At 61.0% G+C, this 115,343-nt stretch carries 91 protein-coding genes (2 of these 91 running past the window's edge); 47 read left to right on the top strand and 44 right to left on the bottom strand.

From position 1 onward, the window contains the following. Window positions 1–178: the start of a hypothetical protein gene (locus tag KF841_11635; GenBank protein ID MBX3396007.1), read on the bottom strand. 491 nt of this gene lie to the left of the window's left edge; 178 of the gene's 669 nt are visible here — the first part of the coding sequence; its start codon is at window positions 176–178; its stop codon lies off the left edge, out of view. A gap of 536 nt (window positions 179–714) precedes the next feature. Between KF841_11635 and KF841_11630 the strand changes: the two genes are divergently transcribed. Next, window positions 715–2,037, top strand: a complete 1,323-nt coding sequence (locus tag KF841_11630) for a homoserine dehydrogenase (protein ID MBX3396006.1) — start codon at window positions 715–717, stop codon at window positions 2,035–2,037. A gap of 9 nt (window positions 2,038–2,046) precedes the next feature. Here KF841_11630 and KF841_11625 read toward each other — a convergent pair whose 3' ends face one another. The 3 genes from KF841_11625 to KF841_11615 all read right to left on the bottom strand — a co-directional run bounded on the left by KF841_11625 (window position 2,047) and on the right by KF841_11615 (window position 4,433). Continuing rightward, the gene (locus tag KF841_11625) at window positions 2,047–2,835 is read right to left on the bottom strand and encodes a 16S rRNA (uracil(1498)-N(3))-methyltransferase (protein MBX3396005.1); all 789 of its coding nucleotides are present in this window, start codon (window positions 2,833–2,835) and stop codon (window positions 2,047–2,049) included. 98 nt (window positions 2,836–2,933) lie between these two features. Next, window positions 2,934–3,533 (bottom strand): hypothetical protein, encoded by a 600-nt coding sequence (locus KF841_11620; protein ID MBX3396004.1) that lies wholly within the window; start codon window positions 3,531–3,533, stop codon window positions 2,934–2,936. Between the two features lie 402 nt (window positions 3,534–3,935). After that, on the bottom strand, window positions 3,936–4,433 hold the full coding sequence (locus tag KF841_11615; GenBank protein ID MBX3396003.1) for a DinB family protein: 498 nt from the start codon (window positions 4,431–4,433) through the stop codon (window positions 3,936–3,938). A 100-nt stretch (window positions 4,434–4,533) separates the two neighbouring features. Between KF841_11615 and KF841_11610 the strand changes: the two genes are divergently transcribed. The 8 genes from KF841_11610 (at window position 4,534) to KF841_11575 (ending at window position 11,230) form a co-directional block, all read left to right on the top strand. Then, window positions 4,534–4,812, top strand: coding sequence for a FeoB-associated Cys-rich membrane protein (locus KF841_11610; GenBank protein ID MBX3396002.1), 279 nt, complete (start codon window positions 4,534–4,536; stop codon window positions 4,810–4,812). Further along, entirely contained in the window at window positions 4,799–5,530 is a 732-nt protein-coding gene (locus KF841_11605) for an SDR family oxidoreductase (protein ID MBX3396001.1), read from the top strand. The genes KF841_11610 and KF841_11605 overlap by 14 nt, the downstream gene beginning before the upstream one ends. A gap of 80 nt (window positions 5,531–5,610) precedes the next feature. Next, the gene (locus KF841_11600) at window positions 5,611–5,979 is read left to right on the top strand and encodes a hypothetical protein (GenBank protein MBX3396000.1); all 369 of its coding nucleotides are present in this window, start codon (window positions 5,611–5,613) and stop codon (window positions 5,977–5,979) included. A gap of 158 nt (window positions 5,980–6,137) precedes the next feature. Then, a complete protein-coding gene (locus tag KF841_11595; GenBank protein ID MBX3395999.1) occupies window positions 6,138–7,565 on the top strand; it encodes an efflux RND transporter periplasmic adaptor subunit in 1,428 nt (475 codons plus the stop codon). Between the two features lie 26 nt (window positions 7,566–7,591). After that, window positions 7,592–8,311: an ABC transporter ATP-binding protein gene (locus tag KF841_11590; protein MBX3395998.1), complete on the top strand. Its 720-nt coding sequence runs from the start codon at window positions 7,592–7,594 to the stop codon at window positions 8,309–8,311. 89 nt (window positions 8,312–8,400) lie between these two features. Then, a complete protein-coding gene (locus KF841_11585; protein ID MBX3395997.1) occupies window positions 8,401–9,459 on the top strand; it encodes an FtsX-like permease family protein in 1,059 nt (352 codons plus the stop codon). 14 nt (window positions 9,460–9,473) lie between these two features. Continuing rightward, window positions 9,474–10,646 (top strand): ABC transporter permease, encoded by a 1,173-nt coding sequence (locus tag KF841_11580; GenBank protein ID MBX3395996.1) that lies wholly within the window; start codon window positions 9,474–9,476, stop codon window positions 10,644–10,646. Window positions 10,647–10,672: 26 nt separating this feature from the next. Further along, window positions 10,673–11,230 (top strand): hypothetical protein, encoded by a 558-nt coding sequence (locus KF841_11575; protein MBX3395995.1) that lies wholly within the window; start codon window positions 10,673–10,675, stop codon window positions 11,228–11,230. A gap of 30 nt (window positions 11,231–11,260) precedes the next feature. On the opposite strand, the gene coaD is transcribed toward KF841_11575, so the two are convergent. From coaD to ald, 5 genes are all read right to left on the bottom strand, one after another. After that, on the bottom strand, window positions 11,261–11,779 hold the full coding sequence (gene coaD / locus KF841_11570) for a pantetheine-phosphate adenylyltransferase (protein MBX3395994.1): 519 nt from the start codon (window positions 11,777–11,779) through the stop codon (window positions 11,261–11,263). A 147-nt stretch (window positions 11,780–11,926) separates the two neighbouring features. Further along, window positions 11,927–13,135 (bottom strand): ABC transporter permease, encoded by a 1,209-nt coding sequence (locus KF841_11565; protein ID MBX3395993.1) that lies wholly within the window; start codon window positions 13,133–13,135, stop codon window positions 11,927–11,929. 151 nt (window positions 13,136–13,286) lie between these two features. After that, a complete protein-coding gene (locus tag KF841_11560) occupies window positions 13,287–14,045 on the bottom strand; it encodes an ABC transporter ATP-binding protein (protein MBX3395992.1) in 759 nt (252 codons plus the stop codon). Window positions 14,046–14,183: 138 nt separating this feature from the next. Further along, window positions 14,184–15,692: a biotin/lipoyl-binding protein gene (locus KF841_11555; protein MBX3395991.1), complete on the bottom strand. Its 1,509-nt coding sequence runs from the start codon at window positions 15,690–15,692 to the stop codon at window positions 14,184–14,186. A 168-nt stretch (window positions 15,693–15,860) separates the two neighbouring features. Next, entirely contained in the window at window positions 15,861–16,967 is a 1,107-nt protein-coding gene (gene ald / locus KF841_11550) for an alanine dehydrogenase (GenBank protein ID MBX3395990.1), read from the bottom strand. 228 nt (window positions 16,968–17,195) lie between these two features. Between ald and KF841_11545 the strand changes: the two genes are divergently transcribed. The 3 genes from KF841_11545 (at window position 17,196) to KF841_11535 (ending at window position 20,556) form a co-directional block, all read left to right on the top strand. After that, on the top strand, window positions 17,196–17,708 hold the full coding sequence (locus KF841_11545) for a hypothetical protein (protein MBX3395989.1): 513 nt from the start codon (window positions 17,196–17,198) through the stop codon (window positions 17,706–17,708). A 198-nt stretch (window positions 17,709–17,906) separates the two neighbouring features. Then, window positions 17,907–19,022 carry a hypothetical protein gene (locus tag KF841_11540; protein MBX3395988.1) on the top strand — a complete coding sequence of 372 codons (1,116 nt, stop codon included), beginning with the start codon at window positions 17,907–17,909 and terminating at the stop codon, window positions 19,020–19,022. Window positions 19,023–19,074: 52 nt separating this feature from the next. Further along, a complete protein-coding gene (locus KF841_11535) occupies window positions 19,075–20,556 on the top strand; it encodes a sigma-54-dependent Fis family transcriptional regulator (protein ID MBX3395987.1) in 1,482 nt (493 codons plus the stop codon). 48 nt (window positions 20,557–20,604) lie between these two features. On the opposite strand, the gene KF841_11530 is transcribed toward KF841_11535, so the two are convergent. After that, window positions 20,605–21,792 carry an HRDC domain-containing protein gene (locus KF841_11530; protein ID MBX3395986.1) on the bottom strand — a complete coding sequence of 396 codons (1,188 nt, stop codon included), beginning with the start codon at window positions 21,790–21,792 and terminating at the stop codon, window positions 20,605–20,607. Window positions 21,793–22,372: 580 nt separating this feature from the next. Between KF841_11530 and rpmE the strand changes: the two genes are divergently transcribed. The 4 genes from rpmE to KF841_11510 all read left to right on the top strand — a co-directional run bounded on the left by rpmE (window position 22,373) and on the right by KF841_11510 (window position 25,675). Beyond that, the gene (gene rpmE, locus KF841_11525) at window positions 22,373–22,609 is read left to right on the top strand and encodes a 50S ribosomal protein L31 (protein ID MBX3395985.1); all 237 of its coding nucleotides are present in this window, start codon (window positions 22,373–22,375) and stop codon (window positions 22,607–22,609) included. A gap of 130 nt (window positions 22,610–22,739) precedes the next feature. Beyond that, window positions 22,740–23,834: a peptide chain release factor 1 gene (gene prfA / locus KF841_11520; GenBank protein ID MBX3395984.1), complete on the top strand. Its 1,095-nt coding sequence runs from the start codon at window positions 22,740–22,742 to the stop codon at window positions 23,832–23,834. A gap of 282 nt (window positions 23,835–24,116) precedes the next feature. Continuing rightward, window positions 24,117–25,133 (top strand): class 1 fructose-bisphosphatase, encoded by a 1,017-nt coding sequence (fbp, locus tag KF841_11515; protein MBX3395983.1) that lies wholly within the window; start codon window positions 24,117–24,119, stop codon window positions 25,131–25,133. A gap of 107 nt (window positions 25,134–25,240) precedes the next feature. Next, complete coding sequence (locus KF841_11510) at window positions 25,241–25,675, top strand: CBS domain-containing protein (GenBank protein MBX3395982.1); 435 nt, start codon at window positions 25,241–25,243, stop codon at window positions 25,673–25,675. 81 nt (window positions 25,676–25,756) lie between these two features. Here KF841_11510 and KF841_11505 read toward each other — a convergent pair whose 3' ends face one another. After that, window positions 25,757–28,048 carry a nitric-oxide reductase large subunit gene (locus tag KF841_11505; protein ID MBX3395981.1) on the bottom strand — a complete coding sequence of 764 codons (2,292 nt, stop codon included), beginning with the start codon at window positions 28,046–28,048 and terminating at the stop codon, window positions 25,757–25,759. A 115-nt stretch (window positions 28,049–28,163) separates the two neighbouring features. Here KF841_11505 and KF841_11500 point away from each other — a divergent pair, with 115 nt between their 5' ends. Then, window positions 28,164–28,643 carry an Rrf2 family transcriptional regulator gene (locus KF841_11500; protein MBX3395980.1) on the top strand — a complete coding sequence of 160 codons (480 nt, stop codon included), beginning with the start codon at window positions 28,164–28,166 and terminating at the stop codon, window positions 28,641–28,643. Window positions 28,644–28,770: 127 nt separating this feature from the next. Here KF841_11500 and KF841_11495 read toward each other — a convergent pair whose 3' ends face one another. The 3 genes from KF841_11495 to KF841_11485 form a co-directional block, all read right to left on the bottom strand. Further along, the gene (locus KF841_11495) at window positions 28,771–30,429 is read right to left on the bottom strand and encodes a lipopolysaccharide biosynthesis protein (protein MBX3395979.1); all 1,659 of its coding nucleotides are present in this window, start codon (window positions 30,427–30,429) and stop codon (window positions 28,771–28,773) included. Window positions 30,430–30,619: 190 nt separating this feature from the next. Continuing rightward, window positions 30,620–31,780 (bottom strand): CpsD/CapB family tyrosine-protein kinase, encoded by a 1,161-nt coding sequence (locus KF841_11490; protein MBX3395978.1) that lies wholly within the window; start codon window positions 31,778–31,780, stop codon window positions 30,620–30,622. Between the two features lie 162 nt (window positions 31,781–31,942). Further along, window positions 31,943–32,485 carry a hypothetical protein gene (locus tag KF841_11485; protein MBX3395977.1) on the bottom strand — a complete coding sequence of 181 codons (543 nt, stop codon included), beginning with the start codon at window positions 32,483–32,485 and terminating at the stop codon, window positions 31,943–31,945. Window positions 32,486–32,738: 253 nt separating this feature from the next. On the opposite strand from KF841_11485, the gene queA reads away from it, so the two are divergent. Next, the gene (queA, locus tag KF841_11480; protein MBX3395976.1) at window positions 32,739–33,800 is read left to right on the top strand and encodes a tRNA preQ1(34) S-adenosylmethionine ribosyltransferase-isomerase QueA; all 1,062 of its coding nucleotides are present in this window, start codon (window positions 32,739–32,741) and stop codon (window positions 33,798–33,800) included. Window positions 33,801–33,878: 78 nt separating this feature from the next. On the opposite strand, the gene KF841_11475 is transcribed toward queA, so the two are convergent. From KF841_11475 to KF841_11465, 3 genes are all read right to left on the bottom strand, one after another. After that, window positions 33,879–35,321, bottom strand: a complete 1,443-nt coding sequence (locus tag KF841_11475; protein MBX3395975.1) for a hypothetical protein — start codon at window positions 35,319–35,321, stop codon at window positions 33,879–33,881. Window positions 35,322–35,383: 62 nt separating this feature from the next. Further along, window positions 35,384–35,959 carry a hypothetical protein gene (locus KF841_11470; GenBank protein ID MBX3395974.1) on the bottom strand — a complete coding sequence of 192 codons (576 nt, stop codon included), beginning with the start codon at window positions 35,957–35,959 and terminating at the stop codon, window positions 35,384–35,386. Window positions 35,960–36,054: 95 nt separating this feature from the next. Beyond that, window positions 36,055–37,083: an HD domain-containing protein gene (locus tag KF841_11465; GenBank protein MBX3395973.1), complete on the bottom strand. Its 1,029-nt coding sequence runs from the start codon at window positions 37,081–37,083 to the stop codon at window positions 36,055–36,057. Window positions 37,084–37,376: 293 nt separating this feature from the next. On the opposite strand from KF841_11465, the gene KF841_11460 reads away from it, so the two are divergent. The 8 genes from KF841_11460 to KF841_11425 all read left to right on the top strand — a co-directional run bounded on the left by KF841_11460 (window position 37,377) and on the right by KF841_11425 (window position 49,844). Continuing rightward, a complete protein-coding gene (locus KF841_11460) occupies window positions 37,377–39,098 on the top strand; it encodes a hypothetical protein (protein ID MBX3395972.1) in 1,722 nt (573 codons plus the stop codon). A 142-nt stretch (window positions 39,099–39,240) separates the two neighbouring features. Beyond that, window positions 39,241–40,899, top strand: coding sequence for an alkaline phosphatase family protein (locus tag KF841_11455; protein MBX3395971.1), 1,659 nt, complete (start codon window positions 39,241–39,243; stop codon window positions 40,897–40,899). 128 nt (window positions 40,900–41,027) lie between these two features. Next, window positions 41,028–43,463: a phenylalanine--tRNA ligase subunit beta gene (gene pheT, locus KF841_11450; protein MBX3395970.1), complete on the top strand. Its 2,436-nt coding sequence runs from the start codon at window positions 41,028–41,030 to the stop codon at window positions 43,461–43,463. 328 nt (window positions 43,464–43,791) lie between these two features. Next, window positions 43,792–45,033, top strand: a complete 1,242-nt coding sequence (locus KF841_11445) for a hypothetical protein (GenBank protein MBX3395969.1) — start codon at window positions 43,792–43,794, stop codon at window positions 45,031–45,033. A 278-nt stretch (window positions 45,034–45,311) separates the two neighbouring features. Beyond that, window positions 45,312–46,190: a hypothetical protein gene (locus KF841_11440; GenBank protein MBX3395968.1), complete on the top strand. Its 879-nt coding sequence runs from the start codon at window positions 45,312–45,314 to the stop codon at window positions 46,188–46,190. 443 nt (window positions 46,191–46,633) lie between these two features. Then, a complete protein-coding gene (locus tag KF841_11435) occupies window positions 46,634–47,122 on the top strand; it encodes a hypothetical protein (protein ID MBX3395967.1) in 489 nt (162 codons plus the stop codon). Window positions 47,123–47,322: 200 nt separating this feature from the next. Next, window positions 47,323–49,335, top strand: coding sequence for a HEAT repeat domain-containing protein (locus KF841_11430; GenBank protein ID MBX3395966.1), 2,013 nt, complete (start codon window positions 47,323–47,325; stop codon window positions 49,333–49,335). Then, the gene (locus tag KF841_11425; protein ID MBX3395965.1) at window positions 49,332–49,844 is read left to right on the top strand and encodes a hypothetical protein; all 513 of its coding nucleotides are present in this window, start codon (window positions 49,332–49,334) and stop codon (window positions 49,842–49,844) included. Before KF841_11430 ends, KF841_11425 begins: the two co-directional genes overlap by 4 nt. Window positions 49,845–49,856: 12 nt before the next feature. On the opposite strand, the gene KF841_11420 is transcribed toward KF841_11425, so the two are convergent. The 9 genes from KF841_11420 to KF841_11380 form a co-directional block, all read right to left on the bottom strand. Beyond that, a complete protein-coding gene (locus tag KF841_11420; GenBank protein ID MBX3395964.1) occupies window positions 49,857–50,699 on the bottom strand; it encodes a 6-carboxytetrahydropterin synthase in 843 nt (280 codons plus the stop codon). Between the two features lie 94 nt (window positions 50,700–50,793). Beyond that, window positions 50,794–51,630 (bottom strand): DUF1834 family protein, encoded by an 837-nt coding sequence (locus KF841_11415; protein MBX3395963.1) that lies wholly within the window; start codon window positions 51,628–51,630, stop codon window positions 50,794–50,796. Window positions 51,631–51,700: 70 nt separating this feature from the next. After that, window positions 51,701–52,126 (bottom strand): DUF1320 domain-containing protein, encoded by a 426-nt coding sequence (locus KF841_11410; protein ID MBX3395962.1) that lies wholly within the window; start codon window positions 52,124–52,126, stop codon window positions 51,701–51,703. Between the two features lie 24 nt (window positions 52,127–52,150). Beyond that, window positions 52,151–53,065: a Mu-like prophage major head subunit gpT family protein gene (locus KF841_11405; GenBank protein ID MBX3395961.1), complete on the bottom strand. Its 915-nt coding sequence runs from the start codon at window positions 53,063–53,065 to the stop codon at window positions 52,151–52,153. Between the two features lie 94 nt (window positions 53,066–53,159). Next, window positions 53,160–53,915: a hypothetical protein gene (locus KF841_11400; GenBank protein ID MBX3395960.1), complete on the bottom strand. Its 756-nt coding sequence runs from the start codon at window positions 53,913–53,915 to the stop codon at window positions 53,160–53,162. An 89-nt stretch (window positions 53,916–54,004) separates the two neighbouring features. Next, window positions 54,005–55,033 carry a hypothetical protein gene (locus KF841_11395; GenBank protein MBX3395959.1) on the bottom strand — a complete coding sequence of 343 codons (1,029 nt, stop codon included), beginning with the start codon at window positions 55,031–55,033 and terminating at the stop codon, window positions 54,005–54,007. 147 nt (window positions 55,034–55,180) lie between these two features. Beyond that, a complete protein-coding gene (locus KF841_11390; GenBank protein ID MBX3395958.1) occupies window positions 55,181–56,467 on the bottom strand; it encodes a DUF935 family protein in 1,287 nt (428 codons plus the stop codon). A gap of 86 nt (window positions 56,468–56,553) precedes the next feature. Then, the gene (locus tag KF841_11385; protein ID MBX3395957.1) at window positions 56,554–57,888 is read right to left on the bottom strand and encodes a terminase family protein; all 1,335 of its coding nucleotides are present in this window, start codon (window positions 57,886–57,888) and stop codon (window positions 56,554–56,556) included. A gap of 158 nt (window positions 57,889–58,046) precedes the next feature. Then, window positions 58,047–59,474: a hypothetical protein gene (locus KF841_11380; GenBank protein ID MBX3395956.1), complete on the bottom strand. Its 1,428-nt coding sequence runs from the start codon at window positions 59,472–59,474 to the stop codon at window positions 58,047–58,049. 332 nt (window positions 59,475–59,806) lie between these two features. On the opposite strand from KF841_11380, the gene KF841_11375 reads away from it, so the two are divergent. Beyond that, window positions 59,807–62,764 (top strand): DUF4091 domain-containing protein, encoded by a 2,958-nt coding sequence (locus KF841_11375; GenBank protein ID MBX3395955.1) that lies wholly within the window; start codon window positions 59,807–59,809, stop codon window positions 62,762–62,764. Window positions 62,765–62,809: 45 nt separating this feature from the next. On the opposite strand, the gene KF841_11370 is transcribed toward KF841_11375, so the two are convergent. Next, window positions 62,810–63,376 (bottom strand): 5-formyltetrahydrofolate cyclo-ligase, encoded by a 567-nt coding sequence (locus KF841_11370; protein MBX3395954.1) that lies wholly within the window; start codon window positions 63,374–63,376, stop codon window positions 62,810–62,812. A gap of 79 nt (window positions 63,377–63,455) precedes the next feature. Between KF841_11370 and KF841_11365 the strand changes: the two genes are divergently transcribed. The 5 genes from KF841_11365 to speA all read left to right on the top strand — a co-directional run bounded on the left by KF841_11365 (window position 63,456) and on the right by speA (window position 73,986). After that, window positions 63,456–64,559 (top strand): undecaprenyl/decaprenyl-phosphate alpha-N-acetylglucosaminyl 1-phosphate transferase, encoded by a 1,104-nt coding sequence (locus KF841_11365; protein ID MBX3395953.1) that lies wholly within the window; start codon window positions 63,456–63,458, stop codon window positions 64,557–64,559. Further along, a complete protein-coding gene (locus KF841_11360; protein ID MBX3395952.1) occupies window positions 64,552–66,831 on the top strand; it encodes an O-antigen ligase family protein in 2,280 nt (759 codons plus the stop codon). Before KF841_11365 ends, KF841_11360 begins: the two co-directional genes overlap by 8 nt. 87 nt (window positions 66,832–66,918) lie before the next feature. Beyond that, window positions 66,919–70,044: a CHASE2 domain-containing protein gene (locus KF841_11355; GenBank protein MBX3395951.1), complete on the top strand. Its 3,126-nt coding sequence runs from the start codon at window positions 66,919–66,921 to the stop codon at window positions 70,042–70,044. 57 nt (window positions 70,045–70,101) lie between these two features. Further along, window positions 70,102–71,799: a 2,3-bisphosphoglycerate-independent phosphoglycerate mutase gene (gene gpmI, locus KF841_11350; GenBank protein MBX3395950.1), complete on the top strand. Its 1,698-nt coding sequence runs from the start codon at window positions 70,102–70,104 to the stop codon at window positions 71,797–71,799. 240 nt (window positions 71,800–72,039) lie between these two features. Then, window positions 72,040–73,986 carry a biosynthetic arginine decarboxylase gene (speA, locus tag KF841_11345; GenBank protein ID MBX3395949.1) on the top strand — a complete coding sequence of 649 codons (1,947 nt, stop codon included), beginning with the start codon at window positions 72,040–72,042 and terminating at the stop codon, window positions 73,984–73,986. 35 nt (window positions 73,987–74,021) lie between these two features. On the opposite strand, the gene KF841_11340 is transcribed toward speA, so the two are convergent. Continuing rightward, entirely contained in the window at window positions 74,022–75,350 is a 1,329-nt protein-coding gene (locus tag KF841_11340; protein ID MBX3395948.1) for a hypothetical protein, read from the bottom strand. A 767-nt stretch (window positions 75,351–76,117) separates the two neighbouring features. Between KF841_11340 and KF841_11335 the strand changes: the two genes are divergently transcribed. Further along, a complete protein-coding gene (locus KF841_11335) occupies window positions 76,118–76,960 on the top strand; it encodes an inositol phosphatase (GenBank protein ID MBX3395947.1) in 843 nt (280 codons plus the stop codon). 7 nt (window positions 76,961–76,967) lie between these two features. Here the strand turns inward: KF841_11335 and KF841_11330 are convergent, their stop codons facing one another. The 3 genes from KF841_11330 to pheS all read right to left on the bottom strand — a co-directional run bounded on the left by KF841_11330 (window position 76,968) and on the right by pheS (window position 81,268). Then, window positions 76,968–77,771, bottom strand: a complete 804-nt coding sequence (locus KF841_11330; GenBank protein MBX3395946.1) for an SRPBCC domain-containing protein — start codon at window positions 77,769–77,771, stop codon at window positions 76,968–76,970. 65 nt (window positions 77,772–77,836) lie between these two features. Next, entirely contained in the window at window positions 77,837–80,113 is a 2,277-nt protein-coding gene (locus tag KF841_11325; GenBank protein MBX3395945.1) for an MFS transporter, read from the bottom strand. A 66-nt stretch (window positions 80,114–80,179) separates the two neighbouring features. Then, window positions 80,180–81,268: a phenylalanine--tRNA ligase subunit alpha gene (gene pheS / locus KF841_11320; GenBank protein MBX3395944.1), complete on the bottom strand. Its 1,089-nt coding sequence runs from the start codon at window positions 81,266–81,268 to the stop codon at window positions 80,180–80,182. Between the two features lie 147 nt (window positions 81,269–81,415). Between pheS and KF841_11315 the strand changes: the two genes are divergently transcribed. Then, entirely contained in the window at window positions 81,416–83,980 is a 2,565-nt protein-coding gene (locus KF841_11315; protein MBX3395943.1) for a cation:proton antiporter, read from the top strand. A gap of 66 nt (window positions 83,981–84,046) precedes the next feature. Here the strand turns inward: KF841_11315 and KF841_11310 are convergent, their stop codons facing one another. Continuing rightward, window positions 84,047–84,772 (bottom strand): aquaporin, encoded by a 726-nt coding sequence (locus KF841_11310; GenBank protein ID MBX3395942.1) that lies wholly within the window; start codon window positions 84,770–84,772, stop codon window positions 84,047–84,049. Window positions 84,773–85,056: 284 nt separating this feature from the next. Here KF841_11310 and KF841_11305 point away from each other — a divergent pair, with 284 nt between their 5' ends. The 4 genes from KF841_11305 (at window position 85,057) to KF841_11290 (ending at window position 88,983) form a co-directional block, all read left to right on the top strand. Then, window positions 85,057–85,566, top strand: coding sequence for a transcriptional repressor (locus KF841_11305; protein ID MBX3395941.1), 510 nt, complete (start codon window positions 85,057–85,059; stop codon window positions 85,564–85,566). Continuing rightward, window positions 85,563–86,489, top strand: a complete 927-nt coding sequence (locus tag KF841_11300; protein MBX3395940.1) for a carboxypeptidase regulatory-like domain-containing protein — start codon at window positions 85,563–85,565, stop codon at window positions 86,487–86,489. Before KF841_11305 ends, KF841_11300 begins: the two co-directional genes overlap by 4 nt. Window positions 86,490–86,571: 82 nt before the next feature. Then, window positions 86,572–87,699 (top strand): c-type cytochrome, encoded by a 1,128-nt coding sequence (locus KF841_11295; GenBank protein MBX3395939.1) that lies wholly within the window; start codon window positions 86,572–86,574, stop codon window positions 87,697–87,699. A 252-nt stretch (window positions 87,700–87,951) separates the two neighbouring features. Further along, window positions 87,952–88,983 carry a PilT/PilU family type 4a pilus ATPase gene (locus KF841_11290; protein ID MBX3395938.1) on the top strand — a complete coding sequence of 344 codons (1,032 nt, stop codon included), beginning with the start codon at window positions 87,952–87,954 and terminating at the stop codon, window positions 88,981–88,983. Between the two features lie 59 nt (window positions 88,984–89,042). Here KF841_11290 and KF841_11285 read toward each other — a convergent pair whose 3' ends face one another. Both KF841_11285 and KF841_11280 read right to left on the bottom strand, forming a co-directional pair. Then, entirely contained in the window at window positions 89,043–91,829 is a 2,787-nt protein-coding gene (locus KF841_11285; protein ID MBX3395937.1) for a phosphoenolpyruvate carboxylase, read from the bottom strand. Window positions 91,830–91,865: 36 nt separating this feature from the next. Beyond that, complete coding sequence (locus tag KF841_11280) at window positions 91,866–92,123, bottom strand: hypothetical protein (GenBank protein ID MBX3395936.1); 258 nt, start codon at window positions 92,121–92,123, stop codon at window positions 91,866–91,868. A 14-nt stretch (window positions 92,124–92,137) separates the two neighbouring features. Here KF841_11280 and KF841_11275 point away from each other — a divergent pair, with 14 nt between their 5' ends. Further along, window positions 92,138–93,823, top strand: coding sequence for a right-handed parallel beta-helix repeat-containing protein (locus KF841_11275; protein MBX3395935.1), 1,686 nt, complete (start codon window positions 92,138–92,140; stop codon window positions 93,821–93,823). 23 nt (window positions 93,824–93,846) lie between these two features. Here KF841_11275 and KF841_11270 read toward each other — a convergent pair whose 3' ends face one another. After that, the gene (locus tag KF841_11270; GenBank protein ID MBX3395934.1) at window positions 93,847–94,614 is read right to left on the bottom strand and encodes a class I SAM-dependent methyltransferase; all 768 of its coding nucleotides are present in this window, start codon (window positions 94,612–94,614) and stop codon (window positions 93,847–93,849) included. Between the two features lie 102 nt (window positions 94,615–94,716). Between KF841_11270 and KF841_11265 the strand changes: the two genes are divergently transcribed. After that, window positions 94,717–95,904, top strand: coding sequence for a M20/M25/M40 family metallo-hydrolase (locus KF841_11265; GenBank protein MBX3395933.1), 1,188 nt, complete (start codon window positions 94,717–94,719; stop codon window positions 95,902–95,904). Window positions 95,905–95,951: 47 nt separating this feature from the next. Here the strand turns inward: KF841_11265 and KF841_11260 are convergent, their stop codons facing one another. After that, window positions 95,952–96,836, bottom strand: coding sequence for a hypothetical protein (locus KF841_11260; protein ID MBX3395932.1), 885 nt, complete (start codon window positions 96,834–96,836; stop codon window positions 95,952–95,954). A 439-nt stretch (window positions 96,837–97,275) separates the two neighbouring features. Between KF841_11260 and rpmI the strand changes: the two genes are divergently transcribed. The 3 genes from rpmI (at window position 97,276) to KF841_11245 (ending at window position 98,689) form a co-directional block, all read left to right on the top strand. Next, entirely contained in the window at window positions 97,276–97,473 is a 198-nt protein-coding gene (rpmI, locus tag KF841_11255) for a 50S ribosomal protein L35 (GenBank protein MBX3395931.1), read from the top strand. A gap of 79 nt (window positions 97,474–97,552) precedes the next feature. Next, window positions 97,553–97,921, top strand: coding sequence for a 50S ribosomal protein L20 (gene rplT / locus KF841_11250; GenBank protein MBX3395930.1), 369 nt, complete (start codon window positions 97,553–97,555; stop codon window positions 97,919–97,921). Between the two features lie 75 nt (window positions 97,922–97,996). Continuing rightward, the gene (locus tag KF841_11245) at window positions 97,997–98,689 is read left to right on the top strand and encodes an HAD family phosphatase (GenBank protein MBX3395929.1); all 693 of its coding nucleotides are present in this window, start codon (window positions 97,997–97,999) and stop codon (window positions 98,687–98,689) included. Window positions 98,690–98,957: 268 nt separating this feature from the next. Here KF841_11245 and KF841_11240 read toward each other — a convergent pair whose 3' ends face one another. Then, window positions 98,958–100,382, bottom strand: a complete 1,425-nt coding sequence (locus KF841_11240) for an MBL fold metallo-hydrolase (GenBank protein ID MBX3395928.1) — start codon at window positions 100,380–100,382, stop codon at window positions 98,958–98,960. A 302-nt stretch (window positions 100,383–100,684) separates the two neighbouring features. On the opposite strand from KF841_11240, the gene KF841_11235 reads away from it, so the two are divergent. Further along, entirely contained in the window at window positions 100,685–101,938 is a 1,254-nt protein-coding gene (locus tag KF841_11235; protein MBX3395927.1) for a hypothetical protein, read from the top strand. Between the two features lie 5 nt (window positions 101,939–101,943). Then, window positions 101,944–102,333, top strand: coding sequence for a CoA-binding protein (locus KF841_11230; protein ID MBX3395926.1), 390 nt, complete (start codon window positions 101,944–101,946; stop codon window positions 102,331–102,333). A 26-nt stretch (window positions 102,334–102,359) separates the two neighbouring features. Here KF841_11230 and KF841_11225 read toward each other — a convergent pair whose 3' ends face one another. Continuing rightward, on the bottom strand, window positions 102,360–102,953 hold the full coding sequence (locus tag KF841_11225) for a sulfotransferase family protein (protein MBX3395925.1): 594 nt from the start codon (window positions 102,951–102,953) through the stop codon (window positions 102,360–102,362). 312 nt (window positions 102,954–103,265) lie between these two features. Between KF841_11225 and KF841_11220 the strand changes: the two genes are divergently transcribed. Next, window positions 103,266–105,326, top strand: a complete 2,061-nt coding sequence (locus tag KF841_11220) for a S46 family peptidase (GenBank protein ID MBX3395924.1) — start codon at window positions 103,266–103,268, stop codon at window positions 105,324–105,326. A gap of 234 nt (window positions 105,327–105,560) precedes the next feature. Here KF841_11220 and KF841_11215 read toward each other — a convergent pair whose 3' ends face one another. Continuing rightward, complete coding sequence (locus KF841_11215; protein ID MBX3395923.1) at window positions 105,561–107,357, bottom strand: hypothetical protein; 1,797 nt, start codon at window positions 107,355–107,357, stop codon at window positions 105,561–105,563. Between the two features lie 257 nt (window positions 107,358–107,614). On the opposite strand from KF841_11215, the gene KF841_11210 reads away from it, so the two are divergent. Next, the gene (locus KF841_11210; protein ID MBX3395922.1) at window positions 107,615–107,797 is read left to right on the top strand and encodes a hypothetical protein; all 183 of its coding nucleotides are present in this window, start codon (window positions 107,615–107,617) and stop codon (window positions 107,795–107,797) included. A gap of 24 nt (window positions 107,798–107,821) precedes the next feature. On the opposite strand, the gene KF841_11205 is transcribed toward KF841_11210, so the two are convergent. From KF841_11205 to KF841_11185, 5 genes are all read right to left on the bottom strand, one after another. After that, window positions 107,822–109,522 carry a M3 family oligoendopeptidase gene (locus KF841_11205; protein MBX3395921.1) on the bottom strand — a complete coding sequence of 567 codons (1,701 nt, stop codon included), beginning with the start codon at window positions 109,520–109,522 and terminating at the stop codon, window positions 107,822–107,824. Between the two features lie 388 nt (window positions 109,523–109,910). Beyond that, window positions 109,911–110,564 carry a hypothetical protein gene (locus KF841_11200; protein MBX3395920.1) on the bottom strand — a complete coding sequence of 218 codons (654 nt, stop codon included), beginning with the start codon at window positions 110,562–110,564 and terminating at the stop codon, window positions 109,911–109,913. Between the two features lie 39 nt (window positions 110,565–110,603). Then, complete coding sequence (locus KF841_11195) at window positions 110,604–111,599, bottom strand: KpsF/GutQ family sugar-phosphate isomerase (protein ID MBX3395919.1); 996 nt, start codon at window positions 111,597–111,599, stop codon at window positions 110,604–110,606. Between the two features lie 78 nt (window positions 111,600–111,677). After that, window positions 111,678–114,818, bottom strand: coding sequence for a polysaccharide biosynthesis tyrosine autokinase (locus KF841_11190; GenBank protein ID MBX3395918.1), 3,141 nt, complete (start codon window positions 114,816–114,818; stop codon window positions 111,678–111,680). 107 nt (window positions 114,819–114,925) lie between these two features. Next, on the bottom strand, window positions 114,926–115,343 hold the end of the coding sequence (locus KF841_11185) for a tetratricopeptide repeat protein (GenBank protein ID MBX3395917.1). The gene runs 4,202 nt beyond the window's last position; only the last 418 of its 4,620 coding nucleotides appear in the window; its start codon lies off the right edge, out of view — the gene reads right to left on this strand; it ends in the stop codon at window positions 114,926–114,928.

The following is a 115,343-nucleotide window of genomic DNA, read 5'->3' as shown; positions in this document are numbered from 1 at the left end:
AATCTCCTTCGCCACACTCAAGACGGTTCGAGCTGACGCTTGTTGAGTCGTTTGTGGTCAAGCGATCTGTCCGATTCAAGTTGGTCTCCGATGCGGCCAGGCCGCGCTCGTGTGTCTCGTCATGAGGGATTTCGATCGGCGACGACTGCGAATCAGTCGTTCGTACCCGCGCGTCCATTTCACACTCGGGCGGTCGCCCCAGAGGAACCGTCGGCGGGCTTATACTGGCCCGACAAGTACCACGCACTCCGTCAATCGGGCGTTGCTCGCCTTCCGGGCACCTCACCGGTTCCGCCCGGATCAACCCGACTGCTCCATCCGGCATCGGCCCGACATGACGCGGATGCCCAGGTGAATGCCCACCTGGCGACGAAACCGCCTCCGGGCATGAATCCGAGCAATTCACGCGCTCAAACGAAGTCGGGCGGTTCATGTCGGCCTCCTGCAAGCAGGACGTCAACGCCCGCGCCGGTGCGGGCGCTTAATGAATTATCGGCCGATGCGCAGACCAGACTTTATCGGAACTTGCCTATTTAAGATCATTATAGGCCAATGGTTAAATCTAAAATCGGATTTTGATACCACCTTGAGGAATCGAGGCTCCGCCATCTTCATCACTCATAAGTTGCGTTTGATCGACCGAATTAGACCTCTGGCGAGCGCAAATTCATCTCGAGTGGAAACGCCAAAAACGACGGAAACAAGGTTCTCGGCATGGATAGACGAGTCGGCGTTTCAATCCTCGGCTGCGGAGTGGTCGGCTCTGCCACGGCCGAAATGCTTCTGAGCGAGCGGAACGAACTGGCAGATCGAGTCGGGGTCGATCTTGAGGTTCGCTCCATTCTCGTTCGCAATCCTGATTTGAACCGCCCCGGCCTGATTCCGACCGAATTGTTCACCACGGAATTCAAGCATTCCCTTCACGATCCCGAAACCCAAATCATCGTCGAACTCATCGGCGGCGTGACGGCCGCGCGAGAGTTCACGCTCGCGGCGCTTCGCGCGGGAAAGGACGTCGTGACGGCGAACAAGGCCTTGCTCGCTTTGCACGGAGCAGAGGTCTTCGCCGCGGCACGCGCGTCCGGTCGCTGCATCGCATTCGAGGCGGCGGTCGGCGGCGGCATTCCACTGATCGAATCGATCCGCCGCGGACTTGCGGCCAATCAGATCGACGCGATCTATGGCATTCTCAACGGCACATCCAACTACATACTGACTCGCATGGGCGACGGAAAGGTGGCGTACGCGGATGCCCTTGCCGAAGCACAGAAGCTTGGTTTTGCGGAGGCCGACCCGAGCCTCGATGTCGAGGGGATCGACTCGGCCCACAAGCTCTGCGTGCTCGCATCCGTGGCAATGCGCGAGGCCTGCGACTTCAGCCAGATCACGCATCACGGCATCACGGATATCGAGGTGACGGATCTCGTGGCCGGCGAAGCACTGGGATATGTATGCCGCCTGCTCGCCATGGCCCGGCGTCACGACGCTGGCGTCACACTTTGCGTGCGGCCGATGTTCGTGCCCACGTCGCATCCGCTCGCGGGTGTTCGCGGTCCGTTCAACGCCGTCAGCATTTACGGTGACGCCGCGGGTCATGTGATGTTCTACGGCCGCGGCGCGGGTGGCAGACCAACCGCCAGCGCAGTAATTTCGGATATCGTCGAAGTCGCCTGCGGAAACACGGCACGCGTGTTTGAATCACGCAAAGACCTGCCCGATCGAACGCCGGCCGCACGGCATGCCGGCGGGGAAGACCGTGTCTCGGCGTTTTACCTTCGCGTCGGACTTCAGGACAAGCCCGGCGGCATGGCGGCGGTCGCCCAGTCCCTCGGCGATCAAGGTGTCAGCATTGCGTCACTCGTTCAGCATCAGCCGCACGAAACACACACCTCCGACGCGGTACCCGTTGTCGTCGTGACCCATCCGGCGAAAGAGCAAAGCGTCCGCGCCGCAATCCGAACCATGTCAAATGTGGACTATGTCGTCGGTCGAGTCGTCTGCATTCCGATTCTGGATGACGACGCCGCATCAGCGTAACGTTCGCGCTCAATCCGCGTGCTCTTCTTGGGTTCGCATGTGGATTGATCCACGCGGCCAAGCCCCGTCGTCCCGCATCACACCGGCGAATACAGCGGCGGTCGCAACTGCGGCGGTCTCGATCCGCAGAATGGATGGCGCCAGGCGCACACCAATCGCCCCCAGCGAAGCCAGCTCTGCGGATTCGGCCTCCGTGAAGCCACCCTCGGGCCCGATATAAACCATCACCTGAACCCGCGCGGCATGAGCCTCGCCGGCGCGAAGCCCCTCCAGCCGATCAACGAATGACTCCGCCGCAGGCGACGGATCGCCGAGTAAGAGCAGCCAACGTGAATCGGCCGCCTCGCCGATCGGCATCGGTCCGTCCACCGCCATTACGCGTGATAGACCGGCCTGTTTTGCGGCTTCGATCGCTTTGCGGCGCCAACGTTCGAGTTTGCCCGCGCCCGGAGTGACGGCTCCGCGCTCGGTGACGATGAGCCGGATCGCGGCAACACCAAGCTCAGCACATTTCTCAATCATCCAATCCGCACGTTCGCCCTTGGGCGCGGCAACCGCAAGAGTCAGCCCCGCCCATCCATCGTCCGCGAGACGGATCGGACCCGTCGGGCGCACAATGAGCCGTCCGCGATCCACCCGCTCGATTCGCCCGTCAACTTCAGCGCCGGTGCCGTCGAACACTACCACGGCATCGCCTGCCCGCATTCGCAGGACCCGCTCGGCGTGCGCAGCCTCACCCGCCTCGATCACGATCGAGTCATCGCCAAGCCGGGTAACCAGAAAGCGACGCGGACGCATGGCAATCCCTTAATCGCTCAAGACGACTGAAAATCGAAGCTGGATGGATGTCTCGCCGTGAAGAATTATAAAGGATGGCTTGTGCGCCAGAAATATCGTCAGCGACCGGCGCTCACTGCCGCGGCCTTCACGCGCGCCAGAAGCGCCTGCAACGCCATTCTCGACTCAACCGCCTGGAAACCGAAAAGCCGCATAAGCGACCGAGTAGCATCGGCTTCGCCCGCCTCACCGACCGTCAGCCAGAACTTTCCAAGCTGGGCCGGCACGGTCGGATCAGACTTGAGCGTGCGCGAGAAGAATCGCGTCGCGGTCGTGACACGATCCAGCGGCATGGCGAGCATGCGCGACAACTCCTGGGCGGCCTCCTCCAGCCGCGACTTTCGAACGAGTTCGACGAAGCGCGTGAAGATGCCGAAGGCCGCGGGGTCGCTTTGCGATTCCGAAGCCGGGACGGGCGGCACGGCGTACTCACCATTCGGAGGAGTGGCGAACTCGGCAAGGCCCGAAATCGCGCGATCGATCTCGCCGAGATTCCGGATCATCTCCGCCAGATCGGCCTGAGAGACGAGCGGATTGTTCGTGCGACTGGTGCCATTGAGGAGCTTTTCGCGATTCTCAACGATCACGCGTGCCATGCGATCAAGCAGGCGGCGGCGAAGAATCAGCAGAACTTCCAGCGCTTCATCTTGACGATTCACGAACATCCAGCTCCTGAGACAGTTCAGCCCCTCTGAGATATCGAAGGATCGGTCGCCCCGCTTCACGTCGAAATGGGCCGCCGACCGAAATCGGCCGTCCGATAAGCGGCGGCGCTCCCTTATTGTTTCGACCTGACTCGAACTGGCTCCTTCGTCGGCTCTATTCGAGCCGACACATCCTGCGCCGCCATCGTCCTTGAAGGCTTCGTTTGGAAATCCCCCATCCATGGCGATTGGGTTGTTACGAACACGGGCATGGCATGGTGCGTCCCATCCCGCGCGATTTCAACGACCCGGCGGATTCTATTCCGATTCTTTACGAATTGCGAACAATGCACCCCCCAGCGCCGACCAAATTGAGCCGAATCACGACTGTTACAGCACTTACATTCTCCGCACCAGCTAGCGCAAGGCAGCTTTCCCGAACGCGCGCCGCAACATAGCGATCTGCCCGGCATGAAACGTCTCGTGCATGGCCGCCATCGAAATCGCGCCGGCCTTGCTCGAAAACATCGGATGCGGCTCCGTGCCGGCGGGAGATTCGAGATCGGCCGCACTGAAATTCCGCACCATGTCGATTACCTCCCGCTGAGTGCGAACGAACAGAGATCGGATCTCGGAAATGGGCGGATATTTGGTGGAATCCGCAACCGGCGTTGAGCCGCGGCCAAACATCAATCGCGTGCCCTCGGGCAGCACCTCGTCCAACGGCCGACCAGCGCAACGATGATGCACCAGCCCGATTTGTGATGCTGCAAGATGACCGATCTGCCAGGCAATGTGGCCGGTCGGCGAGCAGGGCATCTCAAACCAGCGAGACTCTTCAATGTCAGCCAGCAGACTCTCCGTCCACTTTCTACCCATTACCAGGCGTTCAACCAGCAAATCCGTGATCGTCATGGTGCAATTCCCAAAGTGGGCTCGCCGCCGCGGAAACGCGCGCAGGCAGATCAAGCCGACTCGAACTCGCCATCGCCAAGGATTCTACTACAATCCGAACATGAGTGTGGAAACCGTTTTAGTCGGCCTGCTGGTGCTCGCGGCCGCCGCATATCTCGTGCGCTCGATCATACAGGCCGCACGCACCAGCAACGGGAGCTGCGGCGGCGGGTGCCGGTGTTCCGAAGCCTCGAAGGCGGCATCAGACCGGTTGGGTCGAATGCACGAATTGATACAGCTCGGCACGAATACACCAAACGCGGCCGAATCGCCTGACTCCCCCGCATCGATTCGACATCGCGTCCCGGTGAAGCGAGGTGACGAAAATGACGGCCGGTGATCCAGCGCATTTTCTTCAAGGCAGGACCGCCATCGTCACCGGCGCCGGTCGCGGCATCGGTCGAGCCATTGCCAAAAGACTGGCCGTCAGCGGCGTTAACGTCGTGATCACGTCGCGGACGGCGGATCAACTGGCGGAAACGCAGATGCTCATCGAGCGCGGCGGCGGACGCGTTTTCGCGCAAACAGCGGACGTCACCAACGCACAGGACGTCGAACGGCTCGTCGAACGAACGCTTGAACTGTTCGGGCCCGTGGATTTCCTGGTAAACAATGCAGGAGCCGCACCCCTCGCGCCCATCGAAGAGATGGAGCCCGCGATGTTCGAGCATATCCTGGCTTCAAACGTTCGATCAGTGTACCTCTGTTCGCGGGCAGTCTGGCCCATCATGCGAGAGAGCGGTGGCGGGACGATCGTGAATATCGCCTCTATTGCGGCCTTCGATCCGTTTCCGGGCTTTGCGGCGTACGGCGCCGCCAAGGCGTTCGTGGTTGCTTACACCCGCGGACTTGCGTCCGAAGGGGCTGAGCACGGAATACGTGTTTTTGCCGTTGCTCCCGGCGCTGTCGAAACGGACATGCTGCGTGGAGCATTTCCGGACTTCCCCGGCGACAAGTTGCTGTACCCCGACGACATCGCGACGATGGTGGAAGCCATGCTCTCGCCGACATTCCGCCACAGCAGCGGCCAGACCGTGACGGTGAGCAAGTCTACATAGCGGCTTAGGAACGTCCGGCAATTATCATCGCAACCGACTGGAAATCGGTCATTGCGAACGTTACCCTTGATAAGGGATTCATGAAGCAAACCGTCTTAAGTTGGAGCATGGTTTTACTCGTCGGGCTGGCTTGTCCGAGCGCGTGCGCCTTGGGCGCGCAGGGCGAGAAGAAAAGCGAGCCGGCCAAAGCGTGCTGCTGTCAGCATGACTCATCGCCGGAAATGCCGGTCCCCGCATCTGATTCAACAGACTGTTCCTGTTTCTGCTCCGGCCACGGAGTGCAGGCGACCAAGCCGGATTCGTTTCCGTCCGGAGAACGCGCCGACGCCATCGGCCTGCCTTCCAGCGCCCCGATGCGGATTGCAGCGGGATGTCATATCTGTGCCACTCGATTATCCCGGGCGATTCATCCGCCGGGCGCGAACCGAAGTCTTCCACTTCTGATTTGATCTCCCATATTCCCGAAACGTGATTCCATCGGCGACCGCCGGTCGGTCGCATTGGAACTGTGCAAAGGCATGGTGCGGATTGCTTCATTCCCGTTGAGGCGAACCCGCCGCCATTTCAATCTGTCGCACAATCGCTTTGCTCGACAAGGAATTCCAGCATGCCGGAATCAATGCTCCATTTGCTATCGCCCGCGGACGATAGCGCGGGCTCGTTGACAACGCACATTCCACCGCCACGGTCGAAATGGATGATCCGCTTGGCGATCCCGATGTTCATTTTTCTTGTGGCGGTCGCGCTCCTGGCACACACCGCGAGGGACGCACTGTCGCCCCCGTTGAATGTCTGGGTCGTTCCGGTGGCGCCGGCGCCAATCGACGACGGATCGCTGCGCAATCAATCGGCGGCGTCGCGTGTCTCAACATCGGACGACTGGGGCCCGCTGTTGGTTCAAGCGCCGGGATGGATAGAGGCTTCACCGTACGCTGTCAGTGTTGCGGCACTTGCCGAAGGGGTCATCAAGGAGGTTATCGTTCTCGAAGGCGACCGAGTCCAGGCCGGCCAGTTGATTGCACGAATGGTTGACGAAGATGCCCGATTGGCGGTTCGCAAGGCGGAGGCGGAACTCGCGTCGCTGCGCGCGGAAGCGGCGAGATCCGAATTCGACGCTCAGGCCGCCGAAGCGCGTGCGGCCGAACAGCGAGATCAACTCGACCGGGTTCGGATGCTCTCTGCGACTGGCGGCATTGCGGCCGGGGAGATCGCACAGTTGGAGTTTCGAACGCTCGCGGCGGAGAAAGAACTCGGAGCGGCCCGAGCGGCCGTCAAGGTTCAGGAGTCGGCGGTGATTCGGCAACTGATTGTGCTGGATGAACTTCAGCTTCAGCTATCACGAATGGAGATTCGCGCGCCGATCGACGGTGTCGTCCTGTCACGAACGATCGAACCCGGGACGCGCATTACGCTCGGGTCGCGTGGCCGGGACGAGAGCGCCGCGACGTCGGAACACTCCGCCGGCACGGTGGCGCGCCTTTACGATCCGGCTTCATTACAGGTTCGAGCCGAAATTCCAATTGCCGATGCCGCCAAGGTCCGCATCGGTGACCGCGCCCAGATTACGACGGAAGCCCTGCCGGACAAGAAATTACGCGGGACGGTGACACGCATATTGCACGAAGCAAACATTCAGCGAAACACCGTACAGGTGAAAATCGCACTTCATGATCCCGATCCGAATTTGAAGCCGGACATGCCGGCCCGCGTGCGGCTCCATCCAGCGGCCGCGACACCCGAAGGGACCGGGTCAGATGCGCAGGGAAAATTATCGGCGACGCAGCCTGGCCTGAGACGACTGGTTCCTGCGACGGTGTTATTCGATCGACAGGGCGACAGCGCTTTCGCATGGCGAGTCAACAGGACCGATGGGAGTGTAACGGTCGCCGAATCAACGCGTGTGCAACTTGGCGGCGAAACCAGTGATAACCTGATCGAAATTCGTGACGGCCTGCAAATCGGGGATCGCCTGATCGTGGATGCCCCGGCGGGCCTTCGTCACGGCGGACGAATCCGAATACTCGGCGAGAAATAAGCGCCCTGGGCGATGGAGGCAGTTTCATGGCATTGGTCGAGTGTCGCGGCGTCACGAAAACGTACGTCAAAGCAAACTCTGAAATCACACCGCTTCAACATCTGGATCTTGAGATCGAGCAGGGCGACTTTCTGGCCTTAATGGGGCCCTCCGGGAGCGGCAAGACGACTTTGTTGAATCTGATCGCGGGAATCGATCGTCCGAGCCGCGGTGAGTTGCGCATTAACGGCGAAAACATCGCTGGAATGTCGAGGTCGCGCCTCGCGGACTGGCGAAGCACTCATATTGGTTACATCTTCCAGCTTTACAACCTCGTACCCGTCCTGACCGCTTATGAAAATGTCGAACTGCCGCTGCTGTTACACCGGCACACCCGTGCGGAACGCCATCAGCGCGTATCGACCGCCCTGACGCTCGTCGGCATCGCCGATCGTCACGATCATTACCCAAGGCAACTCTCCGGCGGACAAGAACAGCGCGTGGCAATCGCCCGTGCGATCGTGGCCAATCCCAGGATCATCGTGGCGGACGAGCCAACCGGCGATCTGGACGGCGAATCGGCCGCAGCGATCATGCAGTTGCTGGGTCGTTTGAATCGGGAGCTTGGCAAAACACTTATCATGGTGACCCATGATTCGACGGTCGCGTCGCATGCCGGGCGTAGATTGCACCTCGAGAAGGGGCGACTGATCGAATCCGGCGTAACGGATTCAGCCGTCGACGGTCAGATCGGAGTGCAGAAGTGATTGCACCACGATTCATTCCGATCGTCTGGAAACAGGTGGTTCGCCACAGGACGCGCACATTGCTGACAACCGCCGGCGTCGCCGTTGCGATGTTTCTATTCGTTGCCGTGCAGTCCTTGCAGGAGGGCATTCGCAACGCGACCGAAGTCACCGCGACGGATCGGACGCTTGTCGTGTATCGGGAGAATCGATACTGCCCGGCGACAAGCCGATTGCCGGAACACTACGCGGAGCGAATCTCGCGGATCGACGGAGTGACGGCGGTCGTGCCGATCAAGGTCGTGGTAAACAACTGTGCCACAAGCCTCGATGTGGTGACGTTTCGTGGAATCCCGAGCGAAACCGTAAGCCTGCTTGCACCGAATTGGCATATGCTGGCCGGTTCCATGGACGACTGGCAAAAACGGTCCGACGCGGCACTGGTTGGCGAGAATCTTGCTAGCCGTCGAGGCTTCAAGGTTGGTCAGACTTTCAATTCTGCCGGCGTGTCGGTGACGGTCGCGGGCATCTTCCGGTCGTCGGAAGCCCAGGATCAGAACGCAGCCTATGTCCATCTGCCGTTCCTGCAGCAGGTTGCCGCGAAGGCGGGTATCGGCATTGTGACCCAATTCAATGTCCGGGTGAGCGACCCGACTCGCCTCGAGGAAATCGCCGCGAACATCGACGCGGACTTCCGCACAGAGGCCGAACCAACGCAAACACGAACTGAAAAGGCCTTCGTGGCGCAGGCCGGCTCGGACATCGTCGAGATTATCGCCTTCACGCGCTATCTGGGCCTCGGATGTCTCTCAGCGGTACTGGGATTGGTCGCGAATGCGATTGTGCTGGGCGTCCAGGACCGGATCAAGGAACATGCCGTCCTCCAGACACTGGGATTCCGCAGCGGATTGATCGCCAGGCTCATTATCGCGGAGGGAATGCTGATGGGAGTGCTCGGCGGCGGTCTCGGCACCTTCCTGGCGGTGTCCATGGTGTCGTGGGGAAATTTCAGTATCTCCAATGAAGGTCAAAGTGTACCGATCTCCGCAAGCCCGGCGATGTTCGCCATCGGCTTCCTCATGTCGGCCGGCGTAGGCGTCGCGGCCGGACTCGTGCCCGCGTGGCGTGCGTCGCGTCGGGAAATCGCCCACTGCTTTCGAGCGATCTGAAGGAGTCGCGCCGCATGCGCCGATTGCCGATTGAGTATGCCGTTCGCAACCTCGGACACTCACCCGTCCGACTGGTCCTGCTGGTCCTTGGGAGTGCCACGGTTCTGACTCTTGTCATCGCGGCGGCGGCATTCGTGCGAGGCATGGACGCCGCGCTGCGGTCGACCGGCGGCCCCCACAATGTGGTCCTGGTCGGCGCGGGCAGCGAGGAATCGTTTGAGCGAAGCGAGGTCGACAGCGGTGCCGCCGGGGAAATCGCGGCGAGCCTGCGCGGCATCCGAAGCCGCGCAGGCACGGTATATCTTTCACCCGAAGTGCACGCCCAACTCCCCCTGAAGGTTCGCGCCGACCAAATCAAGGGGCCGCTTGCAATGATCCGAGGCGTGGTGCCGGCAGCCATGCTCGTGCATGAATCCGTACAGATCGTGGACGGGAGATTCCCTGAAACCGGTGCGGACGAAGTGATGATTGGCCGAATGACCGCAACGAAACTCGGCGTACCCGATGCCGATTTGGCGATAGGCAAAACGATGATAATCGACCATCGCTCGTGGACAATCGTCGGCCGCTTCGCCGCGCCAGGCACGGTGATCGACGCGGAGGTCTGGGTTCCGCTCACGGATCTGAAGCAGGCCGCGAAGCGTTCATCCGATTCCTGCCTGGTCCTGACGCTGGATCCGACGCAGACCGAATTCGCGGATGTCGCCGCTCTGACAAAGACGCGAGTGGATCTCCAGCTTGCGTCTGTGCGTGAAACGGACTACTACCGGCGATTGGCAGATTTTCTTGCACCAATACGCATGGTCGCCTGGGTTACGGCGGGACTGATTGCCGTCGGCGGACTCTTCGGTGGAATGAACACGATGTATGCCGCATTTGCATCACGCGCACGCGAATTGGCGGCGCTGCAATCGATCGGCTTTCGGCGAAGCGCGATTCTGATTTCGCTCATCCAGGAATCGTTGCTCGCCACTATCACCGGCGCACTGATCGCCTCAGCGATTGGGGTCCTGGTGCTGAATGGCGCCGCCGTTCGATTCTCAATGGGCGCGTTCGGACTGCGCGTCGATTCAACAGTGCTGCTGGCCGGGCTGATATCGGGAATCGCCATGGGACTATTCGGCGCGTTGCCGCCGGCATGGCGATGCCTGCGATTGGAAATTCCCGTTGCATTAAAAGCCGTATGATAACTCTTAAACCGAAGGAGTATGCGATGAATCCAGAAACGAAGCGATCGATTGCCTGCACGGTAATCACTGCACTCGCATTGTTGACCGCATGCGACAAGCGACCGGCCGACCCATCGCGAAGCGGTGGTCCTGCCGCGGTCTCGACCACCCCCGGACTTCCGACCGGCCTGTTTCTTGCCACTGAACCCGCCAATGCAAGGACCGTGGAGGAAGTGAAATCCGCTGCGAAGACCGGCGACAAGGTCGTCGTTCGCGGCCGCATCGGCGGAAGCAAGGCGCCATTCGTGGAGGGTCGCGCGGTATTCACGCTGATGGGCGCGGGGCTGGACGCCTGCTCCGACAAGCCTGGTGACGAATGTGCGACACCGTGGGACTACTGTTGCGATACCGCGCCTGACATTGCAAAGCACTCAGTGACCGTTCAGGTGGTGGATGCAAACGGCGCCCCGGTCAAAGCGGAAATCAGGGGAATACAGGGTCTGAAGGAATTGAGCGAGGTCGTGGTTGTCGGCAAACTCACCCAACTCGATGACAAGGCAACCATCATCGCGGCGGATGCAATGCACATTTCGAAGCATTGAGAAGCGCCAGGCCGGGAGCAGCCGGCACCGTCAGTCGTTCGGTTGCGCGATGTTGAGTTTCCGACGCAATCGACCAACCACGCTGGCCGGAATCAATCGTTCGATCCGATTGCTCTCCAGTCCGCCCATCTCCGCGATCTGCCGAATGAGGGTACCACTGATGAGCGCTGTCTGATCATCAGTGAAGAGGAAAACCGTCTCGACATCCCCGGCAATCATATTGACGTTGGCCTGTCGAAGTTCATTCCGCAGATCGTCGGTGTCTCGAATGCCTTTGACGATCACATCCGCGCCCTTGTTCTTGACGTAGTCCATCGTCAAGCCGGTGTAAGACTCGACCTCCACGTCCGTTGCGTCATTGAGCAGTTCACGGAGCATCTCGACACGCTCTGCGGCCGTGAACAACGGAGACTTCTCCGGATTGACGCCGACAGCCACAATCGTGCGATCGAACAATCGCCTTGCTCGGTCGATGATTCCGAGATGGCCTTTCGTCGGAGGGTCAAACGTTCCGGCGAATACGGCGATGCGAGGGCGTCGGTTCGGCATAGGGCACCAGGAACTGTCAACGTGAACTCAGAAACAGGGCGATGCGAATGAGCCGCGCTCGACCGATCGGCGCGATGGTCAACACTGTGGCATTCGACCGCCGGATCCGCTCCATCCGCTGAATTCTAACGCCCGATTTCGCGGGCTCTACTCATACCGCAGCGCCTCCACCGGGTCGAGCCGCGACGCCTTCCATGCCGGATAAATCCCGCTGACGATGCCGGTGAATGTGGCCATGGCGAGGGCGGCCGCAATCGACCACGGCGTCGTAAGCGTCTCGAAAACGCGCGTCAGCTTCTCGATGGTATTCGCCATGCCCCAGCCCATCGCCACGCCCAGCGCGCCGCCAAGAAACGAGACAAAGCTGGCCTCGACGAGGAATTGCTGCATCACATCCAGCCGCTGCGCACCCATCGCCATGCGAACTCCGATTTCACGCGTGCGCTCGGTCACCGCAACCAGCATGATGTTCATGATGCCGATTCCGCCGACGACAAGGCTGATTCCCGCGATTGAGCCCAGGACGACGCCGATGATCTTCTGAAACTGGCCAAATTGCTGCACGAATTCCTTCTGAGCCTGCACCTGGAAATCGTCCTGATGTCCGGCACGAATCTTGTGCCGCATGCGCAGCAGCTTCTTAATGTCGCTCTTCCCGGCCTCGATGTCGGCGTCGGATGCGGACCGTGCCTCCGCAATGATGGTCTGAATGTACTTCACTCCATAGACCTTCTCCATCGCCGTGGTGATCGGGATGATGATCTGGCGATCAACGTCCGTGAAACCGACGTTGCCTTTTTCCTCCATCACGCCAATGACGGTCAACGTGCGAGTCCCAAGCGCCCCAAGACCGGAGATCTTGATTTTTTCCTCAATCGCAGGCCTGCCGCCGAAAAGCTCTTCCTTCACCTTCGAACCCAGGACGACAACGCTGGCCTTCCCCTGCACGTTCGCACGAGAGAAAAACTCGCCCTCGACAACGTTGTGATTGTTGATCAGCGGATACGCCTCGGTCGCGCCCAGAATCGACGCATTCGTTGACTTCGATCGGAATTTCACCGTGACGGAGTTGTTGATCTGCGGCATGGCGCGAGAAATCGTATCCTGGCAGTTTCGCTCTATCGCGTAGGCATCATCCAGCTCCAGCGAATCGAAGTTGCCAACCGCCCGGCGGTTACGCCGCTCGACCTCCGGCATCACGTAAAGTTTGTTGGACCCCATCGATTCGAAGCCCGTCGCCATGCGAGCGCTCATGCCTTCAAGAATCGCCATCGCCGCCACAACCGCGGCGACGCCGATGATGACTCCAAGCGTGGCCAGAATGCTGCGCAGCGGATGAATCCAGAGACTACGCATCGCCATCATGCAGACACGAAAAAAGAACATAACAGCCAACAGCGTAAGGAGTCGCGAAATCGAGGGTCACCGCCATCCCTCGTCTCGGAGTCGATTGTTCGGAGTCCCGGATGCCGCGCCAGCCACTCGCTCGACACGACCTCACCGATCGCTACACACTCGCCGGCCTCGCCATTGGCGGAGGCGAACGGCGCGGCGGCCTCGGCAAATGCGAAACGCCCAGCTCGTCGCGCAAGGCGTCATTGACCGGACGGTCATCAATGATCTTGCCGTCACGCATTCGGATCACGCGCTCCGCCTGCACGGCCACATCCATCTCATGCGTCACAAGCACGATCGTGACGCCCGATGCATGCAGATCGTGGAAAATGCCCATGATCTGCTCGCCCGTCCGCGTGTCCAGATTGCCCGTTGGCTCATCGGCCAGCAGAATCTTCGGTTCGTTGACGATCGCCCGAGCAATCGCGACACGCTGTCGCTCGCCGCCGGACAACTCGCTCGGCGTGTGCGTGCCACGCTTCGCCAATCCCACCTTCTCGAGCGCACGCAGCGATGCCTCGCGGACCGCCAGCTTCCTCGCGTAAAACAGCGGCACCGCCACATTATCAATCGCGCTGGTTCGCTGAATCAGATTGAATGTTTGAAACACAAAGCCGATCTTCGTGTTTCGAACGACGGCCAGTTGACGATCGCTCATCGCACTGACCAACTCACCGTCGAGGTAGTACTCGCCGCTGCTGGGCCGGTCGAGACAACCGAGCAGGTGCATCATCGTGCTCTTGCCGCTGCCTGACTGCCCCGTGATGGACACCATCTCGCCGGCGCGGATTGTCAGATCGACACCGTCCAGCGCGCGGACGACCGTACTGCCCATGACGTAGTGCTTGGAGAAGTTCCGGATTTCTATCAGCGGCGATTGCAATGGCGTCTCGTGCGCAAATAAACCAATTCGCAGGTACTGCCGGGCTGTTCCGATTTCAAATGAGCAACTCCTGACGCGACACAGACTTCTCGTCGTTGCCGAATCCGGCCGCGATCACCGATCGGATCAACCCTCGGTCTGGCGACGCTCCTTGTCCGTCAGTTGAGGTCGCTTCGTCCAGACCTCCTCACCTTCCTTCAGGCCGGACACCACCTCGGTATACGAACCGTCGGTCGCACCGATCTTGACCGGAAGCTTCTTTTCGCCCCACCGATCACTCTTGCTCTCGCGATGGGGCACATAGACGTAGCATTGCCGACCTTCGCTGGAAAGCGCCTCATTCTTCACGAGTACAACACCGCGCTTGGTCTCAGTCTCGAACTCAAGGTCAGCCTGAAGACCATTCAACTTCTCAAGGTCTTCGCCCAGAAGTCGTATGCGCACCTTGAACGTCACTGCATTGGTCAAGCGCTCCGGCGCCGGCAGAATCCGCTCGATCACGCCGACATACGTCTCCGTGCGATACGCATCCACAGTCACGGTCACAGGCCGGGCGCGAACCGAAATCCCCTCCGCCTCAATCGCACGCTTCTCAGCCTCACCCAGCAGCGTCTGCTGTTCGTCCGGACTGAGTTGCTGGCCGGAGGCACTCGCACGCTCGATAACTTCGCGAGCCTTCCGAACATACTCTGACTCTTCAAGCTTCTGCGTCTTGCCGGGACGAGCATAGTCCGGGGCGATCTCGCGAATCTCACCGATGTCCGCCTCGTCGATCTGGGCGATGACGAACATCGCGCTGACGTCCGCCAGCATCATCAGGGGCGTGCCGCCTGTCAGCGACTGCGTACCGCTCTGAATCGCCTCGCCAACGCGCGTCTGAATGCTGTAAACCATTGCGTCCGCCGACGCACGAACGACCGTCTCATCAAGCCGCTGCTTCGCATCTTCCAGGTTCTTCACGGCCGTCAGATGCGCCGCCTCTGCCTGGGTCACATCCTCTTCCGCGCTCTTCAGCAGAACCTTCTCATTGTTCTCCGAAGTGATGACGTCGATCTCCGCCAGTTCAACGGCGGCCAGTGCGCTCTCGCGGCTGGCGGTCACCGTCACGATTTCCTGCTCACTGTAGGTGCCGGCGTCATGCAGATCGCCGACCATCTTCATGACCTTGTCATACTGGAATTGAGTCGTCGCTAGACGGGCCCGGGCATCACTCAGGCGAGCCTGGGCCGTTCGAGTCTGGTTCGGAAGGTCCACGCGGGCCTTCTCCAACGCGATCTTCGCCTTCTCAAGACCCGACTGCGAGCGATCAACTTCCGACTGCCTCGCTTCGACCGCACGCTTCTCATCCACCGGATCGAGCACGACAAGCACATCGCCCTTGCGAACCATCTGGCCTTCCAGCACCGGAATCTGATCGACGATGCCGCTGGCCTTCGACTTCACCTGGATATACTGTGCTGCCTCAACCACGCCCGTCGCCGTCACCGGAATGACCAGATCCCCGCGGCTCGTCTTGTCGCGAATGCCGTCAAGCCAGGGATTCGACATCGACAGCAGGTTTGACTGGCTGATCAGTAAGAACCCACCGAAAAGTACGCCGAGCACGATTAGAAAGATGATGATTCCGCGACTCATGAGGATCCTGATTCGTCTGACTCTTTGCCCGCCCGGAGTACCAACGAGCAGCCAATCGCCCTAAGGTCATCACGCAAGACGAGGCCCCGCTGCCGCTCGTCACCTAAACGGCGGCCAAGCCGAAATCTCTCGCCGATCCGCCCTTCAGCAGTCCGCCGCAATGAGATGTTATGGCTCCCACGCGCGATATTCCAAGCCGAAGGTCTCCGCCACGTCGCGGTTGACGAGCATTCCTTTGTGGATGTCGACGCCCGCGGCGAGTCCGGGATCGGCCTTGCACGCGGCCTGATAGCCCATGTTCGCCAGCCGGAGGGCGTAGGGCATCGTGGCGTTGGTCAGCGCGAAGGTGCTTGTTCGCCCCACGGCGCCGGGCATGTTGGCCACACCGTAATGCACGACATCGTCTACGATGTACGTCGGATTGTCGTGAGTCGTGGGACGAATCGTCTCGCAGCAACCGCCCTGATCAACGCCGACGTCCACGATCACCGCGCCGGGTTTCATCGTCTTAAGATGGTCACGACGAATCAGAACCGGGCAGCGCGCCCCCGGAATCAGCACCGCCCCAATCACCAGATCAGCCTCGCGAAGGTGGTATGCGATCAACGCCGGATCACTGAACAACGGCGTGACATTCGCAGGCATAACATCCGACAGGTATCGCAGGCGCTCGAGGCTGACATCCATCAACAGCACATGCGCGCCCAGGCCGGCGGCGACCTTCGCCGCATTCGTACCGACCACGCCGCCGCCGAGAATCAAAACCGTCGCAGGCTCCACGCCCGGCACTCCACCGAGCAGAATGCCGCGGCCCATCATCGGCCGTTCAAGATACTTCGCCCCCTCTTGAACGCTCATCTTGCCGGCAACCTCGCTCATGGGGGTCAGCAGCGGCAAGGTGCCCTTCCGGTCGCGCACGGTCTCATAAGCGATGGCGACGCACCCGCTGTGAAGCACGCCTTCCGTCAGTTCGCGGTCGGCGGCGAAATGAAAGTAGGTAAAGAGGACCTGATCGCGGCGAAGTGACTTGATTTCGACCGGCTGAGGCTCCTTTACTTTCATGACCATCTCGGCCTTGGCCCAGACATCCGATGCGCGATCGACCACCTTCGCGCCTGCCTCGACATAGTCCTGGTCGAGAAAACCCGAACCCGCTCCGGCGTCCTTCTCAACCAGGACTGAGTGCCCGGCCTGTACGAACGCAGCCGCCCCGGAGGGAATCATTCCTACGCGATACTCGTGCGGCTTGATCTCTTTAACGACGCCAACGATCATGGTATTGGAGCTCCGATGACATCCGACTCGCCGCCGAAACTTGGATCCCCCGAACGGGCAGGGGCCGTGGACCGGCCAAGTTCTTCAGACGGGCCGCTTCGAAGGGCCGAAGCGCGGAGCAAGATGCTATTCCAACGGCTCAAACCTCGCAACGGCGAGAACAGCCCAGCGACCCTTTTCGGGCTCCTCACAGCAATTTTCGCCGGTCCGGGCTGCGCGACACAGGATATGTCGCTGCAGGTCTGGAATGACAGCGCAAAGCTCGAACGGACCAGCCGATTCAGCGTCCAGGAGGAAGGCATGGGGCGGCAATGGTTTGTGCGGATACTTCGCTCCGCCGCAATGCCTCCGGGTTGCACCTACCAGCTATCGGACCGATTCGATTTCGTCATCGTGACCCGCGCCGAACAATGGGATCAGCTCGCCCGCGCGACCAACCTCGACGCAGCCGGCCACCGCCCCGATTTCAGTCGCGGCGTGGTCGTCGGATTGGCGGCACGCATCGGCGAGTCACGACCGGATCAATGGCCCATCGTGGTGTCGTCAGTGCGACAGCGCGGCCGCGTCGCGTTTCTGTATGGCGAATTTCGCGACGGCTTCTATCGCCCGCTTATGGTGCCGCCATATTTGCACCTCGTCTATGTTGCGAATATCGAAACACTCCTCGGCGTGAAAATCAACCAAATGTTGTTCGGATTCAACGTCGAGATCGAGCAGTTGAACCAGGCGGGCATCCGCTAGCCCGCATGGACATCCGATAAGCCGCCACAGACTCCCCTCAGCGCGATAACGTTGCTCCGAATCAACATTTGATGTCGCACCCAGTCCGGCTGACCGATGTATCCGCCAGCCGGAGTGGCTCCCGCGCACCGGCCCGTACAGATTTATCAACACGGATCAGCAACCGCGGCACCGCGGAAGGATCGGTCAGTCACCACGATGGTCGAACGTTCACAAAAAACGACAACGCCGAACGCCGAACGCGGGCTCGAAGGCAACCCTGCGATTCTCAGCACGGTCTTCGATTCGCTCGCCGCGGGCCTTATCGTTTTCGATCGTAATCTGCGCGTGGTCTCACGAAACCGGGCGGCTACCCTGCTGCTGCCCGATGCGGACCAGGTCGCAGACCTCATGACCCAGCTCACCATCGAAGGCACATGTATCGACTGGCAGTCCGAACTGCGGGCCATCATTCAATCGCCCCACTCGCGGCATTTTGACGCCCTCGCGCCGCGTGGACGCGACCAGTCTGACAGCTATCTCTCCGTCACGATCTGCCCGCTGCGCGATGGCGACAGCGTCGACGCGCTCGGAGGTCTCATCACCGCCGAGGACGTGACCGCTCGCATCAGCATGGAACGCAGGCTTGCCGTTTCGGAACGTCTCGCGGCCGTCGGAAAGCTGGCGGCGCGCGTCGCCCACGAGTTGAACAACCCCCTCGACGGAATCCTGCGTTTCACGAATCTCGCCCGACGGCACATCGAACCGTCCGACGACGAGCCGCAAAAGCGCTATCTCGAGAACATCAAAAGCGGCATTCAGCGCATGGCCCAGATTCTCGCGTCGTTGCTGGAGTTCTCTCGTTCAACCCCCGGCGCGCATGAACAGGCGACAATCAACCAGATCGTCGAAGACGCGCTGTCCGCCATGGAAGGGCGCATCCGCGAAAGCGGCGTGACGGTCGTGTGCAATTTTCACCATGCGGACATGCCGATCGTAAGGGGCGCCAGCCTGTTCCAGGTGCTCTGCAATCTCGTAAAAAATGCGGTCGACGCCATGCCCCAAGGCGGCACCCTCACGATCTCAACCGATCTCGTCGTGGCCGATGTCGTGATCGTTGTCGAGGACACCGGCGTGGGGCTGCCTGCCGACATGGAAAGAATTTTTGAGCCGTTCTACACCACGAAGACGGGCGGCCGCGGAACGGGATTGGGCCTCGCGGTGTGCCGCGAACTCATCGAACGAATCGGCGGCAGCATCGCCCCCGCACGCCGGGCCCCCAAGGGCACCACGATGACGGTCCGAATGCCGCGGCGCGCCTGCACCGGCGAGTAACGCACGAAATGTGCCGTCGAAAGGCTGGCGAAACAGGAGGAGGATGCGGATCATGAATCAATCTCGAACCAGCGCAAACCGTCATGGCAGCGCCCAGCCTCGCACACTGGACACCGCAACCGAAAAGAACGCCTCGCGCGTGCTGATTGTCGATGACGATCGCATCATCGTGGATTCGCTTGCGGAATTGCTCCGCGTCGAAGGATACGACCCCGTTGGCGTCTACTCCGTGAAGCAGGCTGTCGAGCAACTCGCTCGCGGCGGATTTGCCATCGTCATCTCTGATGTCAACATGCCGGAATCCGACGGCTTCGAACTGCTTCGAATCGTCCGCGATCGACACGCCGACGTCGTCCCGATCGTCATCACGGGCTACGGAACCATCGAATCGGCCGTCGAAGCAATCAAGATGGGCGCGTACGACTACCTGACCAAGCCCATCATCGACGATGAACTGCGCCTGGTGCTCGAGCGCGCGCTCCAGCAGCAGTCGCTCATCCGCGAGAACAAGTCGCTGCGACAGCGCCTGGACCTGCGCTACTCGCTTGATCGCATCATCGGCCACGACTACAGGATGCTGAAAATCTTCGACATGATCGAAGCCGTCGCCGACACGAAAACGACAGTGCTCGTCTCAGGCGAATCGGGCACGGGAAAGAGCCTCATCGCACACGCGCTGCACCATCGATCCGACCGGGCCGCGGGACCTTTCGTGGAAGTCTCCTGCGGCGCCATCCCGGAAGGCCTGCTCGAATCCGAATTGTTCGGGCACGTCAAAGGCAGCTTCACCGGCGCGGTCAACAACAAAGACGGAAAGTTCAAGGCGGCCGAAGGCGGCACGATCTTCCTCGACGAGATCAACTCCGCTTCTCCGGCGTTTCAGGTCAAATTGCTGCGCGTCTTGCAGGAGAAATGCTACGAACCTGTTGGATCGAATGAGACCGTGAAGGCGGATGTTCGCGTGGTGCTTGCGTCGAATGTCAACCTGGCGGAAGAAGTGTCGCAAGGCCGATTCCGACAGGACCTCTACTATCGAATCAACGTGGTCACCATCCAGATGCCCTCGCTGGTCGAGCGACTGGGAGACATTCCCCTGCTCGCACAGGCCTTCCTCAAGAAGTACCGCGCCGAAGTCAAACGCGAAATAATCGATTTCACGCCGCAGGCGATGCAGACTTTGCAGGCCTATCACTGGCCCGGAAATGTTCGCGAACTGGAAAACGCCGTCGAGCGGGCGGTGGTCATGTGCCGCGACCGCTACATCGATGTGCCCCATCTGCCCGCACAGGTCCTTAATGACGCACCAGCGAAAGACGCTGACGGAACACCACTCGGCGATTTCGAATACAAGCCGATGCCCCTCAAGGACGCGCTCGAAGAACCCGAAAAACGAATCATCGAAGCCGCCCTGAGGCTCAACAACTGGAACCGCCAGAGCACCGCCGAGATGCTCGATATCAATCGAACCACACTATACAAGAAAATGAAGCACTACGGACTGGAATACGACCCGCTCAAACACGGCACGCGATAGCTGCCAGCGCCTTCGCAAATAGTGCAAGCACTCGACCGCCTCTGACGGCTAATCACCGTATTTAAGCCGCAGCAGCCCGGCGCTCTCGCTACCCACGCGAATCGTCCGCCGCCCCGTCATGATCCCTTCAAGCAGCTCGCCGACCGCTTCACGGCGCCAACCGGCACCGAATGGATGCCCATCCAGCTCCGCGCCTTCGCGAGTGAACGAACGAATATAGGCGCGAAGCGACTGTTTCTTGCTGAGCAGACCATATGCCAAGTCATTGGCATTGCAGAAATCAAACAGTACGGCGGTCAACAGCGAGATCATCACCTGTTCAGTGTGCGTGTCTTCCTGGTTCGGCAGCTCCGGCCACTCACTCTGCGGAAGCCGCTTCGCTCGTTCAATCGCCTCGGCAAGAAGCTGCAAAGCCGACACACTCAGGTTCATGCCCCGCAGCGTCTGCATTCTCTTCACGTCCGTCCAGCCGCGACGGGCAATTTCCACCAGCAGATGATCCTTCAAAACCACCCGCGCCGGCCGGTTGTACTGCCTCGCGATCTGCTCCCGCGCCTCGACCAGCGCATGTGCGATCGCCAACTCCCGGCCCTCCAGCGATCCCGAGCCGCGCAATCGCCGAAGCTTCTGAACCTCTTCCTCCGGTTCGGCCGCGGACTTGCAAAGCCCGTCGCACTCCTCCCAGAGCCACGCCGTCCGGCCAAGCATCTCCAATCGTCCGTGAACGCGCTCGTAAATCGGCCTCAGGTGAATCACGTCTTCGACTGCATACTTCAACTGCTCGCCACTGAGAGGGCGCTGCCGCCAGTTCGATAAAGTCTGCGATTTGTGTATCTTCTGGCCCAGCGTTGACATCGCCAGCCGCATCAGGCTGATTGGATAATCCGTACCGACAAAACCGGCAGCCACCTGCAAATCAAATACCCGCGCCGGCGGCTTGCCGATCTGATCCCAGCACTGGGCAATGTCCTCGCTCCCGGCATGAACGATGACAAGCACATCCTTGTCCGCGATCAACTCCCAGATCGATGTAACATCCAGACCGCCCAGCGGATCAATCAGGCAGCACGTGTTGTCATATGCCAACTGAATGAGGCACAATTCCGGCCGAAACTGGTCTTCCCCCACGAATTCCGTATCAAACGCGCACCAGCCAGCCGCGCGCGCGCCGCGGCACATCGCCTCCAGTTGATCGGCGGTCGTCACGAGTTGGACCTTCGCAGGCGCGGCGCCCATCAGCGGCTGACTCCCCTGGCGCCGACCGGCTGCATACGCAGTTCGAAGGCGGACACCGAATCAGAATTCCAGTTTAGACCAACCGATATCGCCGGAAAAGCGGAAAGGACGCTTTTCGCATCGCACGACCGTCATCGCTTCAGAATTCAATGGTGCCCGCGCGGATGAACACACGATTCACGACGATTCGATCGGATCGCCACACACGATCGAAGATCCCCCGAAGCGCAGCCGGACCACCGGTCCCATCAAAATTGGTTGCCGCTGAGACCGGCCGAATGATGTCCCCCAATCCGTGCCGCCCCGAGAACAGGTCTTCATTCGCCGCCGCAGCGCCCGCGCGACACGAAGCGATCGGCCACCAAATGACCGACCCGGTCACTCCCAAGTGCTTAATATCGCATAGGTTACCATCTCCCGAGCAGGCCCCCAACAAGGACGGTCCTCCGCACGAATCCACCAAATTCCGACACGGCCCCTCGGGCGGCCTTGAGCGATTCCGTCCGCCGGAGTACATTACGGTGCTCGCGACTGAAGGTGCGTTTCGCACACCAGCGCGATGAATTGAGAGGCTTTGACCATGAAGGAAGACATCCACCCAAAGTATTTTGAGGACGCCGAGGTCAGTTGTGGTTGCGGCAACAAGTTCCGCACCGGCAGCACCTTGCAGAAGATCGCCGTCGAAATCTGCTCCGCCTGTCATCCGTTCTTCACCGGCTCTCAGAAGTTCGTCGACACCGCCGGCCGCGTTGAAAAGTTCCAGAAAAAGTTCGGCGGAAACTACTTCAAGACAGACAAGAAGGCCGCCAAGGCCTAGCAATCACCAACACGCATTCCGCGCCGTTGCCGATGCGACGAACGATCGACGCGTCGGTGGCGGCGTGTTCGTTTAGTGTCAAGTCGATTGCGCCGCGTCTTGCCCGCGCCAGGCGCGAAAAGATTCTCCGATGTCCGATTTCGACGCCAACCCGAAATTCCTCGCCAAGCTCGACGAAATGTCGAAGCGATTCGACGCCATTTCCGACGAGATGTCTCTGCCCGAGACCGCTGCCAATCCCGCGCGACTCGTGAAGCTCTCCAGGGAGCACGCCGGACTCCGCCGAATGGTCGAACCCTATCGCTCGTTCCGAAAAATCGTCGATCAGCTCAACGATGCCGAAGCGCTTCGCGACGACGACTCCAACGACCCCGAAATCCGCCAGATGGCCGAAGCCGAAATTCCCGAACTCAACGCAAAGGCCCGCGGCATCATGGACAGGCTCATCGACGATCTTATCGCGGGCGACGAGGCGACCGTCGACTCAATCATTGTCGAAATCCGCGCGGGCACCGGCGGCGACGAAGCCGCGATCTTCGCCGGCGATCTTTTCGAGATGTACTCACGCTTTGCCGCCAATAACGGCTTCAAGGTCGAGACGCTCGATGCCTCGCCCGGCGAACACGGCGGATTTCGCGAAGTAGTCTTCAACGTAAAAGGCGATGGCGTCTACACCCATTTCGGCTACGAAGCTGGCGGGCATCGTGTGCAGCGCGTTCCGCTAACCGAAACGCAGGGCCGAATTCACACCAGCGCCGCAACCGTGGCAGTCCTTCCGGAAATCGAGGAAACCGAAATCAACATTAACTGGGAGAAGGACGTCCTCGAACATGTCAGCCGCGCGGGTGGACCGGGCGGACAGAACGTCAACAAAGTCTCCAGCGCCATCAAGCTGGAGCACATCCCGACCGGAATCACCGTCTCCATGCGCGACGAAAAAAGCCAGCACAAGAACCGGGCCAAAGCGCGCCGGATTCTCGCCAGCCGCATCAAGCAGCACTTCGATTCGATCGAACGCGCCAAGCGCGAGTCCGCCCGAAGAACAATGATCGGCTCGGGCGATCGCAGCGAACGAATCCGCACCTACAACTTTCCCCAGAATCGGTGCACCGATCATCGCGTCAACGTGAACTACTCTCTGGAAAAAGTGATTCGCGGCGAACTCGACGAGATCGTCTCAGAGCTTCGAAGACACGATCGCCAACTCGCACTGGCCGGCGCCTAAAACGTTTCTCCTGATCAGAAACCCGGTCATGCCCCCCACTCCCCGGCCATTCCGCAACTTCCCGCATCGCGCTAATCCCGGACAGGCGGCCCGGCCCGACAACAGGTCCGCGACCACACGATTCGCTGTCACACCGTTCGCTGGTGGGAATTTCGTAATGTGCATCTCCCACCCAATCCGATTGAATCGACATCCGCCCTGCGATTAGTCTACAGGTTCAATGCGTCGCGGCGGACATTCGGGTTCGCGCAATCTAAGGAATGCGATTCCAGGAGACAAGACGTGACCCAGTTTGTACAGACACCGACCGAACGCAGCTTCTGCACGGTTGAACAGCATATCCTGTCGAAGCAGGGTGAACACGATCATGCGACCGGTGCGTTCAGCTCGGTGCTCGTCGGCATCACACTGGCCGGTCGAATCATTTCCGCCAAGGTGCGCCGCGCGGGAATCCTCGAAGTGCTTGGCGAAGCGGGAGATGTCAACGTTCACGGTGAACAGCAACAGAAACTGGACCTGCTCGCCAACAAGGCGCTCGAAGCCTGCCTCTGCTATCGCGAGAGTGTCGGCATCATTGCATCAGAAGAACTCGACGAACCCAGAATCGTCCGCGAGGCGTCCGGCAAATATGTCGTAATTTTCGACCCGCTGGACGGCTCAAGCAACATCGACGTCAACGTCTCCGTCGGTACGATTTTCTCGATATTCGAGCGCGACCCCGAGCAGGCAAAGGGACGCGACCCCATGAGCGACGTGCTTCAACCCGGAAAAAGGCAGGTCGCGGCGGGATACATCGTCTACGGCTCCAGCACCGTCCTCTGCTACACCACGGGCGATGGTGTCCACATGTTCACGCTTGATCCTTCGGTCGGATCATTCGTCCTCGCACAGGAAAATGTGCGAATGCCGCTGAAAGGCAAGTACTTCAGCGTGAACGAGGGAAATTTCAATTCGTTCCCGGCCGGCGTCCAGTCCTATCTCAACTGGTGCAAGAGCGAAGAGGCCGGCCCGTACAATGCAAGATACATCGGCTCAATGGTTGCCGATTTTCACCGAACTCTCCTGCGCGGCGGAATCTTCCTATACCCGCCGACGGCCCGTTCACCCAAGGGCAAACTGCGCCTGATGTACGAGGCCAATCCCATCGCATTCATCGCCGAACAGGCCGGCGGTCGCGCAACCGACGGCTCGCGGAACATCCTCGAAAAAGTGCCCGGTTCGCTGCACGAAAGAACGCCGCTTTTCGTCGGAAGCGAGACCGAAATCGAGCGAATCGAACGATTCATGCGGGATGGCTGAGCCGGGCCTCGTAATTCGTCGGCGTTTTTTCTGGCGGATTCTTCGCGCGACAGCTTACAATAATCCATATGGGGGGCGCGGACTCGGGACTTCTGGAGGACCGGTGTATGGCTCTCGTCCAGCATGTACTCGATACCAAGGGAAACGCCGTCTGGACCGTCAGCAAAGATCAGACGGCACACGATGCCGCCCGGCTCATGCACGAGCGGCATATCGGATCGGTCGTCGTCATGAACGGCGACGTGATCCTCGGAATCTTCACCGAACGAGACTTGATGAACCGGGTGGTCGCCGAAGAACGAGATCCCAAAACCACCCGCGTCGCCGATGTCATGACCGCGCGTATTGCGATCTGCTCCCGCGATACAACGCTCGAATCCTGTCGCTCGGCGATGACCCGCCACAAAATCCGGCACCTGCCCGTCGTCGAGGACGGAAAGCTCCTCGGAATCATCTCCAGCGGCGACATTCTCGCCCGCGAACTCAAGGATCAGGAAGAGACGATCCGCTATCTGCACGAGTACATGCTCGGACCAAACTAAACACACGCCTCATTCATCAAACTGCCCGGAACCACCCCGCTCTTTCCATTTGAACCCAACGGAATCAAACCCTGTCTCGGGTCATCCGCCCGCAACGGGATTGGGAACGGCCGATGATACATCTTTGCGATCCGATTCGATGGACCACCCGGTCTTCAGCCCGAGGATGAACCAGCCCAGCGACAGAATACCGACCGCGAAGATGGTATCGCCGACGACGCGCATCCATCGCAGTTTCTCCATAAGTGGTGTCTGCATGAACTCGGCGGAGCGGGCATACCACATGCCGCGCTCAACACTCGCCCACGCCTGCATCAATCCCACGGGGAGCAGACTCAGCAGAACCATCAAGGCCAGCCCTGCATTAACGCACCAGAATGCAACCGCCAGGGATCCCGTCTTCCACGCTTTTTCGGTCGCAAGCCCTCGAAGACAGAAAAGCATCAGTCCCATCCCGAGCATTCCATAAACACCAAACAACGCGGTATGGCCGTGGACAGGCGTCGTGTTGAGTCCCTGCATGTAATACAACGCGATCGGCGGATTGATGAAGAACCCGAAAAGCCCCGCGCCGACGAGATTCCAGAACGCAACCGCCACGAAGAAATAGATCGGCCACCTGTAAGCGGATACCCACGGCTTCGCGCGGCTCAGCGACAGGTTCTCATAGGCCTCAAATCCAATAAGCACCAGCGGAACAACCTCGAGCGCGCTGAAACACGCGCCCAGCGCCAGAACAGCCGTCGGAGTCCCCGTGAAATAAAGATGATGGAATGTCCCGATGATGCCCCCGCTGAGAAAAATGGTGCTCGAGAAAAGCACCGCTGCCGTGGCCGTGGCGGTCTTCAGCAGGCCCATGCGCGTGAAGAGGAATGCGATGACGACCGTCGCAAAGACTTCGAAGAAGCCCTCAACCCAGAGATGCACCACCCACCATCGCCAGTATTCGATGACGGCCAGATTGGTCTGGCGGCCCCACATCAGTCCCGCACCGTAAAACATCGCAATGGCCGCGGACGAAATGAAAAACATGGACAACAGGCCGCGGTGTTCACCCGGACGCCGCAGCGCCGGCCACATCGCCCGCCCCATCAGGAACAGCCAGATGAACAGGCCGGCGAGCAGAAAAATCTGCCAGAACCGACCAAGATCGACATACTCCAGACCCTGATGGCCGAACCAGAAATTCGCAACATACCCAAGCTTCTGCTGAACACCCATCCACTGCCCCGCCAGCGATCCAACCACGATGACCAGCAGGCAGACAAACAGCACATTGACGCCCAGTCGCTGAAATTTCGGCTCATAGCCTGAAACGGCCGGCGCAACAAAAAGCCCCGTGGCCAGCCATGCCGTTGCGATCCAGAAAATACCGAGTTGCGTGTGCCATGTTCGAGTCACCGAGTATGGCAGAATCTCCGCCAGCTTGATTCCGTAGAAGCCGCCGCCTTCGACGCCGTAGTGCGCCGTCACGGCGCCAAGCCCGACCTGAACGACAATCAGCGCGGCAACCACCCAGAAGTACTTCAGCGTCGCTCGCATCGATGGCGTCGGCTTCATTGCAAGCAGCGGATCCCGCGAGGGAAACTCCCTCGCCTCCTCCGGCTTGGAACGCTCAACGGCGAAATGCCAGGCCAGCGCGCCAATTCCTGCAAGCAGCAGTACGAAGCTGATGACGGACCAGACCACGATCGAACCAGTGGGCTGATTGCCGATCAGCTCCTCCGCCGGCCAGTTGTTGGTATAGGTGATCTCCGAGCCTGGCCGATTCGTACCGCATGCCCAGGCGGCCCAGAAAAAGAACGCGTTCAATGCCTCACGACGCTCCGCCGTCTTAATGCTGTTCACCGGAATGGCGTAAGCGTCGCGCAGCCCGTCAAGAGAGGCGTCGTCGCCGAAGAGGCCCGTATAGTGCCGACCGACCGACCGAATCGCCTCCGCACGAAGGGGAGAAATGCGAATCACATCGTTCTTCGCATCATAGGTGTTCGTGCGAATCTCGCGGCGCAGTCGCTCACGCAGCCCGGCTTGCCGCTCCACCCCCAGCTCCGCGTAAGTCCGGCCGCCCTCTTCCTTCGCCCACGAATCAAGCAGCCATTCGCACTCACGATGCAGCCAGTCGGCCGACCAGTCAGGAGCGACGTAAGCCCCGTGCCCCCAGACGGTGCCAACTTCCTGACCCCCAATCGACTGCCACACATTCTGGCCGTCACGAATCTGCTCGCCGCTGAAAATCACCACGCCGTCCGTCGTCACGACCCGACTCGGAATCGGAGGCGCTTGCTGAAAAATCTCGTATCCGTAGTAGCCGAGCACTGAAAAAGAGCAGCCGATCACCAATCCAAACGCCGCCCAGAGTTTCTTGTTCTTCATTCAAGCCAGCCTCCATATTTATTAATTGGATCCAAATATCCAATTTACCGCGCAAGACTACACGATATAATTTGGATGTCAAGATCCAATTAGCCGAACCAGGAGGCCGTCCTGCATGATTTCCCCGACCGCCGAGTACGCCCTGCGCGCCATCGTCGCAATCGCCCAGGCCGAAGGTCAGGTGGCGACGACGCAGTGGATTGCCGGTGTGACGAAAGTGCCGCCCGGCTACCTGCCGAAAGTGTTGCAAATACTTGTAAAAGCTGAGCTTGTGGTATCAAGACGTGGGATCGGGGGCGGTTTTCGGCTCGCCATACCTGCCAACAAAATGTCAGTTTTGAGCGTGATAAACGCCGTAGAACCCATCAAACGAATCACGACTTGCCCGCTCGATATTCCCTCGCACGGCTTGAATCTCTGCCCGCTCCATCACCGCCTCGACGAAGCGATCGCCCTGGTGCAGTCCGCATTTCAGGCAACAACGATCAGTGAACTCCTGGCACAACCCGGCCGCAGTACACCCTTCTGCGAAAAAAGCCCCATCGCGGGCGTGCCGCTTCAGATCGGAAGAATACCCAGCAGTGAAACGCCTTAGTCGTCGTTTGCGGTTTGCCCCCTGTCGACTCGGCCGGCCGAATCACGCGGCCGATTCCTTTCACCCCCGCACCCAGCGAAAAATGCGGGCACATGCCCGCAAACGGTTGGCGATCGAGCGAACGCAATCAGTTCGGCCGGCCCGCATCACTGCGCCTGCCTCTCCAGACTGATCTGCCTAAATGGCTGATCGCCCCAAAGGCAAAGCCCATCATCCTTTGACGCTCCGGACCGTCGAAGATCAGATCGGTCCATTTCGAGGTGATGATCACGGCGGCCGTTCCGATGGCAAGCAGCCCCGAATGCGTGGCCAGCAGAAGCGGCAGGCAAAGAGTGACGTAGCTGCCCCGATCGAGATGGGCGCCCTCCGATCGAACAAGCAGCACGCACACGACCGTCGCTATCATCATGGCGGCGGCCGCACACCAGGCGGCGCCATGCAACCCCATCGGATCCGAGAACGAGGGCGCTAATATCCATGCGACCGCCTGCCCGACTCGCTGCCATGCGACGCCGGCCATGACCGCCTCGAACCGGCCCGGCCGTGCGAGGCAGAATGCGAGCAGGACATTGGCGACGATCCCCGCGGCCCAAGCCCAGAATGCGTGTCGCGTTTTTTCGCGGAGCGCGAAATGTCCGGGCAGAAACGCCAGGTAACCCGCGAGGAGCGTGAAGAGCAACTGCAACGGCAGCGACTCCGCTCCGATCGCGTAATCACTCCGAAACAACTTCATGACCCAGTGCTTGCCCAGCGCGAGGGCCGCACAGATCAGGAACAACCCGATGCCCGTGCCGCGAAACGCCAGGGACAACTGCCGCTCCGCCGCTTCACGGCCCTGGGATTCCCATGTTTTCGTGACGGTGGTCATCGCAACCGTCGACACGGCCACGGCCCCGATAAGGATCAACTGTGCGATCTTCTGCACCGTTCCGAATACGGCGACCGACTCGTTACCGTGCGTCTTGTTCAAATACCATGTTGCATAATACTGAAGTGCCTGCCACGTGACACCCGAAAGCGCCGTCCAGATACTGAAGCGCAGCAGCCTCCGCTCCCAGGCGGCCCCCGAAAGCGGTGACGCCTGCGCGCGCCACGTCCTGATGACGCGGGCGAGCTTTCCGCCATAGTAAGCGACCGGCAGAAGGATTGATCCGCCGAACAGCGCTGTCAGCGCCAGCGCGCTGAGCCGTCCGGCATAAATCATGGCGATCGCTCCGACAAAAAAGAGCACCGCGTGCCACACTTCAAGGCGCGACAACGCACTGAACATGCGCAGCCCCTTGAAGAACGCGAGCAGATAGAAGTAGGCGACTGACAGCGCAATGGTCACGCTTGTCATGATCGCCATCGCGCGCGCGTCACCGCGAAATTCCGCGCGGACGGCGGGATCGTCGATCACCTGCGCGAAGAACAGCTCTCCAAGCCGCGTGGCGAAGATCATCATGAGGCCCGTTGTCGCGGCGGTGACCGCGGCAACGAGCAGAAGCGATCGCCGGAAGAATGCCGCGAGCGTGCCGCGCTCTTCATGATGAGGCACGAATCGCGTGACCGCGTCGTTCAGGCCGAAGCTGCACAGCGGAATCAGGACGCTGATGATCATCAGGATGACATTGAGCAGACCCATCTGCTGCCGCGTCATGAACCACGTCAGCAGCAGAATGCGGGCGAAATTCAGAAATCGGAAAGTGACTGTCGCCGCCAGGTATGTGCCCATCGACTGGGCAAGGCCGGTCGGCCGAAAGCTGGCGAAGCGGCCGCCGTCGGCGGACAGCGCGTCATTCTCCACCGGCGAAGCCTCCAGCGACGGGCGTCCTGTTTTGCGCCGCTACGCGAACAAAGGCGGAGAACACCGGGGGGGGAAAAGGCAGGTCGGCCGTCATGAGTCGCGTCGTGTCCAGATTGAAGCATCCGGGACCGTGCGGACCGGTGCTGGTCAAGTGGCCCTCGCTCGCGGGCGCCGCCAAGGCCCCGTCCATTCAGGCGATCCGATAGAGCAGATCCGGAATGGGATCGGCGCGACGATTCAGCACCAGCCCCAGACATCGCACCTGCGCCAGATCGAGGCGCTTCTTCGCGTCCGCGACCGTTTCGCGCGGCGTGCTCCCGCCGCTGATCACCAGCAGCGCGCCATCCACACGGGAACCGACGATCTGCGCATCGGGGTACAAATCGCTCGACGCGACATCAATAATGACATGATCGAAACGATCGCGAATCTTTGTGACGAGCGCCTGCATCTGGCGGCTCTTCATCAAGCTCAGCGGATGCGCGGGCATTCGGCCAGAAGCGACCACGCTGACGGTCCGGCCATTGTCCAGCGGCACCGATTGAATCGCCTGCTCAAGCGTTGATCGACCTTCGAGCACGTCCGTCACGCCTGGCTCCGAGCGCACGCCCAGCACCGAAGCCACATCGGGATCGCGAAGATTCAAATCCACAATAGCGATACGCAGTTCCGGGTTCGATTCGGCGCCGATCATTCCAAGTGAACAGGCAACCTGCGTCGCGCCGTCGCCCCGGCGCGCGGCGGTTACGACCACCGCCTTCGGAGCAGCGCGGTCACCAGAGAAAAAGACGTTATTCCAAAGCCGCGATATCTCGCCTTCGGCGCCGTCATTCACCCGGCGGACGCCCGCCTGGCCGCGACGCGCCCCGGAATCCGCCGACCTGGGTCGCGGCGAAGGTCCAGTTGATGGCTTCAGAAGGATCGGAGCACTGCCCGCAATCATGCCTTCGAACGGTGAGGCGGCCATGGGCCGATCGGATTCCGACTCTTCATCCGGTCCGAACTCATCATGCGAAGACTCTGACCGCGCTTCCGGGCCCGGAGACACGATCTCAACATCGATCCCTTCATCGAATTCGGATTCGGATTCGGTCTGGACCTGATCGGCTTCTCCAGAATCGTCGAGATGACGGATTTCGTCGATCGCCTCACCGATCTTCTCGGTTTCGTCTTCCCACGCCAATTCCGGATCGCGGCTGAAAATGGACTCTTCATCGTCGGCGGGTGACGGAATCTTTCGTTCTGGGCGGTCCTGCGGCTCCGGCGGCGGCCAGATTTGCTCCGGCTCCGGGGGCGTCGAGAAATCCTCGTCGTCCGCATCGAAGGGGTCTTGTTGCGATCGGTCGGGCACGAGGAAGGCTCCAATGGCCACATTGTGCCTTTTTCAATCGGCACGCCAATGATTATCGGCAATTCAGCCGTATGGATTGTGGCATGGACCGGATTGCAAGGAAAGTACCGGGCCTGAAGAAGCGAACGCGCAGAAAGTGCCGGAACCGATTCGCCCAAGCGACTAATTGAGCATGAGCTTCAAGCCGCCGGGGCCGTCCTCGCCGCTTTCCCACTGCTTGCGAACGAGTCCCAGCCCGTAGACACAGTATTCGAACTGCTCGCTCAGTTGCCGCAGCACGCCCGCCGCCGGATTCGACGAATCGGTGCTCAGCTCCGACGCGATGGCGTAAGAACGTTTCCCCTGATCGAAGAAGTTAATCAGGTCGTCTCCGGGGTGGCGCCGTTGTAAACGACGCAGATTCTCCGGATATACGCCGGTCCAGAATAGCGTGTAGTCCCCGATGTGGCGGTGATAGGTTCGCCGTCGCTCGTTGTGGGAGGTGGCCGCATTCACCTCGGCCGCACACAACATGGCGGCGATTTCCTCGACAGGCCGTCCGTCGGCGACCAGATTGATGCGTTCGACGTGAATAAAATCAGTGAGAAGATCGGTCACATATTCGAGCAAGGTCGGCTCGGCGATTCCGATCTCCGCCTGAAAGCTGCTCTCCACGAGGCCGGCGAACCAGCGGTGCAACGCATGATCTTTGGGTATCAGTGACATCCTGCAAACCTCCACAGTTTCACTGCCTGTGACCAGACAGCAGCGCCCCGCGGCGTCATATCGTCTGGACACGACAGCGCGTGGGTGGTTGGCGTTGACTGTCGGATTTCCCCATCTCAGGACGCGCTCGCGAGGCGAACGGCCCCATCTGATAATATCGTAGAATTCGTTCGGGCCGCAGTAAAGTTTTGCGGCAGAGGTTTGCGAGGATTCCGGCTTATCGGAATGCGTGTGGCGCGAAAGGGTGATTGCGATCAAGACGAGCGAACTGCAATTCGAGCTGCCCCCCGAGCTGATCGCCCAGGCGCCGCTGCCGCAGCGCGACGCCTCGCGCCTGATGGTGGTTGATCGGCGGGCCCGCACAATCGCGCATCACGCCTTTCGAGACATCGTCCTGTTTATCAGCCCACAAGACGCGATTGTGCTGAATCGGACCCGGGTGATGCCCGCGAAATTCACCGCGCGCCGCGTTTCGGGCGGCCGCATCGGCGGACTGTTCGTTCAGGAGCTTGAACCCGGCCGCTGGCAGGCCATGCTCAGCGGCGTCAGGAAACTGAAGGAAGGCGAATGGCTGATTCTCGAAGATCCGACCGGCCGCAGCGGCAAGCAATGGAAGCTGTGTGTCGAGCGGCGGCATGATCGCGGCCTGTGTGACGTGGCCGTAACACCTCCGCAGCCCGCCGCCAGAATTCTGGATGTCGTCGGCGTCATGCCGCTGCCACCCTACATCCGCCGGGCCGCCGACTCAGCCGACGCGCTGGACCGCCTCGACCGGGAACGATACCAGACCGTCTTCGCCGAGACGCCGGGCGCCGTGGCCGCTCCGACCGCCGGGCTTCACTTCACTCCGGAACTACTGCACGAACTGAGAGAAAGCGGCGTCGCCTGCGTTGACTGCGTACTCCATGTCGGGCTGGGTACATTTCAGCCGGTCGTGGTCGACGATCTGTCCGATCACGTCATGCACCGCGAATCATTCGAATTGAACGATGTCGCAGTCGAGACACTGCAGAATCGGCGCGATGCGGGTGGGCGAATCATCGCCGTCGGCACCACATCCGTGCGCGTGCTCGAATCCTGTTCGATCGGCGGGAAGCTTCGCGCCGGGACCGGCTGGACTGACATCCTCATTTATCCGCCCTACCGGTTTCAATCCGTGGACGCGCTCGTCACGAATTTTCACCTGCCGGGAAGCACGCTGATCGCCCTGGTCGCCGCCTTCGCGGGACTGGCCCTGGTTCGCGATGCGTATCAAGCCGCAATCGCCGAGCGATATCGTTTTTTCAGCTATGGCGACGCGATGCTCATCCTCTGACGGAATGAATGATCGGCGCAACACGATGCGTTGCGGCCAAACAAGATCGCGGGTGAGCGGCACGATCTCCCTGCCGATCTAACGCCGACGGATGAATCGCGTCTCGCTCTGCTGGTATAGCCGTTCCATGCGTTGAATGGCTTCATCGCCGGCGGCCACCTGGCGTTCAAAAAGACGTTTCAACTCCGCAAGATCGCTGGGCCGCATCGAAAGCGTCCGCGACCGCAGGAGCAGCAGCTTTCCGTCATCATCAAAGTAAAGCTCGGTCGGCTCCGCCATGATGCCCTCGCGCACTTCGACCCGATACGCTTTTCGATCGGTCGAATCACCCGGGAGGGTGGCCGGTCCCTTGAAATCGAAAACCTGAACGACCAGCCCCACCCGTTCATGATCGAACGACACGAACGCCATCATGCGCGGCTTTTTCATGTCCTTGACCAGGCGCGGCAGGAGCCGCATCAGTGCGCGAGAGATATACGTCTTCGGAACTTGAAATGCCGGATTCTGCTGGACGGCCTCTGAGAAGCTCCGCGATTGCCCTGAGACCAGCACGTCGTGATCCCGCAGCGCTTCCTCATAGCCATGTTCGAACTGTTCCGGCTCGTCGCCGTCGGCCGCCATCCACGATGTTGCGCTGCCCTGCCACTTTTCAATCTCCATGTCATCGCCGAGAAACGCGGAGCTTTGCATTCGGCGTGCCAGCCTGGGCGAATCGAACATCCACGACTGCTCGAAGATCTCCACGCCCGAGACCCTCGATGTGCCGACTTTCCGGCGACAAACACTCTCATACACTTCCAGCAACCCGACCGGCCGCTCGGCCACTTCGAACACGAAGAACTGAGCCGGCACGATGGACGATCGCAGTCGGTCCCCCGTGATGCCGGCAAGCCACTCGCTGCCGGCGGCCAGCGCCGCCTTCAAGGATTCATCGCTCAGAGGCGTGCCCAGCAGCCTTACCGAGCCGATCACCATCCGATAGATCGGCTCCAGCACCGGCCTGTCCGATGCCGCGACATCAAGCCGAAACAGCAGAAAATTGCGAGGCGCAATCTCGACAAGCGTCTGCATGCGAAAACGCGGCCGGCTCTCAAGTCGATATTCGACGAGCAGGGTGCCGCTCGGACGGCCGTCCATCTCGGCAATGGCGTCCCGGGTCATCTTGTGATCGGGATACTCGAGGGCGATTGCATCGGCGGCCTGACGCATCCGATCGGGCAGTGAGACACCGCGAGCGGAAACCAGATGCTCAACCGTGATCGCCGGCGGGTCCGGCGTCTCCACCGGCGCGATCATTCGCAGCAGCACCGTCCCGCGCCCGTCGAATTCGCGGCGTCGCGCGACCACCCAATCCATCGGCGGCCGAATCGATAAACCGTAACTCCCGTCGATCACGGCCTCGCCCAACTCGGCGCGAAGCGTCACTCCCCGCGACTTGTCGGGGGCGTCGTCGGGGCCGCTCGGCTGCGCGGCCGACTGGCCGATGAAATTCAGAATCAGGCCGCAGACGATGGCGAGCATTTCGATTCTCCGATGAGTCCGTCGCTTTGTGCCGTGTTGGATTCGGACGCGCCTTGAGGACGCTAAGGCGAAGGATTCGCCGCCGGCCGCAGTTCGACCGAATCGCACAGTTCCTTCATTAGCTTTTGTAATGCCGCCTGATGTCCTTCGCCATGGAGTTCGATCACGATCTCCAGTCCGTCGTCGATCCAGGCCTGCACGCGAAGAATCTCGCCCTCGTCCGGATGACTCTCTGTCATCAACACGCCCTTGAGCGGCCCGACCCGGATCGGCCGATTCCGTCCATCAAACATGCGGAAGCCGTGCCCCAATAATTCGCCAATTCCAATCGGGCCCGCGCTGGCTCGACACGAGATCGCCAGAATGCAGCGTCCGATTTCCGGCTCAAACCCGATGAATGCGAGAACCCGCGCGTCCTTCGACGCACTACCCTTGATCACGCCCCTGGCATGGCTCCAGTGTAGCGATTCCGGCAGCCTGAATTTGATCGGCCAGCCCGCCGGCTCCTGAACGTAGGACACGCGCCGGGAGGATGTCGTCCATTGCGCCAACACAAGCGTTGCCGCGAATGTGACGACCATCGCCGCCAGCGCCCACCCCGGCCGAGCCGGCGACTCACGCGTGTATTCCTTCCACATAGATTGTTCAGGATAAGTCGGCTGATGGCGGGCGGCAAATCGGAAGCCGTTCGCCCGGAAGCAGAATCAAACGCGATCTTGCGACCGCACGGAGATCAGGAGCCGGTTCCGGCAAACGACATCGGCCTCGCCAGCCTGGCCGTTAATTCCGGCTCTTCCGTGACGCGCGACACCACTCGCTCGAAGGCTTTCACGACGTTTGGATCAAACTGCACTCCCGCGGCTTCGCGAAGGATCGCGCAGGCTTCCTGAGGCGTTCGACCGCGACGATAGGGACGATCCGTGACGATCGCATCGTACGCGTCGGCGACGGCCACGACGCGAGCGCCGATTGGAATCGCGTCGCCATGCAGTCCCTCGATTTTTGAAGCGCCTGACCAGTGATCGTGATGATGTCGAATGATGGGGACCGCGCCGTCCAGTATCGATCCGAGCGAGCCCACCAGATCGGCGCCTCGAACGGTGTGCGAGTCAACCTCGGCACGCTCCTCGGCTTCCAGCGCCGCGGCCTTCTGAATCAGCCGCGTGGAGATTTCCACCTTGCCGATATCGTGCAATAGCGCGCCGACGCGAATGTTCTCAATTGTGCTCTGGGGCAGCCGCATTTCCTCGGCGATCGATTCCGCCAGTTCCGCGACGCGCATCGAATGCGACTTCGTGTATTGATCCGCCGCGTTGAGATACTTCGACAATATCTCAATGATACCGATGTGAGCTTCCTTCAGCTCGCGGATTGCCCGCCCGCGCTGGTTGGACAGCGTGCCCATGAGCAGCGCGTTCAGCCCGAGAAACGCGGCCCATGCGATGGTCGTCAGAAGAAGCATTCGCGGCGTTTCGACCGCGGTCATGTAATGCTGCGGATCGACGAACATGAATGCCGAGACGCACAACACGGAAAGCAGGGCCGTGGTGCAGGCCAGCGATCTTCCGAAGTAGTGCGCCGCAATAATGACCGGCAGATAGAAGAAATGGGCGATCACGTTCGTTGCATTGAACATCCGGTGCGCAACAATCGTGGCACCCAGCACCGCCGTAATCAACAGCAGTTCAAACCAGCCGTCAGACAGCGACTTGATCGGCGAACCAAATGTCTTCCGATTCGCTGCATCTCTCAATTGGTTCATCGATATCGGCCCTCGAATCAGCGCCTCGCACGGCACTTTGCTCCCGCCCGAACACCAGGAAAAACCTAATATCGAAATTCGTCTGAAACGAGGAGCGCCTGAAGTGAAGATTGCTTACGGGACGGAGGGTAAACACCCGTACCCCGCCGCGAACCACGCGGTTCCGATGCTCATGATCTTGACGGATATTGCAGACCTGATGTCCGGTTTCGGAACGCACCAGCCATGACCGCGCGCTACCGCCCTGCTTGCAAGGGTTTACATTCGGGCATTTCTCCGCATCATGCGCAGCCATGGCTAAAAGCCCTGATCCCCCAGCTTTGGGCGTTGCGCCGACGCGCGATGGCCTGCTCGCCGCCACATTCAGCCTGACCGGCTGCGCGTTGGCCGTCGTCTTCATATTTGTCTCGCCCGAGGGACTTCACCATTTTGATGACATCACGCATTACCTTTTCGCACGATGGGCCTGGACCTGGCCGGAGTATCTTGTCGATCACTGGGGGCGTCCCGGCTTCACGATTCCCTATTTCCCGGCAGCAGCGCTGGGGTGGACCGCCTGCAAGCTGCTCTCCGCGCTCGTCTCGGCCCTGACTGGATGGTGCGCCTTCAGGCTCGCCCAGCACGCCGGACTCGCCCGAGCGTGGCTGGTCATCCCGTTGATCTGGCTCCAACCGCTCTTTTTTCATCTCGCACAAACCACGCTTACGGAGACGCCGCTTGCGTTGTACCTTTCGCTGGCGCTGTTGCTTGCCGTCCGCGGGCGATGGACCTGGTCGAGCGCCGTCATCTCCGCGGCGTTCGTCACCCGGCATGAGGCGATTCTCTTTCTTCCAATCTGGATCTGCTTTGCCTGGAGAACCGGCGTCTCCTGGCGACGGCTCTGGCCCATTCTCTGGGCGCCCATCGCCGTCAACGCCGCCTCGATCATGCTGGGAATGCCGACGACGATCGAACTCTATCTCACGCCCAAACCTTCAAACCAGTACGGAAGTGATGGCTGGCTCACGTTCTTCGCCCGGGGGCTTCACGCATGGGGACCGAGTGTCGCGGTACTGGCATGGGTTGGACTGCTTCGCACCGCATCCGCCGACTTCGAGCGGATCAGCCGGAGGACCTCGCTCTTCGCCGAGGGCGAGACCGATGCGCCGACAAGCTCGGCCTCCCATTCAAGCTCCGAAGCGCCGAAGCAGATCGGCCGCGCGGAAACAATGCGATTCATCGCAACGTGCGCGATCGCCTACTTCGCAGCGCAAAGCGTGATCCGGGCACTCGGCCTTTTCAACAGCGGCGGATATGCGCGATTCCTGGTTCCCATCTCCCCATTCATGGCGGCGTTCGCCCTGTCGGCATGGAACTGGCTTACGGACGCCAACCCGATCGAGCGCCGACGCGCCACCGCTGCCGTCGCCGTCGTGTTCGCTTTCCACTGGCTCTCGCTTGAATGGCAGCTCCGCCATCACGCCGGCATCGATATCGAATTCCCGATGTTGCACGAAGCGCTTGTGGCGCTGCGCGTGATGACCGGGGGAATTATCCTGCTCGCCGCGATTGCCATTGCTCGACCGCGACCGACCTGGAGTCGCTGCCTCGTTCCCGCAGCAATGGGACTCGTCGCTGCACTCACGGCGTACGTTTTTGTCCGACCGCTCGCGCCGCCGCCTGAAGCGCCGATGATCACCGACATGCGGAACACGCTGATCGCCCGCGGCCTGGCCGACCGGCCGATCATTTCCGCGGTCACGTGGGTCGACTATGCGACAAATACGTCTCTACCCTATCGACGCAGAACAACCCGGGAACGAATCGACGCCGCGCCGGCCGGAGTCCTTGTCGTCTGGGAAGAGCAGTTCGCGGGCAGTCCGGACCACGGCATTTCACTCGAATCACTCCGGGAGGACTCCCGCTTCCGGCTCATCTACTCCAGTGCCGCGAAACCGTTCCGGACCGAGCCCTACTTATTCGTTTTCGAAAAAGTGGCGGATCCGTCCCTGAAAACCACCCATCCAACACCCTAACCACCGTCAAGCGGGGAGATTAGCGATATGGCCGCCAATTTGCTTAGATTTCTGAATTGACCTAGAATTCCCCGCTTTGGAGTGAGTCGCGGCGCGCGCGGTTCGATCGACAGACGCCGTCGCGGCACCCGAGGACGCTGCGTTGATCACATCCGCGCGCACCAACGATGACGAACGCCATGGCCTGTTCGGCCGCCTCCTGCTCATCGGGCTCGATGGCGCAACCTTCGACGTGCTCGGTCCGCTCATGGATCGCGGCCTCATGCCCGAATTGAAAGACCTCGTTGACCGAGGCGTCTCCGGTCCGCTCGAGTCGACGCGCCCGCCGATCACGCCGGCGGCGTGGACAACCTTCATGACCGGCAAGGGTCCGGGCAAGCACGGCATCATCGACTTCCTTCGCTACGATCCCACGACCAATCGACTCTCGTTCAACAACAACACAAAAATCAGCACCAAGGCGAAGACCATCTGGCAGATTCTGTCCGACAAACATTACCGCGTCGGCTCCATCAATGTGCCGATGACCTTTCCGCCCGAGCCGGTCAACGGCTTTATGATCTCCGGCTTCGACACGCCGCCGGGCAAGGACTTCACCTACCCCAAAGCGCTGCAGAAAGAAATCCTGGCCAAGTACCCTGACTACACCCACGAGAAAAAATGGGAGCGCAAAGCGACCGGCGGGGAAGATCTTTTCCGCAAGAACATCGAATACATCATGCAGAGTTTCGATCGCGGCCACGATCTCGCCCGATTCTGCGGCGATAAGTACGGCTGGGATGTCATGATGGTTCTTTACAAGTTCGTTGATAACCTCCAGCACAAGGCATGGCGCCATATCGACGAACGAACCAGGCACGAAAACCCCGTCCGCGCCAAGCTCGTCGAACAATGCTGGACGCACCTCGACAGCGTCATCGGCAAGCTCAAGGCGCTCGCCGCCGAGCAGAACGCCGACATCATCGTCATGTCCGATCATGGTCACGGCAGCCTGGACGGAAAGGTTCAGCCCAACCTGCTTCTTAAGCGATGGGGCTACCTCTCGCTCCGAAGCCCGCTCGCACAACTGCGAATCCGCGCCTCCACCCTGTGGCGACGGCTCACCAATCCCGGCTTCGCCGCTTCGATCGGGCAATCGAGTCATCTCGATCAAGATCTTGCGATCGATTGGCCGCGAACCCAGGCGTGCGTCCTGCACGCGGGCGTCTACGGATTTCTCTACCTCAATCTCAAGGGTCGCCAGCCGCAGGGAATCGTGGAACCACGCGACTTCAATCGCATCCGCGCCGAAATCCGCGAAAAACTGCTCGCCGCGAAGTGCAAGGACCGCGACGGGAAGGAAATGAACATCTTCAGCGACGTCTTCGTCACCGAAGATCACTACAACTGCGATCGCGCGGCGCACCCCTGGATGCCGGACCTGCTTCTTGCGCCTGCTGACGGTCTCGCCGCCGTCAAAAAAATCCGTGGCAACGCCCCGGTGCGGTGGGTTCCGTTCAACCGACTCGAAGGAACCCATCGGCTCGACGGCGTTTTCATCGCACAGGGAGCGGCGGTCAAATCCGGCATCACCCTTCGCGCCCATATCGCCGACCTTGCGCCGACGATTCTTGCCGGCCTCGGCGAGCCCGTGCCCAAAGACATGGATGGCAAGGTGCTGCGATCCATCTTCACTTCCGCGGTCGACGTTGCGTACGAGCCGCCGACAGAACGCAAGGTCGATGAGGCCTCGCCGATGCTCTCCGAGCAACAGATGCAGGAAGTCGCCACCCGTCTGAGCGACCTGGGCTACCTCGATTGATCGCCCCGCCGCACTCCTGAAGATCCGCCTTCGCCGATACACCTGTTCCCCCGGCGGCCCAACTTCATCCCCGGACCAAATTCGGTTCTAATAACCCACCAAACTTCGACCCACGGTGGAACCACGATATGCTCATCTCCCTCAACTGGATCAAGGACTTCGTCGCCATCCCGGACGCCATCGCGCCAAAGGATCTCGCGCTTCAATTCACCATCACCACCGCCGAAGTCGAGGGCGTCGAAGAGCACCTCTCCGACTTTGAAGGCGTCATTGCAGCTCGAATCGAATCCATCCGAACCCAACCGGGCGATGGGAAACTGAAGACTGTCATCGTCGATGCCGGCGGCAGCCGTCGCTACACATCCGTCACGACAGCGCCCGATGTGGCCGCGGGCGACATGATCGCCTATGCGCCGCCCGGCGCCCGCGTTGGCGCGCAGACCCTGGGCGAAAAAGATGCGGCCGGAAGAGACTCCCAGGGCATGATCGTTGCCTGGGGCGCGATCGGCTTTCCGCATATTGGCGCACACGCCATCAGGCTCCCCGCCGCCTCTGACTCGGCCGCCTCCGGCTTCACTGCGGGCGATCCCGTCGCCGCCGAGGTGTTCGCCGACTGGGTCATCGAGGTTGATAACAAATCAATCACACACCGGCCCGACTGCTGGGGACACTTCGGCATCGCCCGGGAAATCGCCGCGATGCTCCGCCTGCCGCTCAAACCGATTCACGCCACGCCGACGGCATCACTGATCAACCCAAGCGGCACACCCGTTCCCATCGAGATCGACGATTCCGACAAATGCCCGCGATACTCCGCGCTGGCATTCACCGGCCTTCGTGTCCAGCCGTCACCGCTCTGGATGCAGGCCCGACTCGCACTGTGTGGCATGCGGCCGATCGACCTGATCGTCGATCTGACCAACTACGTCATGCTCGAGCTGGGCCAGCCGATGCACGCTTTCGACGGCGAAAAGGTAAAGAACATCCAGGTGGCGGTCGCGAAGCCCGGCGAAATATTCAGAACGCTGGATGGCATTGATCGAGCGCTTCCGAACGGCGCCCTCATGATCCAGACCAATCGAAAGAACGTCGCCATTGCCGGGATCATGGGCGGAGCGGAAACCGAAGTCGGCCCCGAAACCACCACCATTCTCCTGGAATCCGCCAACTTCGATGCCCCCACCATCCGCCGAACGGCCACCGCGATGGGCCACCGCACCGAGGCCTCCGCCCGATTCGAGAAGTCCCTCGATCCGACCAACACCGTTCTGGGCATCGCCCGATTTCACGCGCTGGCTGTTGCCGAACGCCCGCAGCTCAAGATCGCGTCGGCGCTCAGCGATTGTTATCCCTCACACATTTCACCCACGCCGATCACGGTCGACTGCGACTTCGCCGCCCGATTCATCGGCCCGCTCGTTGGCGATGAGTCCGTCACGCCGAGCCTGATGATCGACATCCTCTCGCGGCTCGAATTCGCGTGTCGGCTGGACGGCAACAAACTGACCGCGACGCCTCCCACGTTTCGCGCCACCAAGGACATCAGCATCGAAGCCGATCTGCTTGAAGAGATCGCCCGATTCGTCGGCTACAACAACATCGCCCCCGCTCTACCGCGGGTCAGCGCAAGACACTTCGAACCGTCGAAGGAACTGGACGTCGAACATCGCACACTCAACCACTTGTGCATCGGCGGCGGTTTCATTGAGGTGCACAATTACATCTGGTATGACGACGTCTGGCTCAGAACCATCGGCCACGAGGCCGGAGAATGCATCACCCTGCGGAATCCCGCGGCTGACCACTGCTCGCGCCTCCGACGCTCGCTCGTGCCCGGCCTGATCGCAATGGCCGAATCCAACCGCCACCATCACGACCGTTTTCAACTCGTGGAGATCGGATCGGTCTTTGAAGCCGGCCACGACACTGTCGAAACCTCCCAGCAACGACGCATGGGACTGCTCGTGGCTCAACAGGGCAAAAAGACTGAATCGCTTGTCTGGGACCAGTTGCGACTCGCGCTGGCCGGCTGGGCGCGGCAGATCACCGAGTCCGACGTGTCATTCAAGGCCACGAAGGCTGCGGCAGCCTGGGAGGACGCCGACCGAATAGCCGAAATCGTTCTCGACCGGAAGGTCATCGGCCGAGCCACCATCCTGCCGGCCTCGCTTCTGCTGAAAATAGACGAGCGTCTGCGGTCGTGGTCGTTCGCCGTCGCGGAAGTGGACCTGGCCGTCGCGGCGGGCCTGCTGGAGCGATTCGAGAAGCTGCCCCTGGTTCCGCGCCATCCCCAGGCGGAACTGGACTTCAGCGTGATTGTCGACGCCGGCCAGAGGTACGAATCCGTCGCCGAGCAACTGTCGGCATACCGCCATGAGCTCATGCGCCAGCTTGCCTACATCGGCGCCTACGAGGGCGGCGCCATCCCCGAAGGCAAGCGGAGCCTGTTGTTCCGCGCCCGCATCGGCTGCGACGATCGCACATTGACAGATGTCGATATTCAGTCCTTCAGCGCGAAATTCCGCGATTTCCTCGCAGAGAATCATATGGAACTCCGCGGTTAATCTTCGAGCGCTCTCGCTGGGACAGACTCGGGATTTTCCCTAGCGCATTGAAATCCGGCGAAAGGACCAATAAACTGGACCACACAGGTCGAAAACTACCACGGGGCGGGGACAACGGCCCGCAAGGTCCTGGATTCGCTGTCACGTGACGACCGTTATACCCGAAGTCATTGTTACGCCCGCCCCATTGATTCCGAGACTCGGGGGCTCACCGCGCCTTGATGTATATCACGCCGTGGAAATGGTGACTTGCACCTGACACCCCGGCCCGCCGTTCGCCGGAACGCAGAAGCAGGCGGGCAACCGCCAAGTATTTACGGATGTCTTCATGCAGCACCGTCGAATCCGCACCGTGTCACTGGGTCTGCTTCAGGCATGGGCCCTGCTCTCGACGCGCGGCCTTGCCTCCGCCCGCGCCCAGGAGCCATGTCCCGAACACCTTCCCGGATTAACCATCGCAACAATCCAATCAGGTGACATCACCGAGGCGTCGGGTCTGGCGGCAAGCAGGAACAGCCCCGGCATACTCTGGACACACAACGACAACTACAACGACCAGCGCCTTTTCGCCATAGGACAGGACGGAATCGTACGCGCGACCTGGACACTCGAAATCCCATCGCCAGTCATCGACCCGGAGGATCTCGACATCGGCCCCGGACCGGTCGCCGGCGTGGACTACCTGTACTTCGGGGACATCGGCGACAACAACAGCCAGCGAGCCAGCATTCGCGTTTTGCGCGCCCCCGAACCGATCGTCGCCTACGGCCAGCTTGGCGTCAGTGGCTCAATTCCGGCCGATGTCATCACACTCACCTACCCCGATGGCCCGCGCGACGCCGAGTCACTCCTTGTCGACGCCAACGGTGACCTCTATATCGTGGCCAAGAAAGTGACGCCCGGCCGCGTCTATCGCTGCCCATTCCCGCAGTCCACCACTCAGGTCAATCTGCTGCAAGAGGTCGGACAATTGAACGGCTGGAACACCACGCCGCCCACGGGTGGAAGCATCTCATTCGACGGGTCGGCGATCATCATTCGCGGCTACTATCGAATCTCAATGTGGACGCGCGCGCGGGGAGACTCCATTGCCGCAGCCCTCGCGAGACCGCCGTGCGACAGGCCGATTGTCTGGGAGCAACAGGGGGAGGCCGTCTGCTTTTTTCCACAGGGGCTCGGCTACTTCACAGTCAGTGAGGGATCGGCTCAGCCGATTCATTACTTTCCAAGACTGCTCACGTGCACCAGCAACGAACAATGCGACGACGGCGACCCCTGCACCATCGATATCTGCGATAACATCGGATGCGCCCATCTGCCCGACTTCAATGACGCGGACGGCGACACAATACCCGATTGCCTCGACCTCTGCCCGGATTCGCCGGCTGGACAACCCGTCGATGAATTCGGCTGCCCCATGTTCTCCGGCAACCGAATCGGCCAACTAATCAGCGCCCTTCTCGCCGATGAACTCGACCACGATCTTATCGAGCGATTCGATCGCAACGCCGACGGCCTCGTGAACGCAATCGACATGGCCATCATCATCCGCGAACTGCTGAACAACTGATCGCTCAACGCGGATTCGACTCACCAGCCAGTCCAACAGCCACCCAGTACCTGCGAACGGCGGCCGCTTCGACACGCCTTCGAACAACCGGCGCGAACCGGGATCGCTCGGCGCACCTTGGCCGATCCGCCCCACAGTCCTTCCTCGCAAAATGACCTCCGGTCGGCGAGGCATCCGCTCCGTCGACTCCCACCAGCCGCAATATCGTGCGGCATCGTCCCAATTCCTTTAGAATGGTCCGGCCGGAAAAAGCGCCGGCTAACGCCTGGAGAGTTGCCATGCCTGAAAAACTGCCTGTCGATTCAAAACCCTCCAACCCACCTGCCGCCCCGAAATCCGCGAAGACGGCACATGGATCTTCGAGCTTTCGAGCCGTTATCGGCAGGATCATCACCGCGATCTTCACGCCGATTGCATGGATCATCCGGCCGCTCGTCTTCCGCGTCAGCAAGCACCACGGCAACCCGAAGGTGAACTTCACGAGCTTCTCGAATCTGCTCTATCTCTGGCCCATCATGATCATTGGCTGGGTCGGACCGTGGCTCTGTGCCGGAGACAATCCATGGATTTCCGCAGGCACCATGGGATGGATCTGGATCACCATCATGCTCGTTGTGATCATTTGCATCGGCTCCGACACCGATCGAAACAAGACCGCCGCCATCGCCGCGGTCATCATCATCCTCTGGCTGGTCGGCATGCTCGTCGAAGCCAAAAAAGGCATACCCGTACTATCAAACATCAAGTCCTATTTCGAAAACTACCACGTCAAATTCGATCCCGGTACGGCTGGCGTCTTCAGCCTGGCCACACTCATCATTCTGGGGTTCGTCGTCCTTGCAGCCTGGTTCGACGGCCGCTACGAGATCACAACACGAGAAATCACCCACAAGCGGATCTTCCGCACGAGTGATTCGCTGCCTCGCGCCGCGAAACGTGTCAAACGCGACTGGCGAGATCTCATCGAGACCTTCCTCGGCCTTGGAGCCGGTGACGTCATCGTTCTGGACTCCAACAGCAACGTAGTGATGCGAATACCCAATGTGCCGTTTCTCTGGTTTTTCCGGCAGGATGTGGACCACATCCTCGAGGTGATCGCCACAACCGAGGTGTCCGCCGATGAGATGGCGATCGTCGAAGCCGAGGACGCGGCCTGACCCTGGCGCCTCCCGCATTCGAACCGGCACAACATAAATACTTTCCGCCAACGATTGACGAACTTTTCGCGCGCGGATGTGCTATTATGATGAAAGGCAGCAATCATTACATCGAAGTCAGCCGGGCCGGGAACCCATCAATCACGATACGCGACTAACTGGCTTGGGGCTGGCGTGTCAGGAAAAATGGATTCCGACGGCTTCGACCACCGGAGTGATGAACCGTGTCGCAAGCGTGTCCCACTTGCCGAAGCGATCTCAGAGCGGGGGCGAGATTCTGCGCGCGGTGTGGCGAATCACTGCTCCGAAATGCCGCGCCCCCACTCGCCGCCATCCTGTCCGCCCACGGGACAGTCGCCCGTCATACCCCAAGATCCAGCCACACCAACGACCGCATCCAAATAGGCGGCGCTCCGGCGAAACCCTCCACGGCCTGGTTCTGGATGTTTTTTGTATTACCGCTCGCTGTGTGCATCTGCACGCCGTTGCTCTTCCAGATTGGAAGCGGATTGCATGAAAACGCGGAGAGGCAGCTCCAGATAAGATTCGCTGATGCCGACAAACGCCGAATCGATGCCCTCTATGACCTGTTGAAGCCCAACGACGTCAACGTCCTCGTCGGCCGCACACCAGGAGGCGTGGAACTCAACGGAACGGCTGGAGAGATTCGCTCCCTCTCGCGATTAATTGAAATGATTCAATCGAACCCTTCGCCGACACGAACCGCGGACCAGACGGACGCACGTATCATCCGCCGAACCTACCGGCTCCGGGACAGTCGCGCCGCCGATCTGGCACGCGTGCTGTCCTTCACGCCCTCTCATGTCCGGTATACGCTCGATCAAGGCACGCTCATCGTCACCGCCACCCCCGAAGACCATTACGCGATCGATTCCGTCGTCCGACTTCTCGGTGGCCGATCCGGCAACTGAATCGCGCCCGGCCGGTAGCGCCGCCCATTCGAAGCGCGACCGCTTATCGGCCCACGCCATTTCTCCGAGACCGTTTCATATGCGACATTAACTCATGCGTCGCGACGATACGGAATCGTCCGCAACCGACTTAATTAACGCGGGACGGCGGGCGGGCCGATCTCCCGAAGACGGTGTATGCCGTCAACGCGGGGTGAGCTTTGAGCCAACGTCCGAAAGTCCTCGACATTCTCGCCGAAATTCCAGGGCCGGCAGCTGATCAAGCCCTGCTCGGAGGAGTTCTGGACGTCGCACCAGAGATTCAGGTCGAGATCGTCAAAACCCTTCTGCTCCGCAACACCGACGCCGGCCTGCAAGGTCTGCCTCCCATCTTCTTCAAGTTGACGACCGATGCGCAAAACCAGGTCGTGGCCCATGCTTCAAAGATGTTCGGCTCGCTGCGAGCCTGCATCGCCGACAGCATGCCCCAGACACGACAGAACACGCTCGAAATCGTTCGGCGCAGCGCGAACCCGCGGCTGGCATATCTCGTCGCCCACGCCATGCACGACGGCTCGCAGAAAATCCGCGCCGAAGCCGCGTCCACCATGCTCGAACTGACCCAGCGGCATCTCGAATCGCGAATCGGAACCATCGAATCCCTTCGCGAAACGCTTGACGGATCGCCCGAGATGGCCAGTGTCGTCACGGAGGCACTCAAAGTACTCGACGCGGAGCGCAAGTTCCTCTTCAACGCGCTGCGCGAGGCCCTCGAACACTACGAAAGCCATCACCGACCGGAAATCGTCGAAGCCGCAATGCTCGTCGCGCCCGATCTCGAATCGAGCCTCTTCGACCAGGCCACGATCAAACGCGGAAAGCTCACACACGCCATGTTCGAGCTGCTCGCCGGAGAGCTTGAACCCCGATTCGTCCCCTTCGTCTATGTCGCCCTCGGCCACCCCGAAATGCGCCGCCGCCTCCTGCCGAAGCTCGCCGCATGTCGCAGCCACGAGTTTTACGCCGAGTTCATCCGCCACTACTGGATCACCCGAGATCAGGAAATCCGCAAGAGCCTGGTCTATATCCGGTCCCTTGACTGGCTCGAGGATGGCTTCGAAGCCGTCTTCAATCTGCCCGCCGACGCCGCGGTCATACTCCCGGGCTGGCTCCTTGCACTCGGCCTCCCGGCAGCCCAGAAGGTGGCCTTGCTCCTCAACTGCCTCATCGTCGACAACCCGGCGGCAAACCGGGCAGCGGTCTGGGCGCTGATCGACATCGACACGCCGGCCAGCACCGCCGCCATCGAGAGCCTCGCATCCCACGAAAACCCAATGATCAGTTCCATCGCCCGCGTCGAGCTGGAACGCCGGACCCACCATCAGCGCCAGGCGCAACGGCGGATCGAGTCTCGCGGCCGTCCGCACGAATGGGCCGCCCTGCTTGATCGAGGAAATCTGAAGGAAGACTTCGAGGATTTCTGGCACAACTTCGAGCACATTCATCCGGCGCAGGCACTCGAGGCCGGACACCACGCGCTGAAGTTCATACCCGGCTTCACCACCCACATGCAGATCAAGCTGCTTTCACAAAATGCCGCCGATCGATTCCGCGCCGTCCGGCTCGCACTCGCCCTGAACATCGCCGTACACTTCGAGCGTGACATCTATACCTGTGCCAATGATAAGACACCTGAAATTCGCGCCGCGGCCATGACCGCGCTCGGACAGATCGCCGGCGAAACCAGCCGAAGAATCCTCGAACGCGCGATCAATGATGCCGCCGATTCAGTCCAGGCCGCGGCAATCAACGCACTCGACCAGATGGGCGCCAAGCGACGCGAACAACTCGTCGCACCGAAGATAAACAGCGACGACGCCGATGTAAGGTCTGCCGCCGTGCGGTGTCTCCTTAAGATGCGCGTCCCGGCGTCCGCCGCCGCCCTCATTCAAATGCTACAGGACATCCGGCCCGATCACCGCTGCGCGGCCCTCTGGATCGTTGACCAACTGCGCCTCGCCGCCATACTCCCCAGAATCGCCACGATCGCCCAGTCCGATCCCGACCCGCGCATCGTGCGCGTGGCGATGCACGTCATGCGACGACTCCACCGATCCGGAAGCCAGCCCGCGCCGCAGGTCGCACCGCGATCGGCCGCAAACCCCGCGGCCAATGCAGCCAACGCCAACGGGACCGCACCAGCCGAAATGCCCGGTCCGGAGGTGAAGGCATGAACCCCGCCCCACTGCTGCTCGCACAATCCAAAATCGAAGAGCGCCTCAGCGCCATACGCGGCGGATTCAACGACCGACAGACCGATCCCACGCAGGTCACCGGCGTGATCGTTGCCATCCTCATTCCCGTATCCATTGTCCTGCTGGTCTTTGTCGTCCAGGCATTGCGAACACGAATCAAGGCCGGGCGATCCTCGCCGGCACACCCGCTGAAACTCTTCGATACCGTGCTCAAGAAAATGGGCGTTCGGCTCTCTGACCGATTCCTGCTTCGCGCGTTCGCCCGGTCAGTCAATGTGCCGCAGCCCGCCGCCCTGCTCTTCAGCCGCGAAAACTTCGAACGCCACGCCGCGCGATGGCTCGAAAGGCTGACGATCGGCTCCCTGCGCCGCCACGCCGTGACCCGAATCGCCGTCATAGCCGATCTCGCGTTCGGTGACAGGAATGCGACATCAAGCGGGCAGCGACCGCCTCAACACCCAACGGCCGCGTCACAAGCCCCGGCGTGATTCCGGCAGGACTCAGTCGCCCCCTTGATACTCCGCATACGTTTTCGCGGTCTCCCACACACGAACACGATGTAGCACGGCAGGCGAAAGCCTGCCCTCAAGATACCCCCAGATAACCCGCGCGATGTTCTCCACCGACGGATTCAACGACGCGAATTCCGCCACATCGGAATTCAAATGCGTGTGATCCAGTCGATCGATGACCGCCTCCTTCACGACGGCCTCAAATCGCGGAAGCGGAAGCACCGTGCCGTCCTCCGACATGATATGACGAGCGACTGTCACCTCAACCTGATAGTTGTGACCATGTCCGTTCGGATTGTTGCACTTGCCGAAGCATGCCCGGTTCTGCTCATCCGACATCGTCGGCACATGCAGACGATGCGATGCCGAAAACTCGAAGCATTGCGTCAACTCCACCATGTCGAAATCCTCCGAACGAACCGAGCACGACAGATACGGCGTCGTCCACAGGCGCAGCGCCTTCAGTTCGCAGCCCTCCGCCATCGCCGCCCGAAGCGCCTGCGCAATTCCGCGCACGAGAGACTCGCCCGTCAGCTTCGCGCCGATCGTCGAAAGCCGCGATGCCGTTAGCGGAATCGCATGAATCCGCAACAGCCGGTCCAGTTCCTGTATGTTGATGAGATAGCCCGTCGTCGCGTTCGGTGTCCCGCAGACCGTCACGCGCAGAACAAGAAAAGGGGCGATACCGACCGCCGACGGCCAGCCGCCCCATGAGTTCGAAATCGGATGCGCCCGCGCAAAACCGTCTTCGCCGTGTGCGACCATCGCCCAGTCGCGGTCGATCGAAAATCGAATCTCCCGTGTGAGCCGAATCAGCCCACCCCGGTTCATCGCCCCGCTTGTCCGTGAATCTTCCACGCCCGCATTGTAGCCCGGAAGGCCGCTTGACCGCACGGGCGCCGTACCGAACGCCGCGGTCCCGGAATTACAGCTTCTGCACGAACACGATCTCCGCAGGCTGCGCGACCAGACCCCCGCGCACCAGTCGCGGGCCCTTTCGAACCAACCAGGTGATTGTGCAGCCGGTCAGCGTATGAACACCCGCTTCCTCGATCGTCGCCGACGCCAGACTGCCGATCGCCGACTCAATGCCCTCCTCGACCGCGCTCAAGCCCGACTGTGACTCCGCCCGCAACTCACCCATCCACCGAACGATCCGGCTGCCCGACTCGAGCGAAATGCGATACACCGCCCTGCCCTCATGATGGACATACTCCAGCACTTCGGCGTTCTGCGGACCGACTTCCATCGACATCCGGCTCAAGGCACCCTGAATCGCCGATCCGTCAAAAGTCAGTCCCGCCGACGGCACATCCTCAACGATCGCTCCGATACGATACACAAGTTCATAAACCACCGACCGTTCGTCCGCCTCGACAAATCGAACCTGAAGGCAGACAAGTTCCAGTCCGCCGTCGATTTCAAATCCGTCCAGTACGCCGCGGGCCGCATCGATCAACGCGAACGCGCCCGCCGAGCCGGAGTCACCGTGCCTCGGATCTGACACCAGACGGCTCGACCGCGATCCGATCAACACCGCGAACCTCGGTCCGCGCAGGATGGCCCGTGTTTCCGGAGCCGTCGGTTCCTCCAAAAACGCAACATAGGCAGCGGGCATTCGCTCCCGGGCCAGAGCCTCCCGATTCCACGGTCTCCGCCCACCACTCGCCCCCTCGACGGTCCGGAAGGCGGCTGTCGCGCCGATCTGAGCGGTCCCCAGCCTCTCTACGATCGAATTCTCAAAATCACCCAGGCGCGACATACCGCCCTCCATTCAAATCCGCCGGTCCGCTCACGTCCCGGACCATGCCGGCGTGATTGATCAGCCGACCTTACAGGTCGCGCAATCCGGCCCGTGTCATCTCCCGCGAGGGCCCGGCCGATCGCGCGGACGAGGCCGCCTCGGAAACAAGCGGCAGGTGTGCCACGGACGACGCCACCCGGCTCAGCCATGTCACGGCCTCGACATAGGATCGAGACACGTCCGCAGGTACCGGCGGCTTTCGACGATGCAGCCGATAAATGGCGATGTCCAGCACAAACGACTTCAGCACAGCCGCAATCGACGGCGCCGCCGAAGCATCCACCGGTGTCTGATAGCGCCCCGCGAGATAGCTGTCAGCCTCGCCTTCCGCTCCCAGTCGCGCTTCCTCCACTTTCGCAGGATCGGCCGATCCGGTTCCCGCGTCGTCCGTCAGTTCCACGTAAAGCTGCGACCCCAGCCGCAGTTCAATGTCCGCATTCGTGAGATACGACATAGGCTCCCCTCCCACGGAATCCGCTCAAACGAAATCCGTTCGCACCGCATACTGCCAATAGCCGTATGCCATCCGGTATCGTGCCCGCACACCGAACAGGAACTTCTCCCGGCGGAACCCCTCGTCGGAGTTCTCGGTCAGCCCGTTGAATTCGATCGGCTCACGATCCTGAAAAATGAACGGTCGCACGACACCGTCGGTTTTCAGCAGGTACCATTTGGACGCATCCGCGAGCCACGGGAATGACACCACGGACGCGATGCCGGCCAGCACATTCGTCTGATTGTTGATGATCGTAGCGTTCACCGCTTCCGTCGCGGTAAACAGCATCGTCGCCGGAACCACGCACACCAGACCGCTCGCCGACATCATCATCGGCTCGCCTTGGTCGTCCCGGTAGGTGAGCATCCGGCTGATCGCCGCCTGGAGCGCATCCTTGAATTCGGAAACGGTCGGCGCGTCGGTCGCGGTCGCATCGAACGTCATTAGATTGCTCTGATTGCCCGATGCCCCGGACGCGTGGAACGCACTGAAGAAACTCACGCCGTCGTAGCTGTTGTGACCGGCCGATTCACCCTGAATCAGCAACTGCGACAACAGGTAGTCCTTGTGTGTCGCGGCTCGCTGTGCCAGCTCGCCGACACGAAGTCGAATCTGGCCGGTCTGATCGTCGCTGATTTCGTCCCGGTCAACTTCAAGCGTGGCCTCGTACTTCAGATTCTCAATCGAGTAACTCTCGGTTCGCAGTCCCTTCGCGAGGCGGCCTGTTCCCCACTCGCGAACCTGCGGGACCGTCCCGAGCCACCGATACGTTTCGCGATCCGATGCCGACGAAACCCGCGTCGACAAGTCCTGAAAGTGCGTCCTCGTCCCATCGAATCGATTAAAGAACTCGCCGCGAAGCCCCTTGGTCAATAGACCCGTGTTGATAATCGCCATTCGCCCTGTCTCCTTGCTATCGCTCAAATCGGGCCGTCCGCCCGCCCGACAACCGCATTCACACCACAATCACATAACAACCCGTCGACCGGCATCACGGCAGTTCGACGTACCGAATCGACAGCATTCCCCCCTGTCCCGCCGTACTCGATGCCTGACCGACCCGCGCATGAAGCGGCACACCCGCCTCAAAACTCCGATCCGCCAGCGTCAGCGTCACCGGCGTATTCGCCGTCAGTGTCGACAATGCAAACGCATCCACCATCTCATCCGGATCAGACGTCACCACGCCAACATCCAGATTCCCCTGATCCGGCACGACCCGGAACGAAACCTGCGCGCTGATCACGCGAATGGCTCGCTGCGGAATCAGCACCGCGTGCATTGACGCCGCCGAGGTTGAGCTGACCAGCGGCACATTCACCGCCAGTTCGGCGAACGATCCGCCCACCGGCATGATTCGAACCACGCTGGAGCTCGCGCCGAGCACCGCCATGATGACACCGATGAAGCTGGCGCCGGCGCCCGGCTGCGTCGTTGTCGATTCACTATCCGCCGCATACACGGGAGCCCCCACGATCGCCTGGCTCACAAGGCTCGTCGGCACGACGAAATCGCCCTGCGTGTAAACCCGAACCGAACGGTCACCCGCCAATCCCGTCGTGTTGTCGATCTCTTCGTAGGCAACGCCCGCGAACTGATCGCCCGCCGACAAATTCCGTACGCAGCCCGATTCACGCTCGATGCCGACAAAAGCCCCCCTGAAGACCCGTGCCGACTCTGCGACACCAAAACTCCGAAGCTCCTGATCCACATAACGATTCAGTTCCCGATTCTCAATCAGTGCCATGATGACAATCTCCGCCTTTCTTCCTCCGGAAAGCAATGACTCGTTCCTGTTTCATCGTTCCATTCCAGCCGCCCCGCGACGGCCGCTGTCTAGCCCGGCACCACGCCGCGGACAGATGCCGCCGCATAGGCATCCTCCGAACACAGCCGCTCCAGAAATACCCGGTTGGATCGCCACTCCGCACGAGCCGCTGCGGCCGTCGTGCGATCCGGCCCCGATGATCCGCTTTCAGGTCGTCGCCCGGGCAATGACATCCGTCCCGCCGCCACCAGCACCGGTGCGCCTTCAGCCCATCGATCGAATTCCGTCGGCGCGCGAAGCGCCAGCGCGAAAGCCCAATCCCGCTGCGCCCGGGTCAATTTTCCAGCCGCCATCGCCGACGCAACCCGGTCCGCCGCCGCACGTTCCGCCTCCGCCCCCTGATGGGCCCGAAGCCGGCCGACGGCGGTCCGCAGCACAAGCGCCGCATCCGAAGTTGCATCCAGCGACAATGCAACCCGCAGCGCAGCGAGATGCGCGGCAGTCGGATCAGCGGGGTCGAGTCCGCACTTCGGATCCTCCGGCGATGGCGCCTGATTCACCACCGGCCGCATACCCGCAATCGCCGGCTTGTTCGTAAGTGCCACGCTATGGACACCCACGATCCGAAGATCACTCTGCCGAACCAGGGCGACCGGTGAAACATACCGATACTCGCGACTCGCCAGCCGCTCGGCGCCGATGCCGGTCCACGTCACGTCCGCCCACAGCCCCGGCGCAACAGGCTGACCCGGCCGTCCGGCCTCGACGGGCGACACCGCCGAAAGCCCCGTGATCCAGCCAGCGGCCGGCGCCTGCCCGGACGGCGAGCTGTATTCACCCCCGAGCGTCTGATGTTCGAAGTCGACCGGCAGATCCGCGCCATGCTCCGCGAAAGCCGCCAGCGTCAATCGCGCGGCTTCGTCATCGCACAGAAACGAGCCGGACTCACTCTCGACCATGCCCCAGGGAACAATCAGCAATCGTCTCGGAATCCCGGCCTTCGCGTTCGCCACCGGTTCAAGGCCGGAAGCCGCGAGCACCAGCCTCACGCAATCCGTCCCCGCCTTCACACGATTCGCCTCCTGTGTTTCTGACATGAGCAGCCTCCTTTGAAATGAACATGCCCGCTCTGACCTGATCCCCCAGGTCATTCCCGGCGGGACACCGTCCGTAAGCTTGCTCGGCGCTCCGCATCTCCGCGCCGACCAAATCGAAGTGCCGCAAATAAGGCACACATGACGACTCTACTCGGAAGCGGCGAGATCCTTTTCTTCCGTGTCCGTTGCCGGAATCCCCAGTGCGGCGGCTGCCCAGCGCGAAGGAACCGAGAGCCCGATATCCCTTGCCAGGCGCAGCGCGGCAATCAGTTGTTCGGGCGAAGACACCTGATCCGGAATCCGGCGGAAATGCGGCGTTGGCGCGTCCGGCCCGAATTCAAAGCGCGTCAGCGTCTCAAGCAGATCGCGGCGAATCGTCCGAGCTTCCTTCCGCAGATCGTCATCTCGCAGATCGCGCCGCACTCGATCGTGGACACTTGCCGCTCCGGCGCTTGCCCGATTCCGCGTCGTGTCCACGGTCAGCGTCTGCCCCAGCCAGGCCTTGCTGATTTCGCGGTCGAAGTAAAGACAGAGATTCTCGTACAGGTTGGTTTCACCCGGCAGCCGAGTCTGCTTGATTTCAATCTCCACGGCCTTCGAGAAGATGCCCGTGGCATCCGCGCCAAGCTGCCTGAGCATGTCGAGCAATTCACGCTTCTCGGCGGCCGTCGCGCCCGGGTGATAACGGGCGATGCGCACCGGCATCCCGAACACCTCCGCGAAAATCAGCCAGTCCTTGATCGCAAAGTGCTTTCCCAGATAGGCCATGGCCGTCGCGCGCATCAGCCCCCCGCGAACGGGAAGCCCGCACACGGCGTGCGGAACATGAACAATGAACTTCGACGGAGGCGGTGCAACGCCATCGACCGGCGCGTCGGCCGTCAACATTCGCAGCTCGCCCCGATCGTCAAATGTGATTCGACTGAAATCAACCGGCACAATTTCCATCAGACGAACACCCGACGCCGACGGCTCCCACACCAGTTCCGCCACCGCGATGTTCCGTCCGTTGGCCAGCGACAGGTGAACAAGGCTCTCTTCGAACCCCGGCAGATTGCGCAAGACCTCGTCACAATACGCGGCGGCGGCATCAGCCAGCCGGCGATCCGCGCCGCGCAGTCGCCCCGCACCCCATCCCGGCAACTCCGCCGCGGACACAACCTCCCACGGCAGCCCCGTCACCGCCAGCCGCCGTGTATTCGCGACGCTGAAAAGATGCGCGTCCTTTTCCTCCATCTGCTCATAGAGTGCCATTTGCGCGGCAACGGATCCGCCATCGGCCTCTCGAAAAATCGACACCAGCCGCTGCGGGGTCAGTCCGTCCGCCGGATAATCCCGAAGCAGATCCTCCTGTCCTCGACCAGCCAGTACGCCCGCTTTCGGAGCATCCGGCCGCCCGCGCAGGGCATTTACGAGCCTTCTGATTGCATTCATGTTGATCTCCGTCGCGCGGGCAAGCCGCTCGCGCGGCCCCGGCGTCTGACCAGAAATTGACCACCCAATTCAGTGTTGCATACGTGTCACCACACACCGGATCGCCCGAAGCGCGTGGAGCCGCCCGAGAGGAAACCCGCGCCGGGCGGCATACTTCCTTCCGCCGCGCGCAGTCCCAGTGCCGCCGCCCAGAATCGATCGCCGTGACCACCGGAAGACCGCTCGGCGCTGATGCGAACCGATCCGGCAGCCGCCATGCTCCTTTCAATCGAGTGCCAATCGCTCGTCACTTCCGCGTCGGCGGGAATGCGGAGGAGTCCCCGCTCGGCCGCGACGCGCAGGCCGCCGGCGAGCAGGTTTTTCGCCGCCGGCGTGAACATGACGCCTTCGACCCGATGACCGCCGTACCGCTCGGCGAGCCTCTCGGACAGATGGCGACCCAGGCCGGTCGCGTCGATGCAGCAACGATGCACCGACCGCTGCGACAGCAACGCGCACAGCGCGGACTCCTGCTCGGTGAACGGCGCGGCCCGCATGACCCACACGCCGGCCGTCTCCAGCACCCGGCCAATCCGCCGCCAGAGCCAGACGGCCGTCAGATCGCGCACGCGGCCGACATCCACGCCGACAAACACTTCGGCGTCGTCGGATTGAAGCGCGGCCCAATTGATCCAGGTGGAAAGCTCCTCGGACTGACACGATTGAATCAGCGCATAGGGCATGAAACTCGTGCGCTCGTCCAGAAACTCGCAGCAGAATTCCTGGCGCCAGATCGCCTCGTCATCGACGGCCGCGCGCATGGCGGCGGCATCGACGTCCAGCCCCTGATCGACAGCCTGAAGCAGTGTGACCACTGAGCGGTCGAATCGCGGATTACTCATCAGCCGGTGAAAGAGATTGCCTTGTCCGCGCGGCGTTGAGGCCACGTCCAGCTCGCCATTACCCCGCAGCAACGAAGGGAACAATGCCGCCCATATGGCATCATCGTCGCGATGCATCGCGAATTCGTCGAGGAACACGTCACCGGTGAAACCGCGTGCCGTCAGGGGATTCGCCGGCAGTGCAATGATCCGCACGCCACCGGGCAGCCGCGCCTCAAGCCCACGAACGACCGACGGCTCCGGCGCGACACTCCGGCCGGATTGCAGGCTGCATGCCACATTAATGGCATGACAGTGACGGTGAACCTTTTCCATGACCTCACGGCTTTGTCGCTCGCCCGCCGAGAGTATGATCTGATCGCGCCGGCGGATCAGTCCTCGAATCACCCGGCGCAAACTGAATGTGAAACTTTTGCCCGACTGGCGCGACCAGCAATTCCATGTAAAACGTGCGGGATTCTCGATTGCCGCGCGCTGGTAGGGCAAAAGCGGGACCAGAGATTCACGGGCTTTCGACGGATCGAATTGAACGGCATCCATGAGCAGGCGCTCCCAGGCGCGGCCGCATCTCGGCAGCGCACGGAAGATGCTTGCTCACTGTTCCGCATTGTGAAACAAAACTCGATGGAAGGCGTGGCCGGATCGGTATTTGCGCGGATCGCGCGCCGGAAACCGCCGGTAGCGACACGAACCTCGCGTCACGGCGCCAGGATGAGAGCGTTGGACATACCGGGCACATCCGCGACGGACACCTGTCCATCGCCGTCGAAGTCGCCGTGGCAGATCGTCTGCGTGTCCGCGTCTTGCGAGAGAACGGCGTCGGCGAATTGCATGAGGTCCAGGCCATCGACCCTGCCGTCGTCATTGATATCGCCGTCGGCCGGTGTATCCGGCGCACCGCAGCCGCATCGGCCGGGAACAGTCTTCAGGGGATCCCCGGGACATGCGTCGATGCAGTCGGGGGCTCCGTCGTTGTCGGAATCGACATCGCTAACGCCGCAACCACAGACGCCCGGGCTCCCCTTCGCCGGATCATTCGGACAGCCATCCTGGTCGTCACAGATGCCGTCGCCGTCGGAGTCCGTACACGCCGCCATCCGCAAATCCGCCACGATCGGCAGGTGGTCGGACGTGACCTGGGTCTGCGTGTCGCCGGCCAGAAGCCCGGCGGCCGACAGCGCCGCGGGCGGCATGGTGCTCGTGTTGAGCACAAAGCTGTTGGCGACGACGACCGCGCTGTCCGTGAAGATCATTCGATCGAGCCGCGATGGCGGAAAGCTGCCATTTCCCTGCCATGTGATTATGGCGCCGGTGAATGGATCGGCCGGGGCGAGATCCGTTACAAAGGAGGCGTCCCAGTCGCCGGTGACGTCCGGACCGAAGGTCGCTTCATCCTGGATATTTCCGGTGACCAACGTGTTTTCCGGCTGGGGCCCTCCGACCAGATTGAAGTCTCCCAGCACCATCATCGGCGTGTTGAGCGGCAGCACCACATTATTGCCGGCCGGTCGCGCCACGCCCCGGGCATCGCCCAGCCAGTTCGCGATGGCGTCGGCGCTGCGCTGTCTACTGGCGTCTTCACTGCCGCCGGCATTCCCGCAGCATTTCAGATGCACGCCGAGCAGGTACAGGTCGAGCGGATAACTTGCATTCGGGAGATCGACGAGCGCAATGGTCACGCCGCGCGTCGACGAGGCGGGAACCGTATCGGTTCGCGTCATGGACAGTGGATATCGCGAGATGATCGCATTGCGGGTGCCAGCCAGAATGCCGAAGTGAACCTGCCATCCCGCGCCGCCGATCGGCATGATCGAGTTCATTCGCGAGGCGATCTGGCTTGTTGACACGCCGGACGCGATTTCCTCGAAACAGATGACGTCCGGTTGAATCGCCGTGAGGATGCGATTAAAGGATGCGTCGGCGCTGCTTGTTGAGATGAACCGCCCCGCCGTGTTATACGCCATCACGCGGACATCCAGCGGATCGGCCTTTGAGAAGTCTCCGACAATGGGGTTGTACGCCCACGCGGCAGCCGGAAGTAGTGCCGAAATCATGGCACAGGAAATCACATGAACATTGCGGCAACATGCGCCGGCCGCCCGCATCAGAACGAACCCACCTGACATTGAGACCCCTCCCTATTTCCAACCCGTCACGGACTCCCGGCAATCGGCGAGCCCGGGAGCGTGCAAAGTCGAATTGCTTTCAATCATAACGGTTCCCAATCTCATTGCGATCGAAAGCCGAATATCCCTGAATACGTCCCAATAACCTGCCCCGGGTGGAACTGGACGGAAACCGCCGGCTCTTCGTGCGGGTGATAACGGTTTTCTTGCGTTCGGCGGTCCGATGTTTTAGAAGACGCAAAGCGCGGTGGCGGCGAGCGGCACCTGAACGCGACGCCGAATCCGGCACAAACCCGCACGCATCCGATCCCGATTACCGATCGGCGCACTAAATGATCATGCTGTTTTGCTCCGAACAATCCAGCCGCCAAGCACAAAAATTCGCCCAACGGTCCGGCGCGTTATCCGTAATCGGCGGGCGATCCTTCGTCGTGATGGGGGCGTTTGCTCCGGTGCTGCTGCTTTTCGGCTGCGGGCAACCGAAGGCGAATCCGATCATGCCGATGGCGTGGGCGACCGGTCCATCGGAATCCATCGCGGCGACGGATGCCGCGGGGACTCAGTCTGACTACTTCAACGCCAGCTCGGGCAGCGTATCGCTGCGCGGCGCCGTCAACGAAACAGTCGCGTTCTCCTACGCGCTGCATGCCGAAAGAGTCGCCATCGCGGGTGTGCAGATCACGGCGACCGACCTCACCGGGCCGGCGGGCCGGATTTCCGCGGACGCGTTTCGGCTGTATCGGCACTGGCCGATCACGATCGATCGATATCCCAACTGGTATCTGCGATCGATCGGGCTTCGCGAGCCGCGGCAGATTCCCGATGCGCTTGTGCCGATCGACGCGCCGCAGCATGGGCAACCCTACGTCATTCCGCGCAATGAGAATCTCGTGATGTGGGTTGAGATTCGAATTCCGGCCAGTACGAATGTCGGACGCTATTCGGGCGAACTGGTTGTGCGCAGCGCCGCGGGCGGATCGCTTCGAACGCCGATCATTCTTGATGTGCTCGATCTATTTACGGAGCCGGAGCGAGCTTTGCCGGTTATCGCCAAGGTCCAACTGGGCCCGATTATCAAGTCCCACACCCGTGTCGATCCGAATAATCCGCGACTCGTGGCGAGCGACCCGGATGCGCGCCGCGTCATTCGTGAAACCTTCGAGCTACTGCACGATCACGGCCTGTCGCCCGTCACCGACGAAATCTATCCCAGATTGACGCAGGATCTCGACGGCAGCCTGCTTCTGCAATGGGACGATTATGACGCCGTGTGCGGCCCCCTGATTGACGGAAGCGCCTACGCCGACCGCCGACCGGCCGCCGCATGGCCCGTGCCGGTCAATCTCGAGCAGCCCGATCCGTCGCAATATGGCGGAGTGGATTCGACGACGTACGCGGCGGTGCTCAGCGAGTACCTCGCGAATGTCGCGGCGCACGTTCGGCAGAAGGGTTGGATGGGCCAGTCGTACATTTTTTTCAACACGCCACGCGGCGACGAAGCTGAGACGGGTGACTTCGATCGCGTGCGCCGCCTGGCAACCATGACCCACTTCGTGGAGCCGGACCTGCCGTTTGCCACCCGGCTGGCGCCGCAATCGATGGCGCCCTTCGGATGGTTTGAGCATGTATTTCAGGATCTGTCCGCACAGATTGACATCTGGGCGACACCTGCCCGCTATCAGCATCCGCCCACGCTGCGACGACTCCAGACTCTCGGCAAGCGCACATGGCTTCCTCCCGATCGGCCGCCCTACAGTGGATCGCTGGCGGTCGAAGCGCCGCCGATCCAGGCGCGAAGCCTGGCCTGGCAGGCGTATCTGCAAGGTCATGAGGCCGTTCTTCTTGACGCCGTAACCAGTTGGCCCGATGCGGTGTTCGACACGGCCATTCGCAATCGACAACAGCGCACCGACGCATGGCTGGTATATCCCGGCACGATGTTCGGACTGTCTTCACCGGTGCCGTCCGTGCGACTGAAGCAGCTCCAGCTTGGCCTTCAGGACCACCAGCGACTTCGTCAACTCACCGAGAGCGGCCGGAAGGAGACGGCAAAGCTCGTAGCCAGTTCGCTCATCAAGGCAGCGGGCACCGACGCATATGGAGACAATTACCAGGACGGACTTCTTGGCCGGCGCGTCGAGACGCCGGCGACATGGGAACTGGCGCGGCGTATTCTGGACGACGAACTGCGCTACACGCTCCGGCCGCCGACGACGACCCAGCCCGAAGAAACACCCGTCGCGGGCGCGGCGCGCGAAGACTGGATCAGTTTCCTCGAAGAGACCCGGACAATCGAAGCGTGGACGGAGTCTGCGCGGCTGCGTCGCGACGAACGCCCGGGACAGGAAGGCTGGGTGCTCACGTTCGAGGCGGGCGTCCGCAGCGAGCTGCGCACCCCGGCCGAGGGCGAGTTTCGCTTTGGCGGCATGCCGACCGGGTTGCGAAATATCAGCGACGTGGTGCGAGTGGGGCCCTTGAATGAGTGGGCCGTCGCGCGGCGGCAGCTGATTGCGAAGAGTGATACGCTGCCGGTCGCCGATCTCGACGGCCATTTCGTGCAGCCCATCCTCTTTGACGCCGGCGCGAACGGGAAAGTGGAAATCGCGGCGACGGTCTCCGTGGTGCAAGCGCCCCGGGCGCCGCTCCCGATCACGATCGACGGGAAGCTCAGTGACTGGCCGCCGAGCGCCTTCAATGCAGCCGGTGATTTTCGACTTGTATCAAATCGAGACGGCCTCGGCCGTGAACGCCGCAGGGCGGAATCACAGACGATTGCCTACTTTCTGGTTTCGCGCGGCATGCTCTTCATCGGCGTACACGCAGGCACGCCCAAGCGCGAATCCACAGATGCAAGCGATGCGCCCGGCGCGGTCCCGATGCGGAATTTCGTGGAATATGAAGATCTCATGCCGGTCGGCGAGGACCTCATCGAGATCATTCTCGATCCGACGAACAAAGGAACGCAAAGCGGCGACCTGTATCACATCGTGCTGAAGTCAACCGGCAATCCGCGCTTCGAGTGTGGTATCGGCACTCACCCACCCATCGGGGATGTAAGGCCGTGGGCCGGCCCGCTGCCCGAGTGCTGTGTCGTCCGAACGGAGTTCGGCTGGTCCGCGGAGGTCGCGATTCCCATCGAGTCGTTCGGACCCGATGCAGTCTTCAATCGCGTCTGGGGGTTGAACATTGCGCGGCTAGAGCCGACGCGCGGTGAGTACTCCGACTGGGCGCGGGCTCCGCGGTACTGCTACGATCCGCGGTCGCTCGGCAATCTTGTCTGGCCGGAGTAATCGCGGGCAGACACGAAGAGAACTGGGGGTAAAGCCGGACGCGCCTTATTTCGCAAAATGCCGAACCTGCTGATCGGTCACGAGCATATGAACCTTCACATCGTGCGGGTCGGCCGGCAGCGACGGAACAACCTGCTCTTCCAGCGCGAATCCGCAGAACACTCCTTTGAAATTCGGCCGTGAAAGAAAGCGATCGTAGAAGCCTCTTCCGCGACCGAGCCGATTTCCCTGAAGGTCGAATCCGATGCCCGGCACGATGACCAAGTCGATCAATTCGATCGGAAACGGCACGCCGCGCACCGGCTCTCGAATGCCGTAGTTGCTGTCGGCCACATCGGTATCGAGATTCCTGATCTCGACCGGAAGCATCTGCTTGGTCTCCCAGCCGACCTGCGGCGCCAACACGCGCTTGCGGGACTGCCAGGCTCGAAGCACGATGGGAGTCGTGTCGGCTTCATGATTCAGCGAGAGGTAGATCATCAGGATTTCGCATCGAGTCCAGATTGGCTCGGCGAAGAGATGCCGGGCCGCCTGACCCGACTTCTGACGAATCACGTCGGGCGACATGGCCTCGAGCAGTGAGCGAAGTCCTGAACGAAGTTCCTTTTTCACCAAACCCTCTTTTCGCTTCTCCGTAACCATATAGAATTGCCCGGACGCTTTCAATGGCCGTCCGCCGCATCCGGCGCGCATGGGCTTTCGCGTGATCAGCGATTCGACATTACCGATCCTGGCTGCCCCCATTGGCTTCGCGCTCTCCGCGCCGGCGACGTGGTTCATGCGCCGATGGGCCATCCGCCTCGACTTCACCGACAAGCCTGGCGGCCATAAGGGTCACGCCGCCCCCATCGCGCTGGGCGGGGGCGTCGGGGTGACCGCCGCGATCGTGCTGCCGATCATTCTTGTTTCAATTTTCGCGTGCGCCTTTGCGTCCACCCCGCCTTCATGGATTCCCGATTCGGCGGCGCCACATCTCGCGGGCATCGCGGCGAAAACACCGGGAGCGCTGGCGATCTGCGCCGGCGCGGTCACCTTGTGCATAATGGGCCTCTGGGACGATCGGAGGCCGCTCGGGCCCGGAATCAAATTTCTGATTCAAGGCGCCGTTGCGACGCTGCTCGTGCTTTTCTGCAACCTGCGACTGCTTTCCCATCTCGGCGAGCCGATATCAATCATCCTTTCGATCCTGTGGATCGTCACGCTGACCAATTCGCTCAACTTTCTCGACAACATGGACGGGCTTGCAGCCGGCGTGGCGGCGATCGCCGCGGCCGTGTTCGCGATAACCTCCATGCTCGGCGGGCAGATCTTTGTGCCGGCGTGCTGCTGGCTTCTGGTCGGATCGCTGCTGGGCTTCCTGCCGTTCAACTTTTATCCCGCGCGCATTTACATGGGCGATGCCGGAAGCACCGTCGTCGGCATGCTGCTCGGGGTCTTTACGATCATGACCACCTTCGTGGCTCCGGCTCATGGCGATCGTCCGCTCGCCGTGTTTTCTCCGATCGTCGTCATGGCCGTGCCGCTGTATGACACGCTGTCGGTTTTTCTGATCCGTTGGCGGCTGAGCGTGCCGCTCTGGCGGGGCGATCGCCGACATTTCTCGCATCGACTCGTCAAACGCGGAATGAGCGTGCCGCGTGCCGTTATGGTGATCTGGCTGGCGACCGCCGTCACGGCCATGCCGGCATTGCTCCTACCTAAGGCCGGTTGGGCCGAGGCATGGGGCATCCTCATCCACACTGCGCTCGTGGTCTGCCTTGTCGCCCTGCTCGAAAGCACGGGTGAACATGCGTGATCGACGTGCCGAAAGACCACCCCCGCGCGGAGAGATCGCATCAAACGAGCGTATCAGCCATGTGCTCCTTTTCATTCTGCTCGCGCTCATTCCCCTGCGCACGATCATCAACGAAACACACACATTCGAGTCCCCGCGGCTTATGCGCACACTGCAGGCGCCGGGAACAGTGCAGCCGGCGACGACATTCGTGCTCGATGCGATCATCATCGCGGTCGCCGGCACCGTCCTTGTCCGGCAATTCCAACGCGGACTAAAACCGCGCACGACCGGCGGCGAACTCGGCTTTGCGCTGCTCGCGGTCGCGGCCATCATCTCCACGACCCGAGCCGGTCAGAAGCACCTCGCGCTGATTGGCACGATCGATTTTCTCTCCGGACTCGTTTACTTCTTCGCCCTGCGGCAACTGCTGACATCACCACGGCACATTCGACTTGCCTTGTACGTCCTGACCGGCACAGCCGCGACCATTGTGTTCAAAGCGGCATGGCAGCATTTCGTCGAATTGCCTGATACCATTCGATATTTCGAAGAGCACCGAGCCGAGCTCATGGGGCCGGCCAGCAACGGCGAGCCGTCCCCAGGATTCACACATGATTTTGAAATGCGGATGAGGTCCGGAGCCGTCACCGGCTTCTACGGCCATCCCAATCTCCTCGCCAGCCAGTTGATCGTTTTCATCGCGGCTGTCGTGTCGCTCATCGCGGATCGACTCAGCCGCAAAATCCGCCCGGCCGCGATCGCCATGCCCGCACTGCTGATACTCGCACTCTTCGCAGTGCTATTTGGGACACAAAGCAAAGGCGCGATGGCGGCCTGTCTGATCGGCGCCGTTTTCTGGATCGGCCATTCGCTGCTTCGCCGGCTGCGACTGCCGCCCAATCGCGCAATCGCCCTCGGCTGGATCGTCGCGGCACTGGCGGCCGCTGCAGTCGTCGGACTGCTCCGGGCAAAACCGGATGTGCTGGGTCGATCGATCCTTTTTCGTTACATGTATTGGCAAGGCGCCGCCGACATGATGCATGAACTCGGCCTCCTCGGCGTCGGCGCGGATAATTTCGGGCGTCACTTCACGCGATTCAAGCCCGTCGAGTGTCCCGAAGAAGTGGAATCACCGCACAGCTGGCCGGTGCAATTAGCGACCGAGTGGGGCGTCGTGGGACTGGCCGGATTTCTCATTCTGGCGATCGGCGTCTCCCGTCGCGCGGCCGAACCAACCGGGCCAGCCGATCACGACACGACTTCGGCCGGCGAAAGCTCGTCAATGATTCTCCGGATCTCGGCGGTGTTCGCATGCACATTTATCCCGTGGCTGGCCATCGTCGGAAATGACGAACCGGCCCTGCTCACACTTAGTGCCGGACTCGTGGCATTTCCGTGGTTTATCGGCGCGCTGGCTAGCGCGTTCGAATTCACTGATTCACCCGGCATTTCTGATGCGCGGACGGGACCGATCTCGCTAATCGCGGCCGCCGGGGTCATCGGATTTCTGGTTCATACGTCGATCGATCTGGCGCTTTTCGCGGGCGGTCCGGCAACCTCATTCCTCGCACTCGCCGCCGTCATGCTGGCCTCCCGAGACCACGAGGCGACCGTGCAACCGCCTCCGCCGAGTGCATTGGCGTCTCGACGGCCGCGCGCGCCGCTCATTGCCGCGGCCGTCTTCGCGGCGTCATCCGGCGCAATTCTGCTCTGGCTCGCTCTGTCCGCCGCGAAAGTCGCCGCGGAGCTCCCCGTCGCCCGCGCCGCCGTCAAACCAACACCATGGGAAATCTATGAGCGTTCACCGGGCGGCATCGCCTATGCGTCGGCGCACGCCTGCTATCCACTTGATGCAACGGCCGTCACGGAATGGACGGAACAATTATTCCCCCGGGTTCGCACCCTCGCGCATTCCGATCGCACGATCCGCCTGGCGGAAGAGGGTCGCGTTCGCGATCCGGACAACGCACTCATCGTCCAGCAATTGAGCCAACTGTATCAGCAGCGATTTCATCTGACCCGCGATGTCGACGATCTGGCGCGATCGGTCGAGTTGTACCGCCGCTGCGTGGCGGCTTATCCGACCGCACCGGCGCGGCGCATCCAGCTCGCGGAGTTACTCGTCCAGCTCGGCGAAGCCACGAGATCGACCGGGCTGCGTCGCGAGGCGGCGGACAGCTTGCGCGCGGCACTGGAGCTTGAATCGAATCGCGTCTATGTATCGCAGCCGAACCGAATGCCGCCGGAGGAAATCCAACGAATCCGCGACCGAATCGGATCGCTGGAGTAGAATGGTCGCCCGTACACCGGCACGGCCTGTCGCCGGCGCCGCGCAGCGACCGCTGGATGCCACACGAATGGCATAGGGCTGAATCGAATGCGAGCACACCGTCCGCGACTTACTGGCACGCTCGTCGGACTGCTCGTCTCGATCATCTCCACCTACGCCGCTTTCAATCTATCCCGGTTTCAGCAAATGGAGTTGCAGGCCATCGACTGGCGAATGCAGGATTTCAATGACCTGCCGCCGACCTCGCCCATCGTCCACGTCGATATCGACGACGGCTCGCTTGACCGAATCGGGCGATGGCCGTGGCATCGCGACGTGACCGCGGAGCTGATCAGCGTCCTGCACGAACTCGGCGCAAAGCAGATCATGGTTGATCTCCTTTTCAGTGAACCGGAACAGCCCTATATCGACCCTGAGCTGCTGACCGACGAATCCTCAGCCGGCCCGGGCGATCGGGCCGAGGCGGTCATCGGCGAGCTTTCTCCGGAGAATCTGATCGAGCCTGATCTCGAACTCGCGCGGGCCGTGCGCGTGGTGGACCGTGTCATCATGGCGGTCCAGATGGATACGATTGCACCAGGATCGTCGCCGGCACTCACCGAGCGTTTGCGCCGCCTCCGTGAGCGCTCGCCCGAAATTGACACCGCGACCGCGATGGCCACGCTGAACCTCGACTCCGCGCCGGAGACGCGCGATCTTGTCGCACGGGAGATGACCCGGCTCCGCATTCGCGACCGGTTGCTTTCGAATTTCACGCTTGATGAGGCCACCCTCGGAGCGGCACTGGGCGTCACCCAGGAGGAGATTGCCGCCGTCATTGCCGGAGTCAAGCGGCGCGTGGCGGAGGAGCGCGTTGCTGATGAACTGGAACGCAATCCAGCGCTGGAGGTCGAAGACGCATTGCGATCGATCATGGGGAAAGGCCACTTGCGCCACAATTCTGACTCGGCCGATATCCGGGCGGCCTATCGCGTCGCACTGGGGATGCGCCAGTTGCGCAAGGCCGCGGTCGACGGCCTGCACGGGACCGCGCTAAAGATGCGTGCGTCGCGCGCGGAAAATATTGTTCCACTGCATCCACTGCTTGCGGAAGCCGCGATGGACATTGCCGCCGTGAGCTTTCGCGGCGATCCGGATGGCGTCGTTCGCCGCGTTCCGATTCTGATCGACACGTCGCTTGGCGTGATCAAGCACATGGGGCTTGCGGCCGCAGCGACTGCGATGGGCCTCGATTTTTCGCGAGCCAGGGCAATCGACCCGTGGCTAATCGAGATTCCCACCCACGACGGCTCCGACGTGCTTCGGCTGCCGCTCGACGGCGACGGAAACCTTCTGATCCACTGGACGCGGACCGCGCCCCGATGGCGCCGCGGCGACGATTTTCCCCATGTGTCCGCAGCCAGCGCGTGGAGCATTGCGGACGCCCGAAGGCAAATTCGGCAGAACGAACGCCTGAAGCGCGTTCTCATGGCCGAAGTCGTCGCCGCTTCGAAGGGCGTCTTCAAGCGCATGGTCGGTGAAGGGGAAAACGCCCGCGAGGAAACCATCCCTGCCGACTCCGCTTACCGCAAAATGGTCAACCGTCATATCGAACTGAGCCGCAAGCTCCGCCGATCTGAACTGGGCGCTGTCTCAATCGACGCCGCGCAACGAGATGACTGGGCGCGCGAAGCGGCCGACCTTGCAGCGAAAATCTCAGCCGAGGAAGAAGCCTGCACGGGCCACGTGCTATTAAGTGCGAACGATCTGGCGTCCTATTCGGCCGAGGAGCTCGAATCAGACGAAGAGCTCCGGCAGAGTGCGGCACGGTTTCTGCCCGCGCGCGACATCGTGGTCGAGAAAATTCCCGCGATCGATCGAGCGAATGAGCACCTCGCCGCGGCCCTCGAATCCTCCCGGAAGAAGCTTTCGCCGATTCTCAAGGACAAGCACGTGTTCCTCGGCTACGCCGCCACGGCCGAGGGGGACATCGTCGCCACACCGATCGACCCGCGGACCAACGGCGTGATGTGCCACGCCCATGTTCTTAATTCCATTCTCCAGCGATCGTTCATCCGGGCCTTTCCTCTTGGGTATGGCGCGGCGATCTGCCTGTTCCTCGGGGCGATCGTCGGCCTCATCACCGCGACTCGTGGGCCGGCACTCGCCCTGGGGGCCACCGTTTTCATCGCAGCCGCATATGTGTATGCCAATGCGGTTCTGCTGTTTCGACAGAACGGTCTGCTCCTGCCCGTGGTGCCCAGCGTGTTGACGATGGCACTGTCGTGGGCATTCGTGACCCTGTTCCGGCAACTCACCGCCGAGCGAGACAAGCGGCTGTTCAGAAAGCAGCTCAGCCAGTACACGTCGCCCGCGATCGCCGCCAAAATCGCCGAAAGCCCGGAAGCCGCGCGGGCCTTCAAGGCCGTCCAGAAGCGCGACCTGACATGTCTCTTCAGCGACCTCAAGGGCTTCACAACCATTTCCGAACAGGAAAACGCCGAAGTGGTCCAGCATGTACTGAATGTCTATCTGGAGCGAATGAGCGAGGTGATCTGGGAACACCGCGGCATGATCAACAAATTCATGGGCGACGGGATCATGGCGATTCTGAACCCTTCCGTCGATCCGCTCGAAGCGCACCCAAAGGCCGCGTGCGAAACCGCGCTGGACGCCATCGATGCACTCGATCAGCTCAAGAAAGATCGAATTGCAGGCGGCGATTCACCGATTTTCGCCCGGCTTGAAATGCGATTGGGCATGGCAACCGGCCACTGCATGAACGGCGATCTCGGATCAGAGCTGAAGGCCGACTACACCGTTATCGGGGACGTCGTCAATCTCGCGGCGCGCCTTGAGCCGGCGAACAAGGTCTTCGGCACGAGCATTCTGGTTAACGGCGACCTGCACGACCGGGTCGGCGATCAATACGAGTTCCGTTACCTCGCCGAACTTCAGGTCAAAGGCAAATCAAGAACCACGCCCGTGTTCGAGTTGCTTGGCCGCAGGGGCGACGTCGACGCGACCGTCCTCGAATATGCCCGGCGATTCGAGGCCGGCGTGGAGTTGTACAAACAACGCCGGTGGGACGAGTGCATTGTTCATTTCACCCGCATCCTCGCGAGACGCCCTGATGACGCCGGCGCAGGCCGCTACATCGACGCATGCCAGGAACTGAAGACATTTCCGCCGGGAGACGATTGGGCCGGCGCACTAGAATTGAAAGAGAAATAGACGCCAGCGCGAAGTATCTCCCAATCCGATGCGACTGAGAGTTTCGGAGACTCTGATATGTCCAGCCTCATCAAGCGCCCTCTTCTGCTGATTGTTCGCGACGGCTGGGGACACAATCCCTATCCTGAATGGAATCGCGCCAACGCCGTCCACCTTGCAAAAACGCCGGTCGATCATCGACTGCGCTCCTGCTATCCGTGGGTGCAGATTCACACCAGCGGAGAAAACGTCGGCCTGCCCGATGGCGTCATGGGTAACAGCGAAGTCGGACATCAGAACATCGGCGCCGGGCGAATTGTCGATCAGGAACAGATGCGCATAACGCGCACCATCCGCGACGGAACCTTCCATGAAAACCCGGTTCTCAAGGCCGCCTGCGCTCACGCCATCGAAAACGGCGGCGTCCTTCACATCATGGGGCTGTGCAGCAACGCCGGCGTGCATTCCGCACTGGAGCACCTTTACGCCGTGCTGGAGCTTGCCGGCCGCAACGGACTCCGTGGAAACCAGGTGCTGTTTCACGCATTCGGCGACGGCCGCGATTCGCCGCCGACCAGGGGAATTGAGTTTATCCGCGAGGTCGAGGCGAAGATGCGCGCCATCGGTGTCGGACGTGTGGCATCACTCATCGGCCGATTCTATGCCATGGATCGCGACAACCGCTGGGATCGTGTGGAGAAAGCGTATCGCATGCTGACCGAATCCAGGGGCGTTCGCATTGAAGCGCCGCCTGCGCCGGGCACGTCGGCCGCCGAGGCCGCATTCCGGTACTTTTACGACCACCCGACGGACGCGAACCTGCATGGCGATGAATTCATCGAAGCCACGATCGTGGGTGAGCCGCGCCCCGTTCGCGCGGGCGACGCCGTGTTCTTTTTCAATTTTCGTGGAGACCGTCCGCGCGAGCTCACCAAGGCGTTCGTCTACGATGAGTTTCCCTTTCCGGCAAAATCGGATCCGAATCAGCCGGCCGATGCGGCGGTTCGGCACGGATTTGATCGCGGTCCGAAAATCAAGAACCTCTATTTCTGCACCATGTGCGACTACGAAAAGGGCCTGCCTGTCCACGTCGCGTTCCCGCGGCCGCCGAAGATGACGGGGATTCTCGGCGCCCACTGGTCGTCACTCGGATTGACCCAGTTCCGCTGCGCCGAAACCGAGAAGTATCCGCACGTCACGTTCTTCTTCAACGACTACCGCGACGAGCCCTTTCCAGGGGAGGAGCGGCAGATCATCCCCAGCCCCCGTGATATCAGTACCTACGACCAGAAGCCGGAGATGAGTGCCTTTGGTGTGACAGAGGAAATGCTCCGGCGCATCGCAAGCGATCAGTACGACCTCTTCGTGCTGAACTATGCCAACGGTGATATGGTCGGACACACCGGCGTTCTTCCCGCCGCCATTCGCGCCGTCGAAACCGTTGATACGTGCGTCGGTCGCGTCGTGGATGCCGTGCTTGCCAGGGGCGGTGCGGCCATCGTCACCGCCGACCACGGCAACTGCGAGCAGATGATCGATCCAGACACCGGCAGCCCGCACACCTCGCACACGACCTACGACGTCGATCTCATTGTCGTCGATGACCGCTACAAGGGCAGCTATGACCTCACCTCCGGCAAGCCGACAGGCGAAACCACGCGGACAAACGGCATCGCACTCCAACCTGACGGACGACTCGCCGATATCGCCCCCACGCTGCTCAAACTCGCCGGACTCGAGCAGCCCGCCGAAATGACCGGTCGGTCGCTGATCTGAACGGACGAGGGCGCGGACGCCAAACAGATCGCCGGCCAGCCTCGGCCCCGCGGTCCCAGTCCGGGGCGCCCGAGGGCGGAGCATTTCGCTCCGGGAATCCCTGTCCGCCTTCCCCAGAGCCACTCGATTCACTTCAGTCGCTCTGATACAATCAAAGATTCGTCCCTCTTCGGCCGACCCACCATCAGGACGGCCGATCGCGCTTCGCACGGCCCACACACATATGGAGGAAGCCCCTCAATGGCAGGACTGACAAAGAGCGCCCCGCGATCAGACATTTTGCATAAGTGGACTGTCGAAGACTCGATCGATCTTTACAACGTCCGCAAATGGGGTGCCGGGTTCTTCTCCGCCAACGAGCGGGGCAACATCCGCGTCAGCCCGCGCGGCCCCGACGGCCCCGCCTTCGATCTGAAGGAACTGGTCGACGAGCTCTGCGAGCGCGGCATCGAACTACCCATGCTGATTCGCTTCTCGGACATCCTCCGAACGCGGATCGAGCAGCTTAACAGCGCATTTGCCAAGGCCTTTCTTGAGCACGAGTACACCGGCCAGTTCATGGGCGTGTATCCCATCAAGGTGAACCAGCAGCGCCACGTCGTCGAGGAGATCGTCAAGTACGGAGACCGATACCGATTCGGGCTCGAGGCCGGCTCCAAGCCCGAATTGCTTGCCGTTCTCGCCATGCTTGAATCGCCGGAGCCTCTCATCATCTGCAACGGCTACAAGGACATCGAATACATCGAAACCGCTCTCTGGGGCACCAAGCTCGGAAAGCCCGTCATCGTCGTCGTGGAGGAGTTCGGCGAGTTGCCGCGCATCATCGAACGCGCCAATGCCATGGGAGTCTCGCCCCTGATCGGGTTTCGCGCCAAGCTGGCGGCTCGCGGCTCCGGTCGATGGCAGGAGTCCGGCGGCGCCAAATCAAAATTCGGCCTGACGCTCACGGAGATGCTGCGCGGCGTCGAATTGCTCGAACAGAGCGGCATGCTCGGATGCCTCGTTCTCACCCATTTCCACCTCGGCAGCCAGATCACGAACATTCGAATGATCAAGGACGCCCTCGCCGAAGCCAGCCGAATTTACATCGAGCTCGCGAAAATGGGAGCCGGCCTCAAGTACTTCGACGTCGGCGGCGGAATGGCCGTGGATTACGACGGCAGCAGCAGCACCTTCGACTCCAGCGCGAACTACTCGATGGATGAATACGTCTCCGACGTGGTCGATGCCATCGCTCAGGCATGCAATTCCGCGGAACTGCCCCATCCGACCCTGGTGACCGAATGCGGTCGCGCGATCACCGCGCACCACACCGCCCTCATCTTCAACATCCTCGGCGTGACCGAATTGACGCAGAATCCCGTGCCGCAATCGCTGCCGGAAGACTCACACAACGTCATGCACAACATGCTTGAGATGCACGACAGCATTTCAGCCAAAAATTTCCAGGAGGCGTATCACGACGCCCTCGCGCTTCGCGACGAAGGCATGACACTCTTCAAGCTCGGATACCTGACGCTCAAGGACTGCGCCGTCATGGAGTCCATCTTCTGGTCAGCCTGCCGCAAGATCATCCGCATCATGCGAGAGAAGGAGTACGTCCCCGAAGAATTGCAGGGACTCGAAGCACAGCTCGCCGTCACCTACCACGGGAACTTCTCCATCTTCCAGTCCGTCCCTGACTGCTGGGCGGTCGGCCAACTGCTTCCGATCATGCCGATCCATCGCCTGAACGAGGAGCCCACGGCCCGAGCCATCCTCGCCGACATCACCTGCGATTCCGACGGCAAGATTGACAAGTTCATCGACCTGCGCGATGTGAAGACAACCATCGAGCTGCACCCGCTCAACAACGGCGACGAATACCTCCTTGGAATCTTTCTGACCGGAGCCTACCAGGAGATCCTGGGAGACATGCACAACCTCTTCGGCGATACGAACGCCATTCATGTGTCAGTCAAGGACGATGGACAATACTTCGTCGAACATGTCATCGACGGCGACACCGTCGGAGAAGTGCTGCAATACGTTCAGTTCTCGCCGGAAAATCTCGTCGCCCGCCTCCGACAGACCGTCGAACGCGCCGTCCGAGAAAAGCGAATCAACTTCCGCGAATCAGCCGAACTCCTTCGTTTCTACGAAGAAGGCCTCAAAGGCTACACCTACCTTGAAGACGCGCGCAGTTAACGAGGCCGCATGACGGATTGCCGCGATCTTCCGGTCTAATCCCCGGCTTTCGACGCCGCTCGGCCGGTCGATTCCGTGGATTGCTGCTCCGTCGTCAGGATCACGCCCAATCGCTGCTTCAACTCCTCGAAAATTCTCGCGATCTGCTCATTCAGTTTGGCTGTATCTGAATCCCCGCCGGAATCAACAAGGTTTCGCGCCCGGCGGCGGCAGTCCTTCAGCGCGGAGTCTGCGGCGTGAATCTGCCTCCATCCCAGCGGGTGACTGGATTTCTCAGTATGCCGGAGCTTCCATCGGCGCACATAGACTTCCCATGAATCCGGCTTCGCTTCGACGTCTTTCACGCCGAGCCGGCCCGATGAATCCTCCCACCAGGACGGATAATATCCCGGTCCCATCACCCGCTGCGCTTCCTGGTACCGTTCATACGCGCTCAGATCAAGCGACGACCGCTTTCTCTCAAACTCCTCCGGCGACATCGTTCGGCCAGAGCCGGCATAACGCCGTTCGCCTCCGGTCCCGGCTCCCGCGACTCGAACAACCGCCCCGAGCGGCACGCCCATGGATTCTGGCGTCAGACTTCGCGGATGGTTCTTGTCATTAATCTTCACATCGCTGTACTCAACCGTCCGCCGGATACCGCGACCGTAATTGGTAATGAATGACCGTTTCGGCCACCAATTCTCGCCCACCTTCTGATATTCATGCCGGGCGAGAATGCTGCGCCGAATCTCGGCCGATTTTTTGATGGTGGCGACTTCTACAATCGCCATGTCCGCCGACGGGTCAAGCAGCCACTCGTAGGCATATCCGCTTGAATCGTCCCTGCTGAGCCACCCGATGACCGCAAGCAGATTTCCGCGATGCTCAACTTCCCATTTCCTGACATCCAGCCGCATGAGACGATCAAGCTGTTCCGAAGGCGACAAGTTCTGGGCGCTCCATGGCGCGACCCCGATGAATCGTGGATCCTCGTGGATCGCGCTGATCCCGCCCTCCGCAAGCCCCACCCAGCCCGGCCCGTCGTACCGAGACCACGTCTCGAGCGGCTCCCTTCGAAACAGGTGATACTGGGGATGACATGCGCCGTACACTCCCAATGCGGGGCGGCGCTCCTCCAGATCACGGTGCAGCCGGATTCCGTCCGCATCTCCGCGATCAACAAGCATGAGATCCTCTCGGACCGCCAGCGCCTCAAAATGACGAATTTTCTCGGCTCCCCCATGCTCAACCTCGCTGATCACGAACGACATGCTGATCGAGCGGTAATCATTCCGCTGATGAAACGCCTGTCGCAATTCCGGCGGAACCGGCATCTCCGCGAACAGCCCCGTGAGGACCGCGATCACCGACAAATAACACATGGGTCACGCCTCCCATTCAAATTCACATACAAACCCCGTCGATTGACGTGCGAAGTAACAGGTGTGCAACAGACAGCGACGGCTATCGCCGAGCCGCGTTAGTAGGCATCAAGGCAACATTTGGATTCCTCCTCCAATACCCATCGCCCTGTCCAATATGCAATCTGACTGGGAACCCAGATGCAATCAATCACCACGCCGAACTCGTCACAAACTTCCTGACAACTGAAGAAGTGGCCGCAGACACGCTCCTGGTACGTGGACACACAGATGCCGCACTTAATCCGAATGCACGGCCCCTCCGGCCTCGCGTCCGCTGCGATTACCTCCACCTCATAAGAGCCTTCATAGGCGTCGGGCGTGGCAAGACAGGTAACTGGAAACACACCTTGGTCGAACGTGCATTCCGGATATGACCAACCCGAACAAGTCGCTTCCGAAAAGACTGGATTCCACTTACATTCGGCGCCGGGGCCGCACCCCGATGGTGGACAGGCTGTGATTCTGTGGACGAAATTATTCCCACAGACGACAGCCAGCACTAGGACGACCGCGACTCCATTTTTTTTTGTGATTGGCCACAGGAACTCTCCTTTTCCTTAAAGCAGGTATTTGATTCGCGCCCGATGGCGTCAGTGTAACGCCTGAATTCCCCGGGGACAAGAAAAACACTGAATCGGCCGAAAGTGCTGATCAGAGCGATCCACGCACTTGGCGAGACTTGTCGCACGCGCCACAATCTCCGCACAGAAGGATATTGCCACCCCATGCACACCCAGCCGCTCGGCCCATACCTCGACTTCGCCCTGGCTACGGCCCGTGACGCGGGCGCCCTGATTATGTCACACTTCAGGCGCTGCGACGCCGACTACAAACCTGACGGCTCGGAAGTCACGGTCGCCGACCGCGAAGCCGAACTGCTCATCCGCGCCGCCATCACAAAGCACCACCCAGACCATGACATACTCGGAGAAGAGTTCGGTCGAGAAGCCGCCGAGGCCGCGCCCCGATCCGATGGACGACCGCTCTGGATCATTGACCCCATCGACGGCACGACCTCCTTCACATGGGGCATTCATGCATTCGGAACGCTCATCGCGCTCGTCATCAATGACGAACCCGTCGTCGGCGTCATACATATGCCGGCGCTTGATGAATCCGTCTTCGCCGCAAAAGGCGACGGCTGCTGGTTTCGCGCCGGCCGCGCAGAGGCTGACCGCGTGCGGGTCGCCGCGTGCGACAGCCTAGGCGCCGCGCTCGTGTCCGCATCGGGCGTTCACGCCACTGACATCGGACCCGAGATCGACTCTCCTCGCTACGGTCTGAGCCGCGTTCTCCGTCGAGCGCGGAAACTTCGATTCTGCGGCGACTGCCTCCAGCACGCCCTCGTCTGCCGAGGTCGAATCCATGCGGCCATCGATACCATCATGCAACCGTGGGATATTGCGGCCCTGGTTCCGTGCATCGAAGAGGCGGGCGGCACGGCCACGAGCCTGGCCGGCGAACGCAAAAACATCGTTTACAGCGGAAGCCTTCTGACCAGCGCGAACAATACACTTCACCAGGAGCTTCTCGAAGCCCTCGCACCGGACCCGGCGAGCCCGGAATAGCCGCCGCCTAGCCGGCTTCGCCAAACAGCTCGGCAAACATCCGATCAAATCGCGACTGAAGTTCCAATACCCTCCGGGCCTCCACACCATAGGTCGATAGCCAGAGATTCACAATGCACCGGCCCTGCGAACGCAGATCCACGAGATGAACACGCAGCCATGAATCATTCAGATTCGTTACCGTGGCGGAGAAATCCATCGGCGGCGACCAGGTATGCACCACGCCCTCCAGCCGATCGCCCTGTGCCGTCGTTATGGCATATCGTCGGCCCTCGGCCGTTGGCTCGGGATGAGTCACCCGCAGCATCCCGGCCTCGCTCCAGAGCCGCGACCACATTCCGGCGGGCACCGCGTTCGAAGCCTCGGCCTGACAGACTACGCAACGCCTCGGCGTACCGTCGTGTCGTTCGAGATACAGCTTCAATGCCTGTAAATAGAACTCCCAGTCCCTCACCGCGCGCTCGAGATAAAAGTCGGCCGATTCCGGCGCCGAAAAGCCTGAGTGAGTGAGCCGAAGCCGTGTCTCGGCTTCGCTCTCCTCCAGGACGAATTCGAGCGCGGACGCGCCCGGCCCGGCCTGCGTGCACGCGAGCCGGCGATTCGGTTCCCACGCGGCAATCGGCATCTCGAATTCATGCACACCCGGAGACGACAGCCGAACGACCCCACCGCCGCCCGGCACCACTGCGGCACTCAAAGAGTACCACTGCATCAGTTCAGACGCCTCGGTGAGCGCCCGCCACACGCGATCGGCACGCGCAAGAATCGTGATCTCTTTCCGGATATCGCGAGAATCGGAGGATATAGACATGGAAATTCGGCTTTCCCGCGCGAACAGCTCCGCCTGGCCCGACGCGCGACCGATTCACGAACTCATCACGCCCACACGGGACGGCGACGGGTTGGCGGCTCTTTTTCGCCCGCCATCTCCAGTGCCGCGCGAAAGACATCGTCTTCGCTCGGCAGAACCAGGTTGGCCGCCGGGCCGAGCGGAATGTAGGTGTCTTCCCCGACAACTCGCTGAGTCGGCGGCGTTGGCTTCAATCGCTCCATCATTCCCATCGCAATCGCTTCCGACACCCCGCCGCTTCGTCGCCCCTCGTCCACGATCAAGACCCGGCCGCACTGTGCCGCATGCCGGGCAATTTCATCGTGATTGATCGGCGCAAGCCATCGCATATCAAGAACACGCACCGCGATATCGTGTTCTTCGCGCAGCCGTTTCGCGGCGCGCAGCGAGAACAGCACGCCATTGCCGAACGTCACGATCAGCAGATCACGCGCGTCCGGCTCGTACACCCGCACCTCGCCAAGCGGCACAGCATGCGCGGGGCCCGGATAGGTAAACTGCCATTGTCCGTCGCCGTCGGCGTACAGATCCTTCGTCATGTACAGCGCGATCGGTTCGAGGAATGCGACAATCCGCCCGTCAACCCGCGCCATCGCCGCGCAGGTCCGTAACATGCCGGCCGCATCGTCGCCGCGCGAAGGACACGCAATCACCAGCCCGGGAATATCCCGCAAGGCCGTGAAGCTGTTGTCGTTGTGGAAGTGGCCGCCGAAGCCCTTCTGATAGGCCAGCGACGCAATACGCACAACCATCGGATTGCGAAACTGATCGTTCGAAAAGAACTGAAGCGAACAGGCCTCACCGCGAATCTGATCGCACGCATTATGAAAATACGCCAGATACTGTATCTCCGGGAACGGCAGCAGGCCCATGTAGCCCATGCCCTGGGCAAGGCCCAGTATCGTCTGCTCATCCAGCAGCGTATTGAAGCAGCGCGCCGCCTTGAACGTCTTGTGCAAACCGGCCGTCACATAATAAACGCCGCCCTTTTGCGCCACGTCCTCGCCGAAGACGACCATCTCCGGATACTTCACCATCAAATCATGCAATGCCGCGTTGATATTCACCGCCAGATGGCGCGGACCCAGATGCTCCGGCAGCTTGGATTCATCCCCAAACACACCGGCCCGTTTCGCCGCGTCGATTGGGCGAACCGCCTCCGCATTGACGGCGTCTTCATGAAATGGCGCGAGTGGTGCAATAACCTCGTCCCTCGATGAGAGCCGCGGCCGAGTCACCACCACGTCCGCCGCAGCCGCCACGCGCTTCCGTAGAGACTCATACGCGTCCAGAATCTGATCGGCCGTCATGAGGCCCAATCGCATGACGATTCGCGCCGATTCCAGAAGCGGATCAAGGGCCTCGGTTGCCGCAATCTCTTCCAGCGTGTGATACGCCGGCTCAAAGTCCGTTCCCGCATGACCCAGCATTCGTATGGTCTTTAGATGCAGAAACACCGGCGCGCGATGCGTGCGGCAATGGTGGATCGCCGCCCGCGCCACCTCATACGACTCAATCAGATTCCGCCCGTCAGCACGGTAATAAACCAACGGCGGCCAGTTGCTGAAGTTATTCTCCACCCACGATGGCGGCGTGCGGACGCTGATCCCGATGCCGTTGTCCTCGCACACGAACAAGACCGGCACCGGCAGCTTTTGAAACGCGGCCCATCGCGCTGAATTGAACCCGCCCATCGCCGTGGAGTGATTCGTGCTCGCATCACCGAAACTGCACACCGAGATGCTGTCGGAGGGAACCGGTAGCTTGCCGCCCGCCTGCTTCGCTCGGCCGATCGCAATCGCCGTCCCCACCGCCTTCGGAATCTGGCTTGCAATCGTGCTCGTCTGCGGCAGAACCCAAAGCGGCCTGCTGCCCCAGACCTTGTGTCGGCCGTTCGCGATCGGGTCTTCCTTGCTTGCGGCCTGCGACAAGACCGTGTCATAAATCATGTCGATGCCCGGCTCATGCCGAGCCCGCTCCAGCATGAAAGCGCCGCTGCGATAATGCAGAAATGCCGGATCGGTCGGCCGCGTCAGCCGCCCGACGACCGCGTTTCCCTCGTGACCCGCGCCGCCGATGGTGTAGAAGGCTGCGTTCTTCGCGCGGAGCACCCGTGCAATCAGATCAAGATGCCGCGCCGCCATCTGCGATTCGAACAACTCAACCAGGTCGCGGCCCGCCATTGAAGAGCCGTCGCGCACGGGAGACTCCGGCGCGATCACCTCGGTGGGCGATTCGTCCCATCCCTTCAGCAGTGCGACGAACGCCTTATCCACGACTTCCGAACGATTAAATGTAGACATGAGCGACAGATTACCGGCGCGCGTCAAACCGAGTAAAGCCCCCAGCCGACCGCGGCCATCAACGCATCATTGGCCTGAGCCGACGGGCGTGCCCCCCAGCCGCGATGGATGCACAATGCCACGCAGATCGCCGCTGTTCAGAATTCGAATGTCCGCAACGCCATATTTCATCATCGCCAGCCGCGTTAACCCCAGGCCGAACGCAAAACCGGTGTATTCGTGCGGATCGATGCCCCCATGACGAATCACGTTGGGATGAACCATTCCGCACGGTAAAATTTCAACCCAGCCGCTGCGCTTGCACGTCGCACAGGGCTCCCCGCGCGCATTGACCGCCGTGCCGTCGCAAATCGCGCAACTCATATCCAGCTCAAATCCCGGCTCGACAAACGGGAAAAAGCCCGGCCGCAGCCGAACCTTCACGTCGCGATGAAAGACCTCCCGAAGCAGCAGCTTCATGAACGCGATCAGATGAGAGATCGAGATGTCCTTGTCGATCAGCAGCCCCTCAAGCTGAAAGAACGTGTTCTCATGGGATGCGTCGATCGCCTCATAACGAAAACAGCGGCCGGGAGCGATCACCCGAATCGGCGGACCGAACCGCTTCATCGCACGAACCTGGCACGGACTCGTGTGCGTCCGAAGCAGCCAGCCATTTGTCAACCAGAAAGTATCCTGCGAATCCCGCGCCGGATGAGTGTCCGGAATATTCAGGGCCTCGAAGTTGTAATACTCCGTCTCCATCTCCGGGCCGCCAACCACCGCGAATCCAAGGCCCGTAAACACACGCTCCACCTCGCGCTGGACGGCCGTCACCGGATGCAGCGAGCCTCGCTGGATCATCGGCGGAGGCAGGGTCGGATCGAATGCCGCCGCTTTCAGCCGCGCCGCGGACACTTCCGCATCGCGCAAGCGCGACTGCGCCGCGGCAAACGCGGACTCCACGGCATTCTTTGTCTGGTTGATCGCCTGGCCGGCAAGCCCTCGTTCCTCCGACGAGAAAGACTTGATCTGCTTCAATATGTCCGCCAGCGGGCCCTTCATCACGCGCGATTCCGCCGACCGAAGCGCATCAACCGTTCCTGCCTCCTGAATGGCGGCCTCCGCGCTGGCGGCAATTCTTGAAAGCACCTCTTGTAACTCATTCAGATTCATAGAAATCGACTCACGCCCCCTCCTAACTATGTAAGCCCGAATCCGCACCGTCGCAAGCCGCAACGGCAAATCTCCGCCCGGCAATCCTTCAGCACGACCCAACATTCTTTCGTCATCCCTGCTTTTGATGTATCTTCAGCCGACTCCATGAAGAACCGCGCAACCATTCTCTACATCTTCATGATCCTCGCCGGGGCAGCCGGTATCTGGGCCATCCTTGCGGCCGCCGACTCCATGCACGCCCCGCCGGATCTCTCCGGCACATGGACCCTCAGAGAGCCCGACACGAACAAGCCCCCCATCTCCCTGCGGATCGAACAATCCGGCCGATTCCTCCGGGTCTCGTGGAACCACGCTACATCCGAAAACTGTAAACTCGAACCCGTCTCCGCCGATGACGCCAACCAGAGCTTCCAACTCATCGGCCTGACCAGGCCCTACGCCGTCGTTCTCTCCGCCGACCGAACCCAACTCACCCTTCGGCCCATCGGCGGCGCAACAGACGTCGCTCCGACTGTCTCCGGCCGCCGAAGGGCCGACGCACCCACACAGGACACCACATCACCCGAAGCATCGCCGGCCGATGGCGGCGCTGTCGCCCCGACGCCGTCAAAGCACCACCTGATTCTCCGCCTGCTGTGCCAGATCGCCGTCATCCTCGCCGCCAGCCAGCTCATGGGGCGCATCTTTGAGCAGATTCGACAGCCCAAGGTCATCGGGGAAATGGTCGCCGGCATCATGCTCGGGCCCAGCCTGCTCGGCTGGCTATGGCCTTCCGCGTCCGAAATGCTCTTCATGCCGGGGACAACCCTGTACCTCGACATCCTCAGCCAGGTCGGCGTGATTTTCTTCCTCTTTCTCATCGGCCTCGAACTCGAACCCAGGTTGCTGCGAAATCGCGGACACACGGCGCTTGTGGTGAGCCAGTCCAGTGTCATCACCCCGTTCCTGCTCGGAGGGGCGCTGGCCGCCGCGCTGTATCCGCTCCTGTTCACCTACCGGCAGCAAATCGGGTTCGCTCCCGTCGCGCTGTTCATGGGCACCGCCATGAGCATCACCGCTTTCCCCGTGCTGGCCCGAATTCTCACGGAACGAAACCTGCACAAGACATCCGTCGGCGCCGTCTCACTGACTTGCGCCGCGGTCAACGACGTGTCAGCATGGTGCATTCTCCCATTCATCATCGCCTTCACCCGGTCCAGCGGATTCGGTTCAGCGGCACTCACTGCGGGATGGTCGGCGCTTTATCTCGTCGGAATGATTGCCTGCATCCGCCCGCTGCTCGTGCGATTCGAGAAGCATTTTGATCGCCGGGGGTCCATCAGCCGCGTGCTCGTGGGAATGATTTTTCTGCTCGTGCTTCTCAGCGCCGCCGCAACCGAGGCCATCGGCATTCACGCGCTCTTCGGCGCCTTCCTCATGGGCGCAATCATGCCGAAGAGCTCCAAATTCGTCCGCGAGCTGAATGACAAAATCGAGGACTTCGTCATCGTACTCCTCTTGCCCATCTTCTTCGCCTACACCGGACTGCACACCCAGATCGGGCTGCTCAACACCGTCGAGCTCTGGCTTTTCACCCTGCTCATCGTCGCCGTGGCATGCGCCGGCAAGTTCGGCGGTTCAGCCGTCGCCGCCCGGCTGTGCGGCATGAACTGGCGCGAGGCGTCTGCCGTGGGCATCCTGATGAACACGCGCGGACTGATGGAACTCGTAATCCTCAATATCGGTCGCGAGCTTGGCGTGATCACGGACGCCGTCTTTGCAATGATGGTCATCATGGCCGTCGCCACGACATTCCTCACCACACCCATTCTCAACTGGGTCTACCCCGATCGCCTTCTCCGCGCGACACGGAAGCGGGAACTCGCCGCAGATGCGTATGGCATCCTCATGCCTGTCTCGCTCCCCCGAAGCGCCAAGCCGTTGCTCCGCCTCGCTGAAGTCATCGCCGGGCCCGATGAAAACAAGCGGAACATCATCGCTCTGCACTTGCGACGCGCGGAGGAACACGAGGCCTATCGAGCAGCCATCAACGACGAAAGCGCCGAGGACCGCTCCGTCATCGACCTGATCATTGAGCAGTCCAAGTCGCTTCACATACCGATTGAGCCGCTCGCTTTTGTCTCACTTGATCCGGCCGCCGACATCGCTCGAGTCGCATTCGAGAATCAGGTCAGACTGGTTCTGATGGGTTTTCACAATCCGGTCATCGGCCGAAACTTTCTCGGGGGCACCGTCCACCGCGTGCTCCAGGAGGCAAGGACCAACGTCGGCATCTTCATTGATCGCGGCCTGCACGGGAAACCCCGAAACATCCTCGTCCCCTACCTCGGCAGCCCGCACGACAAGCTCGCGCTGGAGTTGACCGCGAGGATCGGTCGCAACGCCGGAGCGGCCGTGACGATGCTGCATATCGTCAAGCCGGGACGAGCAACCGGCACGACAACCGATGATAAACTAAATGCGAAAGGCGCTTCCGAGCAGGTGTTCGCCGACCCGACCCAGCCTGTACCGGTCACTTTCAAGGTCGTCGAAAGCGATGACCCCATCGCCGCCGTGCTGGAATACGCGAAGCCCTTCGACCTCGTTGCAATCGGCGTCGCCGAAGAATGGGGACTGACGTCTCAGTTGTTCGGATGGCGCGCGGAGCGAATCGCTCGCGACTGCCCGAGTTCGCTGCTCATCACGCGCCGGGCCGCCCCCTTTGCCTGATCATATTAAACCGCCCGGGCGACCCGCAGGCCCGATTCTCCTCGGCGCCGATCCGGAAAAGCGTATTCAAGAGCCCTTCTTCTCGAGAATCAGGTTGTGATAGATCATTCCGGCGATCGCTCCGCCGGCCAGCGGGCCGACCCAATAAACCCATTGCTGCGCCCAGAAGTCCGCGTGATTCTGCGAAAGCGCTGCGACGATGCCCGTCCCGAAACATCGCGCCGGATTCAATGCCGCACCCGTCAGCGGACCACCGAGGAAGATGCACGCGCCAACCGTCAAACCAATGCCCCAGCCGCCGATCTTCGGCGCACGCGGATCGACCGCCGTCCCGAAGACCGCGTAAATCAGCAGGAAAGTCATCGCAATCTCAACAAGTGCCGCCGTCGGCGCGCTGATCAGACCTGCATCGAACTTCGGCGTGCCGATCGAGCATGCCTCGAGAACCTGCGCCCCGCCGGGCGTCTGCATGCCCTTGAAGATGAAGAGAATCAACACTCCCGCGGCCACGCCACCCACACACTGGGCAATCACGTATTGAATCGCGTCGGTGAGATTGATCCGCCGCGTCACGAGCATCGCAAAAGTGACAGCCGGATTCAGGTGTCCCCCGGACACATTCATCGCCGCAGACACACCGATGGAGAGAATCAATCCATGAGCCGCCGCCACACCGACCAGGCCCGCGTACCCCGCGTCCTGCATCGTCGCGATACAGATCGCGCCCGCTCCGACGAAACACAGCGCAAACGTGCCGATCAATTCTGCCAAGAATTTTGAAATGTTCGCCATAAGATATTGACTCCTGTCTAGATAGGACGCGGATGCGGAAACACTCGGCGGGGCTCGCCGCTCAACACTCCGATTGAGCGCGTACATGCCCGAACACTGAAACAAATCGGCCGAGCTCGCGAGAATCAAAAACGCCCGAGGTTCTCGCGCTTCGCGACCAAGAACGAACGGAAGTCTAGAAATAGCCTAACTTTCCGTCAATCAACAGATTCTGGGCAGCAGCCGCCAAATCGCCATCCGACTGGATGGACAAATGAACCAGATAATATAAAATACCATCCAATATGTCATCGCATTCGAATAGAATTACCGATCGCATTCGCCTTTTTGAGGCGCGCTGCCGCGAGCGAGGACTGGCGCTGACGGTTCAGCGGCGCGTGGTGCTCGAGGCCGTCCTTTCCCGCGACGATCACCCCACCGCCGATCAGATTTTTGAGGATGTCAGGCTCCGAATCCCCGACGTGTCGCGCACCACCGTCTATCGCGTGCTCGACGCGCTGGTGCAACTCGGCGTCATCGGAAAACCCAGCCACTTCGGCGCCGCGACCCGGTACGAACCCAACATTCACCGCCACCACCACCTGGTTTGCGTCAACTGCGGCCAGGTCATGGACATCGAAGACGATGGCTCGCCCATCGATCCGTCGCCGTTCCTCGGCGAACAGGCAAAGTGTTTTGATATCGTTGACTACTCCATCCACTTTCACGGCGTCTGTGCGACTTGCCGGGCCGGGAAGCAACCGCCCGAAAACGAAGCGCAGCCGCCATCCGCAGAAGGAGAACCCGCACCATGACATTCCAAACCATCGGCCGGACCTGCCGGGTGTGCGCCGCGATCACGGCCCTCGCCGCCGTCAGCATCGCAGCCTTCGCCGAGGACCAGCAATCAACCGAAACGCAGCCAAGGGCCGCATGCTGCAAGGCAACCGACACCCCGTCGACCAACGCGGTCCCAGCGCAACTGGCACGCTCCGCCACGATGGAGTATGTCGCGCTGAATGAACCGCCCGGACAGCAATCGAGCCGGCGACGCGAACGCGCCATGCCGAATTACAAAGTCGTCCCCGTCGAACGCGGCGGCACGATCGAAGGCGTGGTCAAATTCGAGGGCAAAGAACCCGACGCCAAGGTGCTCAATATCGTCAAAGACCACGAAACCTGCGACAAGGGCGAAAAGTCACGATCCGCGATCAAAGTGGACGGCAAAGGACGGGTCGCGGAAGCCGTTGTGTACCTGTTTGACATCACCCAGGGACGGGATTTCCCAAAGCGAGAGAGCCCGCCGGTGATCGATCAAACTAACTGCACATTTCAGCCGCACGTCATGGCGGTCAAGGCGGGCGAGCCCGTCGAAGTCCTGAATAGTGACCCGGTTGCCCACAATATCAACGCATCTCAGCGCATCTACACACTATTCAACGTCCTCCAGCCGCAGAAGGACATGCGGGCGTCGCAGAAATTTGACCGGCCGGGCCTCGTCCATATCCGATGCAACGTCCATGATTGGATGGAAGCCTGGGTCTGGGTTTTTCGACATCCATACTATTGCGTCACGGCCCAGGACGGCGCCTTCAAACTCGAAGGCGTGCCGGCCGGCAAATACCAGCTCGCCGTCTGGCAGGAAACGTTTGGTGAAAAATTCGTTGAGGTCGAGGTCAAGGACGGCGAAACAGCGCGGCTCGATCTTAAAGTGGAAGCACCCAAAGAGCGCCAGTAGCCTCGCCACCAACCAATAACGCCTCGCATATTCCCTGAAAAGAATCGTCCTCGATTTCTGAAACAAGACAGGAGACCCCAAGATGTCAGGATCAGCTTTCTGCAAAGCCGCAGCGCTCGCGATCGCATTCGCCGCGACAACTCTCACCCGCGCCGACAGTGCGATCGCCGAGGGACCCGCCACCCCGAAACTCGAGCCGCTGCCGCCCGTCGCCATCCCCAAAGACAACCCCATGACACCCGAGAAGATCGAACTCGGACGCATGCTCTACTTCGATCCGCGTCTCGCCGGCGACAGCAGCATTGCATGCGCCAAATGCCACGACCCCGAAAAGGGATTCTCAAACGGCCTGCAGATGTCCGACGCCTATCCCGGCACCAAGCACTGGCGACACGTCCCAACCGTTCTCAACGCCGCATATCTACAGCAGCTTTTCTGGGACGGCCGCGCAAACACACTCGAAGCCCAGGCCATCGGCCCCATCGCCGCGCCGATTGAAATGAATCAGAACTACACACACCTCGTTGAGAAGCTGGACAACATCCCCGAGTACCGCGAGCGATTCCAGAGGGTGTTCAAGGATGATGTCACGATGGATAACCTTGCCAAGGCGATTGCGGCCTTCGAGCGCACAATCGTGTCGAAGCCCGGCCCCGTCGACAAATTCCTCATGGGAGACAAATCCGCGCTGAACGATTCCCAGAAACGCGGAATGGAAATCTTCACCGGCAAGGCGAACTGCATCGCATGCCACAACGGCCCGCTCCTCACGGATCACGGCTTTCACACGACGGGCGTTCCCGAAATTCCCGAGCTTACGAAAGACGCCGACCGCGTCGCGACGCGGCACTTCTTCGCCACCGACCAGAAATACCCCAGCCCGCGAAAGGTCGACAGCGACTACGGACGCGAATTCATTACCAAGAGCCAATCCGACCGTGGCAAATTCAAGACGCCTTCGCTTCGCGAACTGAAGTGGACCGCGCCCTACATGCACAATGGTGCATTCGAAACCCTGGAAGATGTCATTGAGTTCTACATGAAGGGCGCCGGCGACCACGCCAACAAGGATACGCTCCTCAAGCCGTTCACACTGAACGAGCAGGAAATGGACGACTTGATCGCATTCCTCGAGGCGCTTTCATCCGAGTCACCCATCAAGGTCGAAAAGCCCCGAGACCTTCCTCGAAAATCAGACGGCACACTCTGAGAATGCCGGGCCCACGCCAATTGAGGCCCGCGGACCGACCCGAACCCAAACACAAAAGCCCGTGGCACCCCCTGCCGCGGGCTTTTGCCTTTTTGACACGCATCACCGGAGACAACTTCGCCCACATTCGCCCAAACAGGAAATTCCGGCGAAGAATCTTCGCATTAGCGACATTGAATCGCGTATAATCGCGATTACTCGCCAAAGACCACGAATTCGCCAACCACGCCGAAGACAAGGGGCCGACCACGCGTGAAGGAAATTCAGGAAATTCTCACCGCCGCGCGACAGCGGCGGGTAACCGACATTCACATCATCGCAAATGCGCCGATTCTGTTCCGAATCGAAGGCGACCTTCAACCCGCAACCAAAGAACCGCTGACGGCCAAAATCTCAAAAGACCTCTGCTACGCCCTGCTCTCACCCGAACAGATCGCTGAGTTCGAAAGCGAACGCGATATCGACTTCATGATGGCTGACTCCGACCGGAACCGCCATCGGGTCAACATCAGCTACAACGACGGCCGTGTCGGCGCAGTCATACGACTGCTTCCCAGCGACCCCGTGCCTCTTGATTCCCTCCACCTGCCGGAAATCGCCACGCGCGTCACCCGGGCTCGAAAAGGGCTCATTCTCATCACCGGCAGCACCAGCCAGGGCAAAACCACCACACTCAACGCCATGATCGATCACATCAATCGGAACGCGCGAAAACACATCGTCACCATCGAAGACCCGATTGAATACGTTCACACCAACAAAAACTCTATCGTTAGGCAACGCGAAATCGGAAAAGACACCCGCTCCTTTGTCCGCGCCCTGCGCGCCGCGCTGCGGCAGGACCCCAATGTCATCGCCATCGGCGAAATGCGAGACTACGACACGATCAAAATCGCCCTCACCGCCGCGGAAACCGGCGTCCTTGTTCTCTCCACGCTGCACGTTATATCAATCGACAAGATCATCGAACGACTGCTCTCCTACGCCCCCGACGGCGGAGATGGCCACATCCGCACGCTGCTCGCCGAAGCACTGCTCTGCATCGTCCACCAGGAACTTCTACCCACCATCGACGGCGGCAAACGCATCGCGGCCGAAACTCTCGTCGCGACCGACGCCGTCCGAAACGTCCTGAGAAATCGCAAGACCTTCCATTTGCGAAATGCAATCATGACAGGCCAGCGCTACGGCATGCAACCCATGAAGTCATCCCTTGACCAGCTCCTCGCGGAAGGCGTAATCAGTGACGCGGTCCATGACAATGTCTTGGAGAGCTATCGATAACCGGCAGAATCCGGCCGCTGCCGTGACCTGCGCCCTGATCCACTTCTCGCCGCGAGAACCTATCCCGTGCTCTGCATCGCGGCTGCCAGGCCGTTGATACTCAAAAAAATTGTCGGCTTCAGGCGCGCCCGCCGCGCGTCATCGGCCTGCCGAAATCGCTCGATCAGTTCAAGCTGCAGAATGTTGATCACGTCCGTGAAAGGATTCCGCGCATCGATTGCGGACTGAATGACGCGATTATTATCCAGCAGACGCGACTGCCCCGTGATTTCGAGAATAATGCGACTTGTCCTCGAAAACTCCGCCGCAATTTGCACATGCCGCGTCGAGCCGCCGTCACCATACAGCGCGGCAATCGGCAGCCGGGCCCGAGCCATCTCCTGCTGCGCATTGTCGATCAACGTCTTGAAGAAGCTCCAGTTTCGATACAGATCACGCATCCGGCCGATTGCCTCGCAATCGTCGCGACAGATCGACTCAATCGCCGACCCGAGCCCATACCAGCCCGGCACGACATAGCGCGTCTGCGTCCACGCAAAAACCCACGGAATCGCCCGCACATGATCCAGGTCCACATCCCCCCCGCCCCGGGCCACGGGCCGGGATGCGATCGGCAGATCGCTGATGAACTCGATCGGCGTTCCGCCCGCATACCAGGGCCAGAACGCCGGATCGCGGACCAGCCCGCGATAGGCCTGCATCGACGCCTCCGCAATCTGATCCATCAGGCAGTCGGCCTGTTCCATGTAATCACAACCATCCGAGTCGGGAACTCGGCCCGCATCCGCCGTCGCCACAATCATGGCATTGACGATCTGCTCAAGATGCCGACGCGCGATCGCCGACATCGCGTAACGAAACGTAATGACCTCGCCCTGCTCCGTGAAACGAATCCGCCCGTTGCGAGATTGCTTCGGCGTAGCCAGTATCGCCCGATTCGCCCGACCACCCCCGCGACCGATCGTTCCACCACGGCCGTGAAACAAACGCAACTCCACCCCATGCTTCGCAGCCACGTCTGCAAGGCGGGCCTGAGCACGCTGAAGTCCCCAGTTCGACATCCAGTAACCGCCATCCTTGTTGCTGTCCGAGTAGCCCAGCATGACCTCCTGAAACTGTCGGCGGCCGCGCAGGTGCCGTCGATACGTTTCGTCGGCAAACAGCGCGCTCATCAGATCCGGTCCGCGCGTCAGATCCTCCACTGTCTCCAGAAGCGGTACCAGGTCCAGCTGACATGTCACATGCTCGCCATCATCTCGCCACAGCCCGACCTCCTTGAGCAGAACGATCACGGCCAGCACATCGCTCACTTCATGGGTCATGCTCACGATGTAACCGCCAACCGCATCGGGCGTCGTGTCAACCACTTCGCGTATCACATGAAGGGTGTCCAGCATATCCCGCGCCGTCGGGGACAAGAGCGCGCCGACCGGAAGCAGCGGGCGCGGATTTCGCAGTTCCGCTCGCAGCGCCTCCAGCTTCTTTGACTCCGGAAGCCCCGCATAATCGTCGCAAACGCGGGCAAGGCGCAACAATTCACCCACCGTCTCGGCATGAACGCGCGAGTGCTGCCGAATATCCAGCGCTGCCATGTGAAGACCGAACGACTTCGCGCGATAAATCAGATCAAATAGGCGCCCCTCGCTTGCAACGAGCGCCATTCCGCAGCCCTCAAGGGCGAGCGATAGCTCCTCCAAATCCGATACCAGTTCGCCCGCGCGATAGGCCCCCGGCTCAACGCGTGAATGGCCCAGCTTCGCAATCATCTGTGTGATGCGAAGCCGGAACGGCTCATTCGCCATCACGCGCTCATCACGCGGAGCAACCGGATACAGCGCCCGGTCGCGCTCGATCGCCGCGTCCAGCGCCGCGGGAACCTGAACGCGCAGCCGCGATGCAGAAAGCTCGCGGCGAAGCGCTGTCAGCTCCTCGTCATACAGGTCCAGCACCGCATTCCGAAGTTCCGCGAATGATTCCCTCGTCACGGCAGCCGTGACCCGGGGATTTCCGTCCCGATCGCCGCCGATCCACGTCCGATATCGAATAATGCTCGGCAGCACGGGCGTCACTCCGTATTGCTCGAAAATCGCCCTCCGCAAATCGCGATATAGCTGGGGGATCGCCTGCCACACAGGCCCCTTCAAAAAGTACAGACCGTGCCGAACTTCCTCGATCACGCGCGGCCGCTCGACGCGCAGCTCGTCCGTCGCGAACATCAACTGAATGTCCCGAACGAGCCGGCTCCCGATCGCCTCGCGCTCGGCCACCGACAGCTCAGGATCATGCGAATCCGACAACGCTTCCGCGATTCCCTGCTGCTGTCGGAGCACGGTCTGACGACGCGCTTCCGTTGGATGCGCCGTGAAGGTCGGCTGAATGTCGATTCGGCGAAGCACACTGAGCACCTCATCGACCGAAAGCCGCTGCTGTTTCAACGCATGAATTGCCTCGGCTATCGACTCGGCGCGCGGCATTTCCGGCGTCGCCCGACGCTCTCGATCGCGGTTGATTCGCGCGATCGCGACCTGCTCGGCCTTGTTCACAAGATGAAATCGAATCGTGAGCGTCTTGAGTAGCTCATGAATCTCGTCGTCCGCCAGCTGCCGCGCTTCCGACCGAGGCGTCGCAAACGGTTCCGCCGTCGAAAAATCCGCTCTGCGGCACAGGGCGACCATCCGATCGAGGCGCCGGGCGGCAGCCTCGCCGCAATGCGCCTCGAACACCCGGACCACCGCACCGGAAAGCAGCTCAATATCCCGTGACAGGCTCACGCCGCCCTCGCATTCAACTTCCCGGAGGCCGTTGCCTTCATGCCAAAATGAAGGCGGCTCGACACCCGCGCACAGTGACTCCGGCGGACTGGCGATCCCATACGGCAATCGTCAGTCCCACAGATCGTCCCAGAAGTCTTCAAAATCATCCTCGTCAAGATCGCCGTCGAACAGGTCATCCAGAAAATCCTCGAGATCGTTGTCGTCGTCCTGGTTGAACCCGAGCTCATCAAGAATATCCAGAAGATTCTCGACGCATTCTTCGGTATCATCGTCGTCGTCGCAGACCAGACCGCACCCGGACGAAAACGGTAATCCAAATGTCAAACCGCCGACCATCAACGCATTAAGCCAGCTTCTCTTCTTCATGACGGACCTTTCAAATGCAATACTCGCGAAGGCGCAAATCACTCTTTCGGAATCGGGCGCAGCTCGCGCTTCTTCCCCTCGCGATGTTCATTCTATCTAACCCGCTCGTGACCGCGACGCAACCGAACTCGCCGGAGAAACCCGCTACAAACGACCGCGACGGCTCCGCACGCCGCATTCGAGGATTGATCCACCAGGACCAGACCTGGTCGGGACGAATCCTCATTATCGGCGACACCCAGATAATAGGCGCGGTCGTCGATATCGAGCCCGGCACGGAAATTCTGTTCGCCGGAGCCGAGCCCGGCCACAATCCGGTTCTCACCGTCGGATCCGCCGAAGAGAAGCACGGCTCCATCCGCCTCGCCCCCGATGAGGCGCGACCCGTCTACTTCGGCGTCGCGGAACACGCGCAGCCCGGCGCCATCATCGTCTATCTCCCGCCACCGCCCCCCAACGATTCGGCCGCTGGCTCGAGATTCCGCTGGCGCGGCGTCCGCTTCACCGGTGTCGGCTTCGAAAGAGCCGACCGGAAAGGTGCCACGAAAACGGCATCTCAACGCGTGCCGGCGATCACGGTGAACTGCGCCGAAAACGGCACGACCGTCGAGCTTGACGACTGCCGATTCACGGATGGAAGCGGTGTGCTCATTCGCGCCGGCGCGGATTCGCGGATCAAGATCACCGATTGCGAACTGGCCGCCGTCGATGCAACATCGCTCACGATCAGCCGAACCGCGCGACCGGATTTCGCCGGCAAAATCGACATTCGAGACAACAACCTGAACTCGGGCATCATGCTTGATGGCGTCAATGGTGAAATCGTCGGCAACACAATCGCGGGCGATTCCGCCTCATTGCTCATCACCAGCCGAATCGGGACGGGCTCTCGAATCGAAGACAATCTACTCAACCGCCGCTGCGCCGCCACGCCCGGAACCTACGCACTGAGCGTGAATTCCCCCGCAAGCACCATCACAAACAACATCATCATCGGCGCGGAAACGTGCGTCCTCGCCGGACCGCGAACCATGATGGGCAACATCATCATGGCCCAACCCCCTGCCGCACATTCATTCGATCAGCCGCGATCGCGAAAGCTCGTCGCCTCGCTTCCGCAAGGTGCGCGATTCGAAAAAAACTACCTCATCGGCCCCACCGGCGCCATGCTCGCACCGTGGCCGATGCGTAGCCCCGGCGCCGATTCCGAGCCTGAACGCCGCCGGACGACAATTAAGAACAACGTCTTCGACGGTGCCGGCAATACGGCATGGGCCGTGGAACTCGATGCCGCAGGACGCCCCGTCCCGATCGCGATCGAGAACAACCTGTTCATGCGGCTCGAAAACATTGTCATTAACAAGTCGGGCGGCCCGATCGACGATTTCACCGCCGGCTTCAACGCTTTCTATCCGCCGCCGCGGCGCAAATACGATCGCTTCGATCCGGCCGAAACCGAACCGGGCAACGGCGATCACGCCTTCAAGTCAATAATGGATCTGGGGCTCGCGAACCGGACTGAGTCGGACGATCGGGAATTCAGGGCGAACGAACTCGCTCGGCAGGCAAAACTGCTGCAGGACAACGATCGGGCCGGATTCAGAAGACACATCGTCGAACGCTACCGCCCCGGAAAAAACAGTCCGCTCATGGGCGCCGGCCGTCCCGGAAGCGGCAGCGCGAACATCGGGCCCGGATGAGACGGACCGACTCCCGCCGCCAATCACGCCCCGCTCGGTTCCTTGCGCACCACCCCCAGCATCCACCCGCGAAGAAATGCAAGCCGCTCGTACGAACACACAGCCTTGTCGTAGAGCGTCGCAAGCCGATACAGCGCCGGACTGAACATCAACGATGTCGGGCAATGATGCAGATACCGGATCAATTCGACGCGCAGTCCCGAAGCCCGGGCCAGCCGCCGCACCGCGCCGCCCGTGTTGGCGCGATACCGCGTCGGAAACGTATCCGCCTCGCACCGGCCCTCCGCGAATCGCACGATCTTTGGGTGCAACATATTGGGCACCATCGATGCAATCACTGACACATAGTCGAAGCGACTCGGCGTAAGAAACACAAACGCGCCGCCCGGCCGCAGAACCCGCGCGATCTCCCGAAAGACCGGCTCAGGCGATTCAAGGTGCTCCAGCACCGACCGCGCAACCACAAGATCAAACCGCCTGTCCGCAAACGGTAGCGCATCACCATGCGCTCGATAAACCCGCGCGCCCGCAACCATGACCGCGCCGGCCTCCGCCGCAGGATCGATCCCGTGCACGTCGGATGTCCGCTCGCAAAGCGCCGACGCAAACTCAAACGACCGGCCGCATCCGATATCCAGCACCGCGCCGCCCGCGGCAAGCCGGTCCATCACCTCCCGCGCATAAATCCGGTACGCGTGAACCCAGCCCCGAGAGTCGTAGTGCCGACGCTGCAGCGCAAAACAGACTGCCCGGCGGCGGCGCATTCCTTTTCGAGCGATTTCCCGTAGCATTCACGTCAAATCGGCTGAACCGTCGGACCGATTACAGAAATTCGCCCCGCTCGGACCCGGGCGGATGCTCCCGATCAACTCCCGGGGCACAGGAGACGGCCCATGCCAACCGATCCGCTCAAACTGCTCAGGTCTGTCGTCGATCTGCCGACCGCGCCATTCGTCGAAACCCATGTCATCCGATTCATCAAGGAGTTCGTCTCAAAAAGATCGGCGCTAAAGCTCAAGCCTGACCGGTTCGGCAACCTGCTCGTAACCTACACGCCGCCGGATCAAAAAAAATCCCGGCTGGCCGGCAGACCGGTCCTCTTCGCCGCACACATGGACCACCCCGGATTCGTCGCCACAAAAATGCTCAACGACAAGCACGTACACGCCCAATGGCGCGGCTGGGTACAGTCCGCCTACTTCAAAGGCCGGAAGATTCAATTCCACTCCGCCGACCGATGGATCCCCGCCGTCATTGAAGAGGTCCAGCTTCACACGCCAACCCGGGCCGAAGCCAGACAGGCCGCCGCCAGCGCCAGGTCGTTCGGCGCGGACGGCCCGCCGGACGGCATCATCGCCCGCGTCAAATCGCCCGTCGAACCGCACAGCCCGGGCATGTGGGCACTCAATGATGCCGTGATCCGCGGCACGCGCCTCCATGCCCGAGCCTGCGATGACCTCGCGGGGCTCGCCGCAATCCTGGCCATGCTGGATGAAATCTGTCGCCGCCGAGCGAAAGTCGCGACCCGCGCATTCTTCACTCGCGCCGAAGAAGTCGGATTCGCTGGCGCTCTCGCCGCTGTTGCCGACAAATCCGTCCCAATGAACACCGTCGTCGTCGCCGTCGAAAACAGCAAGGCGATTACAGGCGTCGATATCGGCGGAGGCCCCGTCCTGCGCGTCGGCGACAAGGCCACCGTCTTCACCCCCGCGGCGACAGCCTATTGTCACGTCGTCGCCGATCAGCTCAAACAGAAAGACAAAACATTCCGCTACCAGCGAAAACTCATGGACGGTGGCACATGCGAATCAACCGCCTACTGCCACCACGGTTACGACGCCACGGGAATCTGCCTCCCCCTCGCCAACTACCACAACATGGATTCGGCCGCCGAGAAGATCGCCCCGGAATCAATCGATGTGCGTGATTATCTCAATCTTGTGAAGTGGTTTATTGCCCTCTCACAGGCCCCCGGAAAAGTCCGCTTCGACGGACAACACCCGGGACTTGGTGACAGACTCGATGCACTCCTCAAACAGCATAGGCATCGACTGCTCGAAACAGCAAAATCCGTCATGTAAGCGGTCAGGGCGGCTCTGAAGTCCGCGCGACGAGCCGGCCCGATACATCACTGACCGGCACTCCCCTTGTCGGCCGCCCCGGTCGTCGACCCGGCGGTCGCGGGCATCTCTTCCGGTCCGATGCCCCATTCTTTCCGCAGTTCCTCGATGCGACCCGGATCACACTTCTTGAACACGAAGGGAACCCCCGTCATGCCGTGCTGAACCATTGTCCCGTCCGCGTCAAGAATGTAATACGCCATTTCATTCAGGCCCCGGGCATCTCCAACGCCCACGCGCAGCCGGCCATCATCCTTGCGCGTCACCGTATACATTCGCCACTGGAACTTCTTCAGCTCCGTATCAAAATCCCGCAAGGCGAAACGCTGCCCGGCTTCCAGCTTCAACAGCCGAAACAAGTGGCCCGTCGGATGAATGAACCGATCCGCCGGCCGCGCCACCACGATCTCCTTGGGCTGCTTCTCCTCAACGACCTGAAGTGTCGCCTGCTTGGCATCCACGATCAGCGACTCGCGAATCGGCGGGCTGGCCCCGATCGCCACGCGATGGGTGGTCTCCCAGACAATGCTGATCGGCTCAAAATATCGGTCCAGCCTCCCGGAGGTGCGAAGCTCCGTCCTCGCGCCACTCGGGCCCCGAATCATGCTGAAGTCTGAATAGTGGTAGGCAGGTCCCGATTCCGACTTCTCTCCCTCGACGCGCGAAACGGCAAAGCCCACCGTCGCGTCGTCGATCTTCAACTCAAAGCACGCCTCGAATCGAACGGAAGGATCGATCTCCGGCAACGACGCGATGCGCTGCCGGCCCTCCGCCCGCGGGCCGGACAAACGGCCACGGGCGACCAAATCCCCAAAACAAACCGCCGCAAACAGTCCAACCGTCGCCGTAATTGAAAATAGATCAATCAGGCGACGCTTCGATAAACTCGACATGTCAAACGCTCCCAGTTTCTAGCGATGAGGTGGATTCAAGGTCCAATCCGCCCTCGCCCGACAACGCCCCTGCCGCACAAACCGCGCATGCGACGACCGACCAACCGAATGCTCGAGTTCCCTCCCCGTTAATCCCTATTCTACGACTCACAAACCGTCCCGGTCGTCCGAAAAATCGACGCCGGCCCCGCCTATTCCCCCGCCGACCAAATCGCAGCCCCGCACGAGCCACCCCGACAGACACAATAAGCTTATCATTCACAGATTGTTACAGGCATCACTGGGCCCACATGGATTCGAGTCGCCTTCCCAGGCTGCCCGGACCGCGGATCGGCATGGCCGAAAAGCCCCATGAAGTCGCGCGCCTTGCAGAATCACAGCCCGGCCGTTACACTGCGGGGCTCGTTTGAAATCAAACCAATCCGAGGATGTATCGGCCATGCCGAAAATGAAAACGCATAAGGGACTCGTCAAGCGAATCAAGGTGTCCGCACGAGGCAAGGTGCGCTACAACAAGAGTGGCGCGGGCCACCTCATGAGCGGAAAGAGCTCTTCGCGCCGGCGCGGCATGCGTAAACACGTCGAATTGCTCGATGCCCCGCTTGCCAAGCGAATCCGCCGGATGATGGGTAAATAACACCGATCGCTCGCCACTGGCGAACCGCGATCTGCGCCGATTTCGCTCGGCCCATGTTGAACTCGCTGGAGATTGACTCATGCCACGCACCAAAACACACGTCGCCCACCACAAAAAGGTGAAGCGAATACTCAAGGCGGCCAAAGGCTATTACGGCGCGCGAAGCAAACTGCTGAGCGTGGCCCGCGATACCGTGCTCCGCGCCGGCGTCTATTCCTACCGCGATCGACGCGCGCGAAAGGGCGATTTCCGCCGGCTCTGGATTACACGGCTCACGGCGGCCTGCCGCGCAAGAAACATCTCCTACAGCCGATTCATCAACGGCCTGAAGCTTGCCACTGTCGATCTGAATCGCAAGATGCTCAGCGAAATCGCCATCGCCGACCCGACGGCATTCGACGCAATCGTCGAAATCGCCAGGAAACACGCCGCATCCAAGGCGGCCTGATCGCTCTTGCCCCAATCAACCCCAGGCGCCGAACGTTCGCGTACGGCGCTTTTTTCTTGCGCCCAGTCAGCAATCATGCCCCGCAATCAACACGAATCGACGCCCATCCTCGCCGGTTTCGGCGTCATCTTCGACATGGATGGCGTCCTGGTCGATAGCTATCGACCACATTTCGAGAGCTGGAGGGGCCTCGCTCTCGAGCTGGGATACGATCTCAATGAATCCCAATTCGCCGCAACCTTCGGCCGCACAAGCCGCGAGATCATCCAACAACTCTTCCATACCCACGATGACGCCGCGATTCGGCAAATGGACGACCGCAAAGAGTCGCTCTACCGCGATATCATCCGAGAAAACGTGCCTGAGATGCCCGGTGCTCGCGATCTGATCGCCTCAATTCACGCCGCCGGCGCAAGCATCGCCATCGGCTCATCCGGTCCACCGGAGAACGTCGAACTCATCCGCGACGCACTGAGACTCAATGACCGACTGGCCGCTTGCATCACAGGCGCCGATGTCAGCCGTGGGAAACCCGATCCGCAGGTTTTCACCTTGGCGGCCGAGCGGATGATGCTGCCACCCGATCGCTGCATCGTGATTGAGGACGCACCGGCCGGAATCGAAGCAGCCCGCCGGGCCGGCATCCGGTGCGTCGCACTAACCAGCTCCCACCCTCGCGATCGATTGTCCGCAGCCAACACCATCATCGGAGCCTTATCGGAACTCAATCCGCTGCGCATCAAGGCGATACTCGATAATGGGAAATAGTGGTGTTCATTACCCATCCGAATTAACTGACCATGTGCGCGGCGAACCAGATTCCAATTCTTGAGGACATAAATGGTTGCATTACATATATTTGCGTCTACGTCGCCGAATTCGCACGATACTAGAGATTTGCTGGAATGGGGATTGCGGTGATATATTGCGCAGCGGGAAGTCTGTGATCATCACATAGTCTGCCCGCTGAGCTGCGCGTGCGCAGGGGCGGGTTGTTGCCAATGAGCCCGAGCCGGCCCGCTCCTGGCGCCCGCCGCTAGCGGCCGTCGGCATCCAGCACGAATGAATCTGCCGGCATTGGCATTTGAACGTCGGGCATCCCGGCGTCCCGCATCGCCGCGGCAAGCGGCTTCATCTGATCCGGTTCGCCATGCACGAGGAATGCCCCGCGACACGAATTCGCAATGGGGCGGTAGAGTCGCCCCAGCTCTTCCGAGTCGGCATGGGCGCTGAAACCATTGAGAGCCGCAACCTGTGCCTTTAGCTTGTAGGTCTGGTTGAAAATTCGAACCTCCGGCTGTTTCTCCACAATGCGCCTTCCGAGCGTGTGAGCCGCCTGGAAACCGACGATCAGCACGGTATTCCTGGGATTCTGAACATTGTTCTTCAGGTGGTGCAGGATGCGCCCCGCCTCACACATCCCGCTGGCTGAAATAATGATGCACGGTCGTCGACGACGATTGATCGCCTTGCTCTGCTCGGAATCTCTGACATAGGTGCAGCAATCGCCGCCCAGTATGTCGCCCGCCTGCGCCTGAAACGCCAATGCCTCTTGGTCAAACAGGTCCGGATGCAGCCGGAACACTTCGGTCGCGTTCACCGCCAGCGGGCTGTCAATATAAATCGGCATGTCCGGAATCCGCCGCTCCGCGACCAGTTGATGCAGGAAATAGACGATCACCTGTGTTCGCCCGACGCTGAACGCCGGGATCACAACCTTGCCGCCGCGACGAAACGTATCATTCACAACATCCGCAAGCTGCTCGCGCAGATCGCTCGTCGGCGGATGCCGCCGGCCGCCGTACGTGCTTTCGCAGATCAGATAATCGGACTCCGGAAAGGGTGATGGATCCTTCAAGAGGGGCGTATCAAATCGGCCCAGGTCGCCGGAAAAAAGCAGCGAGGTCGCCCCCTGCGCCCCGCCTCCACCGCCATGCTGATAGTCCAGGCGAATCATCGCGGCGCCCAGCATGTGGCCGGCCATTAGAAACTCGGCGCGGAGCCTTCGCGTAATCCAGAAGGGATGCCTCGGTGAAACGGCGTGAAACAAGCGGAGTGCCGCGATGGCGTCATCGTCATCATAGAACGGCTCGATCGGCGATTCCCCTTTGCGCTCGCGCTTCTTGTTCAGATAGAATGCGTCTTCAGCCTGAATATGGGCCGAGTCGCGAAGGATCAACGCACAGAGGTCTCGGGTGGCCGGCGTTGCATAGATGCGCCCCCGAAACCCGTTCTTCACGAGCATTGGAATTCGCCCGCAGTGGTCGACATGGGCATGTGACAGCACCAGGGCATGCAGATTCTTCGGATCGAACGGAAACTCGCGATTCTTCCGGCTCGATTCCTCGCGCCGCCCCTGAAATAATCCGCAATCCAACGCGACCAGAATGCCATCCGCCTCGAGCAGGTGCATGGAGCCGGTGACTTCCTGGGCCGCCCCGTGAAATGTGAGCTTGAGCATACACGCCTCTTAACCGCCGGATTTAAGCTTATCGCCCCCACTGTAGCCTTCCCGGCACGCCGTCGCGACCTTCGGCAACGCTGCTGTTCGTATAATTTCGTCAGGGCAGGTGGCGGATATATCGCGCGACAGGCCCAACTAACGCCGATATGGACGAAAGGGGGCCCCGCTTGACCGCCCGGCGGTCTGCTCCGATAACTTCGTTCGCAACCGAGGGCCCCCAAACCCGTACAAGTGATCGGCAGGGGTTGGCCCTGCCTGGTGTCCCTCGCAATGGAATGGGTGTGTCAGCGGTGTTTCAAATGATCCCCAACAGTTCAAGCAGACAGCATGTCCCACATCGCAACTCCGCGCTGCAAGTGGCCGTTTTGACCGCGACGATTGCGATTTCAGTCGTCACGGCCGCCGCACAACAGCCCGCGAAGATCGCTCCACCGCCGGCCAAGCCCGCGGCAAGTCAGCCTGCGCAACCGACAGGCGCTCCGCCGACGGCTCGCACCCATCCGAACGATCCCATGCTCTGGGATGCCGAACAGATGATGGATGAGGCGGTGTTGCAGATTTCGAAGCGGTACAACCTCACGCCGCAGCAGGAAGAATACACGCGGCTGTACCTGAAGATGCGCGTCCGCGAGTTCCTCGATCAATATGAAACGGATGTTCGCGAACTGCTTCAGGAATCCATCGACATGCGGCTGGGCCGCAAGGGCGGCGATCCGAACGTCATGGTGCAATGGGCCGTGCGCGCTGCGCCCGTCTATGAGGCCGCAAAGAAAGCCATCCTGGACGGAAACAACGAGTGGGGCCAGATTCTCGACGAGGAGCAGAAGAAGATCCACACCACCGATCTTCGCCTCATGGAGACGAATTTCACCAACGTCACCCGGCAATTGAAAGATTGGCAGGAAGGCAAGGGGCAACCCATATTTGATGCCCAGACCGGTCGCGCGGGCGGCGGCGTTTCCAACAATCCGCCGCAGATCATGCGAAAGCCGGAGATCGAGGATCAGTGGGTCGCCTATGTCGAGAAGTTCATCAGCGCCTACAAACTCGACGACGCCAAGAAAATCGCCGCTCGCGAGAAGATCCACAAGGACCAGCTTGAAAAAGCCAAGCAGTATCGCGAGGCCAACAAGGACAAGTTCCGCCAGGTCGAGGACGAGAAAAAGGCTGTCACCAGCGAGATGTCACCGGAAGAGCGCGCAAAGCGAATCCTCGACGCGGATCGCAAGAAGAATGACCTCGAAATGCCTGTGCGCCGGCTCTTCATCGAAATGTGCCGGCGTCTCGAATCACTGCCCTCCAGCAAGCAGCGCTCGGAAGTCAGCGAGACGGATCGCAAGGCCCTGGAAGACCTGCACCGGCGACTGGCCGGCGACCCGGTAAAGAACATTCCTGATAGCCAATCCGGTGGTCCGTCGAAGGTCGCGCCCGACAGCGAGAAGAAGCAGGACGCGGAAGTCGCGCCAACGCCTGAGACACAGACACCCGCACCCGCCACACAGCCCACTGAAAACCCCGGGACCACAGAAAAGGCGGAGCCCACGAAAGACTGATCGGAATGAATGACCGCAGAAAATCGGTGGTGATCGTCGGCGCATCGGCCGACCGCTCGAAATACAGCAACAAATCCATCCGCGCCCACCTTCGACAGGGTTGGCAGGTTTACCCCGTCAATCCCAGGGGCGGCACGATTGAAGGCCTGACGGTTTATACCAGCGTGAAGGATATCCCCGGGCCGATCGATCGCATCTCGCTCTACCTGCCGCCGGCCGTCGGTGTCACGGCGATGGCGGACATCGCCGCGGCAAAGCCCACGGAATTTTTCGTGAACCCTGGCGCAGAGAGCGAAGAACTGGTGGAGAAGGCGCAGGCGCTGGGGCTCGACCCCATTCTCGCATGCAGCATCATCGATGTCGGCGCATCGCCCGGGCAATTTCCGGACGACTAGCCCCCCAGCCCCCCGTCGCGTCGCGCTCAGTCTTTGCGCTGGCGATAGAGGTTCTTGTCGACGACCGCTGCCATCGCTTCGACATTCAGCGTGCCGCCAAGGTGTCGATTGATCCGCGGCACGCACGACTGATCGCCCTTCATGATCGCGTTGTAATCCACTTCGATCAGGTCCACGTCGCTTCGCGAGCCCATCCGCTTCAAGACCGCGTCGACGTGTGTCATCAGCAGGCCGCCGATTTCCTCGTCGCTCGGCCCCCCTTCCTTGAATGTGCCGCGGCGAATCATCATCTGCTTCTGTGAAGCAAGGATCTCGTGAATATGTCGCCGCATGAAGATCACCTTGTACTCGGAGCCGTCTTCGGGCAGATCAAGCAGTAGCTGCGAGATCATCTTCACAACCTTGCCACGCGCTTCCGGCAGCCAGGCCTTGTCGTCCTTGATCTTCTTCACGCGCTCAAATTCGTAGTAGCCCTTCGGGTTGTCGGCGTCAGCGGTCCGAACACCATCCGACAACACCGGCACCCCGCCGGCCTCCAGCATTGACATCATCATGGATGTGCCGCTCCGCGGCAGACCGGAAACAATCGTAACGAAATCGGCCTTGAACATACGGATCATTGCTCCACAGGGTCGAATATCAACACACCATTCTACGCGATACCCGGCACGCTTGCGCTGAAGTCGCCGGATCGCCCGGTGCCGACGCCGAGATTCAGCCCCCGGTCCATCGCATCGCTTCCGGCCCCCGCGTCCGGTATGATGAAAGCTTGGCGACGGCGGCCCGTTAATCAGGAGTCGCATGCGCGGCCACCGCTCGACAACGGCGACCGATCAAACCGACCAGGATCCACCTTCAACGGAGCAGATGACATGCCGAAAACCCATCGTGCGCATTCGAACCTGATTCATCGTAACCGATCGGCCCTCGTGATGATCGCGACGCTCGGGGTCGCACTCACCGCCGCGGCCACCCTCGCCGACGAAGGAATGTGGCTGCCGAACAAGCTGCCAACGGCCCAGTTAAAGGAGAGATACGGCTTCGAGCCGACCTCCGAATGGGTCGATCACATCATGCGGGCGTCGGTCAGATTCAGTGACGGCGGATCGGCCTCATTCGTTTCGCCCGACGGACTTGTCATGACCAACCACCATGTCGGCTCGGAGGCCGTGCAGAATCTCAGCACCAAGGACCGCGATTACATGCGTGACGGCTTCTACGCCCGAACGCGCGCGGATGAAGTCAAGTGTCCGGGCCTCGACCTGAATGTCCTTATCCGGATCGAGGAAGTGACCGACCGCGTGAACGAAGCGCTCACCCCCGACATGAGCGCGGCAGACGCCGCGGCCGCCCGCAAGATCGCCATGTCGAAAATTGAGAGCGAAGCCGAGAAGACCGGCCTCACGCCTGAGATAGTCACGCTGTTCCAGGGGGCTCGCTACGATCTTTACCTCTACAAGCGATACACCGACGTGCGGCTCGTCATGGCGCCGGAACTGGGCGCGGCCTACTTCGGCGGCGATGTCGACAACTTTGAATTCCCGCGGTACTGCCTGGATGCCTGCTTCTTTCGCGCTTACGAAAACGACAAGCCCGCCAAAATCGAGCACTACCTCAAGTGGAGCGCTGCGGGCCCCAAAGAAGGCGAGCTGCTCGTCGTTTCAGGCCACCCGGGCCGAACGCAGCGATTGAACACGATGGACCATCTGCGATTCCTTCGCGACGTGTGGATGCCGCTCATCCTTCAGGCATACAACGAGCGCGAGGTCGCACTGATCCAGTTCGCCGCCCGAAGCGACGAACACAATCGAATCGCCATGGAGGATCTGCTCTATATCCAGAACGGGCGCAAAGCCTTCAGCGGCATTCTTGCCGGCCTGCTCGATGAATCACTGATGGCCCGCAAGCAGACGGAAGAGACCGCCCTCCGGGACTTTGTCGAGGCCGACAAGGCCCGCAAGGCGACCTACGGAGAGGCTTGGCAATCGCTGACCTCGGCCATACAGAACGTCAAGCCTTATTTCGCCGCCTACTTCCTCCTGGAAAATCGCCGGACCAAGCTGTGCCGATTGCATGACATCGCCGCCAAGCTGGTGCGGGCGGCCGACGAACGCCGCAAGCCCGACGGCGAACGACTTTCCGAGTACCGCGATGCCAACCTCACCTCGCTCGAATTAGACCTCTTCTCCACCGCGCCCATTCACGACGAGTTGGAACAGCTTCGTCTCGAAGACGGCCTCATCCGCCTCGGACGAATTCTCGGCGGCCAGCATCCGGCCGTCATGGCGGCGTTCGGCGGCCGCGACGCTCAATCGCGTGCGGCGTCACTCCTGGCCGGCACGAAGTTGCGCGATGTGGCCTTCCGCAAGAAACTCTATGAGGGCGGCTCCGTCGCGATTGAGGAATGCGATGACCCGATGATCCGATTCGCCCGCGAGATGGATCAGCACGCCCGGCCGCTGCGAGAGAAATACGACCGGGAATTCGAGGCCGTGGAGAAATCCGCCTACGCGAAAATCGCGAAAGCGCGTTTTGAAATGCTCGGCGAGCGCGTCTACCCCGACGCCACGTTCACGCTTCGCTTCGCATTCGGCGCCATGAAGGGCTACGATGAACTAGGAAAACGAATCGCGCCGATGACCACGTTCGAAGGCGCCTTCGAGACCGCCGATCGCCACCTGCAGAAAGCGCCCTACACGCTGCCCCAGAGCTGGATCGCAACGAAGGACCGGCTTGATCTCGCCACGCCCTTCGACTTCGTGACAACCCATGACATTATCGGCGGCAATTCTGGAAGCCCGATGATCAATACACGCGGCGAAGTCGTCGGACTTATCTTTGACGGGAACATTCACAGCCTCGTATGGGACTTCCAGTTCGACGAAGAACGCGGCCGCGCCCTGGCTGTTCACTCGCAAGCCATCATCGAAGCACTGAGAAACGTGTACAACGCGGGGGCCCTGGCCGACGAACTGCAGGGTAAAAAAGGCTGATGCGAGTCTGCCCCGCGTTCGACGGGCTTGCGCGATAAAATCGCCCGACCGGCACGGTCCGCGGCGTCCGCGTTCATGGACCGAGTAGTGCGGCAATCGGCCGCGCCAGACTCAGGACGGCGAGCCTGCTGACCGACAAAAGTAGTGGTCGTCATCACCAGTTGCACGCACAGCGATGTGAGGGGACCTTCCAAGCCGCGACTCGGCCGGGCAAATGCTCGGCCGATGTCGTTTTTACCCGAACGCACCCGTTGAATTCATCAGCCGCTCAAGAACAACCAGCGTGCGAAAATTCTCGAACTCATGCCGGCTCATCCGAGGCAGCCGCCGCCGAACAGCGTCCGCATTCATGATGCCTCCGAGTCCTGACTGCTTCGACAGTTGCTCATGGATCGATGCAGCCACGTCCGTCGGTGGTACATACGGCCTGCGCCGCCCCTTCAGCACGAAACGAACGGCCTCGCGCAACGGCAGCGGCAGCCCGAACGCGAAGCTCTTCAATTTCATCTTGCGTGAACGAAGCGGGCTCGATAGCGGCAGTCCATAATTCGCCTCCGGCAACTCAACCCACCGCGGCGAGAGCGCCCGCAGAAATTCGATATACAACGCATCGTCTGATTTCACCTCGTCCGGAATGCGCATCGATCGTTCGAAAATCCTGAACAGATAATGCGGCGAGCTTTCCCAGAGAAAGAAACGAGCCCGCTCTTCGCCGCCGTAAACCCAGTTCTGTCCGCGCTCGAATCCGCGATAGTGAATCGCCTTCTGCATCACCTGCTTCTCGGGATACGACGCCAGCAAATCCCGCAACTCGCCTTCAAGCGTGCCGCGAGAAAGGCCCATCATCTCCTCCGAGACCGCCGCCGGCGTCGCCGCCGGATTAAATCCCAGAAACGCCCGGGCCACGTCGTCGAGCGAGCGGACCCTTGAGCCCAATCGCAGGTCAGGAAATATGTAGTCGCCCCCGTCGCCGGTGATGTACATCGCCGATCGGCCGAATTCGCCGACGATCATTTCCAGATAAGGCAGCATCCTCGCATTCGCGACGGGATTGATCCCATCCGTCGCGCGAACAAGAAAATCGACCTGCGCCTGCGACGGCGCTGGAATCTTGAGCAGCCGCCAGTCAAAACCGATCGCGTGCGCAAGTCCCTCGGCGCACTTTGCATCCGCGCTGGCGTCGCGATGCACGTCGATATATGTCGTGGCCGTGTAAGGCAGCTTAAGGTCCGACAAGATCGCCGCGACAATCCGCGAGTCCTTTCCGCCCGACAAACTGATCACATTCCGCGAAACGCCAGCACATTGTCCCCAGGGACCGCACCGCTCCCGCCACAAATCCACCAGCTCGCGTGCATAATCCGTCGACGACCGGCCCGGCGGATCTTTATCGTCCAGATTGGTCATATAGAGCGAAGTGCTTCTCGCCCTGACCCGCGTGCCGTCGTTATGACACACAAACAGCGCGCCGGTCGGCCCGCTTCTGACACCCTCATACAGCGTTCGTCGGCCCAACAGGTGATTGAACGTCAGAATCTCCGCCCAGCCGACACGGTCAAACGCCGGATCCGCCTTCAGCCGCTGAACAAACTTGCACTCCCTCGCAAGCAAAAAGGCCCCATCGGCCGAGTGATGAAACAGCGCCAGCCTTGCAAGCGGATCGCCGAATACCGCCGCCGTCCGTCCCGAAGAGTCGAACATTGCAACGACGTACTCGCCCTCGCTGTCCCGAATCCAGCGTGACAACATCCCGTCCGCGCCATCCGGTTCCGCAAGCACGCGATCCGCCAGTGCGAGAAGTTCCTGCTCGGCCTGCGCTTCCGTCTTGTTATAAATTCGGCCCTCAAAATAGACTGATGCGCCGGCGCCGCCGCCAAACACCCGAATCGGATACGCTGCATAGCCGGCGTATCCCGCGAACAGATGCGGCCCGTTGACGAGCGTCGTCGAACCAAAGTCAGGCCCATGCACCATCGAGCCCAGGGCCGAGGAAAACCGCCCGGCGGCATCCGGACCGGCCTTCGTTGTCATCCACAGCGCCAAGCCCGGCATGATTTCCCTCGCTCCCCGCAAACCGCGGCCCGCCATCCGCACCGGCCGGCGAGACAAGCCCGCGCAGTCTACCCGGTGGCACCCGCGCATCGCAATGCAAGCGGCCCCGTGGCGGTTCTTATCTGACCTTCAATCGCCTCCGAACGATCTCAATTCCAACGCCGATCCGTCCGATGTCGGAGGGGGGAGCGGTATCGGAAGCACACACCGAATCGCCCGCCGGATTGGAAACTGTCATGGATGGAACCGCACATTCCAGCGAAATCGTGATGCTGCTCTGCCCGAATCTCAAGTGCCGGAAAGTGCTGCGTGTTCCGACGAACTGCCGCGGCAAAGTCGTGCGCTGCCAGTTCTGCCAGCTCACGTTCGAAGTGCCGCTGCCCAGATCCAAGGACGAGAAGCCCGACGACCGCGTATGACGCCGCTCGACAACCTCCTCCGGATCAGGCAATTCGCCGCATCATCTCATCGGTCACCGGCCGGATCGCCCCCGCACTGAAATCCAGCCGGACCCCCGCCGCCTCAAACAGATTCGGCAGCGGCCGCGTCCCACCGAGCGACAGGCCGGCGCGATACTTCGCGACCGCCGCTTGATAGTCTCGCTGCGAATTCAGCCACACGCCAAGCGCTCCGAGTTGGGCAATGCCATACTCCACATAATAGAACGGCACCGTGAATGGATGCTGCTTGCGATGCCAGTCATACCCGCGAGCATCCTCAATTCCTTCGTAGTCCACCCAATCGCCGAAGCTAGAAACAAGTGCCGTCCACGCGGCACGGCGATCATCCCGGGTGTGTGACGGATGCGTATAAACCCAGTGTTGAAGCTGGTCGATCGTCGCCATATACGGAAAAAAACGCACAATCCCGTCGAGATGGTCCGATTCCGCCCGCGCCCGGTCGGCGTCCTGATAGAACGCGCCCATGTGCGGAAGCGCAAGAAGCTCCATCGACATCGACGCCACCTCCGCGAATTCAATCGGCGCCTCGCGAAGCTCATACAACGACTCGCCGGCCGCCGCGAACGAGTGAAACGCGTGCCCGCCTTCGTGCAGAAGCGTCTCAACGTCGCGCTGCGTGCCCACTGCATTCATGAAAATGAACGGCACGCGCCGGCCATGATAAGTATTCATATAGCCGCCTGGCGCTTTACCCTTGCGGCTGTCCAGGTCCAGCAGCCCCGCGTTCCGCATGAAGCGAAACTGTTCGCCAAACACCGGATTCACCCGGTCGAAAATGGCCTCGCAGCCGGAATTCAGCCTGGCCACTGAATCAAACGGTGCCAGCGGCGGCCGACTCAGCGGATCAACCTGCATGTCCCATGGTCGCAGCCGATCCACGCCGAGCTGACGCTTCCGCGTCTCCGCAAGATGTCTCGCCGCGGGCACGACGATCTCCGCAATCACATCGGCAAATGCGACGCAGTCCGCGGGCGTGTAATCAAACCGCTGCTTCTCCTTGAAGGCATAATCGCGGTAGTTCGCAAATCCCGCGTTCACGGCCATGCGATGCCGCGTCTTCACCATCTCATCGTAGATGCACTCGACATCCTCGCGAATCTCCCGCCATTTCGCGTTGATTTTCTCCCACGCCGTACGGCGGGCTTCCCGGTCGGGCTTCTCCAGTTCACGGCCGATTTGCTGCATCGTTAGCTCTTCGCCGTTCTGCTGTACCGTCATTCCACCGACCAGCTTCTGGTACCGCTGGCTGAGCTTCTCATCCTCGGTATGCAGCGGGATGTTCTCCTCACGAAAAATCGCGACCCGCGCCTCCGTCTGTCGCCATAGAATGCCATACCGATCCCGCGGAAGCGCCATGCGATGTTCCGAAGCCAGCAGCTTCTCATCCAGCCGGTGCTCCCACTGCCGGCTGAGCGGCTCAATCTCCTCGATGAAGTCCAGATAGCGCTTCTCGACCGCCGTGTCATCTGTGTGGCATGTCATGTTAACATAACGAACCGACCCCTCCTCGCTGAGCCAGCTGTCCAACTCTGACCGATCAAGCAACCATGCCTCCAGCGACGAAGGCGATCCGATCGAGCGAGCCTGCAATTCCCTGTAATAAGACTCAACAACCGCCGGCGAACCCAGATCGGCGTCGGCCGCGATGAATCGCCGGCCCGAACTGCTTCCATGTTCTGACATCAGCGCACCCCTTTCAGTGGAAGTGATTATTCACCCGAACGGCAAATCGGCAATGGTGGAATCGGCGAAGCGACGTGAAGAACCCAAAGGGTCGCCGTGTAAAAAGGCGTGCGGCGCCCCATGGATATTGGCGCGGTCAAGGGGCGCCGCAGCGAGTGGAAGACATTCTATGAACGACGCACCCGCCTTCCTGGTTCGCTAAGGCCTGCATTCCGCGCACGAAGCAGCGCTTCGGAACGGGCCGAATCGGCGGCAACTCGAATTTCGAATCTGAAAAAGCGGTGCGGGAGGGCCATGCGAGACGCCCTCATTGCTACTTTGGATAATGATATTTCAGACAGCGCATCGAGTCAATAGAATCCGCGCAATTATTGCATGAAGCAGCGCCTCACACCTCGAACAGCATCCCCTGCAGCGTGCTCAAGATGGACTTCACCGCCGCGCCGGACCCGGCAGACCCGGCGCCGCCGACCTCGCCAGGCCGCCCGACGCCCTTCCGACGCGGTCGCCCGAGTGGCTTGCGCGCCGACTTTCGAACGGAGCCGCGCGCCGCTTCGACGAATCCATTAAGATCCTGAAAATCCCACTCGGAGCGATTCACCAGCCGGCCCGCCGTATCGCGGATCACGCAGCCATAGTGGTCCACCAGCACGCGCGTCGCGAACCGATCACACCGAGCCTCCTTCTGCCGAATGTTCCGGCCGGCGCGCTTGACCAGCCGATGGTAGAACTCGTGCAGAAAGATGAACAAGGCCAGCTCTTCCGGCGAACGAATCTCCAGCGCATACAATTCCCGCCACCAGTGCGTTCGATTCGACTGCGGACGGGCAACATTGATTCGCAGCTTGTAAGGATAGGAAACATGCCGACCCAGATTGATGAAGATGCGGTCGGACTCGTAATAGCACGCGCCGGAAAAATCGCTGCCGCGGCTGTAACGCACGAAAACCTGGGCGCCATCATGCGGCCATCCCGCAATGGCGTCCCGAAACATCCGCTCCAATCGAAGCGAATTCAGCCTGGTTGAATTTCGAAGTAACATTCCCGTCCAATGATGTGTCGTGACATGTTTTCCCGCCGACTAACCGACGCCGGCTCGAACGATGTCCTGCAAACGTACAATTCCCATCGGAATGTTACCATCTTCTGATGCAACCAAAACAGTGATTTCGCTTTCACGCATTAATCGCAGACACTCGACCGCAAGAATCTGCGGATGAACGGTCGAGCATTTCACCTGCGGCTCCGCGGGATCGCGCCGACTCTGCCGCCATGCCTCGATCGCGGACAGCCGACCCGGCGTCTCAACGCGCGTCAACAGTCGACGCAGATCGCCATCAGTAAAAACCCCAAGCAGCGAGCCGTCATCCCGCACAATGCACGCCATGCCAAGATGGCGAGACGTCATTACCAGCAATAGATCATTGAACGATGCCGACTCACACACCGTCGGTAGCTCGCCGCCTCCATGCATCAGATCGCTCGCCCGCAGGAGCAGCCGGCGGCCAAGACTGCCGTCCGGGTGATAACGGGCAAAATCCTCCGCCGCGAATCCGCGCGCGTCCAGCAGCGCCATCGCCAGCGCGTCACACAACGCCAGCATCATCTGCGTACTCGTCGTCGGCGCCAGCCCCAGCGGTCCGGCCTCGGCCATCGCCGGAATCGCCAGCACCTCGTCCGCCAACTCCGCCAGCGGCGATCGACCGACCTCGCAGATTCCGATCACATGGCCGCCGATCCGCCGAAAATGGCTGACGAACTTGACCAACTCCTCCGTGTGCCCACTCTTCGAAAGCGCAAGCAGCACCGAACCGACGCCCACTGCGCCGAGATCGCCGTGAACCCCCTCGACCGGATGCATGAAAATCGCCGGCGTCCCGGTGCTCGCAAGCGTCGCGGCGGCTTTTCGCGCGATCAATCCACTCTTGCCGATACCCGATACGATCATCTGATCGGAAGACGCCAGCACCAGCTTCACCGCGCGATCAAAAGATTCCTCCATCTGATCTGCGAGCGCACCCAAGGCCGCCGCCTGTTCGCGAATGAAACGACGTGCCAGATCGAGGGATGAACTCAAAGCGGGCTCCGGATGCAAGGCCTGTCGCGTCTGCCCCAGGGCGGACCCGGCAATTTCGAATGCTGAAAAAGAATTCGTCTACCGACGTGGACCCTGGTCGGACGGATCGTCAAAATCGTCATCCAGGTCGAACTTATCATCAATCCGGAACTCATCGCTGTCCAGATCGGTCAAGTCGTCACCCAGGTCGATCTCGTCTTCAAGCAGATCGAACGGCGATGCGGACGGATCAGACATCGACGTCGACGGCCGCGCATGCTCCTCGTCCGCAGGCGCTTCCATCTCACCGGCAGGCTCGACTGCCGAATCAGACGATGCGAGATCGATCGCGGATTCGTCGTTCAGACGCGCGAGGATGTCGTCGTCCGACACATCCGAAAACTCGTCCAGATCGCCGACCGTCGTCGGGGCATCGGCTTCCGAACCTCCGGCGACATCGGGCGTCGCCGGAGCCGCGATCGTCGGTGGCATTTCCGGCCGCTGAAACGATTCCTCAACTCGACGCAACTCGTCCTCGGAAAGTCGAAACTCATCGACGCCTTCGACGTCAGACATGTCCGGAATGAGACCGGAGCCGGCAGCGGGCGGCTCGCCGACATCTCGGAACGCGCCAGCGATGGCGTCTTCGATTGACGCATCGGTCTCCTCGATCGTCGCCGCCATCGGCGGTTCCACGGGCCCGGCCTCGACAGCGTCGAGTGCTTCGTCCTCGACTTCGACCAGTGCGTCTTCGCCGATCTCATCGACGACCGTTTCTTCGTTCGAAACCACGGCCGCGCTGGCAGCCCGTGACAGGGCGTCGATGTTCTCCGCCGCTGTTTCGGCGGCAACATCCGGAACCCCTCCGCGCGAATCGGCCTCAAATCGATCGGACGGAAGGAAAGTCACTCCGCCTGCCGAATCTCGATCCGCTGCGCCACCCGAGCCCTTGGGCCCCGGGCCGTGCGAGTCGAGCCGCGACACAGCGCCGGCAGCGGCCGCCGCCGCAACATCCAATTGCGGACGCGGAACGTTGGCCTCCTCGTCAGTCTCGTGGTACTCGTAGAATTCGCGATACTGCTTGCGGAAGTAGCCGCCGGCACGTGACTGAACCTTGTTCAACACCGCGCCGAAGATTCGTGCGTTGATGGCTTCCAGGTTCACTTGCGTTCGTTGCAGCGCGCCACGTGACGTATTCCGATATTCGCAGACAAGCAGCACGCCGTCGACGGCGCCCGCGAGAACCATCGCATCACTGACCAGCAGCACCGGCGGACCATCGAAAATAACCTGGTCATATCGCGACCGGGCATCAACCACCACGTCGCGCAGGTAGCTGCTGCCGAGCAGTTCCGCCGGATTCGGAGGCAGCGGACCGGCACTCAGAATATCGAGACCCGGCACATTCGTGCTCGTGGCATAATCCTTCAGATCGCCCTGGCCGATCAGGATGTTGCTCAGCCCTTCCGCGCGCACATTCGGGAACACCCGCGGCAAGGCCGCCCGTCGAAAATTCGAATCCACGAGCAGAACCCGCCGGCCACTCAGCGCGATCGAAATCGCCAGATTGCAGGCAACCGCCGTCTTGCCGTTGCCGCCGCTCGGGCTGGTCACAAGTATGACGCCCTGCTGCTCGGCCGGCGCGCTGAAGAACAGGTTGGCGCGCAGATTCCTGAACGCTTCCGCCACCACCGAATGCGGCGCATCGAGCGAAGCGGTTTCGACGCGATCGATCTCGACTTCGTCATCATCGGTCGTCGGAATGGTTCCGAGCACCGCGAGATGGGCACGGGTGACATCACGGGGCGTTCGAACCGACTTGTCCGCCAACTCGAGCAGCAGCGCGAGACCCACGCTGACCATCAAGCCGAGAAAGGTCCCGGCGGGAATCCACACCGCCAGCTTCGGACTGCTCATGCGCATCGGCTCCGTCGCGTTGTAAGCGACCTCGATCTGCACCGTGCGCGCCTGACGAATGATCATTTCCAGTTGGTTCTTGCGATCCAGCAGACTCTCGTAATTGATCTTGATGACTTCCCGATCATCGAGAAGCGCGTTGTATTGTGTGAGTTTCGCCTCGCGGTCCTGCTGCTCGCTCTTTGCCTTGAACAGCCGGTCCTTCAGCCCAAGCAACTGGGCGTTGGCTTCAATGTAGTTTCGTTGGGCCAGCTCCTGCTGACGCGACTGAAACTGGATGATCTTGGCCGACCGGTCCCGGCTGAAATTCTGATAAGCCGCATCGCGCGACATCGTCGCATCTTTCACGACGCGATGGTTGGGGCCGAAGCGCCGCATCGCCTGCTCCAATTGCTGCTGCGCGCCTTGAAACTGCATCTGCAATTGAAACAAAGTCGGATCACTGTCCAGGTAGGCCTGAAGCTCTCCAGTGATCGGAAGATCCTCGGGACGATAGGTCTGTAGCGATTCCCACTGCGCCTTGCGGCCTTCCATTTCCACTTCAAGCTCGGTGACCATCGCGTTCAGCGTCAGGAGTGTCTCCTGTGATTCCGCCTGGGCCGACTCGGAATAGTTCGCGGTGGTCCGAAATGTCGCGATCTCATCGTTCTTCGACTTCAAGGCCCGCTGCGCGCGATCCAGTTCCTGAGACAACTGATCCTTGGCATCGCTGACCATCTCGCGCTGTCGGCGATTCACGATCGAAACATATTGATTAACCACCACGTTGACGATGGTTGCGACTTCGGTCTTTTCCCGCCAGGAGGCCGACACGCTCAGATAGTTCGTATCAGGAAGCGGCCCGACATTGAGAATATCGCCCAGCAGGTCCTGGAGCTTCTCGCCCTTCTCCTTCGCGACGACTTCGGCCTCGGCAAACCATTTCAGACGCTTCATGTCCGGCGCCTGAATCGCCGCGGTCAGCACGTCCGGACTGCGAATCAAGAATGTCTGGTTTTGAAGCTCGCGTTCGATGTCTGCCTTGGAAGCCGTCGCCTCGCGTCGAAGAGGATCTTTCGGGTCGGGTGGAGTGAGCGATTCCACGCGAATCAGGGCGTTCGCCTCAAACTTCGGATACTTCGCCTGAACATAAAGGGTGCCGGCAACCGTTCCACCGATCAGCAGAAACCACAACAGCAGAATCATCACGAGACGCTGACGAATCGCGCGCATGAAGTCGGCCGCGGTAAGGCTCGCCGCCGCCTGTTGCTGCGAAGGGCGCTGGAACGGCCCCGGCAGGTATGTGCTTCCAAATGCGGGCGTTGCCGCCGTCAGCGTTGTCATGACCTCAACCTCGTGGCCGCAGCAGCCGGCTTGATCCCCGTCCCCCGGGGCCCATGCGATCGCAAGCAACCGAACTGCAACCCGACTCCGGGGACGCGGCCATGAAACTAGTTACGGCCGCCGGGCTGGCCAAGCTCCTCCAGCGCCTTTTTGATGTTCTTCGGCAAATCACCCTTGCGGCCTTGGGTCTCACACAATCGCTCCGCCACTTCGAGCATCGCTTGCGCCTCTTCCGGCTTTCCTTGCTTGCGATACAGAAGGCCCATGTGATAGCGAATATCGATGTTTTTCATCGACTCAGGAACGCGATCACCCTCGATTTCAATCGCCCGAAGCAGGGTGCCGGCCGCCTCACCGTATCTTTCGTTCAGGAACAGAATCCAGCCGTAAGTGTCCAGAACGTTCGTGTCGTTCGGCTGTAATTGCGCGGCCCTCTTCGCGTGCGGCAGCGCCTCTTTGGGCATATTCAGCTGTTCACCCAGCAAATACGCCAGATTATTCAATGCCAGCGGCTGGTCGGGATTC

The organism is Phycisphaerae bacterium (assembly GCA_019636475.1).
In the GTDB taxonomy this organism is placed as follows: Bacteria; Planctomycetota; Phycisphaerae; order UBA1845; family UTPLA1; genus JADJRI01.
Note: the sequence above shows the minus strand (reverse complement) of the source record. Positions and strands in the feature narration are given on the sequence as shown.

Bases quoted from the DNA above. Each gene is read 5' to 3' on its own strand.
- KF841_11630 (MBX3396006.1), top strand. From the start codon at position 715: ATGGATAGACGAGTCGGCGTTTCAATCCTCGGCTGCGGAGTGGTCGGC.
- KF841_11625 (MBX3396005.1), bottom strand. From the start codon at position 2,835: ATGCGTCCGCGTCGCTTTCTGGTTACCCGGCTTGGCGATGACTCGATC.
- KF841_11615 (MBX3396003.1), bottom strand. From the start codon at position 4,433: ATGACGATCACGGATTTGCTGGTTGAACGCCTGGTAATGGGTAGAAAG.
- KF841_11610 (MBX3396002.1), top strand. From the start codon at position 4,534: ATGAGTGTGGAAACCGTTTTAGTCGGCCTGCTGGTGCTCGCGGCCGCC.
- KF841_11605 (MBX3396001.1), top strand. From the start codon at position 4,799: ATGACGGCCGGTGATCCAGCGCATTTTCTTCAAGGCAGGACCGCCATC.
- KF841_11600 (MBX3396000.1), top strand. From the start codon at position 5,611: ATGAAGCAAACCGTCTTAAGTTGGAGCATGGTTTTACTCGTCGGGCTG.
- KF841_11595 (MBX3395999.1), top strand. From the start codon at position 6,138: ATGCCGGAATCAATGCTCCATTTGCTATCGCCCGCGGACGATAGCGCG.
- KF841_11590 (MBX3395998.1), top strand. From the start codon at position 7,592: ATGGCATTGGTCGAGTGTCGCGGCGTCACGAAAACGTACGTCAAAGCA.
- KF841_11585 (MBX3395997.1), top strand. From the start codon at position 8,401: ATGTTTCTATTCGTTGCCGTGCAGTCCTTGCAGGAGGGCATTCGCAAC.
- KF841_11580 (MBX3395996.1), top strand. From the start codon at position 9,474: ATGCGCCGATTGCCGATTGAGTATGCCGTTCGCAACCTCGGACACTCA.
- KF841_11575 (MBX3395995.1), top strand. From the start codon at position 10,673: ATGAATCCAGAAACGAAGCGATCGATTGCCTGCACGGTAATCACTGCA.
- coaD (MBX3395994.1), bottom strand. From the start codon at position 11,779: ATGCCGAACCGACGCCCTCGCATCGCCGTATTCGCCGGAACGTTTGAC.
- KF841_11565 (MBX3395993.1), bottom strand. From the start codon at position 13,135: ATGCGTAGTCTCTGGATTCATCCGCTGCGCAGCATTCTGGCCACGCTT.
- KF841_11555 (MBX3395991.1), bottom strand. From the start codon at position 15,692: ATGAGTCGCGGAATCATCATCTTTCTAATCGTGCTCGGCGTACTTTTC.
- ald (MBX3395990.1), bottom strand. From the start codon at position 16,967: ATGATCGTTGGCGTCGTTAAAGAGATCAAGCCGCACGAGTATCGCGTA.
- KF841_11545 (MBX3395989.1), top strand. From the start codon at position 17,196: ATGTCGCTGCAGGTCTGGAATGACAGCGCAAAGCTCGAACGGACCAGC.
- KF841_11540 (MBX3395988.1), top strand. From the start codon at position 17,907: ATGGTCGAACGTTCACAAAAAACGACAACGCCGAACGCCGAACGCGGG.
- KF841_11535 (MBX3395987.1), top strand. From the start codon at position 19,075: ATGAATCAATCTCGAACCAGCGCAAACCGTCATGGCAGCGCCCAGCCT.
- KF841_11530 (MBX3395986.1), bottom strand. From the start codon at position 21,792: ATGGGCGCCGCGCCTGCGAAGGTCCAACTCGTGACGACCGCCGATCAA.
- rpmE (MBX3395985.1), top strand. From the start codon at position 22,373: ATGAAGGAAGACATCCACCCAAAGTATTTTGAGGACGCCGAGGTCAGT.
- prfA (MBX3395984.1), top strand. From the start codon at position 22,740: ATGTCCGATTTCGACGCCAACCCGAAATTCCTCGCCAAGCTCGACGAA.
- KF841_11510 (MBX3395982.1), top strand. From the start codon at position 25,241: ATGGCTCTCGTCCAGCATGTACTCGATACCAAGGGAAACGCCGTCTGG.
- KF841_11505 (MBX3395981.1), bottom strand. From the start codon at position 28,048: ATGAAGAACAAGAAACTCTGGGCGGCGTTTGGATTGGTGATCGGCTGC.
- KF841_11500 (MBX3395980.1), top strand. From the start codon at position 28,164: ATGATTTCCCCGACCGCCGAGTACGCCCTGCGCGCCATCGTCGCAATC.
- KF841_11485 (MBX3395977.1), bottom strand. From the start codon at position 32,485: ATGTCACTGATACCCAAAGATCATGCGTTGCACCGCTGGTTCGCCGGC.
- KF841_11475 (MBX3395975.1), bottom strand. From the start codon at position 35,321: ATGCTCGCCATCGTCTGCGGCCTGATTCTGAATTTCATCGGCCAGTCG.
- KF841_11470 (MBX3395974.1), bottom strand. From the start codon at position 35,959: ATGTGGAAGGAATACACGCGTGAGTCGCCGGCTCGGCCGGGGTGGGCG.
- KF841_11465 (MBX3395973.1), bottom strand. From the start codon at position 37,083: ATGAACCAATTGAGAGATGCAGCGAATCGGAAGACATTTGGTTCGCCG.
- KF841_11460 (MBX3395972.1), top strand. From the start codon at position 37,377: ATGGCTAAAAGCCCTGATCCCCCAGCTTTGGGCGTTGCGCCGACGCGC.
- pheT (MBX3395970.1), top strand. From the start codon at position 41,028: ATGCTCATCTCCCTCAACTGGATCAAGGACTTCGTCGCCATCCCGGAC.
- KF841_11445 (MBX3395969.1), top strand. From the start codon at position 43,792: ATGCAGCACCGTCGAATCCGCACCGTGTCACTGGGTCTGCTTCAGGCA.
- KF841_11440 (MBX3395968.1), top strand. From the start codon at position 45,312: ATGCCTGAAAAACTGCCTGTCGATTCAAAACCCTCCAACCCACCTGCC.
- KF841_11435 (MBX3395967.1), top strand. From the start codon at position 46,634: ATGTTTTTTGTATTACCGCTCGCTGTGTGCATCTGCACGCCGTTGCTC.
- KF841_11425 (MBX3395965.1), top strand. From the start codon at position 49,332: ATGAACCCCGCCCCACTGCTGCTCGCACAATCCAAAATCGAAGAGCGC.
- KF841_11420 (MBX3395964.1), bottom strand. From the start codon at position 50,699: ATGAACCGGGGTGGGCTGATTCGGCTCACACGGGAGATTCGATTTTCG.
- KF841_11415 (MBX3395963.1), bottom strand. From the start codon at position 51,630: ATGTCGCGCCTGGGTGATTTTGAGAATTCGATCGTAGAGAGGCTGGGG.
- KF841_11410 (MBX3395962.1), bottom strand. From the start codon at position 52,126: ATGTCGTATCTCACGAATGCGGACATTGAACTGCGGCTGGGGTCGCAG.
- KF841_11405 (MBX3395961.1), bottom strand. From the start codon at position 53,065: ATGGCGATTATCAACACGGGTCTATTGACCAAGGGGCTTCGCGGCGAG.
- KF841_11400 (MBX3395960.1), bottom strand. From the start codon at position 53,915: ATGGCACTGATTGAGAATCGGGAACTGAATCGTTATGTGGATCAGGAG.
- KF841_11395 (MBX3395959.1), bottom strand. From the start codon at position 55,033: ATGTCAGAAACACAGGAGGCGAATCGTGTGAAGGCGGGGACGGATTGC.
- KF841_11390 (MBX3395958.1), bottom strand. From the start codon at position 56,467: ATGAATGCAATCAGAAGGCTCGTAAATGCCCTGCGCGGGCGGCCGGAT.
- KF841_11385 (MBX3395957.1), bottom strand. From the start codon at position 57,888: ATGGATGCCGTTCAATTCGATCCGTCGAAAGCCCGTGAATCTCTGGTC.
- KF841_11380 (MBX3395956.1), bottom strand. From the start codon at position 59,474: ATGTCAGGTGGGTTCGTTCTGATGCGGGCGGCCGGCGCATGTTGCCGC.
- KF841_11375 (MBX3395955.1), top strand. From the start codon at position 59,807: ATGATCATGCTGTTTTGCTCCGAACAATCCAGCCGCCAAGCACAAAAA.
- KF841_11365 (MBX3395953.1), top strand. From the start codon at position 63,456: ATGGGCTTTCGCGTGATCAGCGATTCGACATTACCGATCCTGGCTGCC.
- KF841_11360 (MBX3395952.1), top strand. From the start codon at position 64,552: ATGCGTGATCGACGTGCCGAAAGACCACCCCCGCGCGGAGAGATCGCA.
- KF841_11355 (MBX3395951.1), top strand. From the start codon at position 66,919: ATGCGAGCACACCGTCCGCGACTTACTGGCACGCTCGTCGGACTGCTC.
- gpmI (MBX3395950.1), top strand. From the start codon at position 70,102: ATGTCCAGCCTCATCAAGCGCCCTCTTCTGCTGATTGTTCGCGACGGC.
- speA (MBX3395949.1), top strand. From the start codon at position 72,040: ATGGCAGGACTGACAAAGAGCGCCCCGCGATCAGACATTTTGCATAAG.
- KF841_11340 (MBX3395948.1), bottom strand. From the start codon at position 75,350: ATGTGTTATTTGTCGGTGATCGCGGTCCTCACGGGGCTGTTCGCGGAG.
- KF841_11335 (MBX3395947.1), top strand. From the start codon at position 76,118: ATGCACACCCAGCCGCTCGGCCCATACCTCGACTTCGCCCTGGCTACG.
- KF841_11330 (MBX3395946.1), bottom strand. From the start codon at position 77,771: ATGTCTATATCCTCCGATTCTCGCGATATCCGGAAAGAGATCACGATT.
- KF841_11325 (MBX3395945.1), bottom strand. From the start codon at position 80,113: ATGTCTACATTTAATCGTTCGGAAGTCGTGGATAAGGCGTTCGTCGCA.
- pheS (MBX3395944.1), bottom strand. From the start codon at position 81,268: ATGAATCTGAATGAGTTACAAGAGGTGCTTTCAAGAATTGCCGCCAGC.
- KF841_11315 (MBX3395943.1), top strand. From the start codon at position 81,416: ATGAAGAACCGCGCAACCATTCTCTACATCTTCATGATCCTCGCCGGG.
- KF841_11310 (MBX3395942.1), bottom strand. From the start codon at position 84,772: ATGGCGAACATTTCAAAATTCTTGGCAGAATTGATCGGCACGTTTGCG.
- KF841_11305 (MBX3395941.1), top strand. From the start codon at position 85,057: ATGTCATCGCATTCGAATAGAATTACCGATCGCATTCGCCTTTTTGAG.
- KF841_11300 (MBX3395940.1), top strand. From the start codon at position 85,563: ATGACATTCCAAACCATCGGCCGGACCTGCCGGGTGTGCGCCGCGATC.
- KF841_11295 (MBX3395939.1), top strand. From the start codon at position 86,572: ATGTCAGGATCAGCTTTCTGCAAAGCCGCAGCGCTCGCGATCGCATTC.
- KF841_11280 (MBX3395936.1), bottom strand. From the start codon at position 92,123: ATGAAGAAGAGAAGCTGGCTTAATGCGTTGATGGTCGGCGGTTTGACA.
- KF841_11275 (MBX3395935.1), top strand. From the start codon at position 92,138: ATGCAATACTCGCGAAGGCGCAAATCACTCTTTCGGAATCGGGCGCAG.
- KF841_11270 (MBX3395934.1), bottom strand. From the start codon at position 94,614: ATGCTACGGGAAATCGCTCGAAAAGGAATGCGCCGCCGCCGGGCAGTC.
- KF841_11265 (MBX3395933.1), top strand. From the start codon at position 94,717: ATGCCAACCGATCCGCTCAAACTGCTCAGGTCTGTCGTCGATCTGCCG.
- KF841_11260 (MBX3395932.1), bottom strand. From the start codon at position 96,836: ATGTCGAGTTTATCGAAGCGTCGCCTGATTGATCTATTTTCAATTACG.
- rpmI (MBX3395931.1), top strand. From the start codon at position 97,276: ATGCCGAAAATGAAAACGCATAAGGGACTCGTCAAGCGAATCAAGGTG.
- rplT (MBX3395930.1), top strand. From the start codon at position 97,553: ATGCCACGCACCAAAACACACGTCGCCCACCACAAAAAGGTGAAGCGA.
- KF841_11245 (MBX3395929.1), top strand. From the start codon at position 97,997: ATGCCCCGCAATCAACACGAATCGACGCCCATCCTCGCCGGTTTCGGC.
- KF841_11240 (MBX3395928.1), bottom strand. From the start codon at position 100,382: ATGCTCAAGCTCACATTTCACGGGGCGGCCCAGGAAGTCACCGGCTCC.
- KF841_11235 (MBX3395927.1), top strand. From the start codon at position 100,685: ATGATCCCCAACAGTTCAAGCAGACAGCATGTCCCACATCGCAACTCC.
- KF841_11230 (MBX3395926.1), top strand. From the start codon at position 101,944: ATGAATGACCGCAGAAAATCGGTGGTGATCGTCGGCGCATCGGCCGAC.
- KF841_11225 (MBX3395925.1), bottom strand. From the start codon at position 102,953: ATGATCCGTATGTTCAAGGCCGATTTCGTTACGATTGTTTCCGGTCTG.
- KF841_11220 (MBX3395924.1), top strand. From the start codon at position 103,266: ATGATCGCGACGCTCGGGGTCGCACTCACCGCCGCGGCCACCCTCGCC.
- KF841_11215 (MBX3395923.1), bottom strand. From the start codon at position 107,357: ATGACAACGAAGGCCGGTCCGGATGCCGCCGGGCGGTTTTCCTCGGCC.
- KF841_11210 (MBX3395922.1), top strand. From the start codon at position 107,615: ATGGATGGAACCGCACATTCCAGCGAAATCGTGATGCTGCTCTGCCCG.
- KF841_11205 (MBX3395921.1), bottom strand. From the start codon at position 109,522: ATGTCAGAACATGGAAGCAGTTCGGGCCGGCGATTCATCGCGGCCGAC.
- KF841_11200 (MBX3395920.1), bottom strand. From the start codon at position 110,564: ATGTTACTTCGAAATTCAACCAGGCTGAATTCGCTTCGATTGGAGCGG.
- KF841_11190 (MBX3395918.1), bottom strand. From the start codon at position 114,818: ATGACAACGCTGACGGCGGCAACGCCCGCATTTGGAAGCACATACCTG.